The organism is Streptomyces sp. NPDC058691, assembly GCF_042714775.1.
In the GTDB taxonomy this organism is placed as follows: Bacteria; Actinomycetota; Actinomycetes; order Streptomycetales; family Streptomycetaceae; genus Actinacidiphila.
In genome coordinates, this window is sequence record NZ_JBHXSO010000027.1 from 1 (window position 1) to 114,916 (window position 114,916).

Annotated in this window: 94 protein-coding genes, 1 pseudogene and 1 riboswitch (1 of these 96 cut by a window edge); of the genes and pseudogenes, 40 read left to right on the plus strand and 55 right to left on the minus strand. The window is 71.3% G+C overall.

All coding sequences use genetic code 11. The annotated features are described in order from the left end of the window. The first annotated feature begins 29 nt into the window (after positions 1-29). Positions 30-123, plus strand: a riboswitch (TPP riboswitch). From ACFWVC_RS20215 to thiE, 3 genes are all read left to right on the plus strand, one after another. Beyond that, complete coding sequence (locus tag ACFWVC_RS20215; protein ID WP_384287458.1) at positions 115-1,506, plus strand: purine-cytosine permease family protein; 1,392 nt, start codon at positions 115-117, stop codon at positions 1,504-1,506. Its footprint overlaps the riboswitch before it by 9 nt. A gap of 68 nt (positions 1,507-1,574) precedes the next feature. Then, on the plus strand, positions 1,575-2,384 hold the full coding sequence (gene thiM, locus ACFWVC_RS20220) for a hydroxyethylthiazole kinase (protein WP_384287460.1): 810 nt from the start codon (positions 1,575-1,577) through the stop codon (positions 2,382-2,384). Continuing rightward, positions 2,381-3,049, plus strand: coding sequence for a thiamine phosphate synthase (gene thiE, locus ACFWVC_RS20225; RefSeq protein ID WP_384287462.1), 669 nt, complete (start codon positions 2,381-2,383; stop codon positions 3,047-3,049). The genes thiM and thiE overlap by 4 nt, the downstream gene beginning before the upstream one ends. A 21-nt stretch (positions 3,050-3,070) precedes the next feature. Here thiE and ACFWVC_RS20230 read toward each other — a convergent pair whose 3' ends face one another. The 4 genes from ACFWVC_RS20230 to ACFWVC_RS20245 all read right to left on the minus strand — a co-directional run bounded on the left by ACFWVC_RS20230 (position 3,071) and on the right by ACFWVC_RS20245 (position 7,284). After that, entirely contained in the window at positions 3,071-4,150 is a 1,080-nt protein-coding gene (locus tag ACFWVC_RS20230; protein ID WP_384287464.1) for a sensor histidine kinase, read from the minus strand. After that, positions 4,143-4,838, minus strand: a complete 696-nt coding sequence (locus ACFWVC_RS20235) for a response regulator transcription factor (protein ID WP_384287467.1) — start codon at positions 4,836-4,838, stop codon at positions 4,143-4,145. The genes ACFWVC_RS20230 and ACFWVC_RS20235 overlap by 8 nt, the downstream gene beginning before the upstream one ends. Positions 4,839-4,883: 45 nt before the next feature. Continuing rightward, a complete protein-coding gene (locus ACFWVC_RS20240; protein ID WP_384287469.1) occupies positions 4,884-5,588 on the minus strand; it encodes a VanZ family protein in 705 nt (234 codons plus the stop codon). Positions 5,589-5,700: 112 nt separating this feature from the next. Then, the gene (locus ACFWVC_RS20245; RefSeq protein WP_384287471.1) at positions 5,701-7,284 is read right to left on the minus strand and encodes a cytochrome bc complex cytochrome b subunit; all 1,584 of its coding nucleotides are present in this window, start codon (positions 7,282-7,284) and stop codon (positions 5,701-5,703) included. A gap of 315 nt (positions 7,285-7,599) precedes the next feature. Here ACFWVC_RS20245 and ACFWVC_RS20250 point away from each other — a divergent pair, with 315 nt between their 5' ends. After that, positions 7,600-8,400 (plus strand): RNA polymerase subunit sigma, encoded by an 801-nt coding sequence (locus tag ACFWVC_RS20250; protein WP_384287473.1) that lies wholly within the window; start codon positions 7,600-7,602, stop codon positions 8,398-8,400. On the opposite strand, the gene ACFWVC_RS20255 is transcribed toward ACFWVC_RS20250, so the two are convergent. The 5 genes from ACFWVC_RS20255 to ACFWVC_RS20275 form a co-directional block, all read right to left on the minus strand. After that, positions 8,354-9,280: an RNA polymerase sigma-70 factor gene (locus tag ACFWVC_RS20255; protein WP_384287475.1), complete on the minus strand. Its 927-nt coding sequence runs from the start codon at positions 9,278-9,280 to the stop codon at positions 8,354-8,356. The genes ACFWVC_RS20250 and ACFWVC_RS20255 overlap by 47 nt on opposite strands. A gap of 326 nt (positions 9,281-9,606) precedes the next feature. Further along, a complete protein-coding gene (locus ACFWVC_RS20260; RefSeq protein WP_384287477.1) occupies positions 9,607-10,962 on the minus strand; it encodes an NAD(P)/FAD-dependent oxidoreductase in 1,356 nt (451 codons plus the stop codon). Positions 10,963-11,034: 72 nt separating this feature from the next. Continuing rightward, the gene (locus ACFWVC_RS20265; RefSeq protein ID WP_384287710.1) at positions 11,035-12,027 is read right to left on the minus strand and encodes an ABC transporter ATP-binding protein; all 993 of its coding nucleotides are present in this window, start codon (positions 12,025-12,027) and stop codon (positions 11,035-11,037) included. An 8-nt stretch (positions 12,028-12,035) separates the two neighbouring features. Further along, complete coding sequence (locus tag ACFWVC_RS20270; RefSeq protein ID WP_384287479.1) at positions 12,036-14,831, minus strand: FtsX-like permease family protein; 2,796 nt, start codon at positions 14,829-14,831, stop codon at positions 12,036-12,038. A gap of 1 nt (position 14,832) precedes the next feature. Continuing rightward, positions 14,833-18,168: an FtsX-like permease family protein gene (locus tag ACFWVC_RS20275; RefSeq protein ID WP_384287481.1), complete on the minus strand. Its 3,336-nt coding sequence runs from the start codon at positions 18,166-18,168 to the stop codon at positions 14,833-14,835. 341 nt (positions 18,169-18,509) lie between these two features. Between ACFWVC_RS20275 and ACFWVC_RS20280 the strand changes: the two genes are divergently transcribed. The 6 genes from ACFWVC_RS20280 (at position 18,510) to ACFWVC_RS20305 (ending at position 24,200) form a co-directional block, all read left to right on the plus strand. After that, positions 18,510-19,214, plus strand: coding sequence for an ABC transporter ATP-binding protein (locus ACFWVC_RS20280; RefSeq protein WP_384287712.1), 705 nt, complete (start codon positions 18,510-18,512; stop codon positions 19,212-19,214). A 394-nt stretch (positions 19,215-19,608) separates the two neighbouring features. Next, a complete protein-coding gene (locus tag ACFWVC_RS20285) occupies positions 19,609-20,001 on the plus strand; it encodes a hypothetical protein (RefSeq protein ID WP_384287483.1) in 393 nt (130 codons plus the stop codon). Positions 20,002-20,204: 203 nt separating this feature from the next. Next, positions 20,205-20,777, plus strand: a complete 573-nt coding sequence (locus ACFWVC_RS20290) for a dihydrofolate reductase family protein (protein ID WP_384287485.1) — start codon at positions 20,205-20,207, stop codon at positions 20,775-20,777. 185 nt (positions 20,778-20,962) lie between these two features. Further along, entirely contained in the window at positions 20,963-21,724 is a 762-nt protein-coding gene (locus ACFWVC_RS20295; RefSeq protein WP_384287488.1) for a hypothetical protein, read from the plus strand. A 108-nt stretch (positions 21,725-21,832) separates the two neighbouring features. Then, on the plus strand, positions 21,833-23,266 hold the full coding sequence (locus ACFWVC_RS20300) for an aldehyde dehydrogenase family protein (protein ID WP_384287490.1): 1,434 nt from the start codon (positions 21,833-21,835) through the stop codon (positions 23,264-23,266). A 115-nt stretch (positions 23,267-23,381) separates the two neighbouring features. After that, complete coding sequence (locus ACFWVC_RS20305; protein ID WP_384287492.1) at positions 23,382-24,200, plus strand: siderophore-interacting protein; 819 nt, start codon at positions 23,382-23,384, stop codon at positions 24,198-24,200. Positions 24,201-24,209: 9 nt separating this feature from the next. Here ACFWVC_RS20305 and ACFWVC_RS20310 read toward each other — a convergent pair whose 3' ends face one another. Both ACFWVC_RS20310 and ACFWVC_RS20315 read right to left on the minus strand, forming a co-directional pair. Continuing rightward, positions 24,210-24,695 (minus strand): cupin domain-containing protein, encoded by a 486-nt coding sequence (locus ACFWVC_RS20310; RefSeq protein ID WP_384287494.1) that lies wholly within the window; start codon positions 24,693-24,695, stop codon positions 24,210-24,212. 25 nt (positions 24,696-24,720) lie between these two features. Continuing rightward, a complete protein-coding gene (locus ACFWVC_RS20315) occupies positions 24,721-25,740 on the minus strand; it encodes a hypothetical protein (RefSeq protein WP_384287496.1) in 1,020 nt (339 codons plus the stop codon). A 435-nt stretch (positions 25,741-26,175) separates the two neighbouring features. Between ACFWVC_RS20315 and ACFWVC_RS20320 the strand changes: the two genes are divergently transcribed. Then, positions 26,176-27,531 (plus strand): lamin tail domain-containing protein, encoded by a 1,356-nt coding sequence (locus ACFWVC_RS20320; protein WP_384287714.1) that lies wholly within the window; start codon positions 26,176-26,178, stop codon positions 27,529-27,531. 136 nt (positions 27,532-27,667) lie between these two features. Here the strand turns inward: ACFWVC_RS20320 and ACFWVC_RS20325 are convergent, their stop codons facing one another. Next, on the minus strand, positions 27,668-28,417 hold the full coding sequence (locus ACFWVC_RS20325; protein WP_384287498.1) for an SDR family NAD(P)-dependent oxidoreductase: 750 nt from the start codon (positions 28,415-28,417) through the stop codon (positions 27,668-27,670). A 206-nt stretch (positions 28,418-28,623) separates the two neighbouring features. On the opposite strand from ACFWVC_RS20325, the gene ACFWVC_RS20330 reads away from it, so the two are divergent. The 3 genes from ACFWVC_RS20330 (at position 28,624) to ACFWVC_RS20340 (ending at position 30,608) form a co-directional block, all read left to right on the plus strand. Continuing rightward, positions 28,624-28,965: an ArsR/SmtB family transcription factor gene (locus tag ACFWVC_RS20330; protein WP_384287501.1), complete on the plus strand. Its 342-nt coding sequence runs from the start codon at positions 28,624-28,626 to the stop codon at positions 28,963-28,965. A gap of 143 nt (positions 28,966-29,108) precedes the next feature. After that, positions 29,109-29,867: an MBL fold metallo-hydrolase gene (locus tag ACFWVC_RS20335; protein WP_384287503.1), complete on the plus strand. Its 759-nt coding sequence runs from the start codon at positions 29,109-29,111 to the stop codon at positions 29,865-29,867. Positions 29,868-29,918: 51 nt separating this feature from the next. Next, on the plus strand, positions 29,919-30,608 hold the full coding sequence (locus tag ACFWVC_RS20340) for a nitroreductase family protein (protein WP_384287506.1): 690 nt from the start codon (positions 29,919-29,921) through the stop codon (positions 30,606-30,608). Positions 30,609-30,677: 69 nt separating this feature from the next. Here the strand turns inward: ACFWVC_RS20340 and ACFWVC_RS20345 are convergent, their stop codons facing one another. After that, the gene (locus tag ACFWVC_RS20345; RefSeq protein ID WP_384287509.1) at positions 30,678-31,331 is read right to left on the minus strand and encodes a TetR/AcrR family transcriptional regulator; all 654 of its coding nucleotides are present in this window, start codon (positions 31,329-31,331) and stop codon (positions 30,678-30,680) included. A gap of 212 nt (positions 31,332-31,543) precedes the next feature. Next, positions 31,544-32,503, minus strand: a complete 960-nt coding sequence (locus ACFWVC_RS20350) for an SDR family NAD(P)-dependent oxidoreductase (protein ID WP_384287511.1) — start codon at positions 32,501-32,503, stop codon at positions 31,544-31,546. 466 nt (positions 32,504-32,969) lie between these two features. Between ACFWVC_RS20350 and ACFWVC_RS20355 the strand changes: the two genes are divergently transcribed. From ACFWVC_RS20355 to ACFWVC_RS20365, 3 genes are all read left to right on the plus strand, one after another. Continuing rightward, positions 32,970-33,917 (plus strand): GlxA family transcriptional regulator, encoded by a 948-nt coding sequence (locus tag ACFWVC_RS20355; protein ID WP_384287513.1) that lies wholly within the window; start codon positions 32,970-32,972, stop codon positions 33,915-33,917. A gap of 131 nt (positions 33,918-34,048) precedes the next feature. Continuing rightward, positions 34,049-35,047: a type I glyceraldehyde-3-phosphate dehydrogenase gene (gene gap / locus ACFWVC_RS20360; RefSeq protein WP_384287515.1), complete on the plus strand. Its 999-nt coding sequence runs from the start codon at positions 34,049-34,051 to the stop codon at positions 35,045-35,047. 147 nt (positions 35,048-35,194) lie between these two features. Beyond that, a complete protein-coding gene (locus tag ACFWVC_RS20365; protein ID WP_384287517.1) occupies positions 35,195-35,563 on the plus strand; it encodes a VOC family protein in 369 nt (122 codons plus the stop codon). Between the two features lie 69 nt (positions 35,564-35,632). Here ACFWVC_RS20365 and ACFWVC_RS20370 read toward each other — a convergent pair whose 3' ends face one another. The 3 genes from ACFWVC_RS20370 to ACFWVC_RS20380 all read right to left on the minus strand — a co-directional run bounded on the left by ACFWVC_RS20370 (position 35,633) and on the right by ACFWVC_RS20380 (position 40,711). Then, the gene (locus ACFWVC_RS20370) at positions 35,633-39,079 is read right to left on the minus strand and encodes a phosphocholine-specific phospholipase C (protein WP_384287519.1); all 3,447 of its coding nucleotides are present in this window, start codon (positions 39,077-39,079) and stop codon (positions 35,633-35,635) included. A gap of 262 nt (positions 39,080-39,341) precedes the next feature. Then, positions 39,342-40,193: a formate/nitrite transporter family protein gene (locus tag ACFWVC_RS20375; RefSeq protein ID WP_384287521.1), complete on the minus strand. Its 852-nt coding sequence runs from the start codon at positions 40,191-40,193 to the stop codon at positions 39,342-39,344. A gap of 218 nt (positions 40,194-40,411) precedes the next feature. Next, positions 40,412-40,711, minus strand: a complete 300-nt coding sequence (locus ACFWVC_RS20380; RefSeq protein WP_384287523.1) for a hypothetical protein — start codon at positions 40,709-40,711, stop codon at positions 40,412-40,414. 433 nt (positions 40,712-41,144) lie between these two features. Here ACFWVC_RS20380 and ACFWVC_RS20385 point away from each other — a divergent pair, with 433 nt between their 5' ends. From ACFWVC_RS20385 to ACFWVC_RS20395, 3 genes are all read left to right on the plus strand, one after another. Continuing rightward, positions 41,145-42,458 carry an epoxide hydrolase family protein gene (locus ACFWVC_RS20385; protein WP_384287525.1) on the plus strand — a complete coding sequence of 438 codons (1,314 nt, stop codon included), beginning with the start codon at positions 41,145-41,147 and terminating at the stop codon, positions 42,456-42,458. A gap of 219 nt (positions 42,459-42,677) precedes the next feature. Further along, positions 42,678-43,505 (plus strand): alpha/beta fold hydrolase, encoded by an 828-nt coding sequence (locus tag ACFWVC_RS20390; RefSeq protein ID WP_384287528.1) that lies wholly within the window; start codon positions 42,678-42,680, stop codon positions 43,503-43,505. Positions 43,506-44,046: 541 nt separating this feature from the next. Next, the gene (locus ACFWVC_RS20395; protein WP_384287530.1) at positions 44,047-47,451 is read left to right on the plus strand and encodes a S8 family serine peptidase; all 3,405 of its coding nucleotides are present in this window, start codon (positions 44,047-44,049) and stop codon (positions 47,449-47,451) included. A 93-nt stretch (positions 47,452-47,544) separates the two neighbouring features. On the opposite strand, the gene ACFWVC_RS20400 is transcribed toward ACFWVC_RS20395, so the two are convergent. From ACFWVC_RS20400 to ACFWVC_RS20410, 3 genes are all read right to left on the minus strand, one after another. Beyond that, a complete protein-coding gene (locus ACFWVC_RS20400; protein WP_384287533.1) occupies positions 47,545-48,600 on the minus strand; it encodes an alpha/beta fold hydrolase in 1,056 nt (351 codons plus the stop codon). A 152-nt stretch (positions 48,601-48,752) separates the two neighbouring features. After that, complete coding sequence (locus ACFWVC_RS20405) at positions 48,753-49,547, minus strand: SDR family NAD(P)-dependent oxidoreductase (protein ID WP_384287536.1); 795 nt, start codon at positions 49,545-49,547, stop codon at positions 48,753-48,755. A gap of 262 nt (positions 49,548-49,809) precedes the next feature. Beyond that, complete coding sequence (locus ACFWVC_RS20410; protein ID WP_384287538.1) at positions 49,810-50,712, minus strand: hypothetical protein; 903 nt, start codon at positions 50,710-50,712, stop codon at positions 49,810-49,812. A gap of 308 nt (positions 50,713-51,020) precedes the next feature. Between ACFWVC_RS20410 and ACFWVC_RS20415 the strand changes: the two genes are divergently transcribed. After that, entirely contained in the window at positions 51,021-51,494 is a 474-nt protein-coding gene (locus tag ACFWVC_RS20415) for a carboxymuconolactone decarboxylase family protein (RefSeq protein ID WP_384287541.1), read from the plus strand. A gap of 109 nt (positions 51,495-51,603) precedes the next feature. On the opposite strand, the gene ACFWVC_RS20420 is transcribed toward ACFWVC_RS20415, so the two are convergent. From ACFWVC_RS20420 to ACFWVC_RS20435, 4 genes are read right to left on the minus strand one after another with little or no spacing between them, the layout of a single operon-like run. Further along, positions 51,604-52,632 carry a LacI family DNA-binding transcriptional regulator gene (locus tag ACFWVC_RS20420; RefSeq protein WP_384287543.1) on the minus strand — a complete coding sequence of 343 codons (1,029 nt, stop codon included), beginning with the start codon at positions 52,630-52,632 and terminating at the stop codon, positions 51,604-51,606. Positions 52,633-52,680: 48 nt separating this feature from the next. Continuing rightward, on the minus strand, positions 52,681-53,526 hold the full coding sequence (locus ACFWVC_RS20425) for an ATP-binding cassette domain-containing protein (RefSeq protein WP_384287716.1): 846 nt from the start codon (positions 53,524-53,526) through the stop codon (positions 52,681-52,683). A 59-nt stretch (positions 53,527-53,585) separates the two neighbouring features. After that, positions 53,586-54,581: an ABC transporter permease gene (locus tag ACFWVC_RS20430; protein ID WP_384287546.1), complete on the minus strand. Its 996-nt coding sequence runs from the start codon at positions 54,579-54,581 to the stop codon at positions 53,586-53,588. A gap of 5 nt (positions 54,582-54,586) precedes the next feature. Continuing rightward, positions 54,587-55,588: a sugar ABC transporter substrate-binding protein gene (locus ACFWVC_RS20435; protein ID WP_384287549.1), complete on the minus strand. Its 1,002-nt coding sequence runs from the start codon at positions 55,586-55,588 to the stop codon at positions 54,587-54,589. 263 nt (positions 55,589-55,851) lie between these two features. On the opposite strand from ACFWVC_RS20435, the gene ACFWVC_RS20440 reads away from it, so the two are divergent. The 8 genes from ACFWVC_RS20440 (at position 55,852) to ACFWVC_RS20475 (ending at position 69,158) form a co-directional block, all read left to right on the plus strand. Further along, positions 55,852-56,898, plus strand: coding sequence for a carbohydrate kinase (locus ACFWVC_RS20440; RefSeq protein ID WP_384287552.1), 1,047 nt, complete (start codon positions 55,852-55,854; stop codon positions 56,896-56,898). 101 nt (positions 56,899-56,999) lie between these two features. Continuing rightward, positions 57,000-59,459: a glycoside hydrolase family 32 protein gene (locus ACFWVC_RS20445; RefSeq protein WP_384287556.1), complete on the plus strand. Its 2,460-nt coding sequence runs from the start codon at positions 57,000-57,002 to the stop codon at positions 59,457-59,459. A 422-nt stretch (positions 59,460-59,881) separates the two neighbouring features. Next, positions 59,882-63,184: a LamG-like jellyroll fold domain-containing protein gene (locus ACFWVC_RS20450; RefSeq protein WP_384287561.1), complete on the plus strand. Its 3,303-nt coding sequence runs from the start codon at positions 59,882-59,884 to the stop codon at positions 63,182-63,184. 116 nt (positions 63,185-63,300) lie between these two features. Then, entirely contained in the window at positions 63,301-64,389 is a 1,089-nt protein-coding gene (locus tag ACFWVC_RS20455; RefSeq protein WP_384287566.1) for an ABC transporter substrate-binding protein, read from the plus strand. An 86-nt stretch (positions 64,390-64,475) separates the two neighbouring features. Next, positions 64,476-66,092: a sugar ABC transporter ATP-binding protein gene (locus ACFWVC_RS20460; protein WP_384287573.1), complete on the plus strand. Its 1,617-nt coding sequence runs from the start codon at positions 64,476-64,478 to the stop codon at positions 66,090-66,092. Further along, on the plus strand, positions 66,085-67,053 hold the full coding sequence (locus ACFWVC_RS20465) for an ABC transporter permease (protein ID WP_384287575.1): 969 nt from the start codon (positions 66,085-66,087) through the stop codon (positions 67,051-67,053). The genes ACFWVC_RS20460 and ACFWVC_RS20465 overlap by 8 nt, the downstream gene beginning before the upstream one ends. Further along, positions 67,050-68,078, plus strand: coding sequence for an ABC transporter permease (locus ACFWVC_RS20470; RefSeq protein ID WP_384287579.1), 1,029 nt, complete (start codon positions 67,050-67,052; stop codon positions 68,076-68,078). Before ACFWVC_RS20465 ends, ACFWVC_RS20470 begins: the two co-directional genes overlap by 4 nt. A 63-nt stretch (positions 68,079-68,141) precedes the next feature. Continuing rightward, the gene (locus ACFWVC_RS20475) at positions 68,142-69,158 is read left to right on the plus strand and encodes a LacI family DNA-binding transcriptional regulator (RefSeq protein WP_384287582.1); all 1,017 of its coding nucleotides are present in this window, start codon (positions 68,142-68,144) and stop codon (positions 69,156-69,158) included. A gap of 13 nt (positions 69,159-69,171) precedes the next feature. Here ACFWVC_RS20475 and ACFWVC_RS20480 read toward each other — a convergent pair whose 3' ends face one another. Next, entirely contained in the window at positions 69,172-70,014 is an 843-nt protein-coding gene (locus ACFWVC_RS20480; RefSeq protein ID WP_384287585.1) for an SDR family NAD(P)-dependent oxidoreductase, read from the minus strand. A 136-nt stretch (positions 70,015-70,150) separates the two neighbouring features. On the opposite strand from ACFWVC_RS20480, the gene ACFWVC_RS20485 reads away from it, so the two are divergent. After that, on the plus strand, positions 70,151-70,660 hold the full coding sequence (locus ACFWVC_RS20485; RefSeq protein WP_384287588.1) for a winged helix-turn-helix transcriptional regulator: 510 nt from the start codon (positions 70,151-70,153) through the stop codon (positions 70,658-70,660). A 26-nt stretch (positions 70,661-70,686) separates the two neighbouring features. On the opposite strand, the gene ACFWVC_RS20490 is transcribed toward ACFWVC_RS20485, so the two are convergent. The 6 genes from ACFWVC_RS20490 to ACFWVC_RS20515 all read right to left on the minus strand — a co-directional run bounded on the left by ACFWVC_RS20490 (position 70,687) and on the right by ACFWVC_RS20515 (position 76,597). Continuing rightward, a complete protein-coding gene (locus ACFWVC_RS20490) occupies positions 70,687-71,115 on the minus strand; it encodes a TIGR03668 family PPOX class F420-dependent oxidoreductase (protein WP_384287596.1) in 429 nt (142 codons plus the stop codon). Positions 71,116-71,146: 31 nt separating this feature from the next. Beyond that, positions 71,147-71,971, minus strand: coding sequence for an LLM class F420-dependent oxidoreductase (locus ACFWVC_RS20495; protein ID WP_384287599.1), 825 nt, complete (start codon positions 71,969-71,971; stop codon positions 71,147-71,149). Positions 71,972-72,158: 187 nt separating this feature from the next. After that, positions 72,159-73,253 (minus strand): PP2C family protein-serine/threonine phosphatase, encoded by a 1,095-nt coding sequence (locus ACFWVC_RS20500; RefSeq protein WP_384287602.1) that lies wholly within the window; start codon positions 73,251-73,253, stop codon positions 72,159-72,161. A 126-nt stretch (positions 73,254-73,379) separates the two neighbouring features. Then, positions 73,380-74,399: an acetamidase/formamidase family protein gene (locus ACFWVC_RS20505; protein ID WP_384287607.1), complete on the minus strand. Its 1,020-nt coding sequence runs from the start codon at positions 74,397-74,399 to the stop codon at positions 73,380-73,382. Next, positions 74,396-75,808, minus strand: a complete 1,413-nt coding sequence (locus tag ACFWVC_RS20510; protein ID WP_384287611.1) for an APC family permease — start codon at positions 75,806-75,808, stop codon at positions 74,396-74,398. The genes ACFWVC_RS20505 and ACFWVC_RS20510 overlap by 4 nt, the downstream gene beginning before the upstream one ends. A gap of 141 nt (positions 75,809-75,949) precedes the next feature. Further along, on the minus strand, positions 75,950-76,597 hold the full coding sequence (locus tag ACFWVC_RS20515) for a TetR/AcrR family transcriptional regulator (RefSeq protein ID WP_384287615.1): 648 nt from the start codon (positions 76,595-76,597) through the stop codon (positions 75,950-75,952). Positions 76,598-76,690: 93 nt separating this feature from the next. On the opposite strand from ACFWVC_RS20515, the gene ACFWVC_RS20520 reads away from it, so the two are divergent. The 5 genes from ACFWVC_RS20520 (at position 76,691) to ACFWVC_RS20540 (ending at position 81,842) form a co-directional block, all read left to right on the plus strand. Further along, positions 76,691-77,194 (plus strand): cupin domain-containing protein, encoded by a 504-nt coding sequence (locus ACFWVC_RS20520; protein WP_384287618.1) that lies wholly within the window; start codon positions 76,691-76,693, stop codon positions 77,192-77,194. Between the two features lie 100 nt (positions 77,195-77,294). Next, positions 77,295-80,162, plus strand: a complete 2,868-nt coding sequence (locus ACFWVC_RS20525) for a SpoIIE family protein phosphatase (RefSeq protein WP_384287620.1) — start codon at positions 77,295-77,297, stop codon at positions 80,160-80,162. 71 nt (positions 80,163-80,233) lie between these two features. Continuing rightward, entirely contained in the window at positions 80,234-80,905 is a 672-nt protein-coding gene (gene nthB, locus ACFWVC_RS20530) for a nitrile hydratase subunit beta (RefSeq protein ID WP_384287623.1), read from the plus strand. Beyond that, entirely contained in the window at positions 80,902-81,498 is a 597-nt protein-coding gene (gene nthA / locus ACFWVC_RS20535) for a nitrile hydratase subunit alpha (protein ID WP_384287625.1), read from the plus strand. Before nthB ends, nthA begins: the two co-directional genes overlap by 4 nt. Next, the gene (locus tag ACFWVC_RS20540) at positions 81,495-81,842 is read left to right on the plus strand and encodes a nitrile hydratase accessory protein (protein WP_384287628.1); all 348 of its coding nucleotides are present in this window, start codon (positions 81,495-81,497) and stop codon (positions 81,840-81,842) included. Before nthA ends, ACFWVC_RS20540 begins: the two co-directional genes overlap by 4 nt. 53 nt (positions 81,843-81,895) lie before the next feature. Here the strand turns inward: ACFWVC_RS20540 and ACFWVC_RS20545 are convergent, their stop codons facing one another. The 3 genes from ACFWVC_RS20545 to ACFWVC_RS20555 all read right to left on the minus strand — a co-directional run bounded on the left by ACFWVC_RS20545 (position 81,896) and on the right by ACFWVC_RS20555 (position 86,527). Further along, positions 81,896-82,852: a hypothetical protein gene (locus ACFWVC_RS20545; RefSeq protein ID WP_384287631.1), complete on the minus strand. Its 957-nt coding sequence runs from the start codon at positions 82,850-82,852 to the stop codon at positions 81,896-81,898. 172 nt (positions 82,853-83,024) lie between these two features. Continuing rightward, a complete protein-coding gene (locus ACFWVC_RS20550) occupies positions 83,025-85,823 on the minus strand; it encodes an FtsX-like permease family protein (protein WP_384287635.1) in 2,799 nt (932 codons plus the stop codon). Positions 85,824-85,828: 5 nt separating this feature from the next. Continuing rightward, entirely contained in the window at positions 85,829-86,527 is a 699-nt protein-coding gene (locus tag ACFWVC_RS20555) for an ABC transporter ATP-binding protein (protein WP_384287639.1), read from the minus strand. Between the two features lie 67 nt (positions 86,528-86,594). On the opposite strand from ACFWVC_RS20555, the gene ACFWVC_RS20560 reads away from it, so the two are divergent. Continuing rightward, positions 86,595-87,197, plus strand: coding sequence for a PadR family transcriptional regulator (locus ACFWVC_RS20560; protein WP_384287642.1), 603 nt, complete (start codon positions 86,595-86,597; stop codon positions 87,195-87,197). A 49-nt stretch (positions 87,198-87,246) separates the two neighbouring features. Here ACFWVC_RS20560 and ACFWVC_RS20565 read toward each other — a convergent pair whose 3' ends face one another. Continuing rightward, positions 87,247-87,654, minus strand: coding sequence for a winged helix-turn-helix transcriptional regulator (locus ACFWVC_RS20565; protein ID WP_384287644.1), 408 nt, complete (start codon positions 87,652-87,654; stop codon positions 87,247-87,249). Positions 87,655-87,776: 122 nt separating this feature from the next. On the opposite strand from ACFWVC_RS20565, the gene ACFWVC_RS20570 reads away from it, so the two are divergent. After that, positions 87,777-88,430, plus strand: a complete 654-nt coding sequence (locus ACFWVC_RS20570) for an FMN-dependent NADH-azoreductase (protein ID WP_384287646.1) — start codon at positions 87,777-87,779, stop codon at positions 88,428-88,430. 84 nt (positions 88,431-88,514) lie between these two features. On the opposite strand, the gene ACFWVC_RS20575 is transcribed toward ACFWVC_RS20570, so the two are convergent. From ACFWVC_RS20575 to ACFWVC_RS20585, 3 genes and pseudogenes are all read right to left on the minus strand, one after another. Then, positions 88,515-89,822 (minus strand): FAD-binding oxidoreductase, encoded by a 1,308-nt coding sequence (locus ACFWVC_RS20575; protein ID WP_384287718.1) that lies wholly within the window; start codon positions 89,820-89,822, stop codon positions 88,515-88,517. Further along, complete coding sequence (locus ACFWVC_RS20580; protein ID WP_384287720.1) at positions 89,819-90,130, minus strand: hypothetical protein; 312 nt, start codon at positions 90,128-90,130, stop codon at positions 89,819-89,821. Before ACFWVC_RS20580 ends, ACFWVC_RS20575 begins: the two co-directional genes overlap by 4 nt. Further along, positions 90,105-90,716 (minus strand): annotated as a pseudogene (locus tag ACFWVC_RS20585) (LLM class flavin-dependent oxidoreductase); the annotation flags it as partial. The pseudogene ACFWVC_RS20585 and the gene ACFWVC_RS20580, both read right to left, overlap by 26 nt. A gap of 227 nt (positions 90,717-90,943) precedes the next feature. Between ACFWVC_RS20585 and ACFWVC_RS20590 the strand changes: the two are divergent. Further along, positions 90,944-91,663 (plus strand): hypothetical protein, encoded by a 720-nt coding sequence (locus ACFWVC_RS20590; protein ID WP_384287649.1) that lies wholly within the window; start codon positions 90,944-90,946, stop codon positions 91,661-91,663. 40 nt (positions 91,664-91,703) lie between these two features. Here the strand turns inward: ACFWVC_RS20590 and ACFWVC_RS20595 are convergent, their stop codons facing one another. Both ACFWVC_RS20595 and ACFWVC_RS20600 read right to left on the minus strand, forming a co-directional pair. Continuing rightward, positions 91,704-92,015, minus strand: a complete 312-nt coding sequence (locus tag ACFWVC_RS20595) for a winged helix-turn-helix transcriptional regulator (protein WP_384287654.1) — start codon at positions 92,013-92,015, stop codon at positions 91,704-91,706. Between the two features lie 102 nt (positions 92,016-92,117). Beyond that, positions 92,118-92,678, minus strand: a complete 561-nt coding sequence (locus ACFWVC_RS20600; protein ID WP_384287658.1) for an MEKHLA domain-containing protein — start codon at positions 92,676-92,678, stop codon at positions 92,118-92,120. 442 nt (positions 92,679-93,120) lie between these two features. On the opposite strand from ACFWVC_RS20600, the gene ACFWVC_RS20605 reads away from it, so the two are divergent. Continuing rightward, the gene (locus ACFWVC_RS20605; RefSeq protein WP_384287663.1) at positions 93,121-93,558 is read left to right on the plus strand and encodes a universal stress protein; all 438 of its coding nucleotides are present in this window, start codon (positions 93,121-93,123) and stop codon (positions 93,556-93,558) included. A gap of 385 nt (positions 93,559-93,943) precedes the next feature. Here ACFWVC_RS20605 and ACFWVC_RS20610 read toward each other — a convergent pair whose 3' ends face one another. The 15 genes from ACFWVC_RS20610 to ACFWVC_RS20680 all read right to left on the minus strand — a co-directional run bounded on the left by ACFWVC_RS20610 (position 93,944) and on the right by ACFWVC_RS20680 (position 113,847). Continuing rightward, complete coding sequence (locus ACFWVC_RS20610) at positions 93,944-95,023, minus strand: sugar phosphate isomerase/epimerase family protein (protein WP_384287669.1); 1,080 nt, start codon at positions 95,021-95,023, stop codon at positions 93,944-93,946. A gap of 34 nt (positions 95,024-95,057) precedes the next feature. Further along, the gene (locus ACFWVC_RS20615; protein WP_384287673.1) at positions 95,058-96,446 is read right to left on the minus strand and encodes an alkaline phosphatase family protein; all 1,389 of its coding nucleotides are present in this window, start codon (positions 96,444-96,446) and stop codon (positions 95,058-95,060) included. Next, on the minus strand, positions 96,443-97,612 hold the full coding sequence (eboE, locus tag ACFWVC_RS20620; protein WP_384287677.1) for a metabolite traffic protein EboE: 1,170 nt from the start codon (positions 97,610-97,612) through the stop codon (positions 96,443-96,445). The genes ACFWVC_RS20615 and eboE overlap by 4 nt, the downstream gene beginning before the upstream one ends. Before the next feature lie 13 nt (positions 97,613-97,625). Further along, complete coding sequence (locus ACFWVC_RS20625) at positions 97,626-98,474, minus strand: TatD family hydrolase (RefSeq protein ID WP_384287679.1); 849 nt, start codon at positions 98,472-98,474, stop codon at positions 97,626-97,628. Beyond that, positions 98,474-99,115: an EboA domain-containing protein gene (locus ACFWVC_RS20630; protein WP_384287682.1), complete on the minus strand. Its 642-nt coding sequence runs from the start codon at positions 99,113-99,115 to the stop codon at positions 98,474-98,476. The genes ACFWVC_RS20625 and ACFWVC_RS20630 overlap by 1 nt, the downstream gene beginning before the upstream one ends. Then, positions 99,112-99,969, minus strand: a complete 858-nt coding sequence (locus tag ACFWVC_RS20635; RefSeq protein WP_384287684.1) for a sugar phosphate isomerase/epimerase family protein — start codon at positions 99,967-99,969, stop codon at positions 99,112-99,114. Before ACFWVC_RS20635 ends, ACFWVC_RS20630 begins: the two co-directional genes overlap by 4 nt. Beyond that, positions 99,966-101,120 (minus strand): SCO3242 family prenyltransferase, encoded by a 1,155-nt coding sequence (locus ACFWVC_RS20640; RefSeq protein WP_384287686.1) that lies wholly within the window; start codon positions 101,118-101,120, stop codon positions 99,966-99,968. The genes ACFWVC_RS20635 and ACFWVC_RS20640 overlap by 4 nt, the downstream gene beginning before the upstream one ends. A 35-nt stretch (positions 101,121-101,155) precedes the next feature. Then, the gene (locus tag ACFWVC_RS20645) at positions 101,156-102,304 is read right to left on the minus strand and encodes an inositol-3-phosphate synthase (protein ID WP_384287688.1); all 1,149 of its coding nucleotides are present in this window, start codon (positions 102,302-102,304) and stop codon (positions 101,156-101,158) included. Positions 102,305-102,400: 96 nt separating this feature from the next. Beyond that, a complete protein-coding gene (locus tag ACFWVC_RS20650; protein ID WP_384287690.1) occupies positions 102,401-106,120 on the minus strand; it encodes a ThuA domain-containing protein in 3,720 nt (1,239 codons plus the stop codon). Positions 106,121-106,422: 302 nt separating this feature from the next. Continuing rightward, entirely contained in the window at positions 106,423-107,427 is a 1,005-nt protein-coding gene (locus tag ACFWVC_RS20655) for a sugar phosphate isomerase/epimerase family protein (RefSeq protein ID WP_384287692.1), read from the minus strand. Positions 107,428-107,455: 28 nt separating this feature from the next. Continuing rightward, positions 107,456-108,673, minus strand: a complete 1,218-nt coding sequence (locus ACFWVC_RS20660; RefSeq protein WP_384287694.1) for a Gfo/Idh/MocA family protein — start codon at positions 108,671-108,673, stop codon at positions 107,456-107,458. 48 nt (positions 108,674-108,721) lie between these two features. Next, positions 108,722-109,768: a substrate-binding domain-containing protein gene (locus ACFWVC_RS20665; protein WP_384287696.1), complete on the minus strand. Its 1,047-nt coding sequence runs from the start codon at positions 109,766-109,768 to the stop codon at positions 108,722-108,724. Positions 109,769-109,920: 152 nt separating this feature from the next. After that, a complete protein-coding gene (locus ACFWVC_RS20670) occupies positions 109,921-110,955 on the minus strand; it encodes an ABC transporter permease (RefSeq protein ID WP_384287699.1) in 1,035 nt (344 codons plus the stop codon). After that, positions 110,955-112,496 carry a sugar ABC transporter ATP-binding protein gene (locus ACFWVC_RS20675; protein ID WP_384287701.1) on the minus strand — a complete coding sequence of 514 codons (1,542 nt, stop codon included), beginning with the start codon at positions 112,494-112,496 and terminating at the stop codon, positions 110,955-110,957. The genes ACFWVC_RS20670 and ACFWVC_RS20675 overlap by 1 nt, the downstream gene beginning before the upstream one ends. Positions 112,497-112,665: 169 nt before the next feature. Beyond that, positions 112,666-113,847 (minus strand): ROK family protein, encoded by a 1,182-nt coding sequence (locus ACFWVC_RS20680; RefSeq protein WP_384287704.1) that lies wholly within the window; start codon positions 113,845-113,847, stop codon positions 112,666-112,668. 273 nt (positions 113,848-114,120) lie between these two features. On the opposite strand from ACFWVC_RS20680, the gene ACFWVC_RS20685 reads away from it, so the two are divergent. Continuing rightward, positions 114,121-114,916: the 5' portion of an acyltransferase gene (locus ACFWVC_RS20685; RefSeq protein ID WP_384287706.1), read on the plus strand. 521 nt of this gene lie beyond the right edge of the window; 796 of the gene's 1,317 nt are visible here — the first part of the coding sequence; the start codon lies at positions 114,121-114,123; its stop codon lies beyond the right edge, outside the window.

The following is a 114,916-nucleotide window of genomic DNA, read 5'->3' on the forward strand; positions in this document are numbered from 1 at the left end:
CTCCGTGGCCTGCCGGTACACTGTCGGTCTTACCGGACACGGGGTGCCCCATCGAGGGCTGAGATCACACCCGTCGAACCTGAACCAGTTCGTACTGGCGGAGGGATGTCTTTCATGCCATTGACGCATGTTTCCGACGGCCGGCAGACCGTCTTCGACGGGCGCATGCCGGCGGCCGCAGGCGATTTCCGCATCGAGGCGCACGGCATACGACCGGTCCCCGAGAGCAACCGCTACGGCGGCCCGGGGCGCCTGTTCACCGTGTGGTTCGCGCCCAACCTCACCATGACCGGCGTGTTCACCGGCACCATCGGCATCGCCCTCGGCCTGGACTTCGCCACCGCACTCGCGGCCGTCGTGCTCGGCACCGTGATCGGCGCGATACCCACCGCCTACCTGGGCACATGGGGAAGCCGGACCGGCGCGGGGCAACTGCCGCTGGCCCGGCTCGCCTTCGGCCGGGCCGTCGCGCTGCCCGGCATCCTGCAGTGGCTGTCCTCGGTCGCCTGGGACGCGCTGATCGGGCTCTTCGGCGGGGATGCGCTCGCCCGGTTGTGCGGCATGCCCTTCTGGCTCGGCGTCCTGGCGATGATGCTCGGTCAGGGCGCTCTCGGCGTCCTCGGCTATGAGGCCATCCACCGGCTCCAGATCGTCATGACCTTCGTTCTCGCCGCCGCGTTCGCACTGATCGCCTGGAAGCTGCTCGACGGCGTCCACCTCACCGCCACCGGCTCCGCCCACGGCGCCGACCGGGGCGGCGCGTTCGTCCTGACCAGCACCATCGCCTTGAGTCTCGCTCTGTCCTGGGCCCCGTACGCCAGCGACTTCAGCCGCTACCTGCCGCGTGACACCTCCCGCCCGCGCATGTTCTGGTACACCCTGCTCGGCTTGGTGGTGTCCTTCGTGGCCGTCCAGGCCCTCGGGCTGTGGGGCGCGTCCGTCCTGACCGACCAGACCGCCGCGGGCGTGGCCGAGCTGCTGGGCGGCGGACCGGTGGGCGCGTTCGGACTGCTCGCCGTGGCCCTGGCGGCCCTGTGCAGCAACGCCATGAACGACTACAGCGGATCCCTGGCCCTGCAGACCGTCGGTGTGCGCGTTCCGCGCCCGGCGGCCGCCGCTCTCGCGGCCGTCCTCGGCTTCCCCCTGGTGCTGTGGATGCACGCCGCCGACACCACCGCACGCTTCCAGAACGTGCTGCTGTTCGTCGGCTACTGGATCCCCGGGTTCGTGGCGATCGTCATCGTCGACTGGCTGGCCCGGGCACGGGCAAGGGCAGGCGCCCCGATCGACCTCGCCGCCGAGACCGGCAGGCCGCAGCCCGCCCTGCCCGCCGTACTCGCGTTCGCCGCCGCCTTCGCCGCGGCGGTGCCGTTCATGGACACCAGCCTGTACGTCGGCCCGGTGGCGGCCGCCCTGCACGGCGCGGACCTCTCGTACTACGTGGCGTTCCTCGTGGCCCTCGGGGTGTACACCCCGCTGCGGCTGCGCCGGCGCCCGCGGCCCTGAGCGCCGCGACCCAGCTGCCGACCGCAGGCGCGTCCGGACACCGTCCATCCCCGAAGGAGCGACACCGCATGCCCCCGACACCCGCCGATCACACCGCCTTCGCCGCGCAGGCGCTCTCGCGCGTACGAGCGGACTCCCCGCTGGTCCAGTGCCTGACCAACTCGGTGGTGACGGGCTTCACCGCCAACGTCCTGCTGGCGCTGGGCGCCTCGCCCGCCATGGTCGACATCCCGGAGGAGGCCGGCCCCTTCGCGCGGATCGCCTCGGGCGTCCTGGTCAACCTGGGCACCCCGCACGCCGAACAGCGCTCCGCCATGGTCGAGGCCGCGCGGGCGGCCGCCTCCGCCGGCACTCCGTGGGTGCTCGACCCGGTGGCCGTCGGCGCGCTGCCGGTGCGCACCGCACTGGCGCGAGAACTGCTGGAACTGCGGCCCACGGTCGTGCGGGGCAACGCTTCGGAGATCATCGCGCTCGCGGGAGCGGGCGGCGGCGGCCGCGGAGTGGACTCCTCCGACGGCGTCGAGGCCGCGGAGGAGACGGCACACCGGCTGGCGCGTGAGACCGGCGGCGTGGTCGCCGTCTCCGGACCCGTGGACCTCGTCACCGACGGGGTGCGCACGGTCCGCGTCGCCAACGGTGACGCCCTGCTGACCCGGGTGACGGGCGGTGGCTGTGCGCTGGGCGCCGTGATGGCCGCCTTCGCGGGGGTGGGCGAGGACCGGTTCGCATCGACGGTGGCCGCCGTCGCCGCGTACACGGTCGCCGCCGAACTGGCCGCTAAGGAGGCCTCGGGGCCCGGCAGCTTCGCCGTGGCGTTCCTGGACGCGCTCGCCGCGTTGCGGGAGTCCGACATCACCGAGCGGGCGGCTCTGTCGTGACGCAGGCACCCGTCGACCTGTCGGTGTACCTGGTCACGGACGCGGCCCAGTGCGGGGCCCGGGGCCGCGGCGTGGCCGAGACCGTCGCCCAGGCGGTGGCGGGCGGCGTCACCGCGGTGCAGATCCGCGAGAAGGACGCCGACGGCAGGGATTTCCTGCGGACCGTCGAAGCGGTGGCCGCGGTCCTCCCGGAGCGCGTGGCGCTGATCGTGAACGACCGGGTGGACGTGTTCCTGGCCGCGCGCGTCGCCGGCGTGCGTGTGTCGGGCGTCCACATCGGCCAGTCGGACCTGCCTCCGGCCGCCGTCCGTGAACTGATCGGCGCACAGGCGGTGCTGGGCCTGAGCGCCGCCACCCCCGATGAACTGCGCGCCGCCGCCGGGCATCCGGCACGCGTCGACCACGTCGGCATCGGCGCGCTGCACGCGACCCGGACCAAGGCGGACGCGCCGCCCTCGCTCGGCCATGACGGGTTCGCCCGCCTCGCCCGGCTCAGCCCGCTGCCCGCCGTGGCCATCGGCGGCGTCACCCCGGATGACCTGCCGCGACTGCGGGAGGCCGGGGCGGCGGGGGCAGCCGTCGTGTCCGGCATCTGCGCTGCCGAGGACCCCCGTGCCGCGGCCCGCGCGTACGCCCTCGCTTGGGGCCGCGTGCCGGCCCGGTAACGGGTGCCGGGGCGTGACCGCCTACGGCGTGCCGGGAAGCCGGACCGTGACGAGGAGGCCGCCGCCGGGGCGGGGGGCGAGGTCGAGGGTCCCGTCGTGGGCGCGGACGATGCTGTGCACGATGGCCAGGCCGAGGCCCACGCCGGCGTGCTCGTCGGTGCGTACGCGTTCCGTTCCCCGCTGGAAGGGTTCGACCAGGGTCGACACCAGTTCCGGTGGCAGCCGGCGGCCCGTGTTCTCGACCGTCAGCACGCTCGTGTCGCCGTGCGCCTCGGTGTGGACCGTCACGGTGCCGCCGGCGGGGAGGTTGTGCACGATGGCGTTCTGGACGAGGTTCGTCACCATACGCGCCAGGAGTTCCCCGGAGCCGTTGGTCCGGGCCTCCCCGCCGGTGACGTCGAGTGTGATCCGGCGCTGTTCGGCGAGAGGAAGCAGCGTTTCGGCGGCCTCTTCCGCGAGGAGGGAGAGGTCGACGTTTCCGCGCGGGAAGTTCCCGCGGTCGCCGCGGCTGAGCAGCAGGAGGGCCTCGGTGAGGTCGATCGCCCGCGTGTTGACGGCGTGCAGGCGCTCGATGAGTTCGCCCCGGTCCCGGGTGGGGTCCTTGCGGGCGACGTCGAGGAGCGCCCGCGAGATCGCCAGCGGGGTGCGCAGTTCGTGGGAGGCGTTCGCGGCGAACCTCCGCTGCTCGGCGACGTGGGACTCGAGCTGGTCGAGCATCGAGTCGAACGCGTCGGACAGTTCACGGAACTCGTCCTGGCGGCCCTTCATGCGGATCCGGTGGGCCAGCGACCCGTTCCCGGCCAGCCGTGCCGCCTCCGTGATCCGGGTGAGCGGCGCGAGCATCCGGCCGGCGAGGAGCCATCCCCCGACAAGGCCGAACACGAGCAGGAAGGCCATCGCCACGGCCGCGGCGGGGGCGAAGGTGTGCACCAGGAGGTAGCGGTTGGGCGAGACCCCGAGAAGGCCCCGCGAGTTGTCGGGTACGTAGCGCAGCAGGAACATCCACACCACGGACAGCAGGAGAGCGCCGGCGACGGCGAGGAATCCGGCGTAGCTGAGGGTGAGTTTCAGCCGGGCGCTGAGCCCTGGGCGTCTACGCATGCGCAGTGCCGGGACCGGTGGTGCGGGGACCGGTGTCGATCCGGTAGCCGACGCCGGGCACCGTGGCGATGATCCAGGGTTCGCCCAGCCGTTTGCGCAGTGCGGAGACAGTGATGCGCACGGCGTTGGTGAGGGGGTCGGCGTTCTCGTCCCAGGCGCGCTCCAGCAGTTCTTCGGCGCTGACGACACCGCCCTCGGCGGCGACGAGGACCTCCAGCACGGCGAACTGTTTGCGGGTGAGCGCGACGTAGCGTCCATCGCGGAAGACCTCCCGGCGGAAGGGGTCGAGCCGCAGGCCCGCGATCTCGCGGACGGGGGGCCGGGCGTACGCGCGTCTGCGGTCGAGCGCCCTCAGCCGTAGGACGAGCTCCCGCAGCTCGAACGGTTTGGTGAGGTAGTCGTCGGCGCCGAGCCCGAACCCGGAGGCCTTGTCGTCGATCCGGTCGGCAGCGGTGAGCATGAGGATCGGGATGCCGCTGCCGGAGGCGACGATGCGCCGGGCGACCTCGTCACCGGACGGGCCGGGGATGTCGCGGTCGAGGACCGCGAGGTCGTAGGAGTGGACGCTGAGCAGTTCGAGGGCCGAGTCGCCGTCGCCGGCGATGTCCGCGGCGATCGCCTCCAGCCGCAGACCGTCACGGACCGCTTCGGCCAGGTAGGGCTCGTCCTCCACGATCAGTACGCGCATGTCGGAAGCCTAAGCACCGGACCATATCGCCGACGTATGCGCGGCTCAGCCTGCCGGGGCCGGCGCGGGGCGAGGGCGGTCCGACGGCACATCCGCCGTGGTGCGCCACCAGCGGCGCGACGCCAGAGCGGCCAGCACGGCACCGGCGGCGTTGACCAGTACGTCGTCCACGGAGGACACCCGGTCCAGCCTCAGGACGTACTGCGCCGTTTCGACCAGGGCCGAGCAGCCCGCCCCGAGCGCCAGGATCCGCGGCACGGACGCCAGCGCCGCGAACCGCATCGGGGCGAAGAAGCCCAGCGACGCGAAGACCAGCAGGTTGCCGGCGATCCCGAGCGCCCCCATCGTGGCCAGGTCCCGCAGCGGTACCAGGCTCACCCGCTCGGGGACGATGCCGGCCCCGCCGCCCGGCATCATGGTCAGCCACAGGAACGGCACCGTCCCGTGGACCATGCCCACCTCGGCCAGCGACATCCGCCACGCCGATGTGCCGTCGGCGGCACGCCGGACGCCTGCCAGAGCCCACAGCACCAGCAAGGCCAACGGCAGCGCGACCAGCGTCATGAGCACCACACCGTTGAAGGTGTCGAAGCAGCCGTGCCACCGCCCGGCCATGCACATGGGAGCGGACATCATGAGCGGCCGCCGCACGACGAACGCGGCGCCCGCCACACCGAGGATCGCCAGTCCGAGGAGCACGATCCCGCGCGTACGGCGGGGCGGCGCCGACAGGGACGCGTTGTGGTTCATGCCCCCATTGGATACGGCGGGCCGTTGCGGTGGCGTACGCGATTTCCGATACACCCGCGATACGACCGCGATGGACACGCTCCCCGGCATCAAGGAACCGGCGCAGGCGCCTTCAGTCGGTGATCTCCTCGTGCTCGTGGACGACGGGCTTGGGGATCTGCGTGCCCTCGCCGTAAAGGCTCCGGCTGAGCCTGGCCCGCAGCCGCTGCGTATGCCCCCCTGCGCCGGCGCCCATCGGCCTGTACTGCTCGTGCGCGGTCAGGGCGCGGAGCTGTTCCGGGCCGAGCGGCTCGTGGACCTCTCGGTACTCACCGTTCGGCATGCGCCTGATGACGCCGGTCTCGCGGCCGTGCAACACCTTCTCGCGGTCGCCGAGTTGAAGGCCGAGCGCCCATCGTTTCGTCACGGCGTAGACGGCGAACGGCACGACGAAGAGCCCGATCCGGACCGCCCATGTCACCGCGTTGACCGAGACGTGGAAGCGGGTGGCCAGCACGTCGTTCGCCGCACCGAGCAATGCCACGGCGTACACGCTGATCCACGCCGCGCCGAGTGCCGTGCGCACCGGCCGGTTCCGCGGCCTGTCGAGGAGATGGTGGTCCCGGTGGTCATCGGTGACCCAGGCCTCGATGAACGGGTACGCGCCCATGACCAGGAAGAGTCCGCCACCCACCGCCAGCGGTATCAGGTTGTCGAGGGCCAGGGTGTGGCCCCGGATGACGATCTCCCAGCCGGGCATGACCCGCAGGAGTCCGTCGGCCACGCCCATGTACCAGTCGGGCTGCGAGCCCGCCGTGACCTGGTCGGGGCGGTAAGGGCCGTACAGCCAGACGGGGTTGATCTGCGCGATCGAGGCGATGATGAGGATGACCCCGGCGACCAGGAAGAAGTACCCTCCCGCCCGTACGGCGAACGACCGGACGGGGATGCCGACGACGTTCCTCTCCGTGCGCCCGGGTCCCGGGTACTGCGCACGATTATGACGAATCGTCAGGAAGACGAGGGCGGCGAACAGTCCCGTCATCAGCGCGGGGAGCACCACCACGTGGATCGTGTTGAAGCGTGCGATCAGTTCGTCCCCCGGGAACTCACCTCCGAAAAGGAACATCGACAGGTACGTACCGACGATCGGTATCGAGAGAATGGTGCCGTTCACGACCATGAGCCCGGTCCCGGAGAGCAGGTCGTCCGGGAGGTCGTATCCCGTCAGCCCCTCGAACATGCCCAGCACCAGCAACAGGAAGACGATCACCCAGCTGATCTCCCGCGGTTTGCGGAAGGCGCCGGTGAAGAACATCCGCATCATGTGCGCGAAGAGGCTGGCGACGAAGATCAGCGCCGCCCAGTGGTGGGCCTGCCGGATCAGCAGTCCGCCGCGGACGTCGAAGGAGATGTGCAGGGTCGAGGCGAACGCCTCCGACACCATCTGCCCCCGCAGCGGTGCGTAACTCCCGTGGTATTCCACCTGCTCCATCGACGGGTGGAAATACAGCGTCAGATACACGCCCGTGAGGACGAGCACGACGAAGCTGTAGAGGGATATCTCCCCCAGCATGAAGGACCAGTGGTCCGGGAACACTCTGCGCCTGCTGTCCTTGAGCAGGCCGCCGACCCCCAGCCGCCCGCCGGCCCATGCGGCGAATCTGCTGCCCGTGGGATCTCGCCGCGATTCGTCCGGCCGGCTTCCGTCGTCCATTTTCGTACCACCATTCATGGATCGGATCACCCATGGCGGGTCTGCGGCAGGAGTGGCGGGTTCGCCGCCGCCTCCGCGATCTTCCGAGACGCCGCCTTCACCCCTAGGACCGAAAAATCGGCGCAGATGTGACATGAAGCGGCGAAGCAGGGCGCGTGGGCGCCATGTCACAAGATCCATGCCTGCCCGGTCTCCTCTTCGGAGCCGATGATTGCGAGCAAGTGCGTCCTTCACTTGTGAGCAGACCTCCTGCACTTCGACGAGGTCGAGCCTGCGGCCGCATTGTGTGGTGGCGTGCTCGAGGGAGGATGCGGTATGGACTATTCCGGGGACGCGGTGCCGCTCGCGGAGCTGCTGGACGAGCGTCGGCATCTGCTGGACGTCGCATGCCGGATGGTGGGCACCGGCAGTGCGGCGGAAGGCATCGTCGACGAGACCTACCGCCGGTGGTACGCGCTGTCCGACACGGCACGCGCGGAGGTCGCGACCCCTCTTTCCTGGCTCGCGACGACCACGGGTGACATCTGCCTGGCCCGGCTGGGCGGGCCGGCCGGGCCCGGCCGGGGCGAGAGCGCCGGCCCGGAGACCTGGCGGGCGGCGTTCTCGCACAATGACGCCTTCGGGAAGGCACCCGGTGCGATCACGGACACCACGGGGCGGACGGCGCCGGAGGGCGTCGCATTCGCCGGGGGCGCCGGGCGCGCGCGTCGGTGGCTCTGGACGTGGCGGTCGCGTCCCGGCACGCCGACCCGGCATGACGCGCTCGCCTGTGCCGTTCGTGAGGCCTGCGCGGCGGAGGATGCCACGCTGCTGGCGTCGCTGCTGTGTCCTGACGCGACGGCGGTCTTCGACGGCGGCGGCAAGGTCAGGGCGCTGGTCCGGCCTGTGCACGGGAGCGAGCAGGTCGCGCGCAGCCTGCTGACGCTCCTGGCCAGGCGGCCGCGCACGACCCTGGGCGCCCAGTCCGTGAACGGCCGGACCGGCCTGGTGGTGCGGTGCGACCACCAGGTCGCGGCCGTCATCAGCCTCGACATCGCGGGCGACCGTGTGCGGCGGATCTGGGTCGTGCTCAATCCCGACAAACTCCGGCTCTGGAACCGGTCCCCCGCCCCTTGAGGAACCCGGCGATCTTGTCCGGGTTCCACACCCACAACAGCGTGTGGATGCCGTCCGGCGAAGCGGCGACCGCCAGGAGCACGGTCGGCTCGCCGTCCCGGTGGACCAGCACCCCTGTGCGTCCGTTGGCTTCGACGTGCCGCAGTTCCACGTCACTCCAGAAACCCGGACGGCCGGTCGCCAGGTTCGCGACGCGCGCGCGGCCGAGTACGGGGACGCGGGCGGCCCCCCGGACACCGTTGCCGTCGGACAGGCTGACGGCATCCTGGGTGAGAAGGGCCTCCAATGAGGCGACGTCGCCCGTTCGAGCCGCTGAGACGAAGGCCTCGACGAGGCGCCGGTGCTCCGCCCTGTCGACAGGATCCCGCCGCTCGGCCGAGAGACGCCGGCGGGCACGGCTCACGATCTTCCGCACATTGACGACGCTGAGCCGGAGCATCTCGGCGATCTCCGGATAGTCGTAGGCGAAGGCCTCACGCAGTACGTATGCCGCGCGTTGGGTGGGGCTCAGCTTCTCCAGCACCAGCAGCAGGGCGAGCTCCAGTGCCTCCGCGCGCTGCGCGCCCAACGCCGGGTCCGCGCTGGTGTCGACGGGCTCGGGCAGCCACGGACCCATGTAGGTCTCCCGGCGCACACGTACGGAGTGCGTGACGTTGATGGCCAGACGGGTCGTCGTGGTCGAGAGAAAGGCCGCGGGGCTGACCACCGCCGAGCGGTCGGTCCTCTGCCAGCGCAGCCACACCTCCTGGACCACGTCCTCGGCCTCGGCCGCGCTGCCGAGCACGCGGTACGCGATGCCGAAGAGCCGCGGCCGAAGCTCCGCGAAGACCGAGGCCGCCTGGTCGAGGTCACGTGTCCCGGAGGACGGCTCGGGATCCATCAGTGCGCCGCCGTCTCCGTCCCTCCGTCCCCCTGTCGGTGACGCGACCACGCGGCCGCCGCGTGGTCGCGGACGGCACGGGCGACCGGACCCGGGAGATGCCCCGGAAGACGGCGACGTTGCCCGGCGCTGTGTGTCGCACGGCCCGCCCGGTGGCGGCCGTGGCCGCGACGGCTGAGGTCACTCGAAATCACTGCTGCTCCCCTCACATCTGCCAAAGAGACCGGGATTAATCCGTTCCTGTGACAGCACTGGGGCGGCAGGCCTCCCCGCCGGCCGTCGCCGCGGCCGGCTCCAGGCGGGTGACCAGGGCTTTCGCGGAGGTTTCAGGCGGTTGTGGGATCGCTCACGGGGCGCTCGTCGCGGCGCCGGGGATCACTGCCCGTGACGAAGGCGTCCCGCGGGTGCTGCACGGAGGCGAGGGAGACGAGGTCCCGGCCGAACAGGGCGGCGGTGAGCCAGACGGTGAGCACCCGGACCTTCCGCTCCCAGGTGGGCACGGCCAGTACGTGATAGCCCCGGTGCATCAGCCAGGCCGGGAGTCCCTTGATGACGACCCCCTTGTACTGGAAGATGCCCCGTCCCAGACCCAGCGTGGCCACGACGCCGAGACTGCTGTGGCGGTAGTCCCGGACCCTGCCCCCGCGCAGGTCGGCACGGATGTTCCTCGCCAGGAGCCGGCCCTGGCGCACCGCGTGCTGTGCGTTCGGTACCGTCCGGGCGCCCGCCACGGGCGATGCCAGGTCGGGTACGGCCGCGTCGTCCCCGGCCGCCCAGACGCCGGGCAGCGGGTCGCTGCCGGTGCCCACGCGCAGGTCCGGCCGGACGACGAGCAGGCCGCGCTCGTCGACCGGCAGGTCCGTGTGGTTGTGCACGACGGGGTTGGAGGCGTTGCCGGCGGTCCAGACGATCAGTTCCGAGTCGAACTCCTCTCCGCTGGAGAGCACGACGTGCCCGTCCTTGGCGGAGGTGAGCTGGGTGTTCAGGTGCACGCGCGCACCACGGCGCTCCAGGGAGCGCACGACCCAGGCGCCGGGCTTGCCGGTCACCTCGGGCAGGATGCGGTCCCGGGCCTCGACCAGGTGGAAGGACAGCTCGTCGAAGCTCAGTTCCGGGTAGGCCCTCAGCATCGCGGTCGCCAGTGACAGCAGTTCGCCGAAGCCCTCGACGCCGGAGAAGCCGCCGCCCACGAAGGTGACGGTCAGCAGCTTGCGCCGCTCGGGACCGGGCGGCAGGGAAGCGGCCTGGTCGAACGCGGTCAGCAGCCGGTCGCGGATGGCGACGGCCTCCTCCACGTGCTTCAGGCCGATCGCGTGCTCCGCCAAGCCGGGTATGGGGAAGGTCCGGGTCACGGCGCCGGCGGTGACCACGAGGATGTCGTAACGGAGTTCGCGGTCCGGCCCGTTCACCGGCCGGACGGTGACCGCCCGCTCCGCGCTGCGGATCTCGGTCACGCTCCCCGCGATCAGCCGGGTCTTGCGCAGGTGCCGTCGCAGCGAGACGGCGGCATGGCGGGCCTCGACCGAACCGGCCGTCACCTCCGGTAGGAAGGGCTGGTAGGTCATGTACGGGCGAGGGTCGACGACCGTGATCCTCGCTTCTCCGGGGCGCAATGACCTCTCCAGGCCCCAGGCGGTGTAGAAGCCCGCGTAGCCACCACCGACGATCAAGATCTCACGCATGATTCCCTCTGTCTTCGGTCCGTCACCAGGCAGACCGGACAGGGCGGGACGGTGTGACAGGCTGACGCCGCGTCAGTTCTCCTCGTGGCGGTCGGGGCGGACCTCGATGTGGTCGGGTTCGAGATCGAGCAGGACGCGGTGCCGGATGTCGAGGGCGGTGGTGAAGTCGCGCGGCAGCTGGAGCCGCCCGGCGCGGTCGACGGTGGCGTACTCGCGGGCGTGGGTGGTGGTGTTGCCCTGGTCGTCGGTGGTGGTGTGGCGCAGGACCTCGGAGGCGGTGCGGCCGTCGCGGATGGCGACGGTGCGGTCGACGGCCTGGGCGACGGCCTGGTCGTGGGTGACGATGACGACGGTGGTGCCCAGTTCCTGGTTGATGGCGCGGAAGGCGGCGAAGACCTGCTCGCCGGTGGCGGAGTCGAGCTGGCCGGTGGGCTCGTCGGCCAGGACGAGCGCGGGGTGGTTGGCCAGCGCGACAGCGATGGCGGTGCGCTGCTGTTCGCCGCCGGACATCTGCTGGGGGCGGCGGTCGGCGCAGTGGGCGACGCCGACCAGTTCCAGGAGTTCGGCGGCACGGGCGGCGCGGGCGTTGCGGCCCTTGACGCCTCCGGCGAGCTGCATGGGCAGGACGACGTTCTGCAGGGCGGTGAGGTAGGGCAGGAGGTTGCGGGAGGTCTGCTGCCAGACGAAGCCGACGACTTCGCGCTGGTAGCGCAGGCGGGTGCGGCCGTCCAGGGCGAGGAGGTCGAAGCCGGCGACGGTGGCGGCTCCGGCGGTGGGGGTGTCCAGTCCGGCCAGGATGTTCAGCAGGGTGGACTTGCCGGAGCCGGAGGCGCCGACCAGGGCCATGAGTTCACCCCGTGCGACCAGCAGATCCAGTCCTTGCAGAGCCTGGACCTCGACGCCCTGGGCGGTGAAGATGCGCACCAGGCGGTCGCAGGCGATGAGGGCGTCCTGTCCGTAGGCGGGGCGCTCGCGGTGCGCGGTGGCGCGCCGTTCGAGTTCCGCCAGGGACACGCCGCCCCCGGCGTCGCCGCCCGCGACCGCGCTCGTGCCGGTCTGGGTCATGTTGTCGGTCATGCTCGGTCCCCGATCCGCAGTTCCGTTCCTTCGCCGCGTCGCCCGGTGGCCCATGCCTGCACTGCCAGGACCGCGCAGGCCAGCGCGACGAGCGCGGCCGACGGCAGGAGCAGGGAGACGGGGTCGGTACGCAGCACCGCTGCCGAGACGTCGGTGGCGGGTGTACTAGTGCTGAAGGCCAGTGCCGTCAGGTCGACGCCCGGCCGCAGCAGCGGCACGGTGGCGACGCTGACCAGGATGCCGCCGACCGCGCCGAGCAGGACCTGCGGCAGCATCTCCAGCACCGCCAGGGTCTGCCGCTGCCGGCCGGTCATGCCCATGGTGCGCAGCCGGGCGAGCAGGGCCCGCCGCTGCGGCGCGTTGTGCATCAAGGAGAGCAGCAGCGCCAGCACGCTGTAACCGGCACCGGCCGCCACCGCCGCCAGATACACACCGCGCGCACCGGACTGCAGCGCCGTCGTGCTGCCGTAAGCGGTCCGCTCCTCCGAGCGGAGCAGGACCTGGACGTCGCGTGCCCCGGCACCGCGGACGGCCGCGCGCAGGGCCTTTCCGTCGATGTGTTCGCCGCTGATCAGGAGTGTCAGTGGACGCGTGGCCGAGGACACCGCACCCGGATGAGCGCGGTGCACGGACGCCTCGGAGACGATGACGAACTCACGGCCCGCGACGGCCGGTGTCTCCGGCACGGTGGCCGCAACACGGACGTCGAGGGCGCTCGCCGCGGTGTAGACGGTCGTCGTGCCGTGCCCGATCTGCCGGGCCAGTCGTGGTGAGGCGATGACCGGGGCCGGGCCGCGGCCCGGGTCGGCCAGTGCCGCGGCCGGGAACGAGGTCCCCACGCCGGTGTCCCGGGTGAGGCGCGCGTAGCGTCCGGGATCGACGATGAGGACGTCGTACCTGGTATTCGTCGCCTGGAGTATCTGCCCCGTCTCGACGCGTACGCCCAAGGTGTCGCGCACGCCGGGGACCCGGCGGACGCGGGCGTCCAGCCCCTCCGGGAGAGCCAGGCCCACGGTGGACTGCACCCGGGCGTCCGCCCCCACCTTGACGACCGCCGCGTGATCGCGTCCGCTCTCGACGCCGGCGAGGACCGAGCCCCCGAAGGACGTCACCGTCAGGGCGATCAGCACGGCCAGCAGCGGCAGTGCCGCGGTCGAGGGGGCGCGGCCCGCCCGGGCCACACCGATCTGCAGCACCGCACCGTTCAGGCGGGCGGCGGGACGGCCCAGGAGCCGTACGGGCAGCGGGTACACGCGCAGCAGCACCAGCGCGGCGATCAACGCCAGGAGGACCGGTGCCGCGGCCGTGAGCACATCGGCGCCGCCCTCGGCGGTGCCCCGCTGGCGCAGTGCGACCACCGCGCCCGCCACGATGACGGCGACCGTCAGCTCGGCCACGGTCCTGCGCCGCGACGGCCGGACCGCGATCAGGTCCTCGCGCTGTTCCAGCCGCGGCCTGCGGGCGGCGGCCAGCGCCCGTAGCGGCATGGCGAAGGTGGCCACGGCAGCGACGAAGGCTGCCGCGACCGCGGACGGCGCGGAGCGCTCGACCGGGAAGAGCAGCAGCGCGAGTCCCAGTCCGAGGGCCGCCGGCGGCACCGCGACCAGCGCGCTCTCGCCGATCAGCCGGGCGGCCAGATCCGGCAGGGCGATGCCCCGGGCGCGCAGAAGCGTCAACTCCGGCCGGCGGCGCGTCACCTGAAGGCCGGCGGCCATCAGGAGCACCACGGCGGCGACGGTGCCGACACCGACCGCGGCCACCAGGATCAGCGGCTGGGACGCGGCACGCTCACGCAGGAAGGGCGTCAGCAGGCCGGCCAGGCCCTCCTCCTCGACGGTCAGACCAGGCTGCTGGATCAGCTCCTGCAGCCGGGCGGCGTCAGGGCCCGCGTTGAGCGCGGAGATCCGGTCACGGGCCGCGGGGACGTCACGCGCGGTGAACGCCGCGATGTCGGCCGGGTGGTACCAGTACACCTGCGCGCCGTCGTGGAGACCGAGCAGGGCAGCCGTGGCGTCCGGGGAGATCAGCGCGGTGAAGTGCCAGTAGAACTTCGGGTCGGCGTCGGGCCTCGGGCGCACGGTGATCAACGTCGGCGCGCGCAGGTCGGGTCCGGCGTCCCAGTAGGCGTTTTCCGGGGACCGGGGCGACACGATTCCGGTGACCCGGACGGTCAGGTCGGAGCCGAACGAGTCCTGGAGGTGGATTGCCGAACCCGGATGCAGCCGCATGACCTTGGCGGTGCGGTCGGTGACGGCCGCCTCGACGACAGAGGTGTCCTCGGCGCTGTCATAGCCGGGCCCGGGCAGCCGTCCCGAGACGATCCGGGTACGGCCGGCGAGGTCCGCCTGCGCGAACAGCGTGGCCTGCGGATTCAGGCTCTTGGAGGGGCGCGGCAGGCCGGGGTCGACGGCCGGGGTGGCGTCGGCGCTGCGCACACCGTAGACGGTCTGGGTCTTGTCCAGCGCGAGCGGCTTCCGGACGACCTGTTGGAACGCTCCCTCGGTCCTGGCGACCGCCTGCGGGGTGATCAGTTCCTCGGCGCCGTTCGGAACGGACAGCCGCGACACGCCCAGCGACATCGTGACACTGCGGCCGGCCAGTGGCGCCTGCCGGAGCGTGTCGCGCAACGCGTCGTTCTCGTACCCGTCCACGGCGCGCGGCAGCACCGCCGCCAGGAACGCCGTCACCAGCACCAACGCGGCCAGGGCCGCGGCACCGCCGGGGGCGGCCCGCAACCGGGCGCGGATCCAGGACACGTCGCCGTGACCGAGTGGACTCAGCGGTTCGGTCATGTCACTCCCCTCCTTGACGACGCAGCGCCTGGACCGTGTCGGTCGACCTCAGCGCCATCAGCGCCACCACCAGCAGCGGCACCACGGCCACGACGGCCAGCAGTTGAAGGACCGACCCGGACGGCAACTCCACCCGCACCGACGGCACCGGACTGTCCGCCCCTGAGGTCAGGACGATCAGCGGCACCACCAGCCGGGTCAGTACGGCGCCCAGCACCGTCCCCACCGCGACCGCGACCAGCACCAGCAGACCCTGCTCGGCAGCCACCACCCGGGCCAGCGAACGCCGCGGCGCACCCAGCGCGGCCAGGATGGCGGTCTCCTCCGCCCGCTCCCGCATCGCACCGATCGCCGCCACCGCGAAGCCGACGGCCGCCAGCACCGTCGCCGCCACCACCGCGGCGGGCAACGCCGACAGGGGACCTGCGCCGAGCGGGTCGCTCCGCAGCTCGGCCCGTTCCTCGTCGCGGGCCAGGACCGAGGTGATGTCGCCACGGGCCCGCAGTCCGGACGCCACACGGGAACCGGCGCCCGGATCGGTCGCGATCCACCACTCGCCCGGCTGCCACGCGCCCTGGTCGCGGGCGGCCAGCGCGCGGTTCACCGTCCGCAGGTCCAGCAGGAGCGCACCGCCGTCGGTGTCGGCCGACACCGCGCCGGTGGTGGGCAGCGCCCGTAGCGCTCCGGCGATGCGGACGGTCAGTTTCACACCCCGCACATCGACGCTCACCTCGTCGCCCACGCGTGCGTCGACCGCCCGCAGGAACGCGTCGGTGACCACCGCGGGCACATCGCCCTTGAACGCGCTGCCGGCGCTCAGACCCACCGTGGCACCGTTGGATCCGTTCGGAAAATCGTCCGCGTAGGCCAGCGACCCGGTGTCGTAGCCCACGGTCAAGGGAGTGCGGTGATCGGAGCGCGGCGTCTGCGCCCACGTTGTCGGGCTGCCTGCCGTGTCGTCGGCGTCGGGTGCCTCGGTCCGTGTGCGGGCACTCCACGCAGCACCGTCGGGCACGGGCACCGCCTTCGTGGCTCCGTCCGCGGCCACGGCGGTCAGTGTCGTGAGCGAGAGCCGGTGGTGCTCGTTCTCGCCGGGTAGGAGGAAGTCGGCCTCGAGACCGTTGAGGCGCAGCGGTCCGGCCGGTCCGGTGCCGGGTGCCCGGCCGGCCTCACCGGCGAAGTCCGCCTCCAGCACGTGCCGCCGTCCGTCCGCGGGAAGGTCGCCCAGCGCAAAGGTGTAAGGCGTTCCGTAGCGGTCGACGAAAGTCGCCGATATGCGGTCGGTGCGGCTGCTCGTGGTCGCTCGCCCATAGCCGTCCACGGCCTCCAAGCTCATGGTCATCCGAAGCCGGGCCGCGTCCCTGGGCAGCACGAACCCTTGTGCTCCGGCATGGGCCTCCCGCTCTGGCCGCAGGCTCCGCAGTACGGTCGCCAGAGGTCTGTCCGCCAGATCCTCGCGCAGCCGCATCACACCGGCCGCCGTCCCGGCGTCCACGGCGAGCACGGTCGCCTCGCGGTCCCCGGGAAGCGGCACCGACGAACGGCCCGCGGGCGTCACAGCGGTGACACCGCGTATGCCGTCGTACACCCCGCCCTGTCCGAAGGGCGGGGTGGACGTCCCGGTCACGCGGACGTCCGCGCCCACCGCGAAGTCCGCCTGGTCGCTCTGCGAACGCGTCCAGCTCGCGCTCTCCCCGATGGCGAAGATGCTGATCGACATGGCGAAGACCAGCAACAGCGCGGGCGTGGTCCCGCGTCCGGCCCGCCGGGAGAGCTGCCAGCCGGCCAGCGCCGCCGCCAGACCCCGGACCCTGGCCGCGCGCCGCTCGCCGATCCGGGCGGCCACAGGCAGCAGGCGCAGGGTGAGCACGGCGCCCGCGAGCAGGCACAACGCCGGCGCGACCACCAGGACCGGATCCACACCCAGGGCCCCGCCGCTGTCAGCCGTGAGCACGCCCGATCCGCCGGCTCGGCGGGAGAGCTGCCAGAACGCCAGGACTGCCACGACCAGCAGGCCGATGTCGGCCCCGGCGCGCACTGGGCCGGGCAGCGCCCGCCGGCCGTCGCCTGCCGCCTGCTCACCCGCGTACGACCCTGGGCGCCTCAGCGACGGTGCCAGCACGATGAAGGCGCAGACGGCCGCGGTCAGAACGGCCACCCACCAGACGTCGGAAGAGGCCGTGTTCAGCGTCACCCCGGCGCGGGCCAAGGCCCCGTGCGCGGCCAACTGGCGCACCATCGCTCCGGCCAGCAGCGGCGCCGCAACGGCGGCGGGCACCGCGAGGAGAAGCGCCTCGGTCGTGGCGAGCCCGGCGACACGGGCGCGGGAGCCTCCGCGGGCACGCAGCCACGCGGTCTCCCCTGAGCGTTCGGCCGCCAGCAGTCCGGAGACCAGGAACAGCGCCAGCCCGGCCAGCAGCCCCAGTTGCAGCGCGACGACGAGCAGCGTGGAACGGCTCACGAACAGGGTCCGGTTCAGTTCGTCCAGCAGATCCGGCAGCTCGCTGGTCGCCACGACCTCGCCGTCCGGCCCCAGATGGCCAATGCGCGTCACCGCCTGCCGGACGCCCGCACCGAGACCGTCCATGCGCGCCGTGGTGATGGTGGCGAAATCCGCGCGTCCTTGCCAGACGACCTCGGCCGCCGGAACACGGCCCGGCGCAAAGGCGGCCGGATCGACGAGCATCGGCCCGTACGTGGTGAACGACAGGGTCTGCGTCCCCCGGCCGGCCAGCGGGTCCAGCCGCCAGTAGGAGGACTCCGGGTCGGTCGGCCGGTAGGTACCGGTGAGCCGCACCTTCAAGGTCCCGCCGCCGAGCCGGTCGGCCAGCGTGACCCCGTCGCCCGGCCGCAACTTCAGCGCGGCGGCCGCCGACTCGGGCAGGGCCACCGGAACGGGCCCCTCCCCCGGTGGTGGCCCGGGAAGGGCACCGGAGACGACCGTCACCCGCGACGGGTCCAGCGTGGCGAGCACGGTCAAATCCGGGTTGCCCGAGTCCGGCGCGCCCGGTGGCCGCAGGCTCGGCGGTAGACCGTATGCGCCGGAACGGGTGCTCCTGGCCACGGTCACCGGCAACCCGTCGAACGCGCCGGTGACGGCCTTGCTTACCGCGTCGTCCACGTCCGGACGGTCGTCGCCCTTGGCGTCCTTGGTCACCTCGACGAGCGTCCGGCCGGACGACGGGTCCTGCAGCGCGCGCCGCAGTCCCGCGTCACCGACCGACGCACCGAAGGCCGCTAGCGCCGCCACCGTGCACGTCGTCAGCACGATGGACAGCAAGGCGGCGCCAAGGAGCAGCCGGTGGGCGCGCAGCCGCAGCAGTACAAACCTCGGCAACTGTCCCCAACCCTTGTCTTCCGCAACCGCGGAAGCGACTTCGGCTCCGTTCACTGCGCCGGCAGTGTGGTTGCTGCGGAGATCCGGACGGTACGGCCACAAGTCGCAGCGCGCGTAACGAGCGACGCCCCAGCAGTCCGTTCGGATGCGGGGTGATCATCTCATTGGAACGCACTCTTGCCAATGATTGCCGTGAAATCCCACTGTGCCCATCATCACGTTGCGATATGCAGTCACGCTGTAGCTGCCCTTGTGAGCTCTTGAATAGGGTGACCGCCATGAGTAGCGGACTGCTGGACCGACAGGGAGAGCCGGCCGGGGGCGGCACGGTTTCCGACGCGATGGTCGTCGTCGAGGACCTGGTGCGCACCTACGGCAGCGGGGACACGGCCGTGCACGCGGTGCGGGGTGTGTCGTTCAGCGTGGCGCGTGGCGAACTCGTCGCCCTGAAGGGGCGTTCGGGGTCCGGCAAGACGACGCTGCTCAATCTCATCGGCGGGCTGGACCGGCCGGACTCCGGCACCGTCCGCATCGACGGCACCGAACTCGCCGGGCTCGGCGAACGCGAACTGCTCGCCCTGCGCCGGGACCGCATCGGCTTCGTCTTCCAGTCCTTCGGCCTGCTGCCGATCCTCACCGCCGCCGAGAACGTCGGGGTTCCGCTGCGGCTGCGCAAGGCCGACCGCACCGAACGTGAGGAACGCGTCGACCTCCTGCTCACCCTCGTCGGCCTGGAAGGGCACGCCGCCCAGCGCCCCGGAGAGCTCTCCGGCGGCCAGCAGCAGCGCGTGGCCATCGCCCGCGCCCTGGCCAACCGGCCGGCCCTGATCATCGCCGACGAACCGACCGGCCAGCTCGACGCCGACACCGGTCGTGCCGTCATGGAGCTCCTGCGCGCCGTCGTGCGCAGCGAGGGCGTCGCCGCCCTCGTCGCCACCCACGACCCCGGGCTCCTCGCCCTCGCCGACCGCGTCATCGAACTCCGCGACGGCTCCCTCCTGGACGACGTGGACGACGCACCGGCCGGCGAAGGCCCCTCGGCCTGACCATGTGGCGGGCGCGGGCGCGAACGCCTGGCCTCAGCCGGCTCGGCTCACCTCAGGTGACCTCAGGTGAATTCACACGCAACAGGCGTCACACAACCGGTGACGCCGTTCGCGGATTGCCGGCCTCGGCGGCCTCGGACGCCGGCTCCGCCACCACAGGGGCCCGGGGCATTCCGCGCTCCTGAGCCGCGGGCGGCGCTTTCCCCGACGCGGGTGTCATCACACGACGTTGGGAACGTGTGAACGCCTTTGCCCGATCGGCCGTGTCCGATGTCACGGACGGCCGCGCCATCCGGTCTACAGGATAGGGGACAAAACATACGATCTCGGCACACCCGGATGGGAGTTCATCACCCCGGTGCGGTCGCTGGATTCAGAAGGGAGATGAGAGGCCATGCTGCTGGAGATGACCGGACGCGACCTTCCCCTGGACACCTTCGCGAACAGCCCCGACGTCGAGGCAGGGTCTCGTACCCCGTGCCACGCCTTCGGTGAGGGCCCTTCCCCTCAGGCGGACCGCACACAGACCCGCGAACCCACCCACGACCACGACAAGTGGCTCGTGGGGTTGCAGACCCGGACCCCGGGCCCGCGCGACATCTGGCTGTTCTACATCGTGGACGAGGCGTTCGACGCCGACCACGCGGTGTACCTGGCACTGGTCCGCGCCAACAGCGCGCCGGAGCGTGCCGCCCGGGACGGGGCCCTCATCAGAGGCAGGGGCGTGGAGGTGCACCAGATCCACCGGGATTCGCTCGGGCACCTTTCCCTGGTGCGCTGCGCCTGACCCCTCCCCCCTGAACCACCTGTACCCCCCGCGCAGCCCTCGGCGCCCAGCGGTCCGCACCGCTGAGCGCCGGGGGCTGTCGCATGCGCACCCCCGCTACCGACAACTTCCCCATCCTTGACAATTATTTTTGTCGGTCGCATCCTGGGACCGGAACGGAACGGTCACACCACACACCTCCAGGACACCGAGGAAACCGACTCATGCGCACTGTCATCAGCACGGCTTTCATCTCGCTCGACGGCGTCGTGGAGGCGCCCGGCGGCGAGCCCGGCTACCGGAACTCCGGATGGACCTTCAAGGAGGTCGCGTTCGTCCCCGAGGCGTTCGAGATCAAGGGACGGGAACAACTGGAGTCAACCGCGATCCTGATGGGCCGGGTCAGCTACGAGGCGTTCAGCACGGTCTGGCCGGCCATGGAGGAGTTCGCGCACTACAAGACGCTGCCGAAGTACGTCGTCTCGACCACCCTCACCGAGGACCGGCTGGTCTCCGACTGGGGCGAGACCACCATCCTGCGCTCCCTCGACGAGGTCGCCGCGCTCAAGGAGTCCGACGGCGGCCCGATCATCGTCCACGGCAGCGCCACCCTGAACCACGGCCTCTCGGACGCGGGCCTGATCGACCGCTACCACCTGCTCGTCTACCCGCTGCTGCTCGGCGCCGGCAAGCGCCTGTTCAGCACCACGGACAAGGACACGCAGAAGCTGAAGCCGGTCGAGCACGAGGTCTACAGCAACGGCGTGCAGAAGCAGGTCTTCGACGTCGTCCGCTGAGGACGCTCCGCGCATCCCGCTCCGCCACGCCCCGCCCCGCCCCGCCCCGCCCCGCCCCGCCCCGCCCCGCCCGCGAGGGCGTGGGTGCCAACGCGGGCCACAGGAAGCCTCCTTGCCTCTTGATCACCGCCGCAAGAGACTGGTGTCCTTCGGATTTCGGTGTGGAACGGCGGGGGAGACGAGCGATGACCACGACGAGAATCGGCGCCGTCCAGGGGGCGGACGGACCGCCGCCGCCCGCGGCGAAGGTCGGCCGGAGTCTGCTGGTGGGGGCGGTGCTGGTCGTTTCGTCCCTGGCCGCCGCGCTGATCTGCCACTTCCTCTTCAGTACCGTGCTGCCCGACCAGCGCACCCGGTACCGGGAGTACCAGGCGGCCGACACGTGCCCGGCCCGCACCGAGATACCGAGGTGGGAGGACTGCCTGCGGAAGGTCGCCTTCACCGTCGAGAGCACCCGGAACGCCGCCAAGGACAAGAAGGCGACCCTGCTCGGTCCGGAGCCCTTCCCGAGAACGACCGTGTACTTCGGCAACGGGGGGCCGGTCCTGAGCGAGCTTCAGCGGGGGGACCGGGTCACCGGCACCGTCTGGCGCGGCGTCGTCGTGGTGATCGCCGACAGAGACGGTCGGCAGAACTCCAGCGACGCCCCTCGCGACGAACTCCAGGCGACAGCCGCCGCCGGCACGTTGGCGGGGCTGCTGGCGGCGCTGGGTCTGACCTTCGGTGCGGTGCGTCTGGCGAGGCCGCGCGACCCCGGACCCTTCACCTGGCGCCCGTTCGGCAAGTGGCTGCTCATCGTCTCGGCGGCCGCCTGCGTCGTCGTCGGTCTGATCACCGTGTGGACGGGCCTGCCGTGGCCACTCGTGCCCGCCGTCTGCGGGACGGTCGTCGCGGGTACGGCGTACTTCCTCCACCGGGACCTGCGGCTCGGACGGGTCGGCCCGTAGGACAGGGCACGCATCGCGCGCCACAGGTTCGAACCCCCGAGGTGTGGCGGCCGTCACGGGACAGGTCGTCCCTGGTTGCCGATCATGCGTCCCTGTTTCCTGAGGCGTATGAACGACTCGACGCAACACCCCTTCCCCGCTCCCGCCCACTGGATCGACGGACGTGCCGTGCCCACGGACGGACCGTTCCTCGACGTGGTCGACCCCGCCACCGGCGCGGTCGTCGCGACGGTCCCGCAGGGCACCCCCGAGGACGTCGACCGCGCGGTGGAGGCCGCCACGGCGGCCTTCCCCGGATGGGCGGCCACGGCGCCCGAGGAACGTGCGGCAGTGCTCAAGCGTGTGGCCGAGGGCATGCAGGCACGCACCGAGGAGATCGCGGCGACGATCACGGCCGAGATCGGCGTTCCGATCTCGTTCTCGCGCATGGCGCAGGCCGCGTTCCCGGTCGTCGCGACCACCGCGAGCATCACCGTCGCTGAGGACTTCCCCTGGACGGAGGAGATCGCCAACTCCCTGATCGTGCGGGAGCCGATCGGCGTGGTGGGCGCCATCACTCCCTGGAACTTCCCGCTGCAGCAGCTGGTCACCAAGGTGGTCCCCGCGCTGCTGGCGGGCAACAGCGTGGTGCTCAAGCCCTCCGAGATCGCGCCGCTCACAGCCATGATCTTCGCGGAGATCGCCGCCGGGGCCGGCCTTCCCCCGGGTGTCCTCAACGTCGTGCACGGCACGGGACCCGTCGTCGGTGAGGCCATCGCCTCGCACGCCGGCATCGACATGGTGTCCTTCACCGGCTCCACGGCGGCCGGAAAGCGCTTGTCGGCCGTCGCCTCCGGAACCGTCAAGCGCGTCGCCCTGGAACTCGGAGGCAAGGCGGCCCACATCATCCTTCCGGACGCCGACGTCAAGGGCGCCGTCCTCCGCGGCCTCGGCTACGCCTGGAGCAACGCGGGTCAGGCGTGCGGCGCCTGGACCCGCATGCTCGTTCCGGCGGAACTGCACGACGAAGTCGTCGAGTTGCTGCGCGAGGCCGCCGCCGCATACACGGTGGGTGATCCCGCCGACGAGAGCACCCGGATCGGCCCGCTGGCCTCCGAGCTCCAACGGCAGCGCGTGGAGGCCTACATAGAGCGCGGCATCGCCGACGGTGCCACCCTGGTGTTCGGCGGGCCGGGGCGCCCGGAGGGTCTGGAGACCGGCGCCTACGTCAGGCCGACCGTCTTCGGACACGTCGACCCGGATTCGGTCATCGCGCAGGAGGAGATCTTCGGCCCGGTCCTCGTCGTCATCCCGTACACCGACGACGATCACGCCGTGACGATCGCCAACAGCACCATCTACGGCCTCAGCGCCTCGGTCGCGGGCGAGCCCGAGCACGCGCTGGCCGTCGCCCGCCGCATCCGCGCGGGCCAGGTCGACGTCAACGGGGCGCAGCACAACTTCCTGGCGCCCTTCGGCGGCTACAAGCAGTCGGGCAACGGACGCGAGATGGGCCGGGCCGGCCTTGAGGAGTTCCTGGAGACCAAGGCCATCACCCGCTGACCGCGGCGTCATTCCCGCCTCGCATCGCGGTGTCACGATCACCGCGATGCGGGGCCGGCATCGTTCGGGGCGCGGGGCCATGGGCCCGGGAATGAACTTAGGCTAGCCTTCCCTCATGGCGAAGATCCCGCGGCTCCCACCGAAGAACCCCCGGCTGTTCCGCGCCGAGGTCGTCCGCACCGAGCGGATCTCCCCCTCCATCCACCGCGTGACCGCCACCGGCCCGGATCTCGCCGAGTTCCCGTGGATGGGCTACGACCACTGGTTCCGCCTCTTCATCACACTGCCCCACCAATCCACCCTGCGCATGCCGGAGTTCACCGGCGCCCGGTGGTGGTACCCGTATCTCGCCATCCCCGAGGTCGAACGTCCGCACTGCGCGAACTACACCGTGGCCGGCCACCGCCCCGAAGCCGCCGAAATGGACATCGACTTCGTCGTCCACCGCCTGCCGACCGGTGAGGTCGAAGGCCGCGCCGCGATCTGGGCCTGCGCCGCCCGCCCCGGCGACGAACTGGCCATGCTCGACCAGGGCATCACGTTCGACTGCCCGGAAGACGCGTCCGAGGTGATCGTCGTGGCCGACGAGAGCGGGCTGCCCGCGATCACCGGGATCCTGCGCTCCCTCCCCCGCCACACCGTCGGCCGGCTCATCCAGGAAGTCCCCACCGCAGGCGACCGGCGCGACCTCGACGCCCCGGCCGCGATGACCGTCACCTGGGTCGTCCGCGACGACGCGCACGCCGTACCCGGCCACGCCGCACTCGGCGAACTCCGCAGGCACACCACCGTCGACACCGCCGCCTACGCCTTCATCGTCGGCGAATCCGGCCTCTCCACCAAGGGCCGCAGACACCTGCACCGCGCCGGCCTCCCCAAAGACCGCATCACCTTCACAGGCTTCTGGAAGCACGAGGTCCGCCAACCGGCCTGAGCACGTACCTCAGTCGACGAAATACTGGTCGTGCCGGTCGAAGAACTCGGCGCGCTCCCCCTCCGTCGCGTCGCCCAGCTTCGACACCTTCTCGAAGAACTCCTCACGCGGTGCGCCCGGCGTGAAGAGCAGCAGCATCTCGGCCGGGGTGTCGGAGTCGTTGCGGAAGGCGTGCAGCCCGCCCTGCGGAACGTGGAGGAAGTCACCCTCCCGCGCGTCGACCCACGCCTCTCCGTTGAACAGCCGAACCGTTCCGTTGAGGATGAAGAAGGACTCCGAGATGGTCCGGTGGTAGTGCGTCTTGGGGCCACCCGACTTCGCCGCCAGCATGACCCGGTAGAGGCCGAACTCACCGTGTGTGAGGTCGGTCGACGCGAGGTAGCGGATGGCCATGCCGCGCCCCGTTTCACCGACATCCGGCGCGGGGTCGGCCGGCAGGAAGTGCGCGTTGACCTCGCCTCCGTCGCCGAAGTACACCTGCTTCGGGTACGACATGCGAACCATCCCCTCGCCGCCGGGCTCAGCAGTATCCGTTGTGCAGGAAGCGTCGCTGGGAGGGCTGTCCGATGTCCAGCCTGATCTCGACGGCGCTCGGCAGCTGGTCGAACCTCGCGTTCGGGACGATGAACTCCCGTCCGGTGTACCTCTGCTGTACCGACTGCTTCCACGCGGGCCTGCAGACGAAGGGGTTCGCGTAGGTGTTGTAGCCGATCCCGACCCCGGTGTTGAGGAATCCCGCGTCCTGGCACTGGTAGAGCACGCCGCGCAGGGCGGCGGCGTTCCCGGGGCCCCGGTACCGCTCGGCGAAGTTCCGGAAGCAGGACTTGGACTCACCGGTGTCGTACGGAGAGGGTCCGGCGGCGGCGATCGCGTCGAGGAAGGAGCGGTTGCATCCGATCCTCGCCGAGAAGTCCTTGCCGTCGAGCAGTGCGGACCTGCGGCAGCCGGTCACGGTCTGGAACGCGCCGACGACGTCCTCGCGAGGGGCGAGCCGGGAGTAGTCGTAGGCGAGCTGGACCTGGCCCCGGAGCGGGTACGCCCCCGTATTGCCGAACTCCTCGTCGAGCAGGCGGAACCACGTCTCGAAGGCCGGCACCTGGGCCCGGACGCCGGGCGGCAGCGTGTAGACCTCGAGATCGGTCTCGGTGGACCAGGTTTCCAGGCCCGGGTATCCGACGTACGACAGGATGCCGATGCCGACCTTCTCCGGGCGGTTTCCGTACAGCTTGCGCAGCTTCAGATAGCGCTCGAGATTCGTGTTGGATCCTGCCCACGCGTACCAGAAGCCTGGGGCGTACAGCGTGGTGTCGCCGCGGGCGTGGGTGGTGGCGAACAACGACGGCGAGACGCAGCGGACTTGCCGGGCGTCCCAAGCGGCCTTGTACTCGGCCGGCGTGGCGACGCAGCCGGACGGAGCACCCGCCCCCGTGGACCGGGTTTCCGGCAGTGCGCCGGGCGCGCTCGCGAGGACGAGGGCACAGGCCGCGAGGACGGCGAACGGGCCCGCGGCCCGGCCGGCCCTCGGATGCTTGAGGCCCATGGGTTCTCCCTGAAGTCGGTGAGGGGGCGCCCGCAGAGGCGGACCCGGAGGTTCTTGATCTGCTGCGATCAGTCTTGGGAGCAGGGCGGCTCCGGGCCACTCGGATGAGCCAACCGGCGCACCGGCCCCGGCGCCCACCGCCCGGGCCTGACGGAGAGTGGGGGCGGGACACACGAACCCCTCTGAGGCGGGCGCCGCGGCCCCCCACGCAACGGTCGCGCCCGGCCGTGCGGACCCCAATACCGCCATCCCGCACGCCAGTTGTCCCACCGTTCACAAGGCACTCGTCTCTCGGACGGCGCCCGTTCGGTCCCCGTCGGAAGTCTCACTCCGGCCTGTCAGAACGACCCCAGGACGGACTTCGTGATCGCATCACGTACGCCCCGGCGACGCCGCAACCTGCGCCGCCTCCTCGTCGGCCTCGCCGGCCCGGCGATGGTGGCCGGCACACTGGTCGCCTCCCCCGCCCACGCGGCCCCCGCCGACGACATCCGGATCAACGAGGTCGTGACCACCGGAGACGTCAACGACTCGATCGAGCTGTACAACAAGGGCACCGGCACCGTCGACATCTCGGGCTGGATCCTCAAGGACGACAACAAGAGCTCGAAGTACAAGATCGCGTCCGGGACGACACTGGCACCCGGCGGGTTCCGCGCCTTCGACGTGCACGACGCGTTCGGCCTGGGCTCCGACGACCAGGCGCGCCTGTACCTCGCCGACGGCAGCACGCTGGTCGACAGCTTCAGCTGGGACGACCACTCCGATCCGTCGTGGTCGCGCTGCCCCAACGGCACCGGCGCGTTCGGTGAGGCCGAACTGACCCTCGGCGCCGCTAACGACTGCGGCACCGGCGGGGGCGGCGGCACCTCTCCGGTGGCCTGGCCGGGCAGCGGCTCGGTGGCCACCGCCGACGCCTCGAACGTATTCGGTTCGGACCTGAGCGGTCTGTACCAGGAGGGCGGCGTCCTGTGGGGAGCCCAGAACTCCGGGAAGCTGTGGCGACTGGTCCCGAACGGCTCCGGCGGCTGGAAGCCCGACACCGCGAACGGCTGGACCTCCGGCAAGACGCTCCGCTTCCCGGGTGGCTCCGGCACCCCTGACAGCGAGGGCGTCACCGTCACCGGCGCCGGTTCCACGGGCGGCGTGTTCGTCGCGAGCGAGCGCAACGGCGACTCGTCCGGCACGAGCCGCCTCTCCGTTCTCCGCTACGACGTCAGTGGCACGGCCACGTCGCTGACCGCAACGAAGGAGTGGAACCTGACCTCCGGTCTGCCCTCCGTCGGTTCCAATCTCGGCTTCGAGGCGATCACCTGGGTCCCGGACGCCACTCTGACCGCCTCCGGGTTCAAGGACGAGTCGACCGGCGCGGCCTACGACCCGAACCGGTTCGCCGCGCACTCGGGCGGGGTGTTCTTCGTCGGTGTCGAGGGCACCGGCATGATCTACGGCTACGTCCTCCAGGACGCGGGCACCTTCACCCGCGTGGCGTCCGTCAGCAGCGGGATGGCCGGCGTCATGGACCTGCAGTGGGAGCCGCAGGCCTCCCGCTTGTGGGTCGTCTGCGACGACACCTGCAGCGGCCAGCACCGGACCATGGGGATCAACACCTCCGGGGCCTTCGCCACGACGGCGGTCTACAACCGTCCCAGCGGCATGGCCAACATCAACAACGAGGGCTTCTCGGTGGCCCCGGCCGGTGAGTGCGTCTCGGGCTCCAAGCCCGTCTACTGGGCCGACGACAGCAACACCAGCGGTCATGCGCTCCGCAAGGGCACCATCACCTGCTGAGCATCACCTGGTGACGCCGGTCGACGCCCACTGGCCGGCTGATCGCACGACACAACCGCGGGCCCTGCTCCTCCCGGGCAGGGCCCGCGGTGCTGTTCCGAACAGGTCCGCCCGGCGGCGGACACGTCTTCGGGGATCAGACCTGAGCCTGCCCGTGGTCGACCGGCAGGTTCACCCCGTTGATCCCGCTCGCGTCGTCCGAGGCAAGGAAGGTGACGGCCGCCGCCACTTCCCTGGGCATGACATTGCGCCCACCGGGCATCGCGGTCGCAAGCATGGCGAAGAACTCCTCGACGTCTCCCCCGCCGACGAGCCGCGCGAGGCCCGGAGTCTCGGTGACACCGGGGCTGACGGCGTTCACCCGGATCTTGCGCGGAGCCAGCTCCTGCATCCAGGAGCGAACGAGATTTCGGCCCGCCGCCTTGGTGGCCGCGTACACGCTGCGTCCCGAGCCGCCCTTGGCCTCGTCGACGGATGAGGTCACCACAATGGTTCCGCCCTCTGCCAGCAGAGGCAGAGCCTTCTCCACGGTGAAGATCAGCCCTCTGAGATTGATGTCGAGATGGCGGTCGACATGATCCTCGGTCAGCGAACCCAAGCCTGCGCCCTCGGCTATCGCCGCGTTCGCGAACAGGACGTCGATGCGGCCATGCCTCTCGGCCACCTGCTCGTACAGGCTGTCCAGATCGGCTGGACGTGCGACGTCGGCCCGGACTCCCAGCGCTTTTCCGCCGAGTCGCGCGACGGCGTCGTCGAGCACCTGCTGTCGGCGGCCGACGAGGACGACGGCCGCTCCTTCGGCCACGAACCGCTCGGCCGTGGCGAGTCCGATGCCCGTGGTTCCTCCGGTGATGACGGCGACACGGCCGTCGAGCACTCCCGGCACGCTGACTCCTTCTTTCCTCGGTTGATGTCCGCATGAGGACTCCGAAGCCGGCCACGCGCCGCGCGGGGGCGTGCCCGGCCGGCGGGACGTGATCCCGGCGTGTGAATCGACCTCGGGGGGGGGTGAGCCGCCCGCCTCGGCCGTGGTCGCAACCCTCGCATGATTTCGAGGATTGTCAAATTCTAAAATCGTTGTAGTGTGGGGTGATGCGAGGCCTGAACCACCCCACCCGCGACTCGATCACCCTGACGACCGTGCTTGCCGCCCTGTCGGACCCCGTCCGGCTCGACGTGGTACGCCAGCTGGCCGCGTCGGGTGGCGTGGTGTGCGGGCAGTTCGACGCACTGGAGCAGGTGAGCATGTCGACGCTGTCCCATCACCTGAAGGTGCTGCGCGAAGCCGGAGTGATCCGCGTCGAGCGCCGTGGAAGCTTTCGGCAGCACGAGCTGCGCCACGACGACCTCGAAGAGTTGTTCCCCGGTGTGCTCCGAGGGGTCGTGGCCACCTTCGGGTTGTCGCTTCCCGACCTCGCACAGACCACCCGCTGACCGACCGGAATCAGTACTGACCGAAGTCAGGGCTGCGGCCGCGGCGGCTCGCCGACGGCTCCCGCAGGCACGGCCTTCCGGCGCCCTCCGTCCGGAGTCCGCCGCGGGACCGCCGTCCACGCACACGACCAGGAAGCATCCTGATGCACGAGAACGAGATCGCCCTCACCTACATCGGTGGCCCCACCGCACTCCTCGAGTACGGAGGCCTGCGCTTTCTCACCGATCCCACCTTCGACGAGCCCCGGACCTACGAGCCCCGCAACGGCGTTACGCACACGAAGACCCATGGCCCGGGCATCGCACCGGCCGACCTCGGAACGGTGGACGCGGCGCTGCTCTCGCACCACCACCACGGGGACAACCTCGACATCCGCGGTGCCGCACTCCTGCGGGAACTGCCCCTGACGATCAGCACCACCAAGGCCGCGCAGGATCTCGGCGGCACCGTGGAGGGTCTTGAACCGTGGCAGTCCCGGCTCCTCGGTGACGTCACCGTCACCGCCGTCCCCGCGCTGCACGGCCCGCCCGGATCCGAGGGCCGGGGCCCTGTGAACGGATTCGTCCTCCAGGCCGCCGGCGCACCCACCCTCTACATCAGCGGGGACAACGCCTCGCTGCTGTACGTCGAGACGATCGTCCAGCGCTTCGGGAGGATCGAGATCGCGCTCCTGTTCGCCGGCGCCGCCCGTCTGCCCGTCGCCGAGGGAGACCTCACGCTCTCCTCCGCCGACGCCGCTCGGGCCGCCCACATCCTGGCGAGTGACACGGTCGTGGGACTCCACACGGAGGACTGGGCCCATCTCACCGAGAGCAGGGACGACTTCCGAAACGCCTTCGCGGGCAAGGGTGTCCACGTCGAGACCCCGCGGGCGAAACGTGTGGTCCTGCGGCGCCCCTGAGCGCGGTGCAGGACGCCCGGCCCACCCCCCGATCTGCCCCTGGACATCACCATGACTTCTGCGGATGGCTCTGCTCACCCCAGCCGGCACCATCTCGGCCTCACGGCGGACGAGGTCCTCACCACCACGCGCGCCGTGCGCCGCCGGCTGGACCTTCAACGGCCCGTTCCCCGTGACGTGATCGAGGACTGTGTCCGTGTCGCCCGCCAGGCGCCCAGCGGTCGCAACAGGCAGCGTTGGGACTTCGTCTTCGTCGAGGACCGGCGCATGAGAGCCGCCGTCGCCGAATTGTGGCGGCGCGGGCTGTCGGAACCGGCGACCCCGGGGGTGGTGGGCCTCGAACCCACACGCATGGCCTTCGAATCGGCCGAGTGGACGCGCATCGCGGGGAGCCTCGGCCATCTCGTGGACCATCTTCACGAGGTCCCTGTGCTCCTCATCCCCTGTCTGCGTGTGGCCGACAGGGGCGAACTCGGCACCGTACGCGGTCAGGCCGGAGCCTGGGGTTCCGTCATTCCGGCGTTCTGGAGCTTCATGCTCGCGGCCCGGGAGCGGGGGCTGGGCACCGCCTGGACCACGAGCCACCTCAGTTACGAGCGTGAGATGGCCGAGCTGCTCGGCATTCCGTACGACACGGTGGTGCAGGTCGCTCTCACTCCGGTCGCGTACACGATCGGCACGGAGTTCAAGCAGGGTCCCCGAGCGGATCCCGAGGAATTCTCCCACTGGAACCGGTGGTGACCGAACCGCCCACCTGAGACGACCGGCACCGGGACTTCTTCCGCACGGGCCCCGATGTCCGTCAGGCGGTCAACGGCTTTCCGTGATCCGCCGGTTGTAGGCGCCGTACCACCACATGGATGCCAACTCCAGGGCGAAGGCCGCGTCCCGGCCCTGATCCTCCGTGGCGATATGGTGAGCGATCGCCTGCTCCCCTCCCCAGACGATGATCCGGCCGGCCAGAACCGGGTCCAGGTGGCTGTCCGTCATCCCGTTGCTCCGGCGTTGCTCCAGATCCCTGACGACTCTGGTCTCGAATGCCTCGAGGTCGGACGTGTAGAAATTGCGCACCGCCGCGTCGTACGCCGCCGTCTCACTGATGGCGGACAGTACCGAGAAATGCTTCCGGTGCCTCGCGATTCCGCCCTCCAGCAGCCTGGCGATGCTGTGCAGACCGTCCGGCGACGCCACCGCGTCCCAGATCTCGGCGGCATCGGAACTCGCCTCGTCGAAGAAGCGCTTGTTGAGGGAACTACCGAGACGGGCGAGCAGATCGGACTTGTCCCGGAAGTGTGCGTAGAACGTCGAGCGCGCGATACCCGCTTCGCTGATGATCTTTTGCACACTGATCTCGGTGTACTTCATCCCCCCGTCGAGCAGCGACCTGACCGCGTCATAGACGGCGGACTCCACTTTGGCGCGATTTTCTTCGAAATCGGAGGATGTGCGAGTGATCGACGGCATGCGCGAATCCTATGTGTATTCGACGCCGCCGTTCCACCTGCCGAACGAACAGCGAGAACAACTGCCCGGGTGAGAAGGCCCGTGACACCCGGTCCCGCGCACAGGATATCAGGGGGGAAATCGCACCGGAGGCACAAGAGGTCCACGAACGGTCTTCGCGCCGACTCACGCCCCGATCGGACGCAGGGTCGGCGCGAAGGCCGCGCGCGCTGTTACTTGGAGGACGGCGAGAGCGCCTCCCGCACGATCGGGAGGGCGTAATCCCACAGGCGATCCGCTGCGGCAGGGTCCACAGCCCACTCGGCCACGCCCATAGGGGTCCCGGAGCCTGCCCGCACGACGGCCGATTCCTGGTTGTCCTCGAAGTAGCGTCCGGTCACGCCCTCCAGCAGCGGCGACGCGGCAAGCAGCGTGGAGGTGGCGGCTCCCTGTTCCGGCGTCTTGAAGTAGCCCGGAGTGATCAGATTGCCGTCGGCGTCCATGACACCCGAGGCCTGCATGAACTCGGCGGCAAGGTGGCGCGCCAGATTGGTGTGAATGAATCCGGGAGCGCAGGCATTCGCGCTGATGCCGTCCTCCGCCCACCGGCGGCTGATCCCGACAGCGAGCAGAACGTCCGCCGCCTTCGACTGCGCGTACGCCACGAACGGCTCATAGGGCCGCCGTTCGAAATGAAGGTCTTCGAAATCGAAGCCGCCTTGGAGATGAGCACTGGAGCTGAGCAGGACCACGCGCGACCGCCGGGCCGCGCGGAGCGCCGGCCGCAGGCCGGTGACCAGGGCGAAGTGCCCCAGGTAGTTGGTCGCGAGCTGCAACTCCCAGCCCTGCGCGCTCCTCTGGTGTGTGGGCAGGGCCATGATGGCCGCGTTGGCGACGAGCGCGTCCAGCGGACCGTCCCACCCGTCACAGAACGCGCGCACCGATGCCAGGTCGGCGAGGTCGAGCGCCGCGACGTCGACATGGGCGAACTCGCCTGTGATCGCCTTCGCGAGGTCGGGATTCCGGGTCGCGATGGTGACGTGGGCACCGGCACCGGCAAGGGCTCGGACGGTTTCGGCACCAAGCCCTGAGGCACCGCCGGTGACGATCACACGTCGTCCCGACAGGTTCACGCCTGACAGGACCTCGGCTGCGGAGGCGCGCGGGCCGAAGGGGGTCGTTATGGGTGACATGCTCTGGTTCTCTTTCTCAGTGAAGTGGATGCGCGATCAGGGTTGGTCACTCCCCGGTGATGGCCAACGGAGGCGCTCGGTGCCCGGGCACGAAGACCCGGGCAAACGTCGCCGAGCGCCTGGCTCTCACATTTGTTTCACCGGCGACTCCCTCATACGGCTTCGATTACCAAGGCGGCCCTCACCGCTTCCCGAAAAGGGCGCACAGGAACGTTGCGGGGCAGCCGAAATACACGCCCCCCATGCCGGAGCCGATTCCGCGGGGTACACGTACAGCTTGCCATACAGCCTGTCGGACACACTGTACGGCAGACTGATTCGGGGGCGTCCACGCACCATTCCGGAGTCCGGGAACGCACGGTGCGCGGCGCTCCCCGCCGATGGCAGGATGCTTGCGGTAGAGGTCATTCACGTCACGGAGTGCGAGCGGATGCCGCTTCGAGCCCGGGGCGTCGAGGGAGGCGCGATGAGCCGCAGGAACCACCACGTCGCCGTGCTCGTACTCGAAGGGGCGAAGCCGCTCGACGTCGGCATCCCCGCCCAGGTGTTCTCCAGCCGGCCGAGCATGCCCTACGAGGTGCGGGTGTGCGGCGCGGCGCCGGGCCCGGTGACCGGCGGCGACGGGCTGTCGTACCACGTCGCCGAGGGCCTCGAGGCCTTGGCGCACGCCGACACCGTCTTCATCCCCGGCTACCGGGAGCCGGCGACCACCCATCCGCCGGCAGCGGTCGTGGGCGCGCTCAAGGCCGCCCACGCGCGGGGGGCCCGGCTCGCGGCCATCTCGACGGGCGCGTTCGCGCTGGCGGCGACGGGCCTGCTGGACGGCAAACGGGCGACGACCCACTGGCACTACACGAAGGTCCTCGCCGAGAGGCATCCGCAGGTGCGGGTCGACGAGAACGTGCTGTTCGTGGACGAGGGCGACGTCCTCACATCGGCGGGCGCGGCATCCGGCATCGACCTGTGCCTGCACCTGGTGCGGCGCGATCACGGGGTCGCGCTCTCCAACCACGTGGCCAGACGGCTGGTGGCGGCGCCGTACCGCAGCGGAGGGCAGGCGCAGTACGTTCCCCGGAGCGTGCCCGAACCGCTCGGCGACCTGTTCGCGAGCACCCGCGAGTGGGCGCTCGGGCACCTCTCGGAGCCGCTGACCATCGAGACGCTCGCCCGCAACGCACGGGTGTCGGCGCGTACTTTCTCGCGCCGGTTCGTGGAGGACACCGGCTACACGCCGATGCAATGGGTGCTCCGGGCGCGGGTGGACCTGGCCCGCGAGCTGCTCGAACGCACCGACCTGGGCGTGGAGCAGATCGCCGGCCGTGTCGGGCTCGGCACCGGCGCGAACCTGCGGCTGCACTTCCAGCGCATTCTCGGCACCTCCCCGACGGAGTACCGGCACACCTTCTCGGCCTGACCGACCGCCCCGGGTCGCGGGCGCCCATGACATGTGGCGGGATCCTTGCGCACGGTGTCATTCGAGCCACTGTCGGCCCGGCGTCCCGATGCCGACGATGGACGTGACAGGACGACACGAAAGGCACCTTCATGACCCGCATCGCCGTCAACGGATTCGGCCGCATCGGACGCAACACCCTTCGCGCCCTGCTGGAACGCCAGACCGACCTCGAAGTCGTCGCCATCAACGACCTCACCGCCCCCGACACCCTCGCGCACCTGCTCGCGTTCGACAGCTCGCTCGGCCGCTTCGGCCGCTCCGTCGAGGTCGACGGGACCGATCTCGTGGTCGACGGCCGCCGCATCAAGGTGCTCGCCGAGCGCGAGCCCGCCAAGCTGCCCTGGGCCGAACTCGGCGTCGACATCGTGCTCGAGTCCACGGGCCGCTTCACCGCGGCGAACGCCGCCCGCGCGCACATCGACGCCGGCGCGAAGCGCGTGCTGGTGAGTGCCCCCTCGGACGGCGCCGACGTCACGCTCGCCTACGGGGTGAACACCGAGGTCTACGACCCCGCCGCGCACGTGATCGTCTCCAACGCCTCGTGCACGACGAACGCGTTGGCCCCCCTGGCGTCCGTGCTGGACGACCTGGCCGGCATCGAGCACGGCTTCATGACCACGGTGCACGCCTACACCCAGGAGCAGAACCTCCAGGACGGCCCCCACCGCGACCTGCGCCGCGCCCGCGCCGCCGGCGTCAACATCGTCCCGACCACCACCGGGGCCGCCAAGGCCATCGGCCTGGTGCTGCCGAACCTCGCGGGGAAGCTGTCGGGCGACTCCATCCGCGTGCCGGTCCCGGTGGGCTCGATCGTGGAACTCAACACCACCGTCTCCCGCGAGGTCAGCCGCGACGACGTGCTCGCGGCCTACCGCGCCGCCGCAGACGGCAAGCTCAAGGGCATCCTCGAATACACCGACAAGCCGCTGGTCTCCAGCGACATCACCGGCCAGCCGGCGTCGGCGATCTTCGACTCCGCCCTCACCCGCGTCGACGGCAAGCACGTCAAGGTGGTGGCCTGGTACGACAACGAGTGGGGCTTCTCCAACCGCGTCGTCGACACGCTCGAACTGCTCGCCCGGGGCTGAACGAAGGTCTCGCCCAGCCGACCCGACGGCCAGTCAGGGGCCGTGATCCGCCCGGCCCCTGACCGCCCGCCGGCGGGCGCCGGCACGCTGCTACGGTACGAGCCGCACCGGTTCGCACGCGCGGACGACGGCTCTTCCGGAGGTGCCATGCCCCTGCAGATGAGGCTGACGGCGGTCACACTCGACTGCGCCGATCCCGAGGCCCTGGCCGCGTTCTACCAGCAGGCCACCGGGCTCGAACTCCACCCCGCATCCGACGGCGACTTCGCCGGCCTCACCCGCGAGGACGGGTTCTTCCTCGGCTTCCAGCGGGTCGACGACTACCGGGCACCGAGCTGGCCGGGCCAAACCATGCCCCAGCAGGCCCACTTCGACTTCCATGTCGACGACCTCGACGAAGCCGAGGACGTACTGCTGGGGTTGGGCGCGACCAGGCCGGAGTACCAGCCCGACGCCGACCGGTGGCGGGTCCTCATCGACCCGGCCGGCCATCCCTTCTGCCTCACCACGCGCTGACGTACCGCGGCACCCGCCCCGAGGACGTGCCCGCGCGGGGACGGGCGGGTCCCCGCGCGGGCACGCGCATCACGCGTCGGCGATCGGGCCGGTGCCCAGGCGGACGTTGTCGATGGCCCAGAACCAGTTGTTGCCCGCGTTGAAGATGCGGAAGTTCACCTTGACCGAAGTCGCCCCGGACGGGACGGCGACGGGGAGGTCGACCAGGCGGTTCTGCTGGTCCTGGCCGCGGTTGGTGTTTCCGGAGGTCGCGCTGGAGTAGTACAGCACGCGGGACTTCTGGCCGGTGTCGAACTCGACGGTGACCTCGGCCTCCTGCGGGCTCTCCTGGCGGTAGTGGGTGTCGAAGCCGAGGTGCAGCGTCGGGGTGCCCGCGGGGATGGCGACCGCGGGGGTCGTCAGCGTCGAGTCGAACCGTCCGCGGCCGGACGGGCTGCCGGTGTCGTCCCAGTCGTCGGGGTCGGCGACGGCGACGATTCCGAGCCCGCGGGTGAAGTTCGCGCGGTCCTGCCCGGCCGGGAACCAGAACTGCTTGGAGAGGAACGACCATCCCTGCAGTTCCCGGGTGCCCTGCGGCATGCCCGGAGCGTTGGTGATCGTCCAGCCCTCGGGCGCGGTCCGCGTCCAGCCCAGCAGGCCGGGCCGGCTGAGGTCCGCGGCCGCGGCCAGGGACGGGGCGACGGATTCGAAGTCCTCGGCAAGCAGCAGGCCGGTCATGACGGGGCCGACCTTGGCGGTCAGCGACGCGGTCTGCTCCTTGCTCCGGCCCGCCAGGTTCGCCGTGACGGTGGCCTGGAGGGTGGCGGAGGCCCGCGCCGCCGTGGCCGGGGCGACGACGTCCCAGGAGAGGGCGGCCGACGAACGCGCCGGCACCGAAGTCGGCGCGCCAGCCGCCGCGGTGGCCTGCCAGCCGTTCGGCAGTTCGAGCGTCGACGCCAGTCCGGTGAGCGGGGCGCTGCCGGCGTTGGTGACGGTCGCGGTGACGGTGAGCGGCTTGCCCGGCGACAGTACGGTGCCGTCGGTCTTGGGCGAGCTCGCCGGGCCGGCCAGGGCCACGCTCATGGCGGGCGCGACCTTGGTCCGCACGCGCGCGTCGGCGGCCTTCAGCAGGCCCTCGCCGTCGGCGTGCGCCGCGACGACCAGGCTGCCCGCCGTGGCGTCCGCGGCCGGGGTGACGGTGAAGCGGACGTCGGCGGAGGCGCCGGCGGCCAGGGACTTCGGCGCGGCTCCCGACGGCTGGAGCGTCCAGTCGGCGGGCCCGAGCAGGGCGACCGCGAGGCCGGTCAGTGCGGCCGCGCTCTGGTTCGTCACGGTGACGACGACCTCGGCCGGGCTGCCCTGCGCGAGCGGGGTGTCCAGGGAGGGCAGCGGCGCGGGGAGCGTGATCGCCGCGCTCAGCGCCGGGACCGTACCGGTGGCCGGGTCGGTGACGCCGTCCTTGCCGTCGGACTGGTGGCCGGTCATGCGGCGCAGGAAGCGCGGGTCGTCCAGGTCGACGACCACGATGTCGTACCAGCCGTGGTGCGAGGGGTGGATCGACACGGTCCGCGTCTGGCCGGGCGCGAGGGTGACGGTGCGGATCTCGTCATTGGCGTTGCGCGGGTAGACCGACTCCCCCACGAGCAGCGTCCGTGTCGTCGAGGAAGGGTTGCTGCACCGGACCAGGACCGGGCCCGTTCCGGTCTCGTCGGCCAGGTACGCCTCTGCGCCGACGCCCGCGCCGCGCAGCTCCCACAGGGCCCAGCCGGGGCCGCGTACCTGGAGGTCGTAGCCGTCGGTCCCGTAGGTGACCGTGCCGGTGGCGGTCTCGCCGGCGGCGACCGTCCAGGTCTGCGGGGCTCCGCCGTCGCCGGGGTAGGCGGTGATCGTGGCGGCCGCCGTGCCGGTGTTGCCGAGGCTCAGCCGGACGCCGCTCGTGGGCGCGTCGGCGACCTCGGAGCGCAGCGAGAGGCGGTACGGCGACGGACGGGTGGGCCGGGTGCCCTCTTCCTGCTCGGGCAGCGCCTGCTCCTTCGGCGGGACGGGGTTCCAGCGGCCGATCGGCGCCGGCACGGGGCCGGGCTGCTCCACCTCGGGCTGGTTGCGTCCGTGGCTGAAGTCGAAGGCGGAGGTGAGGTCGCCGAAGACGCTGCGGCGCCAGGCACTGATGTTGGGCTCCTGCACTCCGGTCCAGCGCTCCAGGAAACGGATCACGGAGGTGTGGTCGAACGCCTCGGAGCAGACGAAGCCGCCCGTCGTCCACGGCGAGACCACGGTCATCGGCACGCGGGGGCCGGGGCCGACCGGGCGGCCGCCGAACCAGTCGTCGCTGTTGCCGGAGTCCGGCTTCGGCGCGACGGGGGCGGGCACGTGGTCGAAGTAGCCGTCGTTCTCGTCGAAGTTGATGAACACCGCCGTCTTCGACCAGGTCTCGCGGTCGCTCGCGATGGCGTCGAGCAGGTCGTAGATGAGGTTGGCACTGCCGACCGGGGTGGAGGAGCCGGGGTGCTCGGAGAGCGCCGCCGTGGGCACGATCCAGCTCACCTTGGGCAGCGAGCCGTTGCGGATGTCCTCCGTCATCCGGGTGATCAGGGTGTCCGGCTCGGAGCGGTAGGCACCGCGCAGGAAGAGCCGGCGCTCGGCCTCGTTCAGCGCGTCGACGCCCTGCTGGAACTGGGCGAGCGCCGCCTGCCGGTCCGCGGGGGTGCGGTTCCAGAGGCTGTCGTAGAACTGCTCGGTGGTGGCGAACTGACCGCTCACCTTGGAGAGGATCTTCCGGCCGATCTCCTTCCACGGCCGGAAGTACTCGACAGCGTTGTCAGTGAAGTTGTCCCACTCCTGGTAGATCTGCCAGGAGATCCCGGCCGCCTCCAGGCGCTCGGGGTAGGTCGTCCAGTCGTAGCCGCCGTGGTTGTAGTCGTAAGCGGCGTTGGTGACGGCCCTGTTGACGCCGTCCGGCTCGTAACCGGTGGTGCCGGTCCACAGGTAGTTGCGGTTGGGGTTGGTCGAGCCGTACACGGAGCAGAAGTAGGAGTCGCAGATGGTGAAGCGGTCGGCCAGCTCGTACTGGAGGGGGATGTCCCGCCGGTCGTAGTGGGCCATGGTGCTCTGCCCCTTGGCGGCCACCCAGTCGTTCCACCAGCCGTTCGCGCGGGCCTGGTTGGCGTCCGAGAAGCCGTGCGGCAGCGACCCCAGGTACTGGATGTCGCTCTCGGGGCGGCCCGCGTCGCGCGCGGCCTGCCGGGCGGAGAACGGCAGGACGGCACCGCCGGCGGCCCGGGGCTGCTCGAAGACCGTGGCACCGGTGGGCAGGCGCAGCGGGGTGCGGTCACCGAAGCCGCGAACGCCCTTGAGCGCACCGTAGTAGTTGTCGAAGGAGCGGTTCTCCTGCATCAGCACGATGACGTGCTCGATCGCGTCCATGCCGCCGCGCGCCATCGGCGCGGCCATGGCCTGGAGGAGCGACGGGGGCAGGAAGGAGAGCGCGGTACCACCGGCGAGAGCGCCGAGGAGGTTGCGGCGGGAGATGTCGGACATGGTGGGGAGGCTAAGTTGCGGGTGGTGCGACCGGTAACCCTCCGCGATAGAGCTTCGTTCGCCGTTCACGAGGAAGCGCCGGGCGTTCAACTGTTCGGGGGACGCAATTGCCGCTCCCGGGGCGGGCTTCCACCCGGTGAGCTGACGGGTGATCAGTCCGCTTGAGGGACAACCTCCGCCTGCCCGAAACCCCGCCACGGAACCGCCCCGGCGCGCAGGGGCGGTTCCGTGGCATGCCGGGAAGGCGACCGGTTGCTTCCGCTCAGGCGGACACCGTCGCCGGCGTCTCGCTGTCGGAGGGCCGGCCGGCGGCCTTCGCCCCTGTGCGACGGCCCACGAAGGCGTAGGCGGCGCCGACGAGCAGACCGCCGCCGACGAGGTTGCCCAGGCCGACCAGCAGGAGGTTGCGGGCGAAGGCCGCCGCGGTCGCTCCGGGCACGTGCTCGAACATGCCGAGCGTGTAGTACGTCATGTTGGCCACGACGTGCTCGAATCCCGACCCGACGAATGCCAGCAGGCACCAGAAGATCACGGTCAGCTTGGCGCCCTCGGACCTGGTCCGCGCCGCCATCCACACGGCCAGGCAGACCAGGAAGTTGCAGAGCACGCCGCGGAAGAACAGCGCCGCTCCCGACTCGGCCGCCTTCGCCTTGATCAGACTCGCCAGCAGGGCGAGCGCCGGCGCGGTGTGCCCGGGGGCCCCGCCGGAGGTGATCACACCACTGCCGTGGACGAGCCAGGCGAACAGGACCGAGCCGACGAGGTTGCCGGCGAACGATCCGATGATCAGCGCCCCCGCGTCAGCCGCGGTGATGCGCCGGACGATCACCCCTTGAACCGCGGTCATCATGTTGCCGGTGGTCAACTCGGCGCCGGCGAAGACCGCCAGGGTCAGTCCCACGCCGAAGACCAGGCCCTCGATGAGTTTCGTGTACGGCGACGAAGCGACCAGCAGCGGTCCCGCGACCGCGAGCAGCAGTACCGCCGCAACCCCTATGAACGCCCCGGCCAGCATGGAGCTGACCAGATACCGGCCCGGTTCGCGGAGCCCGGCGGCCTTGCCGGCAGCCGCCTGCCCCTGCTCTTCAAGGGCCTGGGATACGGGGATGGGCATGCTGTCACCTCATAGTTGATGTACCGGGAATACCGCCTCACTTCGCTCGATGCTAAATCGACCGGGACACTTCTCAGGAAAAGGAGTCTTACATCACATACCCGAATAGATGTCATGGAATATGAACGTCAACGTCCATAAAAAACAAAGTCATGACGAATACCGGTATCGGTAAAATCATGGCATATCGGCGTCTTTCCCTCACCGGCACGCCTCCGTCAGCCGGAGCCGAAGCACCTGCTCCCCTCCCCCGCGCCCAGTGCGGCGCCCGCCGCCGGCTCCAGACCCGCCTCGGACAGCGTGATCAGCCGGTCGAGCCGCCGCACCTCCCAGTGCTCCAGCGCCCCGGCGGGCAGCGGCTGCGCCGGGGTCCACCCGAGCAGAGCCGTCGCCAGTCCCGCGGCGTCGCCGAACGCCTTGGACGTCCCCGACGCGGTGTGGGGCCGGACCGTGCCCGCCGCGTCGCCGATGAGAGCCGCGTGGTCGGCCACCATGCGCCGCGGGGGGAGGTCGAACACCGGTTGCATGTTGGTGAGCCTCGTAGCGCACCGCTTCGCCGTGCACATCGAGTTGCCGGCGCTCGTGCAGTTCGACGCTCACCGCCTCCGCGGGCACGCCCAGACGGTTCAGCAACGCCTCGACGTCCGGCTGCATGACGATGCCGGCGCCGCGAGCCGACGTCCGCCCCACGGACCGTGCGGCACCCCGGCGAAGGAACCCCAACACGCTCTCCGAACGCCCGCAACACGCACGCCGCTGCCCGGATCGACGTCGTCAGCCATTCGCGGGACCCGCGTTGCGGGCTCACCCGCGGCAAAATAGCGTGACGGGGAGTGACCTCACTCGCGTCATGCACAGCGGCCTCTTTTGCCGCCGGTCACCGGCCCCGCCCGGGCGGATGTCTGCCAGGCCGTCGCCGGAATCACTCGGAATGGCCCAAGGAGATCTGTCGTGCCCGAAATCCCCCACTGGCATTCTCGGCGGAAGGTGCTTTTCACCTCGGCCGCCGCGATGACCGCGGCGACCACAGGGGCCTTCGGCCTGCTCTCCCGGAAGGAACCGGTCGCGGCGAAGGGAAGCGCGAGTGTGCGCCCCTTCCGCGTCGACGTTCCGGAAAGGGATCTCGACGAGCTCCACCGGCGCATCGTCGCGACGCGGTGGCCCGACCGTGAGACGGTCCACGACCAGTCCCAGGGCGTCCAGCTGGCGACGATGCACAAGCTCGCACGCTACTGGGCGACCTCCTACAACTGGCGGAAGATCGAGGCGAAGCTCAATTCCCTGCCGCAGTTCCTCACCGAGATCGACGGGCTCGACATCCACTTCCTCCACATCCGCTCCCGCCACCCGAACGCGCTGCCGATGATCCTGACCCACGGCTGGCCGGGCTCCATCCTGGAATTCCTCAAGGTGATCGACCCGCTCACCAACCCCACGGCCCATGGGGGAAGCGCGGAGGATGCCTTTCACCTCGTCATCCCCTCCATGCCCGGTTACGGTTTCTCGGAGCGGCCGACGACCACGGGCTGGGGCCCCGACCGCATCGGACGCGCCTGGGCCGTGCTGATGGAGCGCCTGGGATACCGGCACTACGTATCCCAGGGCGGCGACTGGGGAGCGGTGATCTCGGACCGCATGGCGGTACAGCGTCCCAAGGGACTGCTCGGCATCCACGTCAATTTCCCGGCCACCGTCCCACCGGACATCGCCAAGAAACTCGCCTGCGGCGATCCGGCCCCGGCCGGCCTGTCCACCGACGAGAGGGCCGCGTACGACAAGCTCGCGACCTTCTACAAGACGGGCTCCGGCTACTCCGCCATGATGGTCACCCGCCCGCAGACCGTGGGATACGGGCTGACGGACTCACCGGCCGGACTGGCCGCCTGGATGTTCGACAAGTTCGCCGCGTGGACGGACAGCGGCGGCGACCCCGAGCGCGTGCTGACCAACGACGAGATGCTCGACGACATCACGCTCTACTGGGTCACCAACACCGCGGTCTCCTCGGCCCGCCTCTACTGGGAGAACAACGCCAACAACTTCAACGCGGTGTCGGTCTCCCTCCCGGCCGCCATCACGGTGTTCCCGGGCGAGATCTACCAGGCGCCGCTGAGTTGGGCCAAGCAGGCGTACCACGATCTCATCTACTTCAACAAGGCGCGAAAAGGCGGTCACTTCGCGGCCTGGGAAGTGCCGGACATCTTCACCAGGGAACTCCGTGCCGCGTTCGAGTCGCTGCGTCACCCGGGAGCCGCCGGCAAGTGAGGCCGGAGCGCGACCCGGTCCCCCGCTCTGAAGGCACCTGGTCCGGATTCGGGCGACGCGCCGATGTTGCGCTTCTTGGGTAGCGTGGATGAGCCGACGTGCTCGATCCGATCGCCTCGGATTTCCGCGGCACGTCCACCGCCGGTCGCGGGGTGCGGCGTCCGCATTCCCCGTCCGGCGCCGAATTCCGGACCCGTGCCGATCGGAAGGAGCCGTGCCGTGCCCTTCATCACGACGCAAGACGGAACCGAGATCTTCTACAAGGACTGGGGAACGGGGCAGCCCGTCGTGTTCAGCCACGGCTGGCCGCTGACCGCCGACGCATGGGATCCCCAGCTGAATTTCATGGCGGACAACGGCTTCCGCGCCATCGCCCACGACCGCCGCGGGGGCGGGCGCTCCGGGCAGCCGTGGGAGGGGAACGACCTCGACACCTACGCGGACGATCTGGCGTCGCTGATCGAGGCGCTGGACCTGCGGGAGGCGATCCTCGTCGGCCATTCCACCGGTGGCGGCGAGGTGGCACGCTACATCGGCCGCCATGGCACCGGACGGGTCGCGAAGGCCGTCCTGCTCAGTGCGATCCCGCCGCTGATGCTCAAGACCGAGGCCAACCCCGAGGGACTGCCCATCGAGGTCTTCGACGAGATCAGGGCCGGTGTCGCCAAGGACCGCTCGCAGTTCTACCGGGACCTCAGCGAGACCTTCTACGGCGCCAACCGCGAAGGCTCGACCGTCTCGCAGGGCACGCGTGACGCGTTCTGGCTGTGGTCGATGCAGGTGGGGATCAAGAGCGCGTACGACTGCGTCAAAGCGTTCTCCGAGACCGATCTGACCGAGGATCTCAAGCGGTTCGACGTCCCGACCCTGATTGTGCACGGCGACGACGACCAGATCGTGCCGATCGTTGCCGCGGGCAACAAATCCTCGAAGCTGGTGAAGGATTCGACGTTCAAGGTCTACCCGGGCGCTCCGCACGGCCTCGCGATGGTCCCCGTGTACGCCGGCAAGTTCAACGCCGACCTCCTGGAATTCGCCCGCGGCTGAGCCGCCCCGCGACCGCTCCACCACGGCCGCCCGAGCATCCTCCGAGGATGCCGGGCGGCCGCCGCGTTCCCGCCGGGGCTTCGCCACGCCTCATGTCCGGACTCCTTCGCGCTGCGCGAACTCGCTTATCTCCAGGCTTTGTTGAAGAGGGCGGTGGAATGGATTCCGCCGGCGCCGGACCGGCGGTCCCCACCTCGGAGTCACCGCGCGATATCGGGTCCCCGGCACATGGCGGCCAATGCGCGCACAGCCGAATACGGACAAAGACCGCCTTCTCCTCCGGGCATTGCGCGAGGCACCGAAGGGCCTGGGGACGCGATTTCTTCAATAGGAAACACACATCCCTATGCAACCTTGATCGGGTGTGGTTTTCTCATCCCTCGTGACCAAGGACTCGGCCAGGAGTTCGAGCTCAGCGGTCCGTGAACGTTCACGCCGCAAGCCTGCCCGGGCCGTGTTCCAGGGTGCCCGGAAACCGCCGGGTGCTCCACTGTCCGCCGCCCGTGTTACAGGTCTCCCGGGTGGCCAAGGGTAGTCGTAGATGCATATACAAGCCCGATGGGCGCTGCTCCCCGCGCTGGCCGGCCTCCTTGCGGGCGCCGTTCCCGGCGCCGCACAGGCATCCCAGCCTTCCACCCCGGCGGCGCCCGCCGTGGGCACCGCACCGGCCGGCGTCAAGGCGGTCCGCACCGTCACGCTGATCACCGGTGACAAGGTGACCGTCGCCCAAGGCGCGGGCGGCGTACCGGCGGTGAGCGTGCAGCGCGGTCCTGGCCGCACCGACATCGGCTTCCAGGTGTCGCACGAGTGGCACGGATCCGACCACCACATCTCGGTGGTGCCTTCGGACGCGCAGGCCCTGCTGGCCGGCGGGAGGCTCGACGCCCGCCTGTTCGACGTCACCGAGCAGCTCGACGCGGGCTACGACGACGCATCGACCACCACGTTTCCGCTGATCTACTCCAGCCGCGGCGGGCAGTCCGCCGGCGCACGCGCCGCGATCCGGCAGCACGGCGCCAGGATCACCCGCACCCTGGACGTGCTGGGCGGCGGCAGCTTCGCCCCGGCCAAGCGGGACGCCGCCTCGTTCTGGAAGTTCGTCACCGGACCGGAAGGGCTGCGCGGCCCGCTGAACGAGCTGTGGCTCAACGGCCGCAGCCGGGTGGCGCTCGCGGAGAGCACCGCCATCATCGGCGCTCCCAAGGTCTGGGACAGCGTGGACTCCAACGGTGTGCACATCACCGGCAAGGGTGTCACCGTCGCCGACCTCGACACCGGCTACGACCCCACCCACCCGGACCTCGAGGACAAGGCCGGCGCCGGGCAGACCATGGACTTCACGGGTTCCGGCTCTCCGCTGGACGGGCACGGCCACGGCACCCACACCGCGTCCATCATCGCGGGCACCGGCGCCGCGTCCGCCGGCAAGTACAAGGGCGTCGCTCCCGACGCCAAGCTGCTGGTGGGCAAGGTCTGCACCGACGACGGCTTCTGCCCCGACGACGCCGTCATCAACGGCATGACCTGGGCGTCGGAGGCCGGCGCGAAGGCCGTCAACCTCAGCCTGGGCTCGCCCCCGTACGCGCAGACGGACCCGCTCACCGAGGCGGTCGAGAAGCTGACCGCCGAGAACGGCACCCTGTTCGTGATCGCGGCCGGCAACGAAGGGGCCCCCGCGGCCGACTACTTCGGCGGCACCGTGGGCAGCCCCGGCATCGCCGACTCCGCGCTCACCGTGGGCAGCACCACCAAGCAGGACGCTCTCAGCGACTTCTCCAGCCGCGGCCCGCGCATCGGCGACTTCGCCGTGAAGCCGGACATCGTCGCCCCCGGCTCGGACATCACCGCGGCCCGCGCCGCGGGCACCACGATGGGCGACCCGGTCGGCGCCTCGTATGTCACCGCCTCCGGCACCTCGATGGCGACCCCGCACGTCACCGGTGCGGTGGCGCTGCTCGCCCAGGAGCACCCGGGCTGGAAGGCCGCCGACTTCAAGTCCGCCCTCACCAGCGCCGCCAAGGGCCTGCCCGGACTGACCGCCTACGACCAGGGCACAGGACGACTGGACGTGGCCCGCGCCGCGGTGCAGACCGTGCGCGCCACCTCCGGCAACATCAGCCTCGGCAAGGCCGACTACCCGCACCAGAGCGTCACCAGGACCGGCACCGTCACCTACACCAACGACGGCGCCACCGACGTCACGCTGCACCTGTCCGTCGACGCGAACGGGCCCCGGGGGCAGAAGGCGCCCGCCGGTGCCTTCGCCCTGTCGGCCGACACCGTGACCGTCCCGGCCGGCGGCACCGCCTCCGCCACGCTCACCGCCACCGTCGACGGAGCGATGGCGGGCGCCTACGGCGGTTCGATCGTCGCCACCACGGCCGACGGCGCCACCACGGTCCGCGACGCCTTCGGCGTCTACGCCGAACCGCTCACCCACGCGCTGTCGTTCACGGTCCTCGGCCTCGACGGCAAGCCGGTGGGCGAGGGCACCTACGTCAACGCCTTCGACGCCCGCACCGGCCTGCAGTACAGCGTCACCACCGACGCCGACGGCAAGGCGTCGATGCAGCTGCCCGAGAGCGAGTACGACATCTCGGCGAACAAGTTCGACCCCGTGGCACACACCTCGGTCCTCTTCTCCGAGCCGGGCGTCCACCTCGCCGCCGACACCTCGCTCACCCTCGACGGCCGCACCGCCAAGGAGGTCGACCTCACCGTCGACAAGAGCCAGGCCAAGAACGAGGGCATCTTCGCCAGCATCACGTCCATGACCGCGGACGGGCGCTACGGGACCCAGAAGTTCGTGATGGGCTTCCCCGGCGACCGCATCTACGCCACCCCGACCACGAAGGTCACCAGCCACCCGTTCTGGTTCCTCACCACCCAGCGGTGGAGCGGCACGTTCCCCCGCACCCTGACCAAGCCGGCCTCGACCTACGCCTACAACCTCGCCGTCACCACCAGGGGCAAGGTCCCCTCCACCCTCACCCGCAGGCTCCACGACCACGCGCTCGGCCGGGTCGAGGAGACCTACGCCGGCCAGGGCGGCAAGCCGCTCGGCGTCCGGATCGACACCCCGGTCCCGACCTACGGCGCGGTCACCTTCGTGGACGGCAACCAGATCCCGGTCCCCGGCAAGCAGATCCGCTACTACACCAACGACGCGGCGATCGTCTGGGACCGCACGCTCGGCATGCGCGCCCAGGGCACCGCCGGCTTCGACGAGATCCAGTTCGCGGGCACCACGCGCTTCCTGCCGAACAAGACCTACACCCGGGTGTGGAACCAGGTCCCGCTGCGCGCCCGGTCGCTGGACGCCCTGCGCCTTGAGGACACGCTCTACCTCACCCCCGGTCTGTTCTCCACGGCCGCCGCGAACACGGCGTCCTACTCGGGCGAGGCCCGGGGCACCACGGGCTCGTCGACGCTGTACCGCAACGGGGTGAAGGTCGCCTCGCTGGACTCCCTGGGCCAGCTGCAGACCGCCGTCCCGTACGAGAAGGCCACCTACACCCTGAAGTCCACCGGCACCCGCAAGGTGGGCTGGTCGACCCTGGGCAGCCAGTCCTCCGCGACCTGGACCTTCACCTCCGAGCGGCCGGGCAGCCCGACGATGACCGAGCAGCAGCTGCTCAACGCCCGGCTCAACGGCCCGGTGAACAGCTCCGGCGGCATCGCCGGCGGCCGGACGTACACCTTCACCGTCACCGCCGAACGCGGCGGCAAGGCGGCCACCACCTCGCTGGGCCTGCGGGTCTCCTTCGACGACGGGAAGACCTGGAAGACCCTCACGGTCAAGCGCAAGGGCGACCTCGGCACCGTCGCCCTGCCCACGCCCAAGGCCGGCGGCTACGCCTCCATCCGCCTCACCGCCAAGGACAAGGCCGGCAACGCCGTCGACCAGACGGTCATCCGCTCCTTCCGGGTGACCCCCAAGAAGTAAGGCGTCCCCGCGCCGCACAACGGCCCCCGCCGACGGCCCCCCGGCCGCCGGCGGGGGCCTCTTCGTCGCCCTCCGATGACCCCGGACCTCACGTCACATGCGGTCGGCGTCCAGCACCGCCCGCGCGAATGCCGCGGGAGCCTCCTGCGGGAGGTTGTGGCCGATGCCGTCCAGGGTCCGGTGCGCGTACGGGCCGGTGAACTTGGCGCGGTAGGAGGAGCCGTCGCCCGGCGGCGTGAAGGGATCCACCGCACCGTCCAGCGTGATGGTGGGGACGGTGATCACAGGTCCGCGCGCCAGGCGCGCCTCGAGTGCGTCGTACCGTGGATCCCCCTCGACCAGTCCGAGCCGCCAGCGGTAGTTGCCGATCACGATCGTGACGTAGTCCGGATTGTCGAACGCCGCCGCTGTGCGCTCGAAGGTGGCGTCGTCGAAGGCCCAGGTCGGGGAGTTGAACTTCCAGACCAGCCGGGCCAGGTCGCTCCGGTAGCGCTCCAGCCCGAGGCGGCCGCGGTCCGTGGCGAAGTAGTACTGGTACCACCACGCCCATTCGCTCTTGGGTGGAAGGGGCTGCCGGTTGGCCTTCCGGTTGGTGATCAGGTAGCCGGTCACGGAGACCAGGCCCTTCACCCGTTCCGGCCAGAGCGCCGCGATGATGTCGGCGGTCCGTGCGCCCCAGTCGAAGCCGGCGAGGATCGCCCTCTTGATCCCCAGGGCGTCCATGAGCGCGACGATGTCGAGTGCGAACGCCGACTGCTGGGGGGCACGCGGGGTGGCGGGGTCGAGGAATCGTGTCGTCCCGTGGCCACGCAGGTAGGGCACGACGACCCGGTAGCCCTTCGCCGCCAGCAGGGGCGCGACGCCCACGTAGCTGTGGATGTCGTAGGGCCAGCCGTGCAGGAGCACGACCGCAGGGCCGTCGGCCGGCCCGGCCTCCGCGTAGCCGATGCTCAGGACGCCCGCCGTGACCTGCTTCAACGGGCCGAACGAGGCCTCGGCGTCGGGGCGTTCCTTGCCGCCCGCCGGGACGGCCGGCGCGGGCTTGCTCACGGTGGACGGGGAAGTCGAGCACGCCGAGGACACTCCGGCCAGGACCACGCCGGCCACTCCCGAGCCGGCGATTCTGCCGAAGCTGCGCCTGTCGATCATCCTCGGCCTTCCCCGTGCCGGCAGCGGTGGAACCACGCGGGGTTGATGCCCGGTACGGCGTCGCCCGTGGCGCCGGGCGCGCGAATGTCAGCCCGTCGGCCCAACACCGCCTCGACGGGCGGACCCGTCGAACGCCATGAGTGGCGCGACGCTCAGGGGATGATCGCGTCGACGCAGCCGCCGTCCACCCGCAGCGCACCGCCCGTGGTGGCGGAGGCCTGCTCGGAGGCGAGGTAGACCACCATGTTGGCGATCTCCTCTGGAGCGATCAGGCGTCGCAGCAAGGACTGCGGGCGGTGCTCGCGCATGAAGGTCCGCTCCGCCTCCTCCCACGGCAGGTCCCGGCCGACCAGTCCGCGGACGAAGTCCTCCACACCGGCCGTGCGAGTCGGCCCGGCCAGGACCGAGTTGACCGTGACGCCGGTCCCGGCGGCCTTCTTGGCGAAGCCCCGTCCGAGGGCCAGCATGGCGGTCTTCGTCATTCCGTAGTGGATCATCTCGGCGGGGATGACCACCGCCGATTCGCTGGCGATGTACTGGACGCGGCCCCAGCCGAGTCCGATCATCCGGGGCAGGTAGAGCCGGGTGAGCCGGACGGCGGCGAGGACGTTCACCTCGAAATACCGGCGCCATTCCTCGTCGGTGATGTCCAGCGGGTCCTGGGAACGGTAGACGCCCAGATTGTTGACCAGGACATCGACGTCCGGCAACGCATCCAGGACGCTCGCGGCACCCTCCTCGGACACGACATCGGCGGCGACGGGGACGAAGTCGCCGTCCGGCACCTCCTCCCGCAACCGCCCGACCGCTTCGTCGACCCTCCCGCTGTCACGGCCGTTGACGCCCACCCGCGCCCCCGCCCCCGCGAGGCCCGCCGCGATGGCGGCCCCGATGCCCTGCGTCGACGCCGTCACCAGGGCGGTCCGTCCCGTGAGATCGATGCGCATGTGCCACTCCCTGTCGAGACCTGCGGTCACGCGGTGGAGGGAGCCGGCAGCGCCCCCTGGCCTTGTCCTTCGTGAGTGGGCCGACGGCGTCGTCGGGGCTGGACCACGACCACAACGGCCTCACACATCACACAAACATCATAAAAGGGGCACACGGGGGTGGCATGCGGGACCTCCCGGGGCCGAGCCCGGGCACCTCAGGCCCGGCCGCCCCCCGCCGGCCGGGCTCCCCGCGAAACGCGCTGGGCGAGGCTGTCGGCGGTCAGCCGACGCGGCGGGCCCTGACGCCGTCGGCCTCGAAGTCGTAGACGTACCGGTTGACCCGGAGGCCGTCGACGGCGCCGATCCACATGTGGTCGCGGCCCTTGCCCACCGCGATGCTGAGGATGGTCGGCGGCGCGATGCCGCCGGCGAATGAGGCCTTCAGGTTCGTGAACGAGCACGGGGAGGATGATTTGCAGTTGGTCTCCTCGCCCGTGAGGTACCAGGTGCCCGACGTGGTGGCGTCGATGAACGGGCTCCAACTGTTCAGCGCCGAGGTAGCGGGTGGGACCCACACCAGTGTCGAGTAGTTGTCGGGTTCGGTCCTGTTCGGATCAATCTCGATCCGAATGTTCGGCATGTTGGGGCGCCCGCCGCCGTAGGTGACGTTCTCACCGGTCTGGAAGACGTGGAACCCGATCTTGTTCAGGCCCAGCAACGGGTCACCAAAAAAGTCGACCTCGTTGCCGAAGTCGACCTTCTCTTGGCGAAGAGGCAGTTCGATGGCGCTGTCCGCGACCGCGATCCCCAGGCTGCCCGTTCCGTAAGGAGGCCTGGCGGTGGCCCCCAGCACCCCCGGCGTGGGGAACGGGACGATCGGACCGTTCCTCAGCTCGGCCACGGGTGAGCCCATGGTATTGCGCGTGATCACTCCCCAGTGATCCGCGCTCGGCCCGTTCCCACCACCGTTGCCGCCGCCGTTCCCGTCCGCGACGGCGGACACCGATCCCGACAACATCGAGGCGATGATGGCGGCCGCCGATATGACCGCGCGTGCCTTCCCCCGGGCCTCGCCAAAGCGAGCGTTCACGTCCACTCCTTCCAGATGGCCGAAGAGCCGGGCACACCCTGATGCCCGGACGGCGCAGCGCATGCCGCCGCCGGTGGGCAGCCCTTGTGGCATGACCCACCGCGTCTTCGTCAGATCGTGTACAGCGTTTGTCGTTCACTGGATGCGTCCCAGCCCGGCACAGGTGACAAGGCCGCCGATCGCGCCGGCGGCCGAGATGCCGGAAAAATCACGTGATCACCGTGGCACGCAGTGACAACGGTCGCATCCTGGATGTGGCGTTCGCGGGGCGGACTCCCGAGCGATCCCCCCAGCGACAGGAAGGGCCCATGAGACGCGCGTCACACTCGCCCCGCTGTCACATTCCGGGCGGCTGTGCGGTCACAGCTGCGTACCCGTTCCTTCCGGCACAGGAGAGCACCATGGAAGCGCGCCTCAATTTCTTCGGTAACCCGACCGCGGGCAAGTTCCTCAAGCACATCAACTCGGCCGGCATGGTGGCGGCGGACTCCTCGCTGCCGCACGCGACGCAGGAACTGGTGAAGATCCGCGCCAGCCAGATCAACGGCTGCGGCTTCTGCACCGACATGCACACCAAGGAGGCCGCCGCGGCGGGCGAGACCTCCGTGCGTCTCAACCTGGTCGCCGCCTGGCGCGAGGCCACCGTCTTCACCGACGCCGAGCGCGCCGCGCTGGAGGTGACCGAGCAGGCCACCCGCATCGCCGACGCGGCCGGCGGCGTCAGCGACGAGGCGTGGGCCAACGCCACCAAGTTCTACGACGAGGACCAGCTCGTCGCCCTGATCGGGCTGATCGCGGTCATCAACGCCTACAACCGCATCAACGTCATCAACCAGCAGCCCGCCGGGGACTACAAGCCCGGCATGTTCGGCTGATCTCTGAACCCCCGTCCCACGGGGACGGGATGTCCGTCTCCGGGCCATCCATGCCCCCCGGCCCTGGCCCGGAGACGGCCAAATGCCGCCCGCCGGACCGCACCCGTGTTCACTCCGGGCGGCGCGGCGCGGGGAGTTCCCCGGAACCCCGGGCCACGAGGCGGGTCTCGACCATGATCGTACGGGCCCGAGAGCGGTCGCCGTCCAGACGCTCGACGGCGGTGGCTCCGGCCACCTCTCCCATCGCCACGGGGTTCTGGGCGACGACGGTGAGTGCCGGTTCCAGGATGGACGCCATGGGGACGTCGTCGAAGGCGACGACGGCGACGTCCTTGCGGCGGCTGCGCGAGAGCTCGGCCAGGACGCCGATCGTCATGACGTTGTTGCCGGAGAGCAGCGCGGTGGGCGGGTCGGACAGGAAGAGCAGCCGGGCCGTCGCCTCGGCCGCGCCCGCCGGGTCGTGGGCGTCGGCGACCAGGGCGCGGTCGTAAGGCAGTCCGGCGTCGGAGAGCGCCGCGCGGTAGCCCGCGAGCCGTTCGCGGCGGGTGTACAGCCGGGCCGGCAGGTCGCCGATGAAGCCGATCCTGCGGTGGCCGCGGGCGATCAGGTGCGTCACGCCCTCGTGCGTACCGGAGCGGTTGGAGCTGACGACCGTGTCGGCGGTGAGGCCGTTGCCGGGCCGGTCGAGGAAGACGATGGGCATGCCGCCGGACCGCTGCGCCTTGAGGTACACGTGGTCGGCGCCGACAGCCGGAGCCACCATCAGCACGCTGACCCGGCGGGCCAGGAAGGTCTGGATCAGGGCGAGTTCGCGTTCCGGGTCGTCGTCGGAGGAGCCCATGAGCAGGGTGAGCCCGCGGCTGTGGACGGCGTCCTCGATGCCGCCAGCCACGGCCCCGAAGAACGGGTTGCCGACGTCCGGCACCACCAGGCCCACGGTGGTGTCCGGTCCGCCGACCCGGATGCTCCTGGCCATCAGGTTGGGCTGGAAGCCGAGTTTGGCGACGGCCTCCAGTACCCGCTTCCTGGTCTCCGCGGAACTGGGGCCGTCCTCGTTGAGGACCCGGGAGACCGTCTTGGCGCTCACGCCCACCTCGCGGGCCACATCGGCGAGGGTCGGTCTGCGGGTCGCTGCCATAAACCACCTTCTTCGTGGACGTCGGTCCCGTGGATGCCGGAACCGCGGTCAGCTCCCCCGCACCCCGGCTGCCGAGGCCGCGTCGCTGTCCGCCACGACCGTACCCCCGTCCGGTCGCACGCTGAGCGCGCCGGTCATGATGGCCACCACCTCGGCCATCGAGTAGTCCGACGGCTTGATCACCGCCTCGCGCCTGCCGAGCCGGTGGACGTGGACACGATCGGCGATCTCGAAGACGTGCGGCATGTTGTGGCTGATGAGGATCACCGGGATGCCCTTGTCCCGTACCCGGCGGATGAGGTCGAGGACCTGCCCCGACTCCTTGACGCCCAGGGCGGCGGTCGGCTCGTCCATCACCACGACGCTGCGGGCCCAGGCCGCCGCGCGGGCGACCGCGACTGCCTGGCGCTGACCGCCGGACAGGGTCTCCACCGGCTGCGAGAGCGAGCCGACGCCGACCTTGAGGGCGGCCATGTGCGCCGCGGCCTCTTGGCGCATGGCCTTCTTGTCGAGCATGCGGAACACTGAGCCGAGCACGCCGGGGCGGCGGATCTCGCGACCGAGGAACATGTTGGACGCGATGTCCATGGACGCCGCGACAGCGAGGTCCTGGTACACGGTCTCGATGCCGTGGGCACGCGCGTCCTGCGGCCCGGCGAACCTGATCGGCTTGCCGTGCAGCCGGATCTCGCCGGCGTCCGGCACCAGGGCGCCGGTGAGCGCCTTGATGAGGCTGGTCTTTCCGGCGCCGTTGTCGCCGATGACGGCCAGGACCTCGCCGGGCATGAGGTCGAAGTCGGCCTCGTCGATCGCCGTGACGTGGCCGTAGCGCTTGACCAGTCCGCGTGCGCTGAGCACGGGTTCTGGGCCGCCGCCCGATGCGGGCTTCACCATCGGGGACGGGGCGGTGTCCGGTGCGCCCGGCGCCGGGTCGTGGGGGGAGGCAGGGCCGGTCATCGGGTGCCCTTTCGCGAGAGCTGGTCGACGGTCACCGCGAGGATGACGAGGACGCCGGTCACCAGCGTCTGGTAGACGGAGGAGACGCCCATCAGCTGGAGGCCGTTGCGGAAGACACCGACGATCAGGACGCCGACGAACGTGCCCAGCACGGTGCCGCGCCCGCCGAACAGGCTGGTGCCGCCGAGCACGACCGCGGTGATGCTGTCGAGGTTGTCGGTCTGGCCGGCCTGGGGGTCGCCGACTCCGGTGCGCGACACCAGCAGCAGGGCCGCGACGCCGTAGACCAGGCCGGCCACCGCGTAGACGCCGACGGTGAGCCGGGACACGCGGATACCGCTGAGGCGGGCGCTCTCCGCGCTGTTGCCGAGGGCGTAGACGTGGCGGCCCCAGGCGGTGCTGCTGAGCGCGTAGGCGAAGCCGAGGAAGAGCGCGATGGTGACCAGGGACCCGTAGGTGACGTCGGTCCGGCCGAGGGGGAAGGTCTTGCCGAGCACGGTCAGCGGCCCGGGCAGGCCCGTGACCGTCTGCTCGGCGGAGTAGATGTGGGTCAGGGCAAAGGCGACGTTCAGCATGCCCAGCGTCACGATGAACGGCGGCAGCGGCACGGCGCGGACCAGCAGCCCGTTGACGAGTCCGAAGACCCCGCAGACCAGGATGCCGATGAGGATGGCGAGCACCGGCGGCAGCGGCCCCTGGACGGCGAGCTTGGCGATCAGGATGCCTCCGAAGGCCATCACGGCGCCACAGGACAGGTCGATGCCCGCGGTGAGGATGATGAGCGTCTGCCCGATGGCGAGCGTGCCCACCACCATGACCTGCTGGAGGATCAGCGAGAAGTTGCCGCCGGACAGGAACTGGTCGGTCGACACCGAGAAGAACACCGACGCGATGACGAGGGCCGCGAAGGGGCCCGCCGCGGGCGCCGTGAGCAACCGCCGCAGTGCGGTCGACTCGCCTGCGTCCACGGGCAGTGTGGTGGAGGTGGTCACCGTGCTCAGCCCCAGCAGTTCTCGAGGCCGAAGGCGGTGTCCTTGGCGTCCGCGCCGGCCTGCGGCTTGTCGGTGATCAAGGTGACACCGGTGTCGGTGTAACCGCTGGTCTTCTTGCCGTCCTTGGCGAACGCGGCGACCGCCTTGACGCCGTCCGCGGCCATCTTCAGCGGGTACTGCTGCGACGTGGCGGCGATCTTGCCGTCCTTGACGGCCTGGACGCCGGTGCAGCCGCCGTCGATCGCGACGATCATGACGTCCTTCTCGCGGCCCTTGGCCTTGATGGCCGTGAAAGCGCCGAGCGCGGCGGGCTCGTTGATGGCGTAGACGAGGTTGATGTCCGGGGCCTTCTGCAGGCAGTTCTCCATGGCGGTCTGGCCCTTGGCCTGGTCGCCGCCGGTGTCCTGGGAGCAGACGATCGACGGGTCGGAGGCGTCGATGCCGAAGCCCTTGACGAAGCCCTCGTGCCGCTGCACGCCGACGGAGACGCCGGGGGCGAGGTCCAGGGTGGCGATCTTCACCGGCTTGCCGGACATCGCGGCCTTGGCGTAGGCGCCGATCAGCTCGCCGGCCTTCACGTTGTCGGTGGCGAACAGCGCGTCGGCGGCGTCCTGCGGCTCGGGCGGGGTGTCCAGCGCGATGACCAGGACGCCCTTGGCGCGCGCCTTGGCGATGGCGGGAACGATGGCCTTGGAGTCGTTGGGGGTGATGAGCACGCCCTTGACCCCGGCGGCGACCATGTTCTCCAGCGCCGTGACCTGGCTCGCGTTGTCGCCGTCGAACTTGCCCGCTGCGGTGGTCAGTTCGATGTTCTCGCTCTTGGCGGCCTGCTCCGCGCCCTCCTTCATCTTGACGAAGTACGGGTTGGTGTCGGTCTTCGTGATCAGGCCGACCTTCACCTTGCCCCCGGACTGGGAGCTGCCGCCGGAACCGGACCCGCACGCCGCGAGGGACAGGGCGAGGCCGGCGGCGCCGATGACGAGAACCGGACGGGCTCTACGGGACATGTGCGACTCCTGAGGGAAGCGGTGAGCGGGGACATCCGTGCGGTGCCGGGCGCCGGGGAAAACGCGACGCCGGGGCAGTGCCATCGTTGACATATGTCATCGTTGACACTGCCTGCGGAGGATGATGGACTCCCGCTCCGGCAACGTCAATGCCCTCTGCAGAACACGAGTTGGCAACAGTCGGACCGCCGCGCAGCGGGTGCCGCCCGGCATTCGGGGGCGCTCCGGCCGCCGGTTCCGCATCCCACCTGGAGGAATTCCGTATGCAGCCGCGTCAGGTCACCGTGCTCGGAGAGTGCGTCGCCGATGTCTTCGCGGACGCCCGGTCCGGGCCGCCGGACCCCGACGGGCAGGGCGCCACGGCCGAACCCGCCCAGGGGCTGCGCCTGCACGCCCTGCCCGGCGGCGGGCCGGCCAACACCGCGGTGGGACTGGCCCGGCTCGGCACGCCGACCCGGCTGCTGGCACGGCTGTCCGGCGATGTCTTCGGCCGGCTGTTCCGCGCCCATCTCCTCGCGTCCGGCGTTGATCTGACGGATGCTCCGGCCGCGGCGGAGCCCAGCACGCTCGCGGTCGCCGACGTCGACGCCGGGGGGCAGGCCGCGTACACCTTCCACGCCGAGGGCACCGCGGACTGGCAGTGGACGCGGGGGGAGCTGGAGCGGGCGGGCCTCGGCGGCGCGGCCTGCGTCCACTCCGGCTCGCTCGCGCTGGTCCGCGAACCGGGGGGCTCGCTGCTGGAGGAGTTCCTGACCTGCGCCCGGCCGCGGGCCACGGTGAGCATCGACCCCAACGTCCGCCCCGCGCTGGTCGATCCGGCGGCCTACCGGCGCCGGTTGCCGAGTTGGTGCGCGGTGGCGGACATCCTGCGATTGAGCGAGGACGATCTGCGCGTCCTGGCCCCGGGGATCGGGGTGGAGGAGGCGTGCGACGGCCTCCACGCGGCGGGGGCGCGGCTGGTGGTGATCACGCGTGGTGCGCACGGCGCCTTCGCGTCGCTCGACGGCCGGACCGTCTCCGTGCCCGGCGTGCCCACGCGGGTCGTCGACACCGTCGGGGCAGGTGACTCGTTCACCGCGGGGCTGCTGCACTTCCTCGGCGAGCGGGACCTCCTGGGCGGCCGGCTGGAGCGCCTGCGGCCGGCCGACGTCGCCGCGGCCTGCACGTTCGCGGTCCGCGTGGCGGCGCTGACCTGCGCCGTAGCGGGTCCCAACCCGCCGTGGGCCCATCAAGTCCCCCCGGATCACAGCGAGAAGGGCGCGCCCGCCGAGATCGCGGGGGACGGGAACAGATCTCGTCCGGGGCGTTGACGGGCCCTCAGCCGGGGCCCATCATCTGTCATCGATCGGATGTCAGCGATGACATGTGTCAACGATGACATTCACTGGCGACGTCGAGAGAGCTGGTTCACATGCGTCGAAGAGTCGGGGCCCTGCTGGTCGCCCCGCTGATCGCCCTGATCGCGGGCCTGGTCGCACTCCTGCCGAACACGCCCGCGGCCGCCGGGACCGTCTCGGACTACCCCGAGTTCCCCTATCCGCCGACCACGTACAGCGAGCCCTTCCGCGGTCAGTTCCACTTCAGCTCGCAGTCGGGCTGGATGAACGACCCCAACGGACTGGTCTACGCGAACGGCCTCTACCACTTCTTCTACCAGCACAATCCGCACGGTCTGGCCTGGGACACCATGCACTGGGGCCACGCCACCAGCCCCGACCTGGTCCACTGGACGCAGAAGCCGATGGCCCTGGAGCCCGGTGTGCACCCCGGCACGCTCTTCTCCGGAGGCGGGGTCGTCGACAAGGACAACACCTCGGGCCTGAAGACCGGCGCGCTCGACCCGATCGTGGTGTTCTCCAACACCGACGGCGTGAGCATTTTCTACAGCAACGACAACGGCCAGACCTTCCAGGCGTACGACAAGGGCCGCAAGCAGATCACGATCCCCGACGAGAGCCGCGACCCGAAGGTGATCTGGGACGCGGCGCGCCACCGCTGGACCATGGTCGTCTGGTCCAACCAGGGCGGCAACGGCGTCAACATCTACACCTCGCCCAACCTCCTGGACTGGACCCTCGCCAGCCGCTACCAGGCGTCCTGGCTCTTCGAGTGCCCGGATTTCTACCCGCTGCCGCTGGACGGCAAGAGCGGTCAGCAGCGGTGGGTCATGACCTCGGCCTCCAGCCAGTACGTCGTCGGGACCTTCGACGGGACGACCTTCCGTACCGACTGGACCCAGCCGCAGCAGATGGACCTGGGCACCACGTACGCGGGCGGCACTTTCTACGCCGCCGAGACGTTCACCAACACCCCCGACGGCCGCACGGTGCAGATGGCCTGGCAGGGCGGCAACCGCGGCAGCACCTGGACCGGCAACGCGACCTTCCCGGTGACCCTGGCCCTGGTCAGCACCCCGGACGGACCGCGGATCACCCGCACACCGGTCACCGAGCTGTCCTCGCTCGCCTCGGAGACCGAGACCTGGAAGAACGACACGATCAAGGCGCCCAAGCAGCGCAAGCCGGGCAAGGAGCCCAAGGCCGCCGACAACCCCTTCGAGGACATCAAGGCCGACACCTACGAGATCACCGCCCAGTTCGACGTGCAGGGCGCGAGCGCGACGCAGTTCGGCTTCGACCTGCACAGCCGCAGTGACGGCACCGCCGACCGCAGCGTGGTCTACGACACCGCGAAGCAGACCCTCCAGGGCAAGCCGCTCAAGCCGAGGAACGGCAAGGTCACGATGCGACTGCTGGTGGACCGCGGCCAGTTGGAGATCTTCGCCGACGGCGGGCTGTACTCGCTGTCGGACAACGTCGACTTCGACTCCGCGGCCGACAGCCAGGGCATCCGGCTCTTCGCCGTCGGCGGCCAGGTGAGGCTGGACAACGCGACCTTCACCCGCCTCAACACCAGCTGGGGGACCGCGCAGTCCACCCTCCTGAGCAACCTGAAGGGCCCCTGGCACGCCGCCGGCGGCGCCTGGACCGACGTCAGCGGCGGCAAGCGCGTCTCCACCAGCGGCGACGGCTTCTACATGAGCGCGAGCAGCGGCGCCGACGCCGTCTACCAGGGCGACATCACCCTGGACACCGCACGCGCCGGCGGCCTGACCTTCCGCGCGAACGCCGCGGGTGCCGGATACACGGCGACGCTCGACACCAGCGGCGTGGTCAAGTTGTGGCGTCCGGGCAAGGACATCGCCGTCCGCGCGCTGCCGGTCAGCGCGGGCCGCACCTACCACCTGAAGGTGCAGACGGACGGCGCCCGCATCCGCGTCTGGGTCGACAACGGTACGGACCCCGTCATCGACGCCGCCGACAGCACGTACGCCTCCGGGCTGTTCGGGGTGAACACCTTCGACGGAACCGCGACGGTGCAGAACCTCAACACCGGGCCGGGCGGCTTCTCCGCCTTCCCCGCCGGGCGGTGGACGCCGCGCGGCGCCACCTGGACGGTCACCCCGGCCGGACTGCGGGGCAGTGCGGCGCAGAACGGCTTCTACCTCAGCGACCGCTCGGGCGGCGACTTCACCTACGAGGGCGACCTGTCCGTCACCAACGGCGCGGCGACCGGCCTGACCTTCCGGGCCGGCAGTGACGGCGCCGGCTACACGGCGAACATCGACACCAATGCCGGCGTGGTCAAACTGTGGCGCCCGGGCCGGGACATCGCGGCGTACGCCACGGCGATCACCGAGGGCCGCACCTACCACCTGAAGGTGCGGACCGACGGCCGGCGCATCCGCGTCTGGTTCGGGAACGGTGCCGAACCCGTCATCGACGCCACCGACGACGCCTACACCGGCGGCCTGTTCGGGGTGAACTCCTTCGCGGCCGACACCGTCGCGCAGAACCTCACCGTCAGCTGACAGTACGTCACATCTGAGTCACATCCACGTCACGTCGACGGAACCCGGGGCCGGCCCGCACGCCGGTCCCGGGTTCCTCATGCCCGGGCACGGCTCTGCGCATTTCCCACGTTGGAAAACCTCCGGCGCATAACCGGGGGCCGGCGCGCTGCCGATGCGGGCGCGAGCCGCCGAGCTGCGGATTCGCCATCCCCATAGGGATGTTGACCGCACCACGCGGCTCAGGCGACTCTCCGACACCACCTCGACGCGAGGTATGGACACAGCGGCACGGCACTGCTTTCATTCTCACCGCGTCAAGAATTTCCAACGTTGTACAAGCGCGTTTCCGGCGTACGACCCTACTTCGCACCAGGCGCCACCCCCCTCTGACCGGCACTTCCCTCCAGGCGTGGACGACGCCCCTCACGGAAGGTGCAAGCATGAGTCCTGGCAGACGACGCACCACTTGGCTCGGGCGCTTTGCCGCCCTCTTCTCGCTCCTCCTCGGGGTGGCGCTGATGGCGCCGTCCCCCGCGACCGCCCGCCCCACCGTCACGGCCGAAACGCCCGCCGCAGCCGCCGACAACGGCCTGCGCGGCGACTACTACCGCATGTCCAGCGGCACGGCGCTGGACTTCGCGCAGTACACGGGCACCCGCATCGACAGCTCGCTCCACGTCGACGACCTGCTGCCCACCCTGCGCGCCTACGCGGGCACCACCACCAACGTCGCGGTGCGCTGGACGGGCCGGCTGGAAGTGCCCGCCGACGGCACCTACACCTTCTACATCAAGGGGGACAACGGCTTCCGGCTCTCCCTCGACGGCTCGAGCGTGATCGACCACTGGACGACCGACTGGGACGTGCAGACCACCTCGGAGCCGGTCACCCTCACCGCCGGCCTGCACGAGATCGCGGTGGACTACAACCAGGGCAACGGCGGCGCCTACCTGCACACCGAGTGGTCGGGCCCGGGCTTCGACCGCCGGCCCGTGCCCGACACGGCCCTGCACCTGCCCGCCGGTTTCGCTCCGGCCGACGCCGAGGCGTCCGTCGACAAGACCGGCCGCATCGCCTCCATCGACCTCGGCTCCCGCGTGACCGCGCTCCCCGCCGACGCCGCCTCGCACCTGGCGCTGCTGTCCGGCGGCACCCGCTGGTCGGCCACGGTGTCCAAGGACCCCAAGCACTCCTCCCGGCTGCTCCTGAAGCCAGGCAAGTCCGACACCCCGGTCGCCCTCAAGGCCGACGTGCGGGTCAGCTACGACGGCAAGGGCGGTATCACCACCGCGGCCGGCGCCACCGGCCCCTTCTCGGTCGTCGCGAGCAACGACTCCACCTGGTACTTCGCCACCAAGTGGGCCAAGGACGTCTCCCGGTCCCACCCCCTGCCGGACTACCCGCGGCCGCAGTTGACCCGCAAGGAGTGGAAGAACCTCAACGGGACCTGGCAGTTCCAGCCGACCGAGCAGGACGCGGCACTCCCCCAGGGCCCGCTGAGCGACAGCATCGTGGTCCCCTACCCCATGGAGTCCGGTCTGTCCGGCGTCGCCCGGCACCACGACTGGTCGCTGTACCAGCGCACCTTCACCGTGCCGGACGACTGGCGGATCCGCTCGGGCAACCGGCTGAACCTCAACTTCGGCGCGGTGGACTACGAGGCCTGGGTGTACGTCAACGGCCACGAGGTGGCCCACCACACCGGCGGCTACCAGGCGTTCACCGCCGACGTCACCGACGCCCTGGCCGGGCAGGGGGCGCAAGAGCTCACGGTCAAGGTCCGCGACACCACCGACGACCGCTACGCCCTCGGCAAGCAGTCCCGCGACCCCAGCGGCATCTGGTACACGCCGAGTTCGGGCATCTGGCAGACCGTCTGGATGGAGCCCGTCCCCGAGGCCTCGGTCGACTCGCTGGTGCTGACCCCGAACCTCGCGGACTCCTCGCTCTCGGTCACCGTACGGCCGGGCGCGGGCACCTCGCCGGACGCCAAGGTCACCGCCACCGCCTACACCAAGAGCGGCCGCAAGGCCGGCTCGGTCACCGGCACGGCGGGCACCGCGCTGCGGCTGCCGGTCGAGCACGCCCGGCTCTGGAGCCCGGACGACCCGTATCTGTACGACCTCGACGTCACCCTCACCGACGGCCGCAGCGAGGACCGCGTCGGCTCCTACTTCGGGATGCGGTCCATCGAGGTGGCCCCGGCGGGCGGCACCAACCGGATCAAGCTCAACGGCAAGCCGGTCTTCGTGCTCGCCACCCTCGACCAGGGGTTCTGGCCGGACGGCCTCTACACCGCGCCGACCGACGACGCCCTCAAGTACGACCTCAAGGAGCACAAGAAGCTCGGCTTCAACGCGGTGCGCAAGCACATCAAGGTCGAGCCGGCGCGCTGGTACTACTGGGCGGACCAGCTGGGCCTGATGGTCTGGCAGGACATGCCCAGCCGGGGCACGGCCGCCGCCGGCACCCCGGAGACCGAGGCCTTCGTCGACCAGGTCCACCAGATCGTGGACCAGCACATCAGCACCCCGTCCATCGTGATGTGGACGCTGATGAACGAGGGCTGGGGCGAGTGGAGCAGGCAGGCCACCGGCGAACTCGCCGACTCCGTGAAGCAGCAGGACCCGTCACGACTGATCGACGCCCACTCCGGCGTCAACTGCTGTGCCTCCAAGGGCGATTCGGGCCGCGGTGATCTGATCGACTTCCATGACTACCACGGCCCCGCCACCCCCGCTCCCGACGCCGGCCGCGCCGCGGTCGACGGCGAGCACGGCGGCTACTCCTACCTCGTCCCGGGCCACATCCTCGGCACCGCGGGCGGCCAGGACTACGGCGACGCCGCGCACAGCGAGGAGGAGCTGACCGCCGCCTACGTGGAGAACACCCGCAAACTGCTCCGCCCGGCCGCCTGCGGCCTGTCCGGATCGGTCTACACGGAGATCACGGACGTGGAGGGCGAGCTCAACGGCCTGGTCACCTACGACCGGGCGGTGGTGAAGGTGGACCGGAAGCAGGTCCGGGAGATCAACCGCCAGGTCATCGCGGCCGGCGCCGCCGCCGGCGGGGTGGACGTCCCGCCAGGCACCCCCGGGCAGCAGGGCGTCTCCTGGTGGCCGCTGCACGAGGGTTCCGGCACGGTGGCGAAGGATGTCGCCGGAAGCCACGACGGGACCCTGAGCGGCGGGACGAGCTGGACGACCGGCCCCAACGGCGGCGCCCTGCAACTGGACGGGCGGACCGGCTTCGTCGACACCGGCGCCCCGGTGCTGGACACCGACGGCGCGGACTACTCGGTCGCCGCCTGGGTCCGGCTGGACGACAAGGGGCACTTCAGCACCGCGGTGTCCCTCGACGGTGCCTCCAACAGCGCCTTCTACCTGCAGTACTCGCAGGCCGACAAGCGGTTCGCGTTCAGCTTCGCGGGCAGCCGGGCGCTGGCGAACTCCATCGGCGAGCCGGTGGCCGGCCGCTGGTACCACCTGGTCGGCAGCTACAGCCACGGTGACGGCCAGTTGCGGGTCTACGTCGACGGCGCCCAGGCCGGTTCGGCCCGGGCCTGCAACGCCGAGGGTCCCTCGGGTCACCTGGTGATCGGCCGCGGCAAGTACGGCGGCAACCTCGTCGACTACTGGGGCGGGGCGGTCGCCGACGTGCACGCCTACGACCGGGCGCTGAGCGCGGCCGAGGTCGCCTCACTGGCGGCCGGCGAACCCGCGGCGCCGGCGACGAGCCGCTGACCACCGGCGGCCCGCCCCGTTTCAACGGGGGCGGGGCGGGCCGCCTCCCGGGCTCCCATGGAGCCCCGCACTCCCCTGATCAGGTCGCACACCGCTCTACGAGGAGTTGAACGTACATGAGCACCTCCCGTACCACCCGCATGATGGCCGTCGTGTGCCTCACCGCCGCCGCCGCCCTGACCGCCACCTCCTGTGCCAAGCAGGAGGACTCCGGCGCCGCCGCCCCCAGCTCCTCCGAAGGTGCCCAGGTGGTGCAGTCCCCGAGCGCGACGGCCGCCGCCGCCGACGGCTGCACTCTGCAGGCCTACGGCGCGACCAAGCTCGACCTGAAGAACGCCGTCGTCGGTTTCTCGCAGTCGGAGAAGGAGGCCAACCCCTTCCGTATCGCCGAGACGCAGTCCATCAAGGACGAGGCGGCCAAGCTCGGTGTGAAGAAGCTCCTCACGACCAACGCCCAGTCGCAGCTGCCCAAGCAGATCAGCGACATCCAGGACATGCTCGCCCAGGGCGCGCAGTTGCTGATCGTCGCCCCGCTCAACTCCGACGGCCTGGAGCCCGCGCTGCAGGCGGCGGCCGCGAAGCACGTCCCCGTGATCACCATCGACCGCAAGATCAACGCCACCGCGTGCAAGGACTATGTGGCCTTCCTCGGCTCGGACTTCGTGGAGCAGGGCAAGCGCGCCGCGGACCAGATGATCGACGTCACCGGCGGCAAGGGCAAGGTGGCCATCCTGCTCGGCGCCTCGGGCAACAACGTCACCACCGACCGCACCAAGGGCTTCGTCGACGAGCTCAAGGCCAAGGCCCCCGGTCTGAAGATCGTGGCCCAGCAGACCGGCGAGTTCGCCCGCGACAAGGGGCAGCAGGTGATGGAGCAGCTGATCCAGTCCAACCCCGACATCACCGCGGTCTACGCGGAGAACGACGAGATGGGGCTGGGCGCGGTGACCGCGCTCAAGGCGGCCGGGAAGAAGCCCGGCAAGGACGTCAAGATCGTGTCCATCGACGGCACGCGCAACGCGGTGCAGGCGCTGGCCAACGGGCAGTACAACGGCGTCATCGAGTCCAACCCGCGGTTCGGGCCGCTGGCCTTCGCCACCGCGCAGAAGTTCTTCGACGGCGAGGCCATCCCCGAGGACGTGATCATCTCCGACCGGTCCTACGACGCCTCCAACGCGAAGGACTCGCTGGCCGGGGCGTACTGAGTCCGCAACCAGGCCGCCCGGCCGGACACGGCAGGGCGGCCGTTCTCCCACGGTTCACCGCATCGCGAATCCCTGGAAGGCCCCCTATGGCACCCCCCGAAGCGGCAGCCGCCGCACCGCCCCCGGAGCCGGGCAGTCCCACCGCCCCCGCGGTGCTGGAGGCGCTCGGTGTCGGCAAGCGCTTCCCCGGCGTGGTGGCGCTCGACGACGTGTCCCTCACCCTGCGCCGCGGCGAGATCCACGCGCTGGTCGGCGAGAACGGCGCCGGCAAGTCCACTCTGATCAAGGTCCTCACCGGAGTGCACCGCCCCGACAGCGGCGAGCTGCGGCTCGACGGGCAGCCGGTCGCGTTCGCCCGGCCCGTCGACGCCCAGCAGGCCGGCGTCACGACGATCTACCAGGAGGTCAACCTCGTCCCGCTGATGAGCGTGGCGCGCAACATCTTCCTGGGCCGCGAGCCGAAGAACCGCTTCGGCCTGATCGACTTCCCGCGCATGCACCGGGAGGCGGCCGCGCTGATGGCGGGCTTCGGTGTCACCGCCGACGTCCGCCGTCCGCTCGACAGCCTCGGCGTCGGCACCCAGCAGATGGTGGCGCTGGCGCGCGCGGTGTCGGTGCGCGCCAAGGTCGTGGTGATGGACGAACCGACCTCCGCGCTGGAACCGCGCGAGGTGGAGACGCTCTTCCGGGTCGTGGAGGAGCTGCACAGCCGTGACATCGCCATCCTCTACGTCAGCCACCGCATCGAGGAGCTGTACCGGATCTGCGACCGGGTCACCGTCCTGCGTGACGGGCGCCTGGTGCACACCGGCGACCTCGCGGGCCTGGACCGGATGCAGTTGGTCGCCATGATGCTCGGCCGCGAGGTCGCCGAGGTGCGCCGGCACGGCCGGACCAGCTTCGGCGAGGCCCACCGACCCGACCGCAAGCCGGTGCTCACCGCCGAGGGACTGACCCGCCGTCATGTACTGGACGACGTAACCCTGGAGCTGCACCCGGGTGAGGTGCTGGGCCTGGGCGGGCTGCTCGGCTCCGGCCGCAGCGAGACCGCCAAGGCACTGGCCGGGGCACTGCCGCTGGACTCGGGCTCGGTGACGGTGGCCGGCCGCCGGCTGGGGCGTCCCTCGCCCGCCGCGGCGATCCGGGCGGGCGTCAGTCTGCTGCCGGAGGACCGCAAGGCGGAGGGCGTGATACCCGGCCTGTCGGTGCGGGAGAACATCGTGCTCGCCGCCATGCCGCGGCTGTCGCGGGCAGGAGTGGTGTCCCGCGCCCGGCAGGACCGCGTCGTGGACGTCTTCATGAAACGGCTGCGGATCAAGGCGTCGAGCCCCGAGCAGAAGGTGGGCGAGCTCTCCGGCGGCAATCAGCAGAAGGTGCTGCTGGCCCGGTGGCTGTGCCTGGAGCCGAAGGTGCTGCTGCTGGACGAGCCCACCCGGGGCATCGACGTGGGCGCCAAGGCCGAGGTGCAGGCGCTGGTGGACGAGCTGGCGCAGGAGGGCCTGGCGGTGCTGCTGATCTCCTCCGACATCGAGGAGCTGGTGGAGGGCGCCGACCGTCTGGTGGTGCTGCGCAGCGGCGCGGTGGCCGGGGAACTGACGGGCGAGCAGGTGGGCGAGGGCGAACTGCTGGAGGTGCTGGCGGCCCACGCCCCGGCCGCGAAGGACGCCTCCGGCACCGGCGACGAGGAGGAGCGCGATGACTGAACTCTCCCCGGCCGTGCGGCGGGGCGCGCTCCGGCTCCCCACCCCGGCCTGGTTCCAGACGTACGGGGTGTACGCGGCGGTGGCGGTGCTCGTGCTGTTCAACGCCGTCTTCACCGACCACTTCCTGACCGCCGGCAACCTGCGGACCCAACTGGTCCAGGTGGCCCCGGTGGTGATCGTCGCGCTGGGCATGGCGCTGGTGATCGGGACCGAGGGCGTCGACCTGTCGGTGGGCTCCGTGATGGCCCTGGCCACGGCGCTGCTGCCGTTGTACCTCGGGTACGGACTGCTGCCGTCGCTGCTGGTGGCGCTGGCCGCCGGGGCCGTGGTGGGCGCGGTCAACGGCACGCTGGTGGCGGTCGTGGGGTTGCAGCCCATCGTGGCCACCCTGGCACTCTTCGTGGGCGGCCGCGGGCTCGCCCTGGTCCTCGCGGACGGGCAGCTGAAGCAGATCGCCAATCCGGCCCTGCTGGGCCTCGGCACCGACGACGTGCTGGGGATCCCCGTGGTCGTGCTGATCGCCGTTGTGCTGGCGGTGGTTGTCGCCGGGCTGGTGCACCGCACCACCTTCGGGCGCCAGTTGGTCGCCGTCGGCGGCAACCGGGCCGCCGCGGGTCTGGCCGGTCTGCCGGTCAGGCGCGTGCTGATCGGCGTCTACGTCCTGTGCGGGACGCTGGCGGCCCTGGCCGGGGTGCTGGCCACGGCGCGGCTGACGGCCAGTGACCCGTCCACGCTGGGCACCTTGATGGAGCTGTCCGCGATCACCGCGGTGGTGGTGGGCGGCACGCCGCTGACCGGCGGTTCGGTGCGGGTCCTGGGCACCGTCTTCGGCGCGCTGCTGATGCAGTTGCTGCGGGCGACCCTCGTCAAGCACGATCTGCCCGACTCCACCGCGCAGATGGCCCAGGCGGTCATCATCCTCGTCGCCGTCTACATCGCCCGGGAGCGTCGATCGCGATGAAGTCACTCACCACGCCCCGCTCCGCGGAGGCGTTCCCCGAACCCCCCGTACCGGCGGCGGCCCGTTCCGTCGACCGGCGGCGGCTCGCCGTGCTGGTACAGCGGCAGGGCGTCCTCGCCGTGCTGCTGGCCGTCGTGGTCGTCTCCTCCTTCGTCTTCCCGTCGTTCGGCACGATGGACAACGCGCGGAACATCACCGTGCAGGCGTCGTTCCTCGCGGTGGTGGCACTCGGCATGACGCTGGTCATCATCACCGGCGGCATCGACCTGTCGGTCGGCTCGGTGTTCGCGCTCGGCGGTGTCCTGGCCGCCTGGGCGTCGCAGTACGGGCTGCTGCCCGCGCTGCTGGTGCCGCTCGCCGTGTGCGGGCTGCTCGGCACGGTGCACGGTCTGCTGATCGCCCGGGCCGGCATGGCGCCGTTCATCGTCACGCTGGCCGGGTTGCTGGCCGCGCGCGGGCTGCTGCTGGCCCTGACCGACGAGGGCGCCACCACCTATCTGGTGCCGCGCGACTCGGCCTTCGCCGAGCTCGGGCAGGGCACCGTGGGGGGCTTCGGCTACCCGGTGCTCATCGCGCTGGTGCTCTTCGCCGTCGGCGGACTGGTACTCCAGCGCACGTCCTTCGGCCAGTCGCTGTTCGCCGTGGGCGGCAGCCCGGACGCCGCCACGCTGATGGGGCTGCCGGTGGCCAGGACCCGGGTGCTGGTCTACGCCCTCAGCGGGCTGCTCGCGGGCTTCGCCGGTGCGCTCAACGCCGCGCGCCTGTCCTCGGGGGTGACCATCATCGGCGTCGGCATGGAACTGGACGCCATCGCGGCGGTGGTCATCGGCGGCACGCTGCTGATCGGCGGCTCGGGTTCGGTCAGCGGCACCCTGTGGGGTGTGCTCATGCTGGCGGTGATCCAGAATCTCATCAACCAGATCGGCTCCCTCAACTCGTCCTACCAATCGGTGGTCAGCGGCGGGTTCCTGATCGTGGTCGTCGTGGCCCAGCGGTACCTCGCGCGGGGACCGCGCACCACATGATCGCGCCGGTGCCCCGGGGCCGGACGCGGCCCCGGGGCACCGGCCCCAACCGGAGGGAACGCCGTGGGCGTCAGCCTCAAGGACGTCGCGCTGCGCGCGGGAGTGTCCATCAAGACCGTGTCCAACGTCGTGAACGGCTATGCGCATGTGACCCCCGCGATGCGGGCGCGGGTCCAGCAGGCGATCGACGAACTGGGATACCGGCCCAACCTCACCGCGCGACATCTCCGCAAGGGCCGGACGGGCATCATCGCCCTGGCCCTTCCGGAACTCGGCAACCCGTACTTCGCCGAGCTGGCCGGCGCCGTCATCGACGCCGCCGCGCGCCACGACTACACCGTGCTGCTGGACCACACCTCCGGCGAGCGCAGGAAGGAGATCCTGGTCAGCCAGGGCTTCCGCGCCCATGTCATCGACGGCCTGATCCTCTCGCCGATCGAACTGGAGGCCGCGGACCTGCTCGCCCGCACCGACAGCGCCCCCCTGGTGCTGCTCGGGGAGCGGGAGTACGACGCCCCGCACGATCACATCGTCATCGACAACGTGGCCGCGGCCCGCAGCGCGGTGCGTCATCTGACCGGCATGGGCCGGCAGCGGATCGCCTTCCTCGGCGCCCGCCGCGAGAGCGCCAGACAACCCGCCCATCTGCGGCTGCGCGGCTGGCGCGAGGAGCTGGCCGACTCCGGACTCCCCCACGGCGAGGACCTGGTGGCCACCGCCTCCGGCTACGGCCGGGCGGACGGCGCGCAGGCCATGGCCGACCTGCTGGACCGCGGGTCACGCCCGGACGCGGTCTTCGCCTACAACGACCTTCAGGCCATCGGCGCCCTGCGGGTGCTGACCACGCGGGGGTTGCGGGTGCCGGAGGACATCGCCCTCGTCGGCTTCGACGACATCGAGGAGGGCCGCTACAGCGGGGTCACCCTGACCACGATCTCTCCCGACAAGAAGGCCATCGCACGCCAGGCCGTCGAATGCCTCGTCCAGCGCCTCACCGGGACATCGGACGCCCCACCGCGCCGCGTCCGGGCCGGCTACGACCTCGTCGTCCGCGAGTCCACCCTCGGCCATCACCGCTGACTCCGGCGGCGTGTCACCCGCCGGAGGGGAAGTCCGCGCCGCGGGAGGCGGCTTCGTGGGCGCGCAGCTCGCCCAGCATGCTTTCCAGTTTGCCGGTCACGGCCGCGTAGCCGTCGGCTCCCAGGACCAGGCGGTGCGGAGGGTCGTCCTCGTTCAGCGCGGCGACGACGGCGCGCGCCCCCCGGTAGGGGTCGCCGGCCTGCCGCCCGTCCTGGCCGATCATGAACGTGCGCACCGACTCGATCAATGGAAGGTAGGCGTCGACCGACTCCTGCACGGGTTCATCGGAGAATCCCGTGTAGGCACGCGTGCGGAAGGCACCGGGTTCGACGGCGAGCACCTTGATGCCGAACGGAGCCACTTCCTCGCGCAGTGCCTCGGTGAGTCCTTCGACCGCGAACTTGACGGCGCTGTAGTAGCCGAATCCCGTCACACCGCGCAGGCCCGCGATCGAGGACATGTTGACGACCGTTCCGCTGCGGCGGGCGCGCATGCCGGGCAGCACGGCGCGCAGGACCTCGGCGACGGCGAAGAAGTTCAGCTCGAAGGTCTTCCTGACATCCTCGTCCGCCATGCCCTCCACCGATCCGTACCAGCCCCGGCCGGCGTTGTTGACCAGGACGTCGATTCCCCCGAAGCGTTCCTCGGCGGCCGCGACGGCCTCGCGGATCTGCCGGGCGTCGGTGACGTCGAGCGGCAGGACGAGCACCTTGTCGCCGTGCTCGCGGGCCCACTCCTCCAGCAGCCCGGGGCGGCGGGCGGTGAGAACGACGTTGTCGCCGTCCTCCAGGGCGACGTCCGCATAGGCCATGCCGAAGCCGCCGGGGGTGCCGCCGGTGATGAACCAGGTCCTCAAGGTCATTCCTCTCTCTCGCATGGGGAGGCGGGCGGGTCCCCACCCCTCACGGGGCACAGGGCACAGCCCACCCCTGTCACTGCTAAAATGGAAGCACGTAACTTTGACTTTAGCAGTGACTCGGGAGTGTGTGGCCATGGCGAACCGGATCCGGCTGGAGGACCGCGAGTGTCCGCTGTCCACGACGGTGCAGCACGTCGGGGAGTGGTGGACCCTGCTGCTCCTCCACGACGCCTTCGACGGCTACACCCGCTTCGACCAGTTCCAGAAGAGCCTGAACATCTCCACCAGCATGCTCACCACCCGTCTGAAGACGCTGGTGGCCGACGGGCTGCTGGAGCGGCGCCCCTACCAGACCAATCCCGTGCGCCACGAGTACGTGCTGACCGAGCGCGGCCGGTCCCTGCGGCCCGTGGTCGTCGCCCTGGCCGCGTGGGGCAACCGGCACCTCGCGCCGGAGGAGCGCAGCATGATCCTGGTCGACGCCGAGACCGGTGAGGAGGCCGAGCCGGTGGTGGTGGACGCCCGGACCGGCCGCAGTCTCGACGACAGCGAGGCCTTCGTGTTCGCGGCCGGCCCGGCCGCCGGCGAGCTGATGCGCGCCCGGTACACCGAACTGGAGCGGCAGCGCCGGGCGGACGCCTGAGCCCGGCCCGCGCGCGTCACCGCGTGTCATACGGCACGCCACCCCGTCCAGCGGTGCACCGTGATCACCACCACCGGCCCTCCGGGCGGGCGGTCGGTGTACTGCCCGTACCTGGCGGCCAGCACGGCGACCCGCTGCGCCGCCTCGGGCGAGGCGTCCCGCGGCGCGAGGACGCGCGCCTCACCGTCGGCGCGCGCCCACCACAGCAGGTCCCAGTCCTCGTCGTAGTGGTCGACGAGCAGGCAGACCGCCGGGTTGGCGGCGATGTTGGCCAGCCGCTTCAGCCGCGTCGTCCGCTTGGGTTTGTGGTCCACCGCCAGGGTCACCGAGTCCCCGTCCACCGCGAACACCACCGGCACCAGGTGCGGGCGGCCCGACGCGTCGGCCGTGGCCAGGCGTGCCACGCGCGCCGCGGCGAACCGCTCCCGCGCCTGCGTACTCGTCAGGTCGGGCACGCCGCCCCCCTTTCCGTCGGTCCCCCGGCGCTCAGCGGTAGCGACTCGCGAGCTCGGCGAGCCGGTCCAGGTGCGCGAGCGTCTCCTGTTCGGGCATGGTGGGCAGGTAGAACAGCACCCGTTCCACGCCCAGACCGATGTAGCCCTCGACGTGCGCGGGGTCGTCGGGCGCGGCATACACCGTCACCGGCACCTCCCGCCCCGCGACGGAGCGCATCCGCTCGATGAGCGGACCGAGTCTGTCCGGGGGCATGCCGTCGGCGAGCCACGCGTCACCGAGTTCGGCGACCCTGTGGAACCCGCCCGGGCCGCCGCCCACATAGATCGGCGGATGGGGCTGCTGGACGGGCTTGGGCCAGGCATAGGAAGGGTCGAAGTCCACGAACTCACCGTGGAACTCGGCCTTCTCCGCGGTCCACAACTCAACGATGGCGCGCAGCCGTTCGTCGGTGAGCCGGCCCCGCGTCGCGGGATCGGTGCCGTGGTCCCGCATCTCCTCGCGGTTCCATCCGACGCCGACGCCGAAGATCGCCCTGCCGTCGGAGACCAGGTCCAGCGAGGCGACCTCCTTCGCCGCGTGGATGGGGTCGCGCTGCGGGATCAGCGCGATGCCGGTGCCCAGCAGCAGCCGCTCGGTGACGGCCGCGATCACGGCGAGGGCGACGAAGGGGTCGAGCGTGCGGTAGTAGACCTCCGGCAGTTCGCCACCGTCCGGATAGGGGGACTCGCGCTTCGCCGGGATGTGGCTGTGCTCCGCGATGAAGAGCGAGTCGAAGGCGCGCTGCTCCAGTGCGATGCCGAGCGGGGCCGGCCGGATGCCCTGATCGGTGATGAAGGTGGACACTCCGAATTTCACGGCGGCTCCGTCGGACGGGGACAGGACGGGTGGCGTCCGCCACCGAACTGCTGACTACCCGCCGGCGAGGACACCGTGCGCGCCACCACCCGACAGGGCCATCGACGTTCGCCCACCCGGAGGGCTGCCGCCCCGCGCCGGCCTGCCGGGCGTACGTGCCTGCCGGGCCGCCGCCGGACGGCGGCCGTCAGCCGTCGGAGGTGACGGCGAGCAGCGCCATGTCGTCGTTGCACGGTCCGCCGGTGTGCCGGTGCACATCGGTCACCAGCACGCCCAGCAGTTCGGCCGGCCCGCTGAAGCCGACTCCGGCCAGGCGGGTCACCGGGTCGTAGAGGCCGCCGCGGGTGTCGCGGGCCTCCGTGACGCCGTCCGTGCACAGCAGGAGCGTCGAGCCGGCCGGGAACGGCACTCTGTCGACGACCACGGGCCCCCTCTCCAATCCCACGCCCAAAGGCATCGCGTAGCGCGAGGGATCGGTGGGCCGCACCGCACCGGCCGTCAGGAGGAGGGGAGCGGGATGGCCCAGGTTGACCAGCAGCACTTCCCCCGCGCCCCGGGGGAACTCGGCCAGCACGGCGGTGGCGAACCACTCCAGCCCGTCCGAGCTCCCCCGTCGCCCGACCTCCCGGCACAGCGCACGGTGCATGCGCGCGGCCACCGCCTCAAGCGTCGCCTCCTCACCGGCGGCCATCCGGAACATCCCCAGCACCAGCGTCGCGGCCTCGACGGCGTCCAGTCCCTTGCCGCGGACGTCACCGACGACGCAGCGCAGTCCGCGCGGGCCGTCCTGCACCGCGTAGAGGTCTCCTCCGATCCCGGCGTCCTCCTCCGCCGCCTCGTAGCGAGCGGCGATCCGCAGAACGCCCGCGCGGGCGGGTGGTGCCGGCAGCACCGCCCGCTGCACGGTCGCGGAGATGGAACGGGCGGACCGCAGCCGCACCTCACGGGCGTACAGCACGCGGTTGATCGACACGGCCACCACCGCGACCACCGCCACCGACAGCACTTCGCTCATGCCGGCGACACTGGGCAGATAGCCGTAGCGAGCGACGATCGCCAGGTCGGCGAGGATCGCCGCCAGTCCCACCAGGATGGTCCCGTTGATCGACGTGACCAGTGCGGCGAGCATCGGGGCGACGGAGTAGAAGGCCGTGCCCGTGTACTGGACGGGGGTGAGGTAGTCCACCACGAGGCCGCTGACCAGGAGCACCAACGGGAGCAGACGGATGTACCAGGCCACGTCCTCGTGGCTGTCCGGGCCCCACGCGTCCGCCCTCCCCACGCGTCCTCCCAGGGTCCGTCCCGCGACTGTCACCCCAGATTCCCCGGCCGCCGCCCCGTCAGCCACCCCTGGCCCTCCCCGGGGTGAACCGCGGCGCCCTCGCGCGGGCGGGGGCCGTACGGGCGCTCAGCGCCGGCGGAGGTACTCCAGCCCCTTCTCGCGCAGGGCGCGGTGCAGGCCGTCATAGGCGGGCGCACCGCCCAGGACGGTCTTGGGGAGCTTGGCGACCACGGTGTAGTTGGTGTCCACCACGTTGCCGATCGGCGCCAGTCCGGCCTGGCTGACCAACTGGTACGCGTCGAGTCGGTGCAGGCCGGTGAGCGAGGCCGTCCAGCCGATCAGATCGTGCTGGCTGATCCGGTAGGCGTCCTCCAGCGGGCGCACCGAACCGGTCGACATCAGGAAGCGGTCGTCCTCCAGCCGCGGCCAGGCCGGGGCGCCGCCCTTGATCAGGTCGATCACGACCACGGTGTGCATCGCGGCCTCCACGGCGGTGCCGCAGACCTCGCCCTCCCCCTGCCGCGCGTGGCCGTCGCCGATCGACAGCTGCGCGCCGGGCACGTTGACGCCCAGGTAGAGGGTGGTGCCGGCGCGCATCTCGGGGGTGTCCATGTTCCCGCCGTGCGCGCCCGGCGTGATGCTCATGATGACCTCGCCGGCCGCCGGTGCGACCCCGACGGTGCCGTGCATCGGGTCCAGCGGCAGATCGACGGTGTGGTCGGAGAACCGGGCCTGGAAACGGCAGCTGTTGCGGTCGCGGTCGATGCCGTACCGCCAGACCACCTCCTCCAGCGGATCGTGCAGCATCGCCGTGGAGTGGGTCGTGGTCAGCGCGCCGAAGTGCGGGAAGGTGGTGGACACCGCCCAGTCGCGGGCGGGCGCGATGTCGGCGAAGTGCACGGCCAGGGTGTCGCCGGGCTCGGCCCCCTCGACGTGGATGGGCCCGGTGACGGGATTGAGGTACGGGAACTCGCACACCTCGCTCGGCAGGTCCTCCGTCCCGCGGACCCGGCCGCCGAAGCAGTCCTCGGTGAAGAGCTCCACGATGGTCCCCGGGCGAACCCGCAGCAGCGGCTCGCGGCCGCCGAAGGTGTAGGCGTACTGCTCGGGGGACGGGTGGAGCGTCACGACGTCGATGTCACTCATGCGTGTCCGGCCTCCTCGGCCGCGGAGTTCTCGTTGGGCAGTTCGGGACGGCGGCCCGCGACCAGCAGGCCGATGAGCAGGACCACGCCGATCGCCAGCCAGAGGAAGCCGAGCCGCTGCGCGGCGACCTTGGCGTTGATGACGACGTAGGTGAGGATCGCGAAGCCGATCAGCGGTGCGATCAGGTGGCGCCACCAGTCGCGGCTGCCGCTGCGGACGACGTAGTGGACGACGACGGAGACGTGCAGGACCAGGAAGGCCGTCATCGCACCGAAGTTGACCAGTGAGCCGAGCAGAGTGATGCCGTCCGAGCGGGAGTTCATGTACAGGCCCAGCCCCAGAGAGACCACCGCGACGAGGAAGGTGGCGTTGGCCGGGACCTTGCTGCGAGGGTCGATCCTGGCCAGGAAGCCGGGCAGTTGCCGGTCGCGGGCCATCGCGAACAGCAGCCGGGAGGTGGCCGCCTGGGCGACCAGGGAGTTGGCGAAGCCCCAGGCGATGGCGGTGGCCAGCGCGCTCAGCGTCCCCAGCCAGGCGCCGCCGGCGACGCGCGCGGCGTCGTAGAAGGCGGTCCCGTCCGGGTCGCCGTCGCTGATCAGCGTCTGCGGATGGGGCACCAGCATCGCCGCGAGCCATGTCTGCACGATGAACAGCACTCCGGCGAGGAGCAGCGCGGCGACCATCGAACGGCCGATGGCCTTGGCGGAGTCGCGGTTCTCCTCGGCCAGGGTGGAGATCCCGTCGAAGCCCAGGAAGCTGAGTACCGCGATCGACACCGCCCCGAAGACAAGGGACCAGGAGAAGGTGTGGGCGTCGTAGAAGGCGTGGAAGCTGAAGCCGTTGCCCTTGCCCTGGGCGACCGCGACGACGCCCACGACCAGGAAGATCGCGAGCACGGCCAGTTCCGCCAGGAGCATGATCTTGTTGATCCTGGCCGTCATCTCGATGCCGAAGTAGTTCACGACGGTGTTCAGCAGCACGAACCCGATCAGCCAGAGCCACACCGGCACCGAGGCGACCAGCGAGTTCATCGCGACGGCGGCGACCAGGTAGAGCAGCGCCGGCACCAGGATGTAGTCGAGCAGGATCATCCAGCCGGACAGGAAGCCGAACGGCGCGCCGATGCCCCGCCCCGCGTAGGAGTACACCGACCCGGCCATCGGGAAGGCCCGCGACATCTGCGCGTAGGAGTGCGCGGTGAACATCATCGCCAGCATGCCGACGGCGTAGGCGAGGGCGACCATGCCGCCCGCGCCCTGGAAGACCCCGCCGAAGATGCCGAACGGCGCGATCGGCACCATGAAGACCAGGCCGTAGACCACCAGGTCCCAGAACCCCAGCGATCTCGCCAACTGCTGGGTGTAGCCGTACGTCTCGAGTCTTTCCCCACGCGGTGCGCTGTCGCTCACGTCGCCTCCCCGGCGGCCGCGGTCCCGTGACTGGCGGGGGTGATCTTAGGGGGCTCGGCGGGCACAGGGGAACGCCTGTGACAGAGGGATTCCGGGCGCGGTGGTGAGGCCGGCGCTCCGCTTCTCCGCGCCACCGGCGGATCAGCCGGCCGGCCCCTCGGAGAGTACGGCGAACGACAGTTGCCCGGTGAGCCACTCCTCGGTGTCGTCCCAGGACCAGCCGCGGTCCGCCACGTACAGCCGCCAGGATCGGTGGCCGAGGAAGAACCACAGCACGTCGGTCGCGCGGTCGCCCGCCAGGGCCGGCCGCAGGGCGCCCAGGTGGTCCAGGCGTTCGGCCACGACGTGGAGGGCCTCACGGTAGGCCCGGTCGGCACGGGTGAGTGTCTCCCCGGCGGTGTCCTCCAGTGCGGCGGCCGTGACCAGCACCTGGACGAGGGCGAAATGCCGTTCGTTGTCCAGCCGGACCCCGTGGGTGACGGCGGCGACCACCTCCCGGGGATCGGAGCAGGCGTTCACCGTCGCGAGGGTCCGCTCGACGATCGGGTCGCCGATGCCCTCGCTGATGAGGTGGGCCAGGATCGAGGACTTTCCACCGGTGCTCGCGTACACCGTGGGAACGGCCGTCCCGGCCTCCCGCGCGATGTCGGCGACGGTGACCTTCCCGTAGCCCCGGTCGACGAAGAGGCGCAGCGCGGACTCGAGGACGGAGGCCCGCGTATCGGCCGCCGCCTGGGCGCGGCCGGGGGCGCGGTAGGGACGCCGCTGACCGGTCGGCTGGGTGTTCATGCCCCCATCTTCGGCCAAGGCTCTCGTGTTATTTTCGCTATAGGGACCCTATAGCGAATGTGAATCCCGACCGACCGTTTGGAGCCACGCACCATGAGCCTGTTCACTCCCACCCCGGGCGCTTCCGCACGCCGATACGTACTGGGGCAGGAACTGAGCGTCACCATCCTCACCTCGGGGGCCGAGACCGAGGGCCGCCACGACGTCACCGACTCCGTCATGGCGACCGGAGCGGCGACGCCGCTGCACATGCACACGCGGTACGAGGAGCGCCTGTGGGTGGTCTCGGGCTCGCTGACCGTGTGGGCCGGACCGGACACCCTGACCCTGCGCTCCGGGGACTTCTTCACCATCCCCCGGGACGTGCCGCACGCCATCAAGTCCGGCCCCGACGGGGCCCGTGCCCTCAACATCACCTCGCCGGCGGGCTTCGCCGAGCTCATCGCCCGGGCCGGCACCCCGTTCCACCTGGCGACTCCCGAGACGGAACTGGACGCGGAGCTCTTCATGGCCGTGACGGAGGAACTCGGGGACATCGTCCTCGGACCGCCCGGCACCACCCCCGCCGACCTGGAGCACCTTCCGCCCCGGCCCTGACGCGCGGCCGTGGGAGGCCGCGGGGGCCGCACCGCAGGTCAGGCGGGCGGTGACCCCATCCTCACCTGCCGGGATTCCTCCGGAAATGTACATTTACATGGTGAACGACCGATTGGCACTGCTCTCCGCCGTGGAAAAGGGCATTACGGAAGGCGAGGTGCTCCGGCTCGCGATCCAGCAGGCGGTGGCCGGGCTGGACGGGCTGGGCGGAACGGTCCACCTGTGCGGGCCCATGTCCGCGCTGCGCCTGGTCTCGACCGTCGGGCTGTCGCCGGCCCTCGTGCGGAACTGGGAGATCATCGATCAGGACAGCGCGGCCGTGCCGGCCCGCGTCCTGGACCGCGACGGGCTGTGGGCTCCGCACGGGGCCGCCGGAAGCGTGCAGCCGCCGGGGGCGAGGGGATGGCCCGGCACGGGTCTGGCGGCTGTGCCGCTGACGGACGGCGGGAGCCCGGTCGGATCGCTCACCGTCGTCACCGGCGCCGGGGGAGAGCCCACGCGGGAGCAGTGGGAGTTCCTTGAGGCGGTGGCCGCCTGGGCGCAGGAGCGCATGGGTCAGGCCCCGCCTCCCGCGCGCCACGAGGACCCCACGGGCAGCGGTCTGCGGCAGGCCCTCAAGGCCGTCGAAGTGGGCACGTGGGACTGGAACATCCGGACCGGCGAGCTGGCCTGGGACGATGCGGCCATGGCCGTCTACGGCACCGCCGCCGAGGACTTCGTGCCGCGGGTCGAGAGCTGGATGAAGGTCGTCCACCCCGACGATCTGCCGTGGACGCTCGCCGCCGCCGAGAAGGCCATCCGCGACCGGGGGGTGTTCGAGGCCGAGTACCGCGTACGGCGTCCCGACGGCGGTTACGCGTGGACCGAGACCCGCGCCAAGGTGGTGCTCGACGACACGGGCGAGCCCTACCGCATGATCGGCACGGCGTGGGAGAGCAATGAGTCCCGCTCGGCCCGTGCCGCGCTCAGCCGCGCCCTGCGGTACATGACCGACGGCTTCCTCTCCGTGGACGACGACTGGCACATCACGTTCGTCAATCTCAAAGCGGAGGACATGCTGGGCTCCCCCGAGGAGGAGCTCTTCGACCGCGTGCTGTGGACGCTGCCGTCGTTGCGGCAGATACCGGGCCTTGAGGCCCAGTGCCGTGAGGCCGCCGCCAAGGCGGTGCCCACGAGCTTCGACGTGGCGATCCCGGACACGGGGTCCTGCTTCCACCTGCGGCTCGTCCCGGTGCCCGACGGCGTCACCCTCTACTTCACCGACGTCACCGACCACCGGCGGCACGAAGCCGAGCGGATCGCCTCCGAAGAGGCCTCCGCCGAGCGCTCGGCCCGCATCGGCGAGCTCACCGCGGCCCTCGCCGCGGCGACCACGTCACGGGACGTGGTGGACGCGGTGGCCCAGCGGGTGCTGCCGCCGTTCGGCGCCTCCGGTCTGCTGGTCCAGGCGATCGAGGGCGACCGCGTCTACACCGTGGGCTCCGTCGGCTATCCGCAGGCCTTCCTGGACCACATAGAAGGCCGCCCACGGGCCGAGCAGGACCCGGGATGGCAGTCCCTCGCCACCAACGAACCGCTGTTCATCTCCTCGGTCGAGGAGTACGCGGAGCGGTACCCCGCCATGGCCGACCGTCCACGCCTGATCGGGAAGCAGTCGTGGGCCTTCCTGCCGCTGATCGCCTCCGGGCAGACCTTCGGGATCTGCGTGCTCGCCTTCGACGGGCCGCGCCGCCTCACCGACGAGGAACGCACGCTGCTCGGCGCCATCAGTGCCCTCGTGGCCCACGCCCTGGAACGCGCGCGGCTGTACGAGGCCGAGCACACCCGGTCCCGGGAGCTGCAGAGCGCCCTGCTCCCCCAGCGGCTGCCCGCCCTGCCGTCGTGCTCGCTCGCCGCCCGCTACCTGCCGACGGAACAGGGCGTGGATGTCGGGGGCGACTGGTACGACGTCATTCCGCTCTCCGCCGGCCGGGTCGCGCTGGTGATCGGCGACGTGATGGGCCACGGCCTGTCCGAGGCCGTGGCCATGGGCCGGCTGCGCACGGCCGTCCACACGCTCGCCGGCCTCGAACTGCCCCCCGACGAGATCATGAACCACCTCAACGACATCGTCAGCGGGCTCGGGGAGGACTCCTACGCCACGTGCCTGTACCTGCTCTACGACTCCACCACCGGGACCTGCAGCGTCACCCGCGCCGGGCATCCACCGCCGGCCGTCGTCCACCCCGACGGCACCGTCCAGTTCCCCAAGGCGGCTTCGAACCCTCCTCTGGGAGCGGCGGAGGCGCCGTTCGAGAGCGTCGAGCTGGAGATACCGCAGGAAAGTCTCCTGGTGCTGTTCACCGACGGTCTGGTCGAGTCGTCCGAGCGGGAGATCGACCAGGGACTGTCCGACCTCGCCCACCTGCTGCGCAGCTCGGACGGTGACGACCTGGACCGGCTCTGCGACACCGTCATCACCAACCTGCTCCCCGCCGGACGGACCACCACCGACGACATCGCCCTCCTCATCGCCCGCGTTCACGCCCTCCCGTCGGACCGGATGGCCTCCTGGCCGCTCCCCCAGGACCCGCAGGCGGCCGCGCTCGCACGCGGACTCGTCCGGGAGCAGCTGTCGGACTGGGGGCTGGACGAGCTGACGGCGACGACGGAACTGCTGGCCAGCGAGCTGATCGGCAACGTCGTCCGGCACGCGAAGGGCCCGATGAGGCTGCGGCTGCTGCAGGACACCGAGCTGATCTGCGAGGTCGCCGACGGCAGCCTGACCATGCCCCGCATCCGGCACCCGTCCGAGATGGACGAGGGCGGCCGGGGGCTGCAGCTCGTCGCCTCGCTCTCCCAGCGATGGGGCACCCGCTACACCCCGGACGGCAAGTGCATCTGGACGGCACAGCAGATGCCGGGCGCCGGCACCCCCGCGTCGCCCCTCGAGGCGTTCGACATGGACGCGGTGCCGCCCCTCGCCTGAGCATCCGGGACGCCACAGAATAGACTTTGTACGCGTATGTCTGTTACTGCAGAGGTGCGAGAGGTGGTGCCATGCAAGGGATCGCCGACATGGGCGGCACCGACGGCTGGGGCCGCGCCCACCCGCCACGCGGCGACGAAAGGGTCTTCGCGGAACCCTGGCAGGCCCGCGCGTTCGCGCTGACGATCCTCTCCGGCCGCGTCGCATGGGGCGACACCAACACGGACGCCTTCCGGCACGCGCTCGAGCGCCTTGACCGGGCGGCCTACCTGGACGAGGGCTACTACGGGCGCTGGCTCAACGGCGCGGAGCTGATGCTCACCGAGACCGCCTTCCTCGCACCGGGCGCGATCGACGCCCGTGCCCGCAATCTGCTCGGCGAGCACGTGGCGGAGCCGCCGATCCCGGAACCCGCCCGGCCCCATTACGCGCCGACCGCCGAGGGGTCACTGCGCACCGTGGAGGCCGCACCGGCCTTCGCCGTCGGCGAGCACGTCCGTGCCAAGGACATGTCGCCGCCCGGTCACACAAGGCTGCCGGGCTACATGCGGGGGCACGCGGGCATCGTCGAGGCGGTCCAGCCCGCCGCCGTGCTGCCGGACACCAATGCCCACTTCAAGGGTGAGAATCCGCAGCACGTCTACTCGGTGCGCTTCGACTCCCGGGAGTTGTGGGGCGCCGAGTCCGAACCCTTCGCGGTCACCGCCGAGTTGTACGAGAGCTACTTGGAGACACCTTCATGACCACCGGCGGACCGGGCGGGCGCCCACCCGTGGCGCTGCGCGCCGAGGCCCTGGAGCAACTGCTCACCGAGCGGGGCCTGATCGACCCGAAGGAGATGGACGGACTCATCACCGAGTACGAGACCAGCATCGGCCCGCTGAACGGCGCCAAGGTCGTCGCCAGGGCGTGGACCGACCCGGAGTACCGGGCCCGGCTCCTGGAGGACGGCACCGCCGCGATCGCGGAGTTGGGCTTCTCGGGCCGGCAGGGTGAACACATCGTCGTGGTCGAGAACACCCCGACCGTCCACAACGTGGTGGTCTGCACGCTGTGTTCGTGCTACCCCTGGCCGGTGCTGGGTCTTCCGCCGAGCTGGTACAAGGACCCGGCCTACAGGGCGCGCGTGGTCAAGGAGCCGCGCACGGTGCTGTCCGAGATGGGCCTCGACCTCGACGACGACGTACGGATCACGGTGCGCGACTCCACCAGCGAGGTGCGCTGGCTGGTACTGCCGGAACGCCCCGCCGGCACGGAGCAGTTGTCCGAGGAGCAGCTCGTCCCGCTGGTCACCCGGGACGCGATGGTCGGTGTGGCCAAGGTGAGGACGCCATGACGGCCCCGCTGGACACCGAGGGCCCGGCGGCGCCGCCGCGCTCCAACGGGGAGCTGGTGTTCGCCGAGCCGTGGGAGAGCCGCGCCTTCGGTATGGCCGTCGCCCTCCACGAGGCGGGCGCCTTCAGCTGGCCGCGGTTCCAGGCGGCGTTGATCACCCGGATCGCGGTCTGGGAGGCCGAGCACGACCACGACGACGCACCGTGGAACTACTACCAGCACTGGCTGGGCGCCCTGGAGGACGTGCTCGCCGGCCAGGGCACGGTGTCTCCCGACGAGGTCACCGCCCGCGCACGGGCCCTGGACCGACGCCCACCGGGCCACGACCACCCGCACCCGCACTGAGCCCCGCCTCCGGGCCGGCGGTCACGCCGTCGGCCCGGAGAGGTGACACCCTGTCAGGAACGGTACGTGTTGCGGGTGTAGGTCAGGCTCAAGGGTGCCGTGTTGCCGAAGTACACCGAGATCAGGTAGGCCGGGTCCGGCGCGATGGAACCGCGCTGGAGGTCGCTGCCGTCATTGGTGTCGTCCCAGCCCCAGGGCGTGTGCGCCGCGTTGTCCTTGCCGTTGTCACCGGCGAACGTCCCCCACGAGGCGTACGGCGGGTTGGTGTTGCGGCGCTCCCACAGGCCGCCCGCGCCGAAGATGTCGACGAGCTGGTAGGACGCGGCCCGGTCGTTGCCGCTCTTGGGCACCGTGCCCCCCGTGCGGCTGGGGCGGTAGACGATGCCGTCGCCGCCCGCGAAGTCGCCGCCGTCCCAGTTGTACATGCCGTGGCCCCTGGCCTCCTGGAAGACCAGCGGGTGCTGCGCGCCGTCGTGGGCCTGCGTGAAGAGGGTGCCGTCGACCGTCTCGCGGTTGCCGGTGAAGGGGCTGCCGGCCGGGACGTAGGAGTAGTAGTTGTCGTGCGCCTGGGTGACGGCGGCCTGGAGGGTGCCGTAGGTGCTGCCGTCCTTGCGGACCACCTCCAGCACGCCCTCCATGTCGTTCTCGTGGCCCGTCACATTGAGCGGGTAGTCCTTCCAGTCGCGGGGGTGGAAGAACGCGTACGTGATGAACCAGTGAGTGGAGGTCTCCACGACCGAGTAGTACGCGGTGCCGGTCAGGCGCTGGGTGTTGGCGTCGAGGTCGTCCCAGTTGTTGCGGGTGTTCCAGTCGCCGTCGTAGTCGACGGGCGAGAGGTAGTCGGCGGTGTAGTACACCGACGACGTGTCCTGGTAGTGGATGGGCGCCCAGCGGTAGGCAAGGTCCGCGTCGGCCGGCGTGGCCGCCTGGGCCGGGCCGGCGATCACGAGGGGGGCGACGGAGAGGAAGAGGGTCAGCGCAGCGGCGCCGACGGCTCGCCAAGGCTTCATGGGGGGCTCCGAGTCAGGAGGAGGGACGCGCAACGAGGCGGCGGTTACTCTCCTGGCGCCCAATGACGCTTTGTACGTGGCCTGTTGACCCGCGCGTTAACGTCCGTGGGACGGTTGGGCGACGGCGCGCCCCCGATAAGGGACGCGCCGTCGGATGTCGCGACACGACCGGTCAGTCCGCCGCCAGCAGGTGGGCCGGGGCGATGCGGGAGTGGGCGCGGATGGGGAAGGCCAGCGCGGCGCAGACGAGGGCGACGGCGGCCAGGGTGGCGAGCAGAGCGGCGCCGCCCACCGTGAGCAGGTGTCCTTCCAGCACGCCGCGGCCGATCGCCAGGACCGCGGCGAGTCCCGCGACGGCTCCGGTGAGGCCGCCCAGGAGGGCGAGCAGGATGCCCTCGTGCACGGTGAGCCGGGCGAGTTCGCGGGTCGTCCATCCGGTGGCGCGCAGGACGGCCAGGTCGGAGGCGCGCTCGCGCTGGGACAGGACCAGTACGTCCACGGCTCCGGCCGCGCCGAGCAGCAGGGACAACGCGACGCTGAGGTAGTCGGCGGTACGCGCCTGGGCGACGACCGCGTTGCCCAGCAGGGAGCCGGCGACCTCGCCGCGGAAGGCCAGGGTCAGGGCGAGCAGCACGGTGAAGGCCGCCACTCCGAGGGCGAGTCCGGCCGCGCCCAGCAGGGTCCGGCCGGGTACCCGCGCAAGGTTTCTTGCCGCGAGACCGAGGACCGAGCGGACGGGCGCGGCCCGGCCGCCGGCCGTCACCGGGGGCCTGATGGCGTCCAGCGGTCGCAGCCGGGTCGCCCGCCATGCGGGGAGCACGCCGGCCGTGACCGCGAGCAGCAGGGCGACGGGGAGCACGAGAGCCGCCTTGGCCCCCGCGTCGTCCAGCCCGAGCAGGGAGCCCAGGAGGTAGGCGAGCAGGGAGCCGGCCGCGCCCGCGCCGAGGCCGATGACCACCAGTTCGCCGAGGACCAGCCGGAGGATGTCCGGCGACGTCCACCCCACGCAGCGCAGGGTGCCGATCTCGGTGCGGCGCGATCGCACCGAGGCGAGCGCGGCCTGCGCGAGGAAGAGTCCGCACACCACCAGCACGAGCACGAAGAGCACCGCGCTCTTGGCGTCGACGGCCTTGAGGATGTGCAGGGCCACGCCCTTGGCGGTCCAGTACTCGCGGACCTTGGCGCCCGGCAGCGCGATGGTCTGCGGCGCGGGAGAGCTGCCGATGGTGATGTCCACCTGCAGCCCGGGGTAGGCGGCGCGGATCCGTCCGGCCACCGCGTTGACGCGGGCCTGCGAGGCGGGGTCCACGCCGGTGACACCGGCCACCCGGATGCGGACGGCACTGACGGGTGCCTTGTCCTGCACGCTCGGCAGGCGGCGGCTCCTGGTGAGCACGGAGATCGAGTCGATGGTGGTGAGCATGGTGGGCGGGGCGGTGAGGTAGCCGCCGAGGTTGCGGTCCGGGGCGAGCGGCCGGTCGTGCAGGGCGGCCCGTCCGGCCTCGTCGGCGCCGGTGACCTGCGGGGAACGGTAGGTCTCCAGCGGTACCTGCGACAGCGAGGAGAAGCCGGGCAGTCTGGTGGCGTCGTAGCGCCCGACGGGGGTCAGATAGGGGATCGGGGTCCGTCCGTAGTCCTGCTGGTCGCAGGTCACCACGCCCCAGCAGAAGGTGCCCGGGTGGCTGGTGACCTCGCGGAACTGGGTGCCGGTGTTCTCCTCCGGGACGAGATCGATGAACTGCTGGTTCTCGTTGGTCCGCCAGACCTCGGGCGACTGGTCGGCCCGGGCCCGCGGGGTCAGGCCGTCCGCCGTGCGGCGGTAGTCGACCGGGCCGATCGTCCAGTAGCTGTCCGCCATGGGCGGGAACAGGAACTTCCTCGGGTACCCCTTCTCGATCTCGGCGGTGACGTGTCCCACGGGCGTTCCGTGCAGGCCGTTGACGAAGTCGTGGGCGGCGGTACTGCCGAGCTTCGCGGCCAGGGCCGCCGGATCCCCGACCCGCAGCCGCTCGACGCGCGCGTCGAGGGTGCCGGCGGTCAGCGTCCGGTCGTTGAGCACGACCGGGACCTTCCAATAGGGCTTGTCCGACCAGTTCTCCTTCCTGTTCCAGACGGGTTTGTCCCGGTCGGTGAGCATACGGCCGTAGGTGACGGCCTGGCCCAGGCCGACCAACCGGTCCTCGGCGGTGGGATCCACCGCCGAAAGGAGCACCGGATAGGACACCGGGAACTCGGCCGTCGCCTTGTCGTGGCCCGTCTGACAGGTCAGGCGCGCGTTCATGTCGCGATCGAACGGCGACTCCTCGCGGCGGTCCTCCCGGATGAAGTTGGGTTCCAGCGGCTCGTAACTTCCGTCGTCGGCACGCTGGATGTGCATGTCGGTCTTGTTGTCGTTGTAGAACCAGCAGACCGAGTACGTCCCGTGCCCCGTGGTCTCCTGGAGCAGGTCGCCGGGGGACCAGTCATGGGGAAGCCGCTTGGGCACCTTGATGGGGTTGCGGCTGAGGTAGACGTACTGGTCGGCGGCCCGGTAGCGGTTCAGTCCGGCGGTCAGGACCGGCCGGATCCGCAGCATCTGGGCGGGCGCCTTGGTGTCGAGGAAGTCGGAGACGTCGATCTTCATGGTGCCCTGCACCATCAGGTAGCCGAGGTTGGCGACCGGTGCGGCGACCTCCACCCCGGGCATGCCCTTGATCGCGTCGTACTGGTCCAGGGTGATGCCGCCGAAGATCCCGGACAGGAAGTTGGCCTCGACCAGGCCGTCGGCCCGCTCGATCGCGGTCTGGCTGCCATGGGGGCGGACGAGGACGTCGTACGCGGAGCGGGCGTTCTTCCGGACGGTCTCGGTGGTCCGGGCCTGACTGGTCGTCACCGTCGAGGTGAGGAGGGTGAAGCTGGTGGCGGCGACGAGGATGCCGGCCGCCAGTGCCAGCGCGCGGCCCCGGTGCCGCCGCAGCTGGGACATGATCATGGCTATCACGGACGCAGGCCCCCGAGCCGGTCGAGTACGTCGGCCGCCGGCGCCACCTTCTCGTCGGAGGTGATCCGGCCGTCCTGGAGCCGCACGATCCGGTCGCAGTTCGCGGCGACCTCGGAGTCGTGGGTGGCGATCAGCATCGTCGTGCCGTACTGCTCGCTGAGCGAGAGCAGCAGGTCGATGATCTCGCGGCCGGTGGTGCTGTCGAGGTTGCCGGTCGGCTCGTCGGCGAGCAGCAGTCCCGGACGGTTGATCAACGCCCGGGCGACCGCGACCCGTTGCTGCTGGCCGCCGGACAGCTCCGACGGCAGCGCACGGGCGCGTTGCGCCAGGCCGACGGCGTCCAGGAGTTCCATGGCGCGGGCCCGCCGGTCGAAGTCCACCCGGCGCGGCAGCACCGGCACGAGGACGTTGTCCAGCGCCGTCAGCGCCGGCAGCAGGTGGAAGCGCTGGAAGACGAACCCGATCCGGCGGCGGTGGGCGTCCAGCCGGGCGGACGTGAGCTCCTGCCCGTCGATCTCCACCGTGCCGGAGTCCGGGCGGTCCATGCCGCCGATCAGATGCAGCACGGTGGACTTGCCCGCTCCGGACGGACCGGTGAGCGCGACGGACACACCGTCGTCGATCACCAGGTCGACCGAGTCCAGCGCGGTGATTCCCGGATACCGCCGGGTCACGTCCCGCAAGGTCACGCCCATGAACCCCTCCCCCTCCTGCATTGCCGCAATGCAGCGGTACATTGTCACAATACACAGGGGGTGTGAAATGCCACTGCACCACGCGGTGCTCGCGTTGCTGTCCGAAGGGCCGAGCCACGGCTACGAGTTGAAGGGCCGCTTCGAGGAGGCCATCGGGCCGCAGTGGGGCGGTCTCAACATCGGCCACCTGTACCAGATCCTGGACCGCCTGGTGCGCGACGGCTATGTCACCAGGTCCCAAGTGACCCAGTCGGACCGCCCCGACAAGACGCGGTACGACCTCACCCCCGCCGGACAGGACGAGTTGAGCTCCTGGGCGACGACCGCGTGGATGCGCACCGGCGGATTCCGCGACGAGTTGTTCCTCAAGCTCTTCGGTGCGGCCTCCCTGGGATCCGGCACCCTGGACGCTCTCGTCACGGCCCAGCGTCAGACGTATCTCTCCGAACTCGCGGGCCTGTCACGGTTGCGGCGCGGCCACGCGGACGATCCCCTGGTGGCCCTGCTCATCGACGCGGCCATCGCCCACACCAAGGCCGACCTGGAACTCGTCGACAGCGCCGCGCAGCGGCTGGCACCCCTCACCCGGCGCGGCGCCCACGCCACGGCGCAGGACCAGCCGGAGCACCGGCGGGAGGACCCACCGGCTCGCCGCGAGCTGGGGGCATGACACGGCCCCGACCGGGGCCTCCACCCACCCGCGACCACCCGCCCGGTCGTCAGCCGGCGCCGTCCGCGGACGCGCCGCGGCGCCGCACCGGCGCCTGGTCCACCCGGCCGAGGCGCCGGGCGCTCCACATGGCCAGGGGTTGCAGGGCCTCCACAAGCGTCCGGCCGTCGGCGGCGAGACTGTAGCGGATCTGCACGGGGGTGGTCGGCACCACCGTCCGCTCGATGAGACCCTCGGCCTCCAACTCCTTCAGGCGCTGCGCGAGCAGGCGGTCGGAGATCCCGCTGACCATGGCCCGGTACTCGCCGAAGCGCCGGGCCCCGTGCGACGCGGCCTCCAGGATCCCGCCCGTCCAACGACGCCCGACAAGCTCCAGGGCGCCCTGCAGGTTCGGGCAGCTGCTGTCGTCGATGCCGCGGGTCTCGCGCTGCCGCGGTGACGGGGTAGTCGCATCCACTTACCCAAGATTAGCACCTAATACTTTCTTTGTTCCGGCGTGGGTTCCTGACAGACCGTGGACGCTCGCTTCGCCGACGGCGGCGGAGCCTCAGAACCGTCCCTCGACCCCCGGAAGACACCATGGCAACCCTGCTCCACCTCGACTCCTCCCTCCACCCCGGCTCGGACTCCGCCTCCCGCACCGTGGCCCGGACCTTCCGCGACGCCTGGCGGGACCAGCATCCCGACGGCACCGTGGTCTACCGCGACCTCGCCGCGGACCCGCTGCCCCATCTCGACGTGCACGCGTTCTCCGCGGCCCTGGTCGACGCCGGCTCCCGCACACCCGACCAGGCGGCGGCCTTCGCCGGGCGCCTGGAGCTGATCGAGGAACTGGAGCGCGCCGACGCCGTCCTCATCGGCGCCCCGATGTACAACTTCACGATCCCCTCGACGCTCAAGAGCTGGATCGACCACGTGCTCGTGGTCGGCCGCACGACGGGGGACGCCTCCACCGTCAAGGACCTCCCCGTCACCGTCGTCGCCAGCCGCGGCGGCTCCTACGCACCGGGCACTCCCCGGGCGTCGTCGGAGTACGTGCAGAACTACCTGCGGGCGATCCTCGGCGAGTACATGGGCCTGGACGTCGACTTCATCGTCCCCGAGCTGACCGCGGCGTCGTCCAACCCGGCCATGAGCGCGCTCGTCCCCCTGGCCGAGGCCTCCTGGACCAGGGCCCTGGAGGACGCCACCGCCAAGGGCAAGGACATCGCACTGCGCGTCGCCGCGGCCTGATCCGAAAGGCCGTGCCCGGCGCCGCCACGGCGCGGGGCACGGCCTGCCGCTCGAGCGCCGTCGTGGTCGTGGTCGTGGTCGTGGTCAGCGCGAACGGGGGCGCAGGACGCCGTCGGGGTCGTAGCGCCGCCGCAGTTCGGCGACGCGCGCGCCGGTCGCTCCGGGGTAGGTGCGGGCGAAGGTCTCCTCGTCGGGATCGCTCTCGAAGTTGACGTAGGCGCCGTCGGTGAGCGGAAGCAGCGGCTTCCACGCCGCCGACAGCGTCTCCCGGTCGCCGGGAGGGAAGGCCGTGGCGGTGACGAGAGTCCGCTGGTGGCGGTGCGGATAGGCGGTCGCGGCAGGGTCCGTGTCGTTGACCGCGCCGCCCAGCGACCTCATCTGGATCAGGAGGGGCTCGGGGGCGGTGACCGCCGCGACGAGACCGCGGGCCGCCTCCGACGTCATGCGCGTGAGCAGCCCGTTGGTAGTCACCACCGGCATCTGTCCGTGGTGTCGGTGCAGTTGGGCGGTGGAGAGCAACTGCGAGTACGGGAGGACGTACGCCTGGTCGAGGACGGTGTCACCCAGGCTCGCGAGCGGTTCCAGCGCGCCGCGGATGACGGACTCGCTGTCGGAGGCCACGACCGCGTTGACGGAGGCGACCGCGAGGGAACCCTGGGCGGAGAGGTTCACCGCGGTCGACAGCTCTCTGGGCGCCGCGGCCATCATGGCGGCCCAGCGGCGCAGGGCCGTGCCCGCGGAGTCCACGACGACGGTGGCCTCGGCGTACCCGATCCTGCCGAGCTCGACCGCCTCGATCTCGAAGGCGGTCGCGATCGCGGTGCCCGATCCGGCACCGCGCATGACCCACAGCAGATCGGGCTCGTGCCCGGCGTCGGCACGGACCACCGAGCCGTCGGCGAGCACCACCTCGACGGCACGCACGTGGTCGATGGTCAGCCCGTAGGAGCGCACCAGCCAGCCGATGCCCCCGCCGGTGGCCAGCCCGCCCACACCGACGTTGCCGTGGTCGCCGGAACTGATGGCGAGCCCATGCGCAGCGAGCGCATGGGCGACCTCCGCCCAGCGGGCGCCGGCCTCCACCCGCACGATGCGCGCTTCCCGGTCCAGGACCCGAACACCGCGCATCGCGCCCAGGTCGATGACCAGTCCCCCGTCGTTGGTGGCGGCGCCCGCGAGGCCGTGACCGCCGCTGCGGACCGAGACGTGCAGGCGATGCTCGGCGGCGAAGGCCAGGGCCTGCGCCACGTCGCCGGCGGATTCGGCCGGCACGACCAGAGCCGGGCTGCCCACGCGGGTGTATGTCGAACGGAGCGCGCCGTAGCGGCGGTCCCCGGGTGTGACGAGTTTGCCCGCGAGCCCGGCGGGCACCCGGCGCGGGACGGCGTTCACCGGGCGCTCCGCAGGCTCGCGACGCGCTCGCGCACCGCCGGGACGATCTCCCCGGCGAACACCGCGAGCTGGCTCTCGGGCTCGGCGGCGGGCCAGAAGACGAAGGTGTCGAACCCCAGGCCGACCGCCCACTCGCTCAGGGTGTCCACCCAGCGTGCGGGGTCTCCGACAAGCCCTGCGCCGTGCCCGTCTCCGATCACCCCGATGACGTTGTAGACGCGGCGGATCGACGCGGGGGCGCGCCCCGCGGCTTCGGCCGCCTCGTCGATGACACGCTGGGCGCCCGGCACCCGCTCGGGGGGGCACATAGATGTTGAGCGGGGAGATCCAGCCGTCCGCGGCCCGGCCGGTCAGCGCGAGCATCTTGGGCTTCTGTGCCCCTAGCCACACACCGACCGGCTCGGGGGGCACCGGTCCTGACCGGTAGCCCTCGACGGCGTGATGCGCGCTGCGCAGCCGCACCGGCCCGCCGGCGAGGGCGCTGCGGAGCAGGCTCAGCGACCCCTCGGTGAAGTCGACCATCGCCGCGCCGCTGCGGGCCAGGCCGCCCATCGAGGCGATCGCCTCCGGGAAGGCCCCGCCACCGACACCGAGCTGGATCCGGCCTCCGGCGAGCACGCTCAGTGACGCGGCGGCCTTCGCCAGCATGGTCGGCGGTCGCAGCTGGAGATCCGCGACATCGGTGAGGAAGGAGATCCGGCGCGTCGCCCCGGAGAGGTGGCTGATCAGGGTCCACGCGTCGAGGTGGCCGGGCTGGTAGGGGTGGTCCTGGACGGCGAGGTATTCCAGGCCACGTGCCTCGGCCTGCCGCGCGAGTGCCCGGGTGCGGGTCAGCGTCTCGACGTCGGGGTCGAGGCTCAGCCCGAATGAAAGGGGGTGTCCGTAGTCATTCATGCCTCCACGCTGCGGACCGGGCTCCCCCGCACAAAGTCCGAGGTGAGTTACTAATCCTGAGTAAGTGGCGGCGGGGTGCCGAGGACGCGGCGTCCTCGCTTTGTGGGCCGCGCGCCGCCCTGGGAAAATCGACGGCAAGGCCCGCACCGGGCAGGGGCCCGGACGGACACCATCACCCGGAACGAGCCCATCGGGGCCGGCAGGGACCAGCGAACGGACACGGTGCTGTGGACGAGCTACTGGCGAAGATCCTCCAGGCGCATGGCGGCGGCGATCGCTACGCGCAGTTCTCCGAAGTCCGCGCGACGATCGTCACCGGGGGCGGCTTGTGGGCGATCAAGGGCGTGCCGCAGGATCCGGCGCCGCGGGAGATGACCGTGCGGCTCCACGAGGAGTGGGCTTCCGTGCAGCCCTTCGGCGCGCCCGATCAGCGGAGCGCGTTCGTCCCCGGCCGCGTGGCGATCGAGCGGACGGACGGGACCGTGGTCGCGGAACGTCTCGACCCGCGGGCGTCCTTCGCCGGACACGAGCTCACCACGCCCTGGGACGGACTCCAGAGGGCCTACTTCAACGGCTACGCGCTGTGGACCTACCTGACCACCCCGTTCCTGCTCGCCATGCCGGGGGTGACGGTCTCGCCCGTCCCCGACCTGCACGAGAACGGCGAACGCTGGCAGGGGCTGCGGGCCGGCTTCCCCGACGGCATCGCCAGTCACAGCCGGGAGCAGGACTTCTACTTCGGGGATGACCTGCTGCTGCGCCGGCACGACTACCACGTCGATGTGGCGGGCGGGTTCCCGGCGGCCCAGTACGTCCACGAGTACATCGAGGCCCAGGGGCTGCGCACGCCGTCCAAGCGCCGCGCCTACCGCTGCGGCGACGACGGCAGTCCACTGCCGGACGAGTTGATGGTCGCGATCGACATCAGTGAGCTGAGGTACAGCTGAGGCGGTGGGTGCCGCCCCGGTCGACCACGGACGAACGGCCTCAGGTCCCGGGGTAGTGCTCGTCCGCCCAGCAGCCCAGCGCGGTGAGGGCGGGGCGCAGGGCGGCGCCCGCCTCGGTCACGCCGTAGCGGACCCGCAGCGGGGGGCCGGGGTCGACGTCGCGGACGACCAGGCCCGCGTCCACCAGCTCGGCGAGGCGCTCCGAAAGCATGCGCTCGCTGATCCCGGGGACGGCACGGCGCAGCTGGGCGAAGTACGTCGGCGACTCGGTCAGCACGGCCAGGACGAGGCCGGTCCACCGCTTGCCGAGCAGCCCGAAGACGCGTGTCAGGGGGCGTCCACCTCTCGGCACGGCTCGTCGGGCCCGGCCGGTCCCGGCGTCTGCCTCATCGCCGCACCGGGATCCCGGTGGTGAGGAGTCCGCGGGCGCCGGCCGGTGCAACGGTGCCGTAGCTCACGTCACCGCCTGGACAGGCGCGCCGTCGGCGTCCGGCCGGCTCACGGGCGGGGAGGCGTCCGACCAGGAGCCGAAGACCGCGGCCTGGCCGTGCCGCTTGCCGTCCGCGTCCACCAGGTTCCACATGCAGACGTCCTCTATCCAGAACTTCCGGCCGTCGTTGCGCAGGCGCAGTCCGCGGTAGCCGTCGGCGTAACCGCGGTCGTCGACCGCCGTGAGAAGGGCCTCGCGGTCCTCCTGGTCCCCGGGGGCGGCCGACAGGCGCGACGGCAGGCCGACGAATTCCTCCCTGGAGTAGCCGAAGCAGCGCTGCGCCGTGCGGTTGGCATAGACGAACCGCGGGTCAGCGGAGGTGTCGTGCACGAGCAGCCCGAAGGGCGCGTCCTCGTAGAGCCACGCGGCGGCCTCGGCTTCCGAGGACCAGACGGGCGGGCAGAGCCCGACTCCCACCAGGCGGTGGTGGCTCTCCAGGATCAGGGACGCGAACCAGGGGTCGCGCACCGGGTCGGTGGACAGCTGTCCGGCCGTGGGCGCGGATACCGGGGGGTGTTCAGACACTCTGCTCCCCTGCCTCGCTGTTCGGCTCGGTCACGGACAACCTCCAGTGGGAGACAGCACAGCACGGGCGCGTGATCTTCGCGGGCCCCGCGGTGATTCTAGGTCGCCGGAGGCGGGGGCGAGCGGCGGTGCGCGGGGTCGCGGATCGTCTCCGCGCCGCCGCCGGGCGGCGGTCGCTCCGCGTTCAGGCCGTCGTTCCCGGCGCGTCATGCGGGGCGTGGTCCGGCGCGTCGTTCGGGGCGCCGTTCGGGGCGCCGTTCGGGGCGCCGTTCGGGGTCCGGGAGGACATCGGGGCCAGATGACAGAGCGCCAAGACGTGGCGTGGACCCCCCATACCGTTCACCGGTGATTCCCACGAAAAGCAGTGGTGATAGATGTACTGGGCCGGTATTCGCACGAACGGCCGCTTTTCCACAAAGCTCGATTCGGAGAGAAGACGCACATGTTCCAGCGCATCATGGTCGCCATCGACCCCACCTCCGCCCGCCACGCCGCCCTGCGCATGGCCCAGGGTCTCGCCCGGCTCTCCGGTGCCCAGGTCCACGTCCTGCACGTCGCCACGTCCGCCGTCGCGTACGACACGGTCATGCGTCTGGAGGACGACGCCGAGGCCAAGAAGATCCTCGACGAGGCGCTCGCCGAGGTCCGCAAGGACGGGGTCGAGGCCGACGGCGCGCTCGCGGCCGGCCTGGTCCAGCAGGTCCCCGAGACCATCACCGAGGAGGCCGAGAAGTTCGGGGCCGACCTGCTGATCCTCAGCCCCCACCACCGCGGCTCGGTCGCCGCGCTGTTCAACCCCCGTGTCAGCGACACGATCGCGCACCGCGCCGGCATAGCCGTGCTCCTCGCCCCCGAGGACCCGGCGGACGACGCCAACTGACCCTGCGTGCAGGCCGGTCGTGAACCGGCCGTGAGGGCAGCCGGCCCGGTCCCGCGAACAGGACCGGGCCGCTCGCATTCCATGGGGAGTGTCCCGGCAGGAGGGCGAGGACCGGCAGCGCGGACGTCCGGACGGCAGGGGGCGCACCGGCCGAACCACCCCGGCTTAACACGTCATTCCGGTGTGATAGCGTCACGCGCCGAGTGGCGACAATGGTGTCTTACCCCCTCGTGAGAATGCGGCCGGAAGGGCCGCGAGGAGCACACCCCTCATCGAGCACGGGCGGCGCCCCAGGCCTTCGAACCCGTGCGTGAAGCCCCTCCCGTGCCCTTCCGCGACGTCCGCGACGTCCGCGACATCACCGCGCACGCCCGCGGAACGGCCGTCAGCGGCGCTTCTCGCGGAGCGAGTGCAGGTACGCGCTCGACCTGCGGGCGAAGGAGAACGAGTCGGCCGGGGCGTCGTGCTCGGTCTGCCAGTGGTGGGAGAGGCGGCCGCCGTGGGTGTGCGTCACGGCCGAGATGAACCGCTGGTAGTCGATGTCGCCGTCGCCGACGTCGACCATGTGGTAGCCGTCGCCGGCGGCCTCGTCCCGCTCGCCGTCCTTGACGTGGAAGAGGGGGTAGCGGTCCGGCTGCTTGAGGACGTAACGCAGCGGGTCGAAGGGGGCCGAGGTGCCGTCGGCACGCTTGGAGAAGCGGAACTGCCCGACGAACGCCCAGTAGATGTCCATCTCCAGGAACACCAGGCGCGGGTCGGTCTCGGCGAGGAGCACGTCGTACAGCCGGACGTTCGGGCGGTCGGTGGCGAAGGAGAACTCCTCGGCGTGGTTGTGCTGGTAGAACTTCATGCCGCGGGCCCTGGCGGCGGCGCCGAAGGTGTTGAACTCCTCGGCGCAGCGCTTCCAGCCGTCGACGGTGCTGCCGTAGCGCCAGGGGCCGGACGCCGTGCCGATGTGCTTCAGGCCGAGGGCCTCGGCGTCGTCCAGGACCTTGGTGAGGTTCTGGGCGAAGGTGTAGGCGCCGGGATTGTTGTCGTCGTAGTAGCCGACGTGGCTGCCGATACCCTTGAGGCCGTGGTCGCGGGCCAGCCCGCGCAGTTGGGCGAGGGTGATGGCGCCCGCGGAGCCCTGGGTGTAGCCGGCGTACTCGATCTCGTCGTAGCCGTACTTCTCCAACTCGGCGAAGACGGTGGCGAAGCCTAGGGTGGAGACCTTGTCGCGCAGCGAGTACAGCTGGATGCCGAGGCGGCCCGGAGGCAGGACGGCGCGTCCGTTGCCGTGGCCGTGGTGGTGCTTGCCGTGGTCCTTGCCGTGCCCCTTGTCGTGGGCGGCGGCGGTGGGGGCGGTGGTGCCGAGGAGGGCGGCCGCGGTGGCTCCGGCGGCGACCCCGAGCATGCCGCGCCTGCTGAGCTTGCGGCTGAGCTCCGGGTCAGGGGTGCCGGTTGTACGACTATTGCGGCTCATTGTGGATAACTCCTTGATGTCGGTGCCGTGTGGTTCAGTGAAGTCCTGCCAGGCGCAGGAGCAGGGACTTCACATCGGTGGCCGCGACGCGGCCGCTGAGGGCACGGGGGTTGGAGCAGAGAATGAGCGGACCTTCTTCGTCGCTCGTCGGGAGGCGGCCGTGGCTGCCGCGAATAGGCGAGGGATCGAGCGGTACGACCGCCATGCGGTAGCGCATGCCGAGCTTCTTGCGGGCGAGGGCCGTCGCCGCCTTGACGCGGACGTAGGGGTCCGCGGGGTCCATGAACAGCTCGACGGGGTCGTAGCCGGGCTTGCGGTGGATCTCGACGAGCTGCGCGAAGTCGGGCGCCCGGTCGTCGTCGAGCCAGTAGTAGTACGTGAACCACGCGTCGGGGTCGGCGACGGCCACGAACTCGCCGGAGCGGTGGTGGTCGAGGCCGTGCCGCTTCTTGCCCTCGTCGTCGAGGAGTTCGGCGACCCCGGGTAGTTCCGTCAACACGGCCCGGGTCGCGTCGAGGTCCTCGGGGCGCCGCACGTACACATGGGCGATCTGGTGGTCGGCGACCGCGAACGCGCGTGAGGCCATCGGGTCGAGGTACTCCATGCCGTCCTGGGTGTGGACCTCGAGCAGACCGGCACGGCGCAGTGCCCGGTTGATGTCGACGGGCCGGCTCACCGGCGTGATGGCGTACTCGGACAGGACGATCACGGTGCGGCCTTCGCGCCGTGCGTCGTCGAGGAGCGGGGCCATCGCCGCGTCCAGGTCGGTGGCGGCCTGGCGGGAGCGGGGGTCGTCCGGGCCATGACGCTGCAGGTCGTAGTCGAGGTGCGGGAGGTAGCAGAGTGCGAGGTCGGGGGTGCGGGTGCGCAGGATGTGCCGGGTGGCGTCGACGATCCAGCGGCTGGAGACGATGTCGGCGCCCGGGCCCCAGAAATGGAAGAGGGGGAAGGTGCCGTACTCCGCGGTGAGTTCGTCGTGGAGCTCCGGGGGGCGCGTGTAGCAGTCGGGTTCCTTGCGGCCGTCGGCGTAGTAGACGGGGCGCGGGGTGACCGTGATGTCGGTGTCGGCGCCCATCGCGTACCACCAGCAGATGTTGGCGACGGTGTAGCCGGGGTGGGCGCGGCGGGCGGCGTCCCAGAGCTTGTCGCCTGTGACCAGGCCGTTGTGCTGCCGCCACAGCAGGACGTCGCCGAGCTCGCGGAAGTACCAGCCGTTGCCGACGATGCCGTGTTCGGAGGGAAGGGAGCCGGTGAGGAAGGTGGACTGCGCGGCACAGGTGACCGCCGGCAGGACGGTGCCGAGCGGGGCCCGGGAGCCGGCGCCGGCGAGTCGTCTCAGGTGCGGCATGTGCTCCAGCAGCCGCGGCGTGAGGCCGACGACGTCCAGGACGAGGAGCGGGGTCGGCCCGGCGGTCTCGTTCATGGCAGTTCCTTGAGGCCGAGGTCGTGCAGGAGGTCGCGGGCGAGGCCGAGTTCGGCGGCGATCCCGTCTGCGAGCTGGGCGCGGGTGCGCGGCCGCAGCTCGGCGGGGAGCGCCTGCCAGGTGTAGGTCTCGACCTCCAGGTGGTGGGTGAGCGGTGCGGGACCGCCGACGAGGCGGCGGAGGGCGTCCTTCAGGACACCGAGGGTCGAGGTGAGGGGCGGTGCCGGTGGTGAGTGCAGGGGGACGTGGAAGTGCGAGCGCCAAGGGGCGCCGGTGGGGAGGGCGTCCGGGGTGAGGGCCTCGTGGAGGTCGTCGGTGCCTTGCAGGCCTTCGGCGGTGCGGGTTCGTGTCTGGTGCAGGAAACGGGGTTCGGCGAAGGCGGCGAGTGCGTCGCGTACGCCGGGGAGATGGGGGTGTTCGGCGTGCAGTGCGGCGGAGAGCTGGACTTTGGGGATGGCGATGCCGGCGGCGGTGAGAGCGTTCAGCGCCGTGACGGGTTCTTCGAAGGAGGTGGCGAGATGGCAGGTGTCGACGCAGATGCCGATGCGGGGGTGTGCGAGGGCCGTGAGCGGGCCGATGGCGTCGGCGGTGGTCTCGACGATGCAGCCCGGCTCGGGTTCCAGCGCGACCCTGATGGACTTCCCGGTGAGCTCGGCGAGCGCGTCGAGATGTCCGGCCAGCGTGGTCAGCGCGGTGCGGGCGGCAGCGGCGGCCCGCTCGTCGAAAAGGGTCCGCCAGGCGAGCGGGAGGGTGGAGACGGAGCCTTCGGTGACGTCGTCCGGGAGCAAGGCGGCGAGCAGGTCGGCCAGGACGGCGGTGTAGGCGAGGCGTTCGGGTTCGGCCCAGTCCGGCCGGTAGACGCGGTACTTGACCTCGTCGGCGCCGAACCCTTCGTACGGGAAGCCGTTGAGGGTGACGACCTCCAGGCCGCGCCGGTCGAGGGCGGCGCGCAGTCCGCGCAGGGACGCCGGATCGGTGTGCAGGGCGCGCGCGGCGTCCTTGGCGAGCCACAGGCCGATGCCGAGGCGATCCCGCCCGAGGCGCTTGCGGACGGGTTCGCAGTGGTCGCGGAGCTGCGCGAGGACGCCGTCGAGCGTCTCGGCGGGGTGCACGTTGGTGCAGTAGGACAGATGGACGACGGAGCCGTCGGGATGCCGGAAGCGCATGCTGGCCGCCCCCTCATTCCCCGCCGCGGAGGAGGGAGTTCCCCTCGTGAAGGGCCCCGGTCGCGGGGGCGTCCAGGTGGAGTCTGCCGCTGCGGCCGTAGAAGGCCACGGGGTTGCGCCACAGAACCTGGTCGACGTCGTCGTCGCTGAAGCCGGCGGCGAGCATGGCGTCGGCGGTGCGGCGCGTCTTGAGGGGGTCGCTCTTGCCCCAGTCGGCCGCGGAGTTGACAAGCATCTTCTCCGTACCGTGGGCCTTCAGCACGGCGACCATGCGGTCCTCGTCCATCTTGGTGTCGGGGTAGACGGAGAAGCCGAGCCAGCAGCCGCTGTCGGCGGCCTCCTTGACGGTGGTCTCGTTGAGGTGGTCCAGGAGGACGTGTTCGGGATCGAGCGCCGACTCGCGGACGACGTCGATCGTGCGGCGCATCCCGGCGAGCTTGTCGCGGTGCGGGGTGTGCACGAGGGCGGGCAGTCCGTGCTCGGCGGCGAGCTGGAGCTGGGCGGCCAGCGCCGTGTCCTCGGCGGGGGTCATGGAGTCGTAGCCGATCTCGCCGACCGCGACGACGTTGTCCTTGACGAGGTAGCGGGGCAGGAGGTCCAGGACGGGTGTGCAGCGCGGGTCGTTGGCCTCCTTGGGGTTCAGGGCGATGGTGCAGTGGTGGGCGATGCCGTACTGCGCGGCCCGGAAGGGTTCCCAGCCGAGGAGGGAGTCGAAGTAGTCGGAGAAGGAGTCCGGCGAGGTGCGGGGCTGACCCAGCCAGAAGGAGGGTTCGACCAGGGCTCGGACACCGGCGTCGTACATGGCCTGGTAGTCGTCCGTGGTGCGGGAGGTCATGTGGATGTGGGGGTCGAAGATGCGCATCAGGGCTGCTCCGTCGGGGAGGTCAGGGCGAGGAGGCGGTGGAGGTCGGCGGGGACGGGCCGGCCCGCGGCGGTGCGCTCGGCGGCGTAGTCGCCGAGCATGCGGGCCAGTTCCGCGTCGCCTCTGGCGCGGTCTTCGAGCCGGGCGGCCGCGTCCACGGGGACTCCGGTGAACAGGCACTTCAGGAGGGCCTGACGCCAGGTGTGCGGGTCGAGGTGCTCGGCGGCGTACGGGCCGACGGCGGCGGCCACCAGCCGGGTGTCGTTGGTGCGCAGCGCGTCCTCGACAAGGGGCAGACCGTCCGCGGGATCGGGAGCGAGGTGGGGCAGCACGAGGAGGATCGCCCGGCGCTCCGCAGCGGTGCCCTGCCGGTACAGCCGGGTCAGCGCCACGGCGTCGGGGTGCGCCTCGCGCAGCAGGAGGACGCGGACGGCGTCGGCCTGGTCCTGGCCGCAGTGACGGCCCGCTGAGGCGAAGCTCAGTTCCCAGGGTGCGACGGAGCGCCTCGGGCCGAGGGTGTCCTGGGACGGAGTGGCGCTGTCGGCGGCGTCGGCGAGGGCCGCGTCGAGCCAGGTGCGGGCTGTGTCGCCGAGCCGGTCGCGGAGGTCCTCACGGGTGGGGATGGGGGTGGATGAGGTCATGCCGTTGCTCCGATCGTGGGGGCGTGGGAGCGCAGGAAGTCGAGGGAGGTGCGGGCGAGTTCGGGTCCCGCGTGGGAGTGGCGGGGCAGTTCGACGACGGTCAGGCCCTGGTAGCCGGTGGCCGCGAGGGCCCGGAGGACGGGCGGGAAGTCGATCTCGCCCTCACCGAAGGGGAGGTGTTCGTGGACGCCGCGGCGCATGTCCTCGATCTGGACGTGCCGCAGCCAGGGTGCGGCCTGTGTGACGCAGTCGGCCGGGGCGTCGGGCTCGAGGCATTGGCAGTGGCCGATGTCAAGCGTGAGGCCGAGCGGTCCGGGGTCGCCGAGGAGTGCGCGCAGGTGGTGGAAGTCCTCCAACGTCGCGAGGAGGTGGCCCGGCTCGGGTTCGACGGCGAGCGGGACGTCGGCGGTGGCGGCGGCGTCCAGAACGGGGGTGAGGGCGGATTCGAGGCGCTGCCAGGCGGTGGCCGGCGAGGTGCCGTCGGGGGTGATGCCGCTGAAGCAGTGCAGGGCGTGCGCGCCGAGATCCGCGGCGACCTGCACGGAACGCACGAGGAGCCGGGTCCGGGCGGCGCGGGCGCCGGGATCCGGGTCGAGGAGGGAGGGGCCGTGTTTGCGCCGCGGGTCGAGCACGTAGCGGGCCCCGGTCTCGACGGTGACCTGGAGGCCGAGCCGGTCCAGGCGCCCCGCGAGGCGGCGGGTGCGGCCGGCGAGATCGGGCGCGAGGGGGTCCAGGTGCATGTGGTCGAGGGTGAGTCCGACGCCGTCGTAGCCGAGGTCGGCGAGGAGGGCGAGCGCGTCGTCGAGACGGAGGTCGGTGAGGCCGTTGGTTCCGTAGCCGAGGCGCAGGGTCATGTGGGGCTCACCTTCCGGGCCAGCCGCCGGGCCAGAGGTCCGAGCGCGAGGACCGCCAGAGCGGTGGTGCCGGCGCCCGCGCGGGCGGCCAGGGCCGCCTGCAGCGGGATCATGGCGCGGATTCCGGCGCCGACTCCCCGTTGGGTCAGCTGCGGGGAGGGATTGAGGGCGGCGTGAAGGAGGGGGGTGAGGGCGGTACCGGCGTAGGAGGCCGCCGCCAAGGCGGCGACGGCTCGGAGCGGGATGGCCGGTTGTCCGGTCGCCGGCCGGGCGGGCCGCGGCGGCGGGGCCGCCCGGCCGCGGCCGAGTGCGCGGGCCGGGGAGTGCCGGAGCGCGGACGCGGGGAGGGCCGCGTCGGGCCGGGACCGCCGGGACGCGCGGAGTGAACGCAGAGCGGCGGCGCCCCCGCCGGTGATGGTGGCGATGCCCGCGGTGACGGCCACCGCCGCCAGCGGAGCCGCGGTGGAGCCGCCTTGCGTCTCGTGACGGGACACCGACGTGACGGCGTAGGTGTGGGCGCCGAGCAGTCCCGCGTGGGGCAGGGCGGTGGCGAGCGCGCGGGGGCGGGTGGCCGTCGCGCCGAGGAGGAGGTCCAGGGCGCGGGCGGAGGCCATGGCGGCCGGGCCGGCGGGCGTGTGCTTCAGACCCAGGTCGTAGGACCAGACCGTCGCCGCCAGGGCCGTGGCGGCGACCAGCGGGGCGGGCCCCGCACGACGGGCGAGCGCCAGTCCGGCCAGGGTGAGCGCTCCCGCCGCCGTCAGGGCCGCAGTGGGGGTGATCCGGCCCGACGGGATGGGGCGGTGGGGGCGGTCGACGGCGTCCTCGTCGCGGTCGGCGTAGTCGTTGAGGGCCATGCCCGCGTGGTACAGGCACAGCGACGTGCCGACGGCGAGGAACGTCCCGCGATGCGGGCGCGTCCCGGTGGCGGCCGCACCTGCGAGGGCGTCACCGGGCACCGTGAACAGGGCCGATATGCGCAGCAGTTCGGCCCAGGCCCACAACCGTGCGGCCCGTGCCGGGGCATCGGGCGTCGGTTCGCCGTTCGCCTGCCGGAGGTCGTCGCACGCTTTCCCGTGCCCGCCCGGGGTGGAGGGCTCCTTCGCCACCCGCGGCGCCGTGCGCGCGGCCCCGCGGACAGCGAGGGCGATCACGGCGGTCAGGACAACCCGCCCGCCCCGCAGGGGAGTCACCGGGACTCCCCCAGCCTGGCGGCGAGGGCGACGAGCATGGCGTACTGGTCGGCGAGCGCTGAAGGGGCGCCGGGGTCGGGGTCCTTGAAGTAGAAGGCGAGCTCGGGCAGGGGGCCGGTCAGTCCGGCTTCGTGGGCGCGCGCGGCAAGTCGGGCGAGGTCGAGGACGAGGGGCGCCGCGAGGGCGGAGTCGCAGCCCTGCCATGTGGTCTGCAGGACCATGCGGGTGCCGAGGAATCCGTCGAAGGCGACGTGGTCCCAGGCGGTCTTCCAGTCGCCGAGGGCCGGCACGTCGTCGATGTGCACCTCGCCTTCGGGGGCGCCGCCGAGGATGTCGGCGAGGACGCGTTCCTTCCCGGCGTTCTTGGCCGCGGCCGCCGCGGGGTCCGCGAGTGCCGCCCCGTCGCCGCCGCCGAGCAGGTTGGTGCCGGACCATGCCCGCACCGGGAGCGCACGCTGCACGAACATCGGGGCGAGGACGGAGCGGAGCAGGGTCTGCCCGGTCTTCCCGTCCCGGCCGGCGTACGGAAGCCCTCGGGCGGAGGCCGCGTCTGCGAGGGCCGCGGTCCGGATCCCGGTGGAGGGGGTGAAGTTCACGTACGGGCAGCCCGCTTCGATCGCAGCGGCGGCGTACAGGGAGCTCGCCGGAAGGCGCGTGCTGCCGGGTTCGGGCACGGGTTCGGTGGAGGCGACGTTGACGACCACGGTCCGGCTCAGGGCGTGCCGGCGGGTGAAGGAAGCGATGTCCGCCGCGAACGCCGCGATCAGTTCCTCGTCGTCGCGGGTGTCACCGGGGAGGGGGCCGCCGGTGCGGATCTCCTGGTCGGCGGCGGTGAGTTCGGTGTGGAGCGCGGACGGCAGGCCGTGCGGGAGTACGCCGCCCTCCGCGAGGAGTTCGGCCCGCTTGCCCAGCGGGCAGGCAGCCGTGTCGTGCCCGCCGAAGACCAGGGTGGACAGCGCCGGCAGGCCGGCCTCAGCGAAGGGTGGGGTCTCGGTCACCATGCCCGTCGCCGGGTGGAGCCCGGCGGTGACCGCCGCGCATCCGGCGACGGCGGTGGTGGCGACAGAGCCGCGGGCTCCGATGAGCCACACTCCGGTGCGGTCGGCCGACGAGCGGTCCAGTGCCTGGTCGTGCGGATTCGTCACGGCTGCCTCTCCCTGCTGCGTGGGGTGGGGGCGGCGGGCGGGGGCCCGGCCTCTCACCGCCCCGCGCCGGGGCCTGGGGTGCCGGCAGGGACTGCCCTAGGACGCGGGCAGCTCCTTGATCTGGACGTTGCGGAAGGACACCTGGTCGTCGGCCCCGTGGTTCTGCAGGCCGATGTAGCCGTCCTTCAGACTGCGGGCCGGGTCGGTGTTGGTGAAGTCGTTGATCTTGACTCCGTTGAGGAAGACCTGGAGCCGCTCACCCTGGACCTTGATCTCGTAGCTGTTCCACTGGCCCGGAGGCCGCAGCACCTGGTCGCGGGCCTTGAGGTTGGCCGACTTGAAGCTGTAGACGGAGCCGGTGGTGCGGTCGGCGGCGTCCGTGGCGTCGATCTGGACCTCATAGCCCTTGTCCACCGCGGACCACGGGTCGTCGGAGGCCGGGAAGCCCACGAAGACACCGGAGTTGTCGTCGCCGTCCATCTTCCAGTCGAGCTTCAGCGAGTACGAGCCGAACTGCTTGGCCTGGTACCACAGCAGGCCCAGTCCGCCCTCGGTGCGCAGTTCACCGTCGACGACGTTGAACTTGCCGGGGCCCGCCTGCTTCCAGCCCTCCAGGGTGTGCCCGTTGAACAGGTCCCGGTAGCCGGTCTGCGGCTTGCAGTCGGCCTTGACCTGGCCCGCGGCGTAGCGCAGTCCGCCCAGGAGGTGCTGGCGGAAGGCCGGCTCGGCGTAGGACTCCTTGGTGTGCCCGAGACCGGTGTAGAAGGAGCGGCCGGACTGGTAGGCCTGGCACCACGCGATCGGGTGGTCGCCCTTCATCGTGCCGCCCTGGTAGGTGGTCTCGTCCAGGGTGGCCAGGACATGGGCCTGGCCGCGCGGGTTGGTGCGGTAGTTGTACCACTCGTCGGTGCGCTCCCAGCCGGCCTCGCCGAGGTGCGAGGTGGCGGGGTGGTCGTGGTCCTCGGCGCGGACGGTGGCCTTCTGGATCTGCGGGTGCCCCTGGAAGTAGGCGCCGACGAGGCCGCCGTAGAAGGCCCAGTCGTACTCGGTGTCGGCGGCGGCGTGGACGCCCATGTAGCCGCCCCCGCCCTTGACGTAGTTCTCGAACGCCTGCTGCTGCTCGGCGTTGAGCACGTCACCGGTGGTCGACAGGAAGACCACCGCGTCGTAGCGCGCCAGGTTGTTGGAGGTGAACTGCTTCGGTTCCTCCGTCGCGTCGACGGTGATGTTGGCGGAGGCGCCGAGCTCCTTCAGTGCGGCGACCCCGGTCGGGATGGAGTCGTGGCGGAAGCCGGCGGTCTTGGAGAAGACCAGGACCCGCTTGGCGGCGCGGTCGGCCGGCGTGCTGGAGAGTTCGAAGTCGTCGAGGTCGTAGAGCGCCCCGGCTCCGCCCTTGAAGACCAGGAAGAGCTCGGTGGTCTTCTTCGGCACCGCGCGCAGCGGCACGTCGATCTCCTGGAAGGTCTCCCAGCTGCCGGTGACGGGCACGGGCGCCGAGCCGAGGATCGGGCCGGTGGCCGAGCCGGTGCGCACCTCGAGGAAGCCGCCGGAGCCGCCGGAGGAGGTCCGGGCTGTCAGCCGGACGGAGCCGGTGAGGTTGTAGGGCTTGAAGGCGATCCAGTCGCCGTTGTCGATGTTGCCGACGGTCCGTCCGCCGTGGGCCTCGGCCTTGTCGAACAGGTCGACACCCGCGGAGGCCGTGAAGTGCTCGGCCTGCCGGTGGCGCGGCTGGAGCTGCGCCTGGTCGTGGGCGGTGAGCGCCTCCTGGCCGCCGCCCCCGCCGTCGGTGTACTCGGCGTCGATGACGCCGAAGATGTTGGCGTTGGGGTCGTGGCCGCCGTCGGCGGAGGTCTTGATGCTGCCGGAGCAGCCGTTGACGGAGGTCACGGGGTGGCCGTGGCTGTCGTGGCCGAGGACGTAGGTGACCTTGACCTTGGAGCAGTCGATGGTCTTGTCCTCGGGGTCGGTGACGGTCACCTTGAACGGGATCTCGTCGCCGAAGCTGAACAGGGCGCCCTCGGCGGGCAGGTCGAGCGTCACCTTGGGCGCGGTGTTGCCGACGACCACCCGGACACTGGCGGACGCGGTGCGGCCGGTCGGGTCCTTCACGGTGACGGTCGCGGTGTACGTGCCGTTCGTGCGGTAGGTGTGCGCGGGGTCGGCCGCGGTGGAGGTGCCGCCGTCACCGAAGTCCCAGGCGTAGGTGAGGACGTCACCGTCGGGGTCGGTGGTGCCGGCCGAGGAGAAGCTGACCTTCAGCGGCGCGGTGCCGGAGGTCTTGTTCGCGGAGGCCTCGGCGCTCGGGGAGCGGCCGTCGGTGGCGTTCTCGATCCGGTACAGGCCGGAGTGCTCGTCGCCGCCGAACCAGGCGGTGCCGTAGTCGAGGACGTAGAGCGCGCCGTCCGGGCCGAACGCCATGTCCATGATCTGCGTACCGGACCAGGCGACGGGGTTGATGGACTGGACGGTGCCGTCCTCACCCTGCTCGATGCGCTTGATCCAGCGACGCCCGAACTCGCCCGCGAAGAAGTCGCCGTCGTACGCCTCGGGGAACTTCACCGGGGAGTCCAGGTCCGGGTCGTAACGGTAGACCGGGCCGCCCATCGGGGACTCCGAGCCGCTGCCGAACTCGGGCACGGAACCGCCGTCGTAGGGGATCCAAGCCGCCTGCGCGGGCGGCAGGTCGGTGAGGCCGGTGTTGTACGGCGAGTCGTTCTTCGGCGCGGCGCAGTCGAAGGTCGTTCCGGACTGCCCGGTCGCGAAGTCGTAGTCGACGTACGGGTCGTTGTTCCCGGTGCAGAAGGGCCAGCCGAAGTTGCCGGCCTGCGTCACACGGGCGAACTCGACCTGGCCGCCGGGGCCGCGCTTGGGGTCGGCCGCCCCCGCGTCGGGACCGTAGTCGCCGACGTAGGCGATGCCGGTCTTCTTGTCGACGCTGAAGCGGAACGGGTTGCGGAAGCCCATGGCGTAGATCTCGGGCCGGGTCTTGTCCGTGCCCGGGGCGAAGAGGTTGCCCTCGGGAATCGTGTACGACCCGTCGTCGGCGACCTTGATGCGCAGCAGCTTGCCGCGCAGGTCGTTGGTGTTGCCGGAGGTGCGGCGGGCGTCGTAGGCGGGGTTGCGGCCCGGCCGGTCGTCGATGGGCGCGAAGCCGTCGGAGGCGAACGGGTTGGAGTCGTCGCCGGTGGACAGGTACAGGTTGCCCTGGGCGTCGAAGTCGATGTCGCCGCCGACGTGGCAGCAGATGCCGCGGGTCGTGGCGACGTCGAGGACCTTCTTCTCGCTGGCGTTGTCGAGGGTCCAGTCCGCCTTGAGGGTGAACCGGGAGAGCCGGTTGACGCCGTCGAACTTGGCGAAGTCCTCGGCGGTCCCCTGGTCGGGGGCGTCGCCGGCGGGGGTGTCGAGCGGGGGCGCGTAGTAGAGGTAGATCGCCCGGTTCTGGCTGAAGGCCGGGTCGATGCCGACGCCCTGGAGACCCTCCTCGTCGTGGGTGTAGACGGGGACGGTCCCGATCACCGTGGTGGTGCCGGCGGCGTCGGTCCTGCGCAGCTCGCCGTCGCGCGAGGTGTGCAGCACGCTGCGGTCGGGCAGGACGGCGAGCGACATGGGCTCGCCGGTCTCGGGTTCCCCCTTGGCGAGGGTGATCTGCTGGAACTGCTCCGCCGCGGCGGCGGCGGGCTCGTTGTCGAGCGACTTGGCGAACGCCCCCGAGGGGGCCGCGACGACGAGGGAGGTCGCCGCGAGGAGGCTGCCGGTGAGGAGCGCTAATCCCTGTCGGATACGGGAACGGTGTGCTCCGGGCCGTTGTCTGTGCACGTGTGTCCTCCGGAGGAACGGTCGTACGGGCGGATGGTGCTGCCGTGCGGTATTTCCCGGGGACCGGCGTGCGCCGTCACGCTGGTCGGGTCACTCGGTCAGGACCGGCCTCATGTTTCGGGCCCGTGTCCTGTACACCTCAGGGACGGTAGCCGGGTTCGTCCGAGACCGAAAGCCCTTGCGTGGCAGATAAGTTGAACTTTCTCCCGCGTCAGGACAAAGCCGCGTCCGGGCAGCCCGACAGGCCCGGCGGCACTGCCGCCGGGCTGTGGGTTCCTGCCTTGCCGAGCTGGGGAAAGGGGCTAGTCGCGGCCTCCGAAGGCGGCGTCGAAGGAGGCCGCCGGCGGGTCGAAGTCATACCTCTTCAGCAGAGAGAGCGCTTCCGGGGCGCCGGCGAGACGGTCCATCCCGGCGTCCTCCCACTCCACCGAGACCGGGCCGTCGTATCCGATCGAGCGGAGCATCCGGAACACGTCCTCCCACGGCACGTCGCCGTGTCCGGCCGACACGAAGTCCCAGCCCCGCCGCGGGTCGCCCCACGGCAGGTGGGAGCCGAGCCGCCCGTTGCGGCCGTCGAGCCGCTTGCGGGCCTCCTTGCAGTCGACGTGGTAGATGCGGTCCTTGAAGTCCCACAGGAACCCGACCGGGTCGAGGTCCTGCCACACGAAGTGGCTCGGGTCGAAGTTCAGCCCGAACGCCGGCCGGTGGCCGACCGCCTCCATCGCGCGGTGCGTGGTCCAGTAGTCGTAGGCGATCTCGGCGGGGTGGACCTCGTGGGCGAAGCGGACCCCTTCGGCGTCGAAGACGTCCAGGATCGGGTTCCACCGCTCGGCGAAGTCCTCGTAGCCGCGCTCGATCATCCGCTCGGGAACCGGCGGGAACATGGCGACGAGGTGCCAGATCGACGAGCCGGTGAATCCGATGACGGTACGCACCCCGAAGGCCGCCGCCGCGCGGGCGGTGTCGGCCAGCTCGCGGGCCGCCCGCTGCCGGACGCCCTCGGGTTCGCCGTCGCCCCAGATCCTGGCGGGCACGATCGCCTGGTGGCGCTCGTCGATCGGGTTGTCGCAGACCGCCTGACCCACCAGATGGTTGGAGACGGCCCAGCACTTGAGTCCGTACTTGTCGAGCAGCGCCCGCCGCCCGTCCAGGTACCCGGGGTCGGCGAGGGCCTTGTCGACCTCGAAATGGTCGCCCCAGCAGGCGAGTTCGAGCCCGTCGTAACCGAAGTCGCGGGCGAGCCGGCAGACCTCCTCCAGGGGCAGGTCGGCCCATTGGCCGGTGAAAAGGGTGAAGGGACGTGGCACGGCGGGGACCTCCTCGAAACGTACGCGGTCAGGCGGGGACGGGGGTGTAGACGGCGTTCTTCTCGGCGCTCTCCTCCACGGCCGCCAGCACCCGCTGCACTTGCAGCCCGTCGGCGAACGTCGGCGCGGGGGTGGTGCCCTCCGCGACGGCGAGCACCAGGTCGCGCGCCTGGTGCGTGAAGGTGTGCTCGTAGCCCAGGGCGTGGCCCGGCGGCCACCACGCCTCCAGGTACGGATGGTCCGGCTCGGTCACCAGGATCCGCCGGAAGCCGGCCGTGGAGGCGGGCTCGGTGTGGTCGTGGAAGAACAGCTCGTTCAGTCGCTCCAGGTCGAAGGCGAGCGATCCGTGTTCGCCGTTGATCTCCAGCCGCAGGGCGTTCTTGCGGCCCGAGGCCATGCGCGTGGCCTCGAAGTTGGCGAGCGCCCCCGAGGCGAGGCGCCCGGTGAACAGTGCGGCGTCGTCGACGGTGACCGGCCCCCGCTCGGCGCCGCCGGCCGAGCCCGACAGGCCCGACGACACCCCGGCGAGCAGCGGCCGTTCCCGCACGAACGTCTCGGTGAGCGCCGAGACACCGACCAGGGGCTCCCCCGCCAGGTACTGCGCGAGGTCCACGGCGTGCGCGCCGAGGTCGCCGAGGGCGCCGGAGCCGGCGTACTCGCGCTTCAGCCGCCAGGTCAGCGGGAAGTCCGGGTCGACGAGCCAGTCCTGCAGGTACGTGACCCTTACATGGCGGATCGTGCCGAGCCTGCCCTCGGCCACGAGCCTGCGGGCGTACGCCGCCGCCGGCAGCCGCCGGTAGTTGAAGCCGACCATGGCCACCTGGCCGCGAGCGGCCGCCAGGTCGGCCGCCACGGCCATGGCCTCGGCCTCGGCGACCGAATTGGCCAGCGGCTTCTCGCACAGGACGTGCTTGCCCGCCTCCAGCGCCGCGATGGCGATCTCGGCGTGACTGTCCCCGGGGGTGCACACGTCCACGAGCTGGACGTCGTCGCGGGCGATCAGAGCCCGCCAGTCCGTCTCCGCGGCGGCCCACCCGTGCTGGGCAGCCGCGGCCCGTACCGCCGCCGCGTCCCGGCCGCCGATCGCGGCCAGGACCGGCCGCACCGGCAGGTCGAAGACGCGGCCCACGGTGCGCCACGCCTGGGAGTGGGCAGCGCCCATGAACGCGTAGCCGACCATCCCGATGCCGAGCGCCGGCACAGCGGCCTCCGCGTCACGGGTCTCGTTATCGGCTGTACCAGCCATGCCTTGCTCCTCATCGGTTGCTCGGTTCGGGCGGGGCGGGGGCCTCGATCAGTTGAAGCCCGTCGGCAGGTACTGGTCGACGTTCGCCTTGGTGACGACGGCCGAGTAGAGGGTGATCGAGGCGGGGATCTCCAGCTCGGCGAGTCCGCCGACGCCCTTCTTCTGGCCGAGGGTCCTGGCCAGGTCGATGGCGGACGCGGCCATGGTCGGCGGGTAGAGCACGGTGGCCTTCAGCACGCCGTCGTCGGCCTTGATGGCGTCCATGGCCGACTTGGCGCCCGCGCCGCCGACCATGAGGAAGTCCTCCCGGCCGGCCTGCGCGATGGCGCGCAGCGCGCCCACGCCCTGGTCGTCGTCGTGGTTCCACACCGCGTCGAACTGCTTCTGTGCCTGGAGCAGCTGAGCCATCTTGGCCTGGCCGGACTCCACGGTGAACTCGGCCGCCTGGCGGGCGACCTTCTTGATGTTGGGGTAGTTCTTCAGGGCGTCGTCGAAGCCCTGCGTGCGCTGCCGGGTCAGCTCCAGGTTGTCCAGCCCCGCGAGCTCGATCACCTTCGCGTCGGACTTGTCCTTGAGCTGCTCGCCGATGTAGTTGCCGGCGTTGAGGCCCATGCCGTAGTTGTCGCCGCCGATCCAGCAGCGGTACGCCTGCGGGGAGGCGAAGATCCGGTCCAGGTTGATCACCGGGATGCCGGCCTTCATGGCCTGCAGGCCCACCTGGGTCAGCGCCTTGCCGTCGGCCGGCAGGATCACCAGCACGTCGACCTTCTTGTTGATCAGCGTCTGGACCTGGCCGATCTGGGCGGCGGTGTCGTTGGACCCCTCGGTGATCTCCAGGGTCACGTCGGAGTACGTCGCCGCGCGGTCCTTGGCGTTCTGGTTGATGGCGTTGAGCCAGCCGTGGTCGGCCTGGGGACCGGCGAAGCCGATGGTGACGGGCGTGCCGGGCTTGTCCTCGGCGGACGGGACGTTGGTGGCGGCCGGCGCCTGCTTCTTCGGCTCGTTGCTGGTACAGGCGGTGAGGGCGACGCCGGCGGAGACGGCGGCGGCGCCGAAGAGCAGGCCTCGACGGCTGGTGAGCGGGTTTTCTGGCATGGCGGTGAAACCCTCCTGGGTTCGTGCGCACGGGGCGGGTGCGTGGCGGTGAGGTGGGTCGGGAACGGGAGACGGGACGGCTGCGAGAGCCGGCGCGAAGAGCGGGACCGGTGGTGAGGCGGGAACGGTGTGGAAGGGGCGGTGCGCCCGCGTCAGCTGTCGCTGCCGCGCACGGTGCCGCGCTGGACCAGGACGGCGGCCACGATGATCGCTCCCTTGGCGATCTGCTGGACGGCGCTCTCCAGGTTGTTCAGGGCGAAGATGTTGGTGATGGTGGTGAAGACCAGGACGCCCAGGACGGATCCGACGATGGTGCCGCGGCCGCCGCTGAGCAGCGTCCCGCCGATGATCGCGGCGGCGATGGCGTCGAGTTCGTACAGATTGCCGTTGGTGTTCTGACCCGACCCGGCCAGGATGATCAGCAGGAAGGCCGCGATCCCGCAGCACAGCCCGGACAGGAGGTAGAGGTACAGCCGCTGGCGGCGGACGTCGATGCCGGCGAGCCGGGTGGCCTCCGCGTTGCCGCCGACGGCGACGGTGCGCCGCCCGAACGTGGTGCGGTTCAGCACCAGCCAGCCGATGACGGTGACCGCGGCGAAGACCAGGACCAGCGGCGGGATGCCGAGGATGTAGGAGTCCGGGACGCCTAGGTCGAGCACCGACTTCTCGGTGACGATCTGCGTCTTGCCGTCCGTGAGCTGGAGGGCCAGGCCGCGGGCCGATGCCAGCATCGCGAGGGTCGCGATGAACGGCACCATGCCGCCGTACGCGATGAGCACCCCGTTGACCAGACCGCAGCCGAGGCCCACGAGCACCGCGGTGAAGAGGATGCCCGCGAAGCCGTACTCCTGGGTGGCGACGGTCGTCGCCCACACCGAGGCCAGCGCGACGATGGCGCCGACGGACAGGTCGATGCCGCCACTGGTGATGACGAAGGTCATACCGACGGTGACGACGCCGATGACGGACGCCTGGGTCAGGACCAGTTGGAGGTTGGAGACGTCGAGGAACGAGTCGGGCTGCGTGATGCCGCCGACGGCGATGAGCACGGCGAGGACGCCGAGCAGGGAGAGGTTGCGCACGTCGGCACGGAGTCCGGCCGCCGGCCGCCGGCCGCCCTTGACGGCGGGAGGCGCGTCCGCGGGCGGCAGCGGTGCCTGCGGGGCCTGGGAAGCGGGCTGTGTCATCAGCTCGGGCTCCCTTCCATGACGAGGTCGAGTACACGGTGTTCGTCCAGCTCCTGCGCGGGCGCCGTGTGCACGACGCGGCCCTCGCGGAGCACCAGTACGCGGTCGGCGAGACCCAGTACCTCGGGCACCTCGCTGGAGACAAGGAGGACGGCGAGCCCTTCGTCGGCGAGCCGGCGGATGACCGCGTACAACTCGGCGCGGGCACCCACGTCCACGCCGCGGGTCGGCTCGTCGAGCAGCAGGACACGGCAGCCGCGCAGCAGCCAGCGGGCGAGCACGGCCTTCTGCTGGTTGCCGCCGGACAGGGTGCGGACCCGGGCGTCCGGGTTGTCGGGGCGCAACGACAGGGAGCGGGTGGACTTCTGGGCGGCCAGGCGTTCCTCGCGGCGGTCGAGCCAGCCGCCGCGGGAGAAGCGGGAGAGCGAGGACACCGACACATTGCGGGTGACCGACTCCAGCATCAGCAGGGCCTGTGCCTTGCGCTCCTCGGGCGCCATGCCCAGTCCCGCGCGGACCGCCGAGCGGACGCTGCCGGGCTTGAGGGGATGGCCGTCGACGGTGACACGGCCCGCGGTGGGTCTGCGCGCGCCGTAGACGGTCTCCAGGATCTCCGAGCGCCCGGAGCCGACGAGGCCGGCCAACCCGACGATCTCGCCGGGCCGGACCTCGAGGTCGACAGGGGCGAACTCCCCCTCGCGGGCGAGTCCTTCGACGCGCAGCACGGGAGCGCCCTCGCGCGGACCGGCCGGGCGTTCGGGGAAGACGTACTCCACGTCGCGGCCCGTCATGAGGGCGACGATGTCGCGGGTGGGCATCGACTTCGCGGGCAGTCCGCCCGCGACCGCCCGGCCGTCCTTGAGGACGGTGACGCGGTCGCCGATGCGGCGGATCTCCTCCAGCCGGTGGGAGATGTAGACGACGGCGACACCCTCGGCGGTGAGCTGCGCGACGATGCGGAGGAGGTTGTCGGTCTCCTCCGGGTCCAGTGCGGCGGACGGCTCGTCCATCACGATGAGCCGCACGTCGTGGGAGAGCGCCCGGGCCATCGAGACGATCTGCTGCTGGGCGGCGGACAGTTCGCCGACCTGCCGGGCGGGATCGATCTCGGGATGGCCGAGGCGGCGCAGCAGTATCTCGGCCTCGCGGCGCGCCTGGCGGCCGCGCACCACGAACCCGGCGGTGGTGGGTTCGTGGCCGAGGAAGACGTTCTCGGCGACGGACAGGCCCTCCACCAGGTCGAGTTCCTGGTAGATGGTGGCGATGCCGAGGCGCATGGCGGCGATGGGCGACCTCAGCGAGACGGGTTCGCCGCGCCAGGTGATCTCACCGTCGTCGGGCTGGTGGGCCCCGGCGAGCACCTTGATGAGTGTGGACTTCCCGGCGCCGTTCTGGCCCAGGAGGCAGTGCACCTCGCCGGCCTGGACGTCCAGGTCGACGCCGTCGAGGGCGCGGACGCCGGGGAAGGACTTGGTGATGCCGGACATCGTGAGCAGCGATGCCGCGGTCGGCGGTGGCGGGGCCGGTGGTACTGGTGCCATGACGGATCCCCTCGGCGGGTGCGGGTACACGTGCGCGTGCGGAGCGTGCAAGTGGAGCCAGTTGTGCCGTGGTGCCGTGGTGCTGATGACTCGGTGGTGCCGGTGGTGCCGGTGGTACGGGAGCTACCGAAGTGCCGGTTGTCGCGCCTGGCGGGCGGTGGGGGTTCTGTCAGGCCGGGGAGAAGACGTGGTCGCTGATGAGCCGGGCCGCGCCGATCACACCGGCGGTGGGGCCCAGTTCACCCAGGACGATGGGCAGGTTGCCGGTCGCCAGCGGCAGCGACTGGCGGTAGACCTGGCTGCGGATGCTGGCGAGCAGGGTGTGGCCGAGTCCGGTGACGCCGCCGCCGATCACGACGAGTCCCGGGTTGAAGAAGCTGACGAGACCCGCGATGACCTGTCCGACGCGGTTGCCGCCCTCGCGGATGAGTTCCAGCGCGGCCGCGTCACCGGCCGAGGCCGCGGCGGCGACGTCGGCCGCGGACAGCCGGCCGGCCGCCTCCAGCCGGGCCGCGAGCGCCGGCGAACGCCCCGAGGTGGCGGCCTCCTTGGCGTCGAGGACGAGCGCGGCCCCGCTGAAGTGGGCTTCCAGGCAACCGGTGTTGCCGCAGGCGCAGGGTCGTCCGCCGGCCTCGACCTGGATGTGGCCGATGTCGCCGGCGCTGCCCGTCGCCCCGCGGTAGACCTCACCGCCCACGACGATGCCGCAGCCGATGCCCGTACCGATCTTGACGCAGAGGAAGTCCGCGGCGGAGCGGGCGACTCCGGCGTGCTGCTCCCCCATGGCCATCAGGTTCACGTCGTTGTCGACCATGACGGGGCAGCCCAGTTCCTGGCTGAGCGCCTCGCGGACCGGGAAGCCGTCCCAGCCGGGCATGATCGGCGGCGCGACGGGAACGCCCTCGGGGTAGCGGACCGGTCCCGGCACTCCGATCCCCGCGCCGTCGAACCCCTCGGCGAGACCGGCGGCCTGGAGCTTGGCGGCCATTTCGAGGATCCGCTCGAACACGGCGACCGGGCCCTCGCGGACGTCCATCGGATGGTTGAGGTGGCCGAGCACCTCCAGCTCGGCGTTGGTGACGGCGACGTCGACGGAGGTGGCGCCGATGTCGACACCGAGGAAGCGCAGGCTCGGGGCGAGGCGTACGTTGTGCGAGCGTCGGCCGCCGCGCGAGGCGGCGAGGCCGTCGGAGACCACCAGGCCCGTCTCCAGCAGGCGGTCGACCTCGACCGCCAGCTTGGAACGGGAGAGCCCGATCTCGTCCCCCATCTGGGCACGGGAGCTGGGCCCGCCGTCACGGAGCAGCCGCAGAAGCCGCACCTGGTGCGCATTGGCGGGTCGAGCCGTCATACGTCTCACGCGCCCCTCCCCTCCCCTGCCCCGTGGCGCGGGGATGTGCGGCCGGCGACCGGCCGGCCCTGTCCGTGTGGCTTTCGAGGGGAACGTAGCAGCGGCTGCCCGAAGGGGGAAGAAGTTGCGCAGGAATCTGCTCACTCTTTTTCCGATCGCGGGACAAAGTCCGGTCGCGGTGCGGACGGTGGTGATGTCGTACCGGGCACGGATTGGTTGCGGCCTGGGCTCCGCAAGCAGAATCGGCCCGCGACGAGGGCAGCATGACGACTCATGAGCAGAGACCGCTACGTCGACTTCCTCCGTGCGTGGGCGATCGTTCTCGTGGTGCTCGGCCACTGGCTGATCACCGGGCTGGTCCGGGGCCCCGACGGCGGGATCACCGCACCGGAACTGCTGGCCGTCGTTCCGTGGACCCAATGGCTGACGCTCGGCTTCCAGATCATGCCGCTCTTCTTCCTCGCCGGAGGCCGATCGGCGGTCGACTCCTGGTCGCGCGCCCAGGCCGCTGGGGGTACGGCCGCCGGGTGGGTGGGACGACGGGCCCTGCGACTGCTGCTCCCGACCGCCGTCTACAGCGGTCTGGTGCTCCTCGCCGTCGCGATCTGCGCGGCGGCGGGCGTGGATTCCGGCACGCTCACTCTGGTGGGCTGGGCGATGGGCATGCAGTTCTGGTTCCTCCCCGTGTACCTGATCCTGAGCGCTCTGACGCCGGCGCTGTGCGAGGCCCACCGGCGCTGGGGACTGCGCGCCCCGCTCGCCATGGCAGCGGCCGCCATCGCGGCCGACGCCCTGGTGGTGACCGAGAACGCGCCGTACCTGGGCCTGCTCAACTACGTCCTCGTGTGGGGAGTCGCCTACCAACTCGGCTTCTGTTGGCGGGACGGTCTGCTGACCCGGCACCGCGCGACCCCCGTGGCGCTGGCCGCGGGCGGCGGGCTGGCCTTCGCGGCACTGGTCGGCCCGGGGCCGTTCCCGGTCAGCCTGATCCTGGTGACCGGGCAGATCCCCAGCAACACCAACCCGCCGTCGGCCGCCATGCTGGCCTGGGCGGTGGCACAGGTGGGGC

What these genes read in the sequence shown, in the direction of transcription:
- thiM (WP_384287460.1), top strand. Translation starts at nt 1,575, where the DNA reads ATGCCCCCGACACCCGCCGATCACACCGCCTTCGCCGCGCAGGCGCTC.
- ACFWVC_RS20215 (WP_384287458.1), top strand. Translation starts at nt 115, where the DNA reads ATGCCATTGACGCATGTTTCCGACGGCCGGCAGACCGTCTTCGACGGG.
- ACFWVC_RS20320 (WP_384287714.1), top strand. Translation starts at nt 26,176, where the DNA reads ATGGTGGCCGGCACACTGGTCGCCTCCCCCGCCCACGCGGCCCCCGCC.
- ACFWVC_RS20675 (WP_384287701.1), bottom strand. Translation starts at nt 112,496, where the DNA reads ATGGCACCAGTACCACCGGCCCCGCCACCGCCGACCGCGGCATCGCTG.
- ACFWVC_RS20400 (WP_384287533.1), bottom strand. Translation starts at nt 48,600, where the DNA reads ATGATCGACAGGCGCAGCTTCGGCAGAATCGCCGGCTCGGGAGTGGCC.
- ACFWVC_RS20370 (WP_384287519.1), bottom strand. Translation starts at nt 39,079, where the DNA reads ATGTCCGACATCTCCCGCCGCAACCTCCTCGGCGCTCTCGCCGGTGGT.
- ACFWVC_RS20340 (WP_384287506.1), top strand. Translation starts at nt 29,919, where the DNA reads ATGACTTCTGCGGATGGCTCTGCTCACCCCAGCCGGCACCATCTCGGC.
- ACFWVC_RS20440 (WP_384287552.1), top strand. Translation starts at nt 55,852, where the DNA reads ATGCAGCCGCGTCAGGTCACCGTGCTCGGAGAGTGCGTCGCCGATGTC.
- ACFWVC_RS20415 (WP_384287541.1), top strand. Translation starts at nt 51,021, where the DNA reads ATGGAAGCGCGCCTCAATTTCTTCGGTAACCCGACCGCGGGCAAGTTC.
- ACFWVC_RS20280 (WP_384287712.1), top strand. Translation starts at nt 18,510, where the DNA reads ATGGTCGTCGTCGAGGACCTGGTGCGCACCTACGGCAGCGGGGACACG.
- ACFWVC_RS20305 (WP_384287492.1), top strand. Translation starts at nt 23,382, where the DNA reads ATGGCGAAGATCCCGCGGCTCCCACCGAAGAACCCCCGGCTGTTCCGC.
- ACFWVC_RS20335 (WP_384287503.1), top strand. Translation starts at nt 29,109, where the DNA reads ATGCACGAGAACGAGATCGCCCTCACCTACATCGGTGGCCCCACCGCA.
- ACFWVC_RS20295 (WP_384287488.1), top strand. Translation starts at nt 20,963, where the DNA reads ATGACCACGACGAGAATCGGCGCCGTCCAGGGGGCGGACGGACCGCCG.
- ACFWVC_RS20230 (WP_384287464.1), bottom strand. Translation starts at nt 4,150, where the DNA reads ATGCGTAGACGCCCAGGGCTCAGCGCCCGGCTGAAACTCACCCTCAGC.
- ACFWVC_RS20630 (WP_384287682.1), bottom strand. Translation starts at nt 99,115, where the DNA reads ATGACCTCATCCACCCCCATCCCCACCCGTGAGGACCTCCGCGACCGG.
- ACFWVC_RS20460 (WP_384287573.1), top strand. Translation starts at nt 64,476, where the DNA reads ATGGCACCCCCCGAAGCGGCAGCCGCCGCACCGCCCCCGGAGCCGGGC.
- ACFWVC_RS20290 (WP_384287485.1), top strand. Translation starts at nt 20,205, where the DNA reads ATGCGCACTGTCATCAGCACGGCTTTCATCTCGCTCGACGGCGTCGTG.
- ACFWVC_RS20330 (WP_384287501.1), top strand. Translation starts at nt 28,624, where the DNA reads ATGCGAGGCCTGAACCACCCCACCCGCGACTCGATCACCCTGACGACC.
- ACFWVC_RS20345 (WP_384287509.1), bottom strand. Translation starts at nt 31,331, where the DNA reads ATGCCGTCGATCACTCGCACATCCTCCGATTTCGAAGAAAATCGCGCC.
- ACFWVC_RS20255 (WP_384287475.1), bottom strand. Translation starts at nt 9,280, where the DNA reads ATGGATCCCGAGCCGTCCTCCGGGACACGTGACCTCGACCAGGCGGCC.
- ACFWVC_RS20265 (WP_384287710.1), bottom strand. Translation starts at nt 12,027, where the DNA reads ATGACCCAGACCGGCACGAGCGCGGTCGCGGGCGGCGACGCCGGGGGC.
- ACFWVC_RS20615 (WP_384287673.1), bottom strand. Translation starts at nt 96,446, where the DNA reads ATGAACGAGACCGCCGGGCCGACCCCGCTCCTCGTCCTGGACGTCGTC.
- ACFWVC_RS20680 (WP_384287704.1), bottom strand. Translation starts at nt 113,847, where the DNA reads ATGACGGCTCGACCCGCCAATGCGCACCAGGTGCGGCTTCTGCGGCTG.
- ACFWVC_RS20300 (WP_384287490.1), top strand. Translation starts at nt 21,833, where the DNA reads ATGAACGACTCGACGCAACACCCCTTCCCCGCTCCCGCCCACTGGATC.
- ACFWVC_RS20365 (WP_384287517.1), top strand. Translation starts at nt 35,195, where the DNA reads ATGCCCCTGCAGATGAGGCTGACGGCGGTCACACTCGACTGCGCCGAT.
- ACFWVC_RS20455 (WP_384287566.1), top strand. Translation starts at nt 63,301, where the DNA reads ATGAGCACCTCCCGTACCACCCGCATGATGGCCGTCGTGTGCCTCACC.
- ACFWVC_RS20605 (WP_384287663.1), top strand. Translation starts at nt 93,121, where the DNA reads ATGTTCCAGCGCATCATGGTCGCCATCGACCCCACCTCCGCCCGCCAC.
- ACFWVC_RS20540 (WP_384287628.1), top strand. Translation starts at nt 81,495, where the DNA reads ATGACGGCCCCGCTGGACACCGAGGGCCCGGCGGCGCCGCCGCGCTCC.
- ACFWVC_RS20560 (WP_384287642.1), top strand. Translation starts at nt 86,595, where the DNA reads ATGCCACTGCACCACGCGGTGCTCGCGTTGCTGTCCGAAGGGCCGAGC.
- ACFWVC_RS20405 (WP_384287536.1), bottom strand. Translation starts at nt 49,547, where the DNA reads ATGCGCATCGATCTCACGGGACGGACCGCCCTGGTGACGGCGTCGACG.
- gap (WP_384287515.1), top strand. Translation starts at nt 34,049, where the DNA reads ATGACCCGCATCGCCGTCAACGGATTCGGCCGCATCGGACGCAACACC.
- ACFWVC_RS20285 (WP_384287483.1), top strand. Translation starts at nt 19,609, where the DNA reads ATGCTGCTGGAGATGACCGGACGCGACCTTCCCCTGGACACCTTCGCG.
- ACFWVC_RS20635 (WP_384287684.1), bottom strand. Translation starts at nt 99,969, where the DNA reads ATGACCCTGCGCCTCGGCTACGGAACCAACGGCCTCACCGACCTCCGT.
- eboE (WP_384287677.1), bottom strand. Translation starts at nt 97,612, where the DNA reads ATGCGCTTCCGGCATCCCGACGGCTCCGTCGTCCATCTGTCCTACTGC.
- ACFWVC_RS20555 (WP_384287639.1), bottom strand. Translation starts at nt 86,527, where the DNA reads ATGGGCGTGACCTTGCGGGACGTGACCCGGCGGTATCCGGGAATCACC.
- ACFWVC_RS20625 (WP_384287679.1), bottom strand. Translation starts at nt 98,474, where the DNA reads ATGCGCATCTTCGACCCCCACATCCACATGACCTCCCGCACCACGGAC.
- ACFWVC_RS20470 (WP_384287579.1), top strand. Translation starts at nt 67,050, where the DNA reads ATGAAGTCACTCACCACGCCCCGCTCCGCGGAGGCGTTCCCCGAACCC.
- ACFWVC_RS20485 (WP_384287588.1), top strand. Translation starts at nt 70,151, where the DNA reads ATGGCGAACCGGATCCGGCTGGAGGACCGCGAGTGTCCGCTGTCCACG.
- ACFWVC_RS20250 (WP_384287473.1), top strand. Translation starts at nt 7,600, where the DNA reads ATGGACTATTCCGGGGACGCGGTGCCGCTCGCGGAGCTGCTGGACGAG.
- ACFWVC_RS20420 (WP_384287543.1), bottom strand. Translation starts at nt 52,632, where the DNA reads ATGGCAGCGACCCGCAGACCGACCCTCGCCGATGTGGCCCGCGAGGTG.
- ACFWVC_RS20450 (WP_384287561.1), top strand. Translation starts at nt 59,882, where the DNA reads ATGAGTCCTGGCAGACGACGCACCACTTGGCTCGGGCGCTTTGCCGCC.
- ACFWVC_RS20505 (WP_384287607.1), bottom strand. Translation starts at nt 74,399, where the DNA reads ATGAGTGACATCGACGTCGTGACGCTCCACCCGTCCCCCGAGCAGTAC.
- ACFWVC_RS20395 (WP_384287530.1), top strand. Translation starts at nt 44,047, where the DNA reads ATGCATATACAAGCCCGATGGGCGCTGCTCCCCGCGCTGGCCGGCCTC.
- ACFWVC_RS20315 (WP_384287496.1), bottom strand. Translation starts at nt 25,740, where the DNA reads ATGGGCCTCAAGCATCCGAGGGCCGGCCGGGCCGCGGGCCCGTTCGCC.
- ACFWVC_RS20610 (WP_384287669.1), bottom strand. Translation starts at nt 95,023, where the DNA reads ATGAGCCGCAATAGTCGTACAACCGGCACCCCTGACCCGGAGCTCAGC.
- nthA (WP_384287625.1), top strand. Translation starts at nt 80,902, where the DNA reads ATGACCACCGGCGGACCGGGCGGGCGCCCACCCGTGGCGCTGCGCGCC.
- ACFWVC_RS20550 (WP_384287635.1), bottom strand. Translation starts at nt 85,823, where the DNA reads ATGATCATGTCCCAGCTGCGGCGGCACCGGGGCCGCGCGCTGGCACTG.
- ACFWVC_RS20520 (WP_384287618.1), top strand. Translation starts at nt 76,691, where the DNA reads ATGAGCCTGTTCACTCCCACCCCGGGCGCTTCCGCACGCCGATACGTA.
- ACFWVC_RS20445 (WP_384287556.1), top strand. Translation starts at nt 57,000, where the DNA reads ATGCGTCGAAGAGTCGGGGCCCTGCTGGTCGCCCCGCTGATCGCCCTG.
- ACFWVC_RS20545 (WP_384287631.1), bottom strand. Translation starts at nt 82,852, where the DNA reads ATGAAGCCTTGGCGAGCCGTCGGCGCCGCTGCGCTGACCCTCTTCCTC.
- ACFWVC_RS20665 (WP_384287696.1), bottom strand. Translation starts at nt 109,768, where the DNA reads ATGCCAGAAAACCCGCTCACCAGCCGTCGAGGCCTGCTCTTCGGCGCC.
- ACFWVC_RS20260 (WP_384287477.1), bottom strand. Translation starts at nt 10,962, where the DNA reads ATGCGTGAGATCTTGATCGTCGGTGGTGGCTACGCGGGCTTCTACACC.
- ACFWVC_RS20570 (WP_384287646.1), top strand. Translation starts at nt 87,777, where the DNA reads ATGGCAACCCTGCTCCACCTCGACTCCTCCCTCCACCCCGGCTCGGAC.
- ACFWVC_RS20375 (WP_384287521.1), bottom strand. Translation starts at nt 40,193, where the DNA reads ATGCCCATCCCCGTATCCCAGGCCCTTGAAGAGCAGGGGCAGGCGGCT.
- ACFWVC_RS20410 (WP_384287538.1), bottom strand. Translation starts at nt 50,712, where the DNA reads ATGCCACAAGGGCTGCCCACCGGCGGCGGCATGCGCTGCGCCGTCCGG.
- ACFWVC_RS20355 (WP_384287513.1), top strand. Translation starts at nt 32,970, where the DNA reads ATGAGCCGCAGGAACCACCACGTCGCCGTGCTCGTACTCGAAGGGGCG.
- ACFWVC_RS20235 (WP_384287467.1), bottom strand. Translation starts at nt 4,838, where the DNA reads ATGCGCGTACTGATCGTGGAGGACGAGCCCTACCTGGCCGAAGCGGTC.
- ACFWVC_RS20240 (WP_384287469.1), bottom strand. Translation starts at nt 5,588, where the DNA reads ATGAACCACAACGCGTCCCTGTCGGCGCCGCCCCGCCGTACGCGCGGG.
- ACFWVC_RS20515 (WP_384287615.1), bottom strand. Translation starts at nt 76,597, where the DNA reads ATGAACACCCAGCCGACCGGTCAGCGGCGTCCCTACCGCGCCCCCGGC.
- ACFWVC_RS20670 (WP_384287699.1), bottom strand. Translation starts at nt 110,955, where the DNA reads ATGACACAGCCCGCTTCCCAGGCCCCGCAGGCACCGCTGCCGCCCGCG.
- ACFWVC_RS20245 (WP_384287471.1), bottom strand. Translation starts at nt 7,284, where the DNA reads ATGGACGACGGAAGCCGGCCGGACGAATCGCGGCGAGATCCCACGGGC.
- ACFWVC_RS20435 (WP_384287549.1), bottom strand. Translation starts at nt 55,588, where the DNA reads ATGTCCCGTAGAGCCCGTCCGGTTCTCGTCATCGGCGCCGCCGGCCTC.
- ACFWVC_RS20310 (WP_384287494.1), bottom strand. Translation starts at nt 24,695, where the DNA reads ATGTCGTACCCGAAGCAGGTGTACTTCGGCGACGGAGGCGAGGTCAAC.
- ACFWVC_RS20270 (WP_384287479.1), bottom strand. Translation starts at nt 14,831, where the DNA reads ATGACCGAACCGCTGAGTCCACTCGGTCACGGCGACGTGTCCTGGATC.
- nthB (WP_384287623.1), top strand. Translation starts at nt 80,234, where the DNA reads ATGCAAGGGATCGCCGACATGGGCGGCACCGACGGCTGGGGCCGCGCC.
- ACFWVC_RS20580 (WP_384287720.1), bottom strand. Translation starts at nt 90,130, where the DNA reads ATGTGCCCCCCCGAGCGGGTGCCGGGCGCCCAGCGTGTCATCGACGAG.
- ACFWVC_RS20465 (WP_384287575.1), top strand. Translation starts at nt 66,085, where the DNA reads ATGACTGAACTCTCCCCGGCCGTGCGGCGGGGCGCGCTCCGGCTCCCC.
- ACFWVC_RS20660 (WP_384287694.1), bottom strand. Translation starts at nt 108,673, where the DNA reads ATGGCTGGTACAGCCGATAACGAGACCCGTGACGCGGAGGCCGCTGTG.
- ACFWVC_RS20350 (WP_384287511.1), bottom strand. Translation starts at nt 32,503, where the DNA reads ATGTCACCCATAACGACCCCCTTCGGCCCGCGCGCCTCCGCAGCCGAG.
- ACFWVC_RS20425 (WP_384287716.1), bottom strand. Translation starts at nt 53,526, where the DNA reads ATGGTGAAGCCCGCATCGGGCGGCGGCCCAGAACCCGTGCTCAGCGCA.